Genomic DNA, 101,024 nt, shown 5'->3' on the forward strand with positions numbered 1-101,024 from the left:
TCGAATCTCTCCGGGCGCACCAATCTTGAAGAAAACGACCAGCTTGCTGGTCTTTTTTTTGCCCGTCGTTTCTGCCGAAGCAGACGATGGTGGGCAGTGCGTTGCAGTGTAGTGCGCCGTTCCGTCGGGCGATGCCGATCTTCCAGCAAAACGCGCGCCGCCGTCACCGCACGCACCGCATCCGGTGCGATCAGGCCGTGGCAGCAGCAGCGTTCGCGTCGGCAACCACCGTGACCGGCACCAGCGATGTCACCGGATGCCCGGCATCGCGCCATGCATCCAGACCACCCAGCAGCGGCCGCACATCGCGGTACCCGCGCTCGCGCATCCGCGCGGCCAGCCATGCGGCAGACACCTCGTCCGGACACGCACAGTAGATCACCACGCTGCGATCGCGCGGCACGCTGGCAAGGATCTGCGCCAGCTGACGCTCGTCGGCGAACACGGCACCAGGAATGGTGTATGGCTGCAACTGGCGATAGCCCGGGGCGCGGATATCCAGCACGGTCGGCCGCAGGCTTTCTTCGCCGGCCAGCAACGGCACCAACTCGTCTACCGCGATGCGCGCATGCTCCAGCGATCGCAACAGGCTCTGCCGCCGCCACCAGCGCCAACCGACATAGCCGGCCAGCAACGCGGCCAGGACCACGATCGCGCCTGCGCCGAGTTCGGACAGCAAAGCAAGCACATCCTGCACCTGAGGCGCGAACACAGCACCCACACTCAGTCCGGCCAATGCCCACAACGATGCACCGACGGCGTCGTATCGCAGGAACGCCGCAGGACGCACCCGCATCGCCCCGGCCATCGGCACCGAGACCATCGACAGGCCCGGCACGAACTTGGCGACCGCCAGCACGCGCACGCTCCAGCGCGAAAAAAAGCGCTCGGTCTGCTTCATGCAGCTGTCGCGCGACAACGACAGCCGACACAGCGACTGCAAGGTGCGGTTGCCGAAGCGGCGACCGGCCAGATACCAGACCAGGTCGCCCAGGAGGCTTGCCGCGACAGACACCGCCAATGCTGCAAGCCCGGCCAGCCAGGCATCGCTGCCACCTTGCAACGCATAGCTGGCGCCGACCAGCACCAGGGTCGGCAACGCCGGCACCGGCAGCCCGAGCGACAACGCCAGCACGTTGGCGAACACCAGCGCCAATCCGTACTGTTCGATCAAGCCTTGCATGCGACGACCCTGCGCGATGGCGGGCGACCATTATCCGTCTTCCCTCACAGCGGCGACTGCCCGGCAGCGACGGAACGATACGTTGCGGCCAAGGCGTCCAACCAGCGCTCGAACAGGCCCTCGCTGCGCAATGCGCGTCGCCACCAGCTCAACGCCTGTCCCTCTTCGCCCGGCCGCCAGGCCAGATAAAAGGTTTCGTCGGGCTTGTGGGTTTCCACCTGCACCTCGCGTAGCCGGCCCTCCTGCAGCGCCCCGCGCGCATACGGTTCGGGCAGAAAGCCGTAGCCGACGCCGGCCAATTGCAGCAGCAGCTTGGTGCGCATGTCGGGCACGGTGAGCACATCGCGTCCGGAGAGCAGCCCGACCGTGCGCGGCAGCAGGCGCCGCGCCGAGTCCGCCACTGCGATCGCACGGTGTTCGGCCAACTCGGCCGCGCCCAGCAGGCCGGCATTCGCCAGCGGAGAGGTGGATGCCACGGCAAACACGAACCGCAACGTGCCGATCGGCTCGGCTACATAGCCGCCACCGCTGGGCCCCTCGCCCGCCGCCACGATCAGGTCCACGCGCCTGTCCAGCAGCGCCTCCCAACTGCCCGACAACGACTCGCTCAGCACGCGCAGCCGCGTACTGTCGGCCACGGTGTAGAAGTCCAGGATCTGCGACTGCAGCAAGGCCGCAGGCAGCACCGCATCCAGTCCGATCGCAAACTCCGACTCCCAGCCGGAAGCCACGCGCCGCACCCGCACCTCCAGCTCTTGCGCGGCGCGCAGCAAGTGGCGCCCCTCGCGCAACAGCTCGCGGCCAGCCTGGGTAGGCGTGGCCTTCGGTCCCACCCGCTCGAAGAGCTGCACGCCCAGATCCTCTTCCAGTTTGGACACCGTATAGGAAATCGTCGAAGGCACCTTGAACAGCACCTTGGCCGCGGCGGCGAACGAGCCACGCCGGTCGATGGCATCCAGGATCTGCAACGCTTCCAGGCTGATCTTCATTGTTCGAATTTTTCGATGGTAGCGGCCAAATCTACTCGCTTTTTGTGGCGAAGATAGAGGCGGAGACTACGCATCAAGCCGCTGGACACCGATTCCTCCCAGCGCCAATTCCGAACCTTTCAAGGAGAAGCAGCATGTTGAATGTCCGCAAGAGCGAAACCCGTGGCCGCGCCGAACATGGCTGGCTGTCCTCACGCCACACCTTCTCCTTTGCCAGCTATCACGACCCGCGCCATATGGGCGTTGGCCCGCTGCGGGTGATCAACGAGGACAAGGTGCAGCCGGGCGAAGGCTTCGGCACCCACGCACACCGCGACATGGAGATCATTTCCTACGTCCTGGGCGGCGCGCTGGAGCACAAGGACAGCATGGGCACCGGCTCGGTCCTGCATTACGGCGACGTGCAGCGCATGAGCGCCGGCAGCGGCGTGACTCACAGCGAGTTCAATCACTCGGCCAGCGAGCCCGTGCACTTCCTGCAGATCTGGGTAATGCCCGAGCGTGCCGGCATCGAGCCGAGCTACGAAGAAAAGCACTTCGATGCCGACAGCAAGCGCAATCAACTGCGCCTGATCGCCTCGCCAGGCGGTGACAACGGCTCCCTGCGCCTGCACCAGGACGCACGCCTGTATGCCTCGATCCTGGATGGCCAGGCGCGTCTGCAGCAGCCGCTGGCCGAAGGCCGCATCGGCTACGTGCAGGTGGCGCGCGGCAGCCTGAGCGTCAATGGGCAGGCGCTGTCGGCTGGCGACGCGGTGCAGATCGTCGGCGAGCCGGAAATCGTACTGGCCGATGCACGCGATGCCGAAGTACTGGTATTCGACCTGCCCAAGTAAGCATCCAGGGCGGGCCGGATGGCGTACCTGCCAGGATTGGCATGCGATGTGCTGGTCAGTGCCGAAACAAACAAGGCCCGCGTACGCGGGCTTTGTCTTGTGCGCAGTCTCGTGGAGCGGCCAGCCGTGAGGTGGCAGCTCATGGCAGGAGACTTACATCCTGCTGCTTGGCAGCCAATAGCCGCCAGACGCAAAATGCGACTGGCGCTGCGGGTCGCGCGCTCTGCGATGTGTGAGTTGCCAATTGCAGCTCACCATCATTGCGACGGTCTGTATGTCATCGCAGCGGCGCTGATGGCAGCGAATGCCTCAGCACCGCAGGTTCGGCCACTTGCGCCCAGATCCACTACAAGGAAGTGCAAGATCTAAGGGAACATCACGACGTCGCGTGCGGGACGCAGTGAACCATCATCACGCCACCTTCGATGTCGCACGCCGCGCAGCCTGCGCATCGACCTGCACTGGCGCACGATCCGCCCCGCCATCCGCATCGCCATTGACCAAGGCGAACAGCGCATCCGCATCGTCTTCCAGCACGCGCGCCGAACGCGCCAAGTCGCCCACCATCTGCGCCTGGTCGCGCGCCTGCACGCCGATCGACTGCAACGCGGTATTGGCGCTGGAAATGTCCAGCGCCTGATCATGGCTGGCGGCGGCGATCTGCTCCACGGTCGCAGTGACGCGCAGGACCGAAGTCACCATGTCCTGCATCACCACACCGGCCTGCTCGGCCAGGCGCGAGCCATCGCCGACCTGATCGGTCGCGTGGTCGATCAAGGACCGGATCTCCCTGGCCGACACGCTGCAGCGCTGCGCAAGGCTACGCACTTCGGTCGCCACCACCGCAAAACCGCGTCCCTGCTCGCCCGCACGCGCCGCCTCGACCGCAGCGTTCAGGGCCAGGATGTTGGTCTGAAACGCGATGCCGTCGATCACCTCGATGATCTGACCGATGCGGTCGGTCGCCGAGCGAATGTCGGCGGTGGTCTTGACCACATCGGCAATGACGTCGGCACCGCGCCGCGCCACCGTGGCCGAGTCTTCGGCCATGCGCCGCGCCGAACCGGCATTCTCGGAATTGGCCCGCACCGTTGCGGCCAGCTGATCGATCGTGCTCGAGGTCTGCGCCACCGCGGCAGACTGCGTGGACACGCGACTGACCAATTCCTGGTTGCTTACAGAAATATGATGCGCCTCACGCTGCACGTTCTGCGCGATGCTCATCGTCTGTCGCATCAAATCGCGCATCCGCTCGGCCGAACGCACCTGCTCGGTGACATCGGTTGCGTACTTGACCACCTTGTAGGGCCGCCCGGAGACATCCAGGATCGGATTGTAGGAAGCCTGGATCCACACCGCACTGCCATCCTTGCGCAGTCGGCGATAACGTCCCGCGTCGAACTGGCCGCTCGCCAGCTTCGCCCAGAACTGCCGGTACTCCTCGGACGCGCGGTAGGCCGCATCTACGAACACGCTGTGGTGCTGGCCTATCGCCTCGGCAGCCGGATACCCCATGATGGTCAGGAAGTTCTCGTTGGCACCGAGCACGTTCCCTTTCAGGTCGAACTCGATCACCCCCATGACCTTGTCGATCGCCTGGATGCGCCCATCCGCATCGGCCGAATCGATCACCTGACGGGTCACGTCGGTGGCGTACTTGACCACCTTGTACGGGCGCCCGTGCTCGTCGAGCACCGGGTTGTAGGACGCCTGGATCCATACTTCCCTGCCGCCCTTGCCGATGCACCGATAGCGGCCTGCATCGAAGGCACCGCGCCCGAGCGAATCCCAGAACGCGCGATACGCAGCCGACTGGCGCGTGCTGGCATCGACGAACATGCCGTGGTGCTTGCCGACGATCTCCTCGAGCCGGTAGCCCATCACTTGCAGGAAATTCTGGTTGGCCGCGAGCACCGTGCCGTCCAGCGAGAACTCGATGACGGCCATCACCTTGTCGATGGCGTCGATGCGCCCCTCGAAATCGGCTGTCTGGCGTACCTGCGCAGTGATGTCGGTGGCGTACTTCACCACGCGATACGCCTTGCCGGATCGATCCAGCAACGGGTTGTAGGAGGCATTGATCCACACCTCGTGCCCGCGTTTATCCAGCCGGCAGAAGCGCCCGGCATTGAAATCGCCGCGCCGCAGCCCCTCCCAGAAGTGCCGATAGCCTTCGCTGTCGCGATCTGCGGCCGTCACGAACATGCGGTGGTGCTGGCCGACCACCTCGTCCAGTCGATACCCCATCAGGGCCAGGAAGTTCGGGTTCGCATCCAGAATGCGGCCGTCCAGGTCGAACTCGATAACCGCCATCACCCGGTCCACCGCTGCGACCTTGTGGCGCAGCCCGCGACCCCAGAAGGAGAACACGCGTCCAAGCAGGTTCGATAGGCGCATCACGTCGACATCCGAGATAGGGTTCACGTCCTTAGCGACCCATGCGCCGGTTACTTGACCCTCACCGCGTCCCGCATCCACAAGGCGGTTCAGATGTGTAAGGCAGCGACGACGTGCGCTGGCGCGAAGCGGTCATGGCACTCACCCCAAGTCCGCTTCATGGCATCCGGGCAGGCGACCGAATGGGGTGTAAGACCTCGATCGCTGCACTGCCATCCTCGACCGCGGAACATCGATAGGCCTTTCACGCTGGATCTTCGACCCTGGTTCTGGTTCTGGTTCTGGTTTTGCTCTTGATCCTTACTCCTTAGTGATCCACAGGAGTGGATTGGCAGCGGTCTAGTTGCAGCAGCGATAGATCCAAACGCTGCAATCTCGCGCGCAGACGCAGCGCCGCCGTATGCCATCCGCCTGCATGCGCAAGACGGCAAAACCCGGAGTGTTCAAGACGCCATCGATACGAGGCTTTATCGCTTACGTCGATGCGCCTCGCTCCATGCGTCATACGGCACGCTGGCGCACACCACAATGGAGTGCTGCCTCGCCCTGTGTCTCGCACAATCCCTGCAAGCGCATGCCCACAACCATGCAGATGGAATGACACGGTGCAGCGCTGCGCCGAAATCTGGCGGACTGGCAGCAAGCAAACAGGGCGCGACCTCTTTATAACGCGACAACGCAGCTCGCGATCGCGCTGCAGGCGCCTAACGCGTCGCTATCGACCATTGAGCGATGCGAGCAAGGCAAGGGCCTTCGCTAGCCAGCGCATCTGATGCTTGAGATGTGAGCTGATGAGAGACGCAAAGGTTAGTTGCAAGCCTCCGGCCAGCAGTCGAGCTCAGAGCCGACCTTCTTGAAGCACTGTGGTCACTGACGACGGGCGCACAGCGCGCCCCTTTCGCCGTACGCACTGCAGGCCTGAGTGTTGCTGGCCGAGTGCGCTCACGGACGCGTCTGCAGAATTGAACTAGCGTCAGCGAGCACCCACCGATCCCAGAATCCGACGACGCTAGCGTCGCAGCGCCCAGACGACGCTCTCAACCAACACGCCTTGTCGATGAACGCATCGCACAAATAAAAACGCCCGCAAATCAGTGATTTGCGGGCGTTTAGAACACTGGCGGAGCGAGAGGGATTCGAACCCTCGATAGAGCTTTTGACCCTATACTCCCTTAGCAGGGGAGCCCCTTCAGCCACTCGGGCATCGCTCCAGTTTTTGCTGCCTGCCGCGATGTCCGTGGCAGGCCGCGAAGAATACCGGGTAAGAGGGGCTAACGTAAACCCTTGACAATGATCAATTCGAAGAATCGTCGCCGTGATGTGCGCCAGAGGCGACCGGCTCATCCCCACGCTGGATGCGCTGATAGATTTCTTCGCGATGCACAGCCACATCCTTGGGTGCGGTGATACCGATGCGCACCTGATTGCCCTTGACGCCGAGAACGGTCACGGTGACCGAATCGCCGATCATCAAGGTTTCGCCTACCCGGCGAGTGAGGATCAACATTTTGCAAATCTCCTGGAACCGGTGGATTTCCCACCGGCATCGACGGCCTCCTGAGTGAGACGCGCCCTACGTAAAGGGAATAGACCGGAAATGGTAGCGGGACATCCTGCTAGCCAGCAAGGCATAGCAGGACAAGTGTTCAGCCCAAGTGTTGCTTGACCCAGAGGGGAACACCGTCGAGTGCGGTCGCAAGGGCGGGCCCGTCCTCGCCACCACCCTGGGCGAGATCCGGACGGCCACCGCCCTTGCCGCCGATCTGACTGGCGATGTGGCCGAGGAGTTCCCCTGCCTTCACCTTGCCAGTTGGGCTGCCGTTCACACCAGCGACAAGTGCCACCTTGCCGCCCGAAGCACCAGCCAGCACGATCACCGAATCGCCGAGCTGTTGCTTCAGGCGATCCATCGCATCGCGCAGCGCCTTGGCATCGAATCCCTCCAGACGCACCGCGACAACCTTGACTCCGGCAACATCAATTGCACGAGCGCCCAGATCGGCGGTCGCACCCGACGCCAGCTTGGCCTTGAGCGATTCCAGCTCGCGCTCCAGCCGCTTCTGACGCTCGGTCAGCGCGCGCACCTTATCCACCACTTCGGTGGTGTTGCCGCCGAGCAGATTGGCGGCTTCGAGCAAGCGACGTTCCTCGTCAGCCACGTAGTCCAGCGCGCCCTGCCCGGTCACTGCTTCGATACGGCGCACACCCGACGACACGCCACCTTCGGAGGTGATCTTGAACAAACCGATGTCGCCGGTGCGGGTGACATGCGTGCCACCACACAATTCGGTGGAATAGCCGCCCATCTTGAGCACGCGGACGTTTTCTCCGTACTTCTCGCCGAACAGGGCCATCGCGCCGAAATCCAGCGCCTCCTGCATGGCCATGTTGTGCACTTCCACGCCATGGTTGGTGCGGACTTCAGCGTTGACCTTGCGCTCGATCACAGCGAGCTCGTCAGCAGTGATCGGTTGGAAGTGCGAGAAGTCAAAGCGCAGCCGATCAGGCGCGACCAGCGAGCCCTTCTGCTGCACATGCGTTCCCAGTACTTCGCGCAGGGCTGCGTGCAGCAGGTGGGTGGCCGAGTGATTGAGGATGGTTTTGCCGCGACGTTGCGTATCGATCCCGCCGGCAAGCACATCACCAAGCGCAAGCGTGCCTTCGCTGATGCGACCCACGTGCCCATGGAACTGGCCGGCGAACTTCTGCGTATCGGCAACTTCGATCGAGACACCCGGGCCGCTCAGCTGGCCGCTGTCGCCGACCTGGCCACCCGACTCGGCGTAGAACGGCGTGCGATCGGTGAACACGATCACCTCATCACCCGCTTCCGCACGTTCGACCGGGCGGCCCTGCCTGAGAATGGCCACGACCTTGAGGGCGTCGGTATCGTACGCTTCGTAACCCAGAAACACGGTCGGCGACATGCTGGCGACCAGGTCCGCCGGCAGTGCGACGCCGCCGCCGAACTTGCCAGCCGCACGCGCGGTCTCGCGCTGACGCTCCATCGCGAACTCGAAGCCCTCCATGTCCACGCGCATGCCGCGCTCGCGCGCGATATCGGAAGTCAGGTCGACCGGAAAGCCGTAAGTGTCGTACAGCCGGAACGCGTCGGCGCCCGGGATGATGTCCTGCGAGCGCGATGCGACCTCATCGAAGATCTTCATGCCGGCGTCCAGCGTCTCGGCAAAGCGCTCTTCTTCGGCCAACAGCGCGCGCGCCACCGTGTCTTTCGCCACCACCAGCTCGGGATAGGCCTCGCCCATCAGCTCGACCAGCGTGGGCACCATCTTGCTGAAGAACGGCTGGCGCACGCCCAACATCCAGCCATGGCGCAGCGCACGCCGGATGATCCGGCGCAGCACATAGCCGCGCCCTTCATTGGAGGGCAGCACGCCATCGACGATGAGGAAGGAGCAGGCGCGGATGTGATCGGCGATCACTCGCAGCGACTTGTTCTCCAGATCGGTGATGCCGGTCAGCGCACTGGCCTTGCCGATCAACGCCTGGAACAGGTCGATTTCATAGTTGGTATGGACGTGCTGCAGGATCGCAGCCAGACGCTCCAGACCCATGCCCGTGTCCACGCACGGCGCCGGCAGCGGCACCAGAGTGCCGTCGGGCTGACGATCGAACTGCATGAAGACCAGGTTCCAGATCTCGATGAAGCGGTCGCCATCTTCATCCGGCGACCCCGGCGGGCCACCGGCGATGTGATCGCCGTGATCGAAGAAGATTTCGGTACACGGGCCGCAGGGGCCGGTATCGGCCATCTGCCAGAAATTGTCCGAGGCGTAAGGCGCACCCTTGTTGTCGCCGATGCGCACGATGCGGCTTTCCGGGATGCCGATCATGTCGCGCCACAACGCAAAGGCTTCTTCGTCGGTGTGGTAGACGGTGACCAGCAGGCGGTCGGCCGGCAGCTTCCAGACCTGGGTCAACAGTTCCCATGCCCAGGCAATGGCGTCCTTCTTGAAGTAGTCGCCAAACGACCAGTTGCCGAGCATTTCGAAGAAGGTATGGTGGCGCGCGGTGTAGCCCACCGAGTCCAGATCGTTGTGCTTGCCACCGGCACGCAGGCAGCGCTGCACGTCCGCGGCACGCACGTAGCAACGCTTCTCCGCGCCGAGAAAGACGTCCTTGAACTGGACCATGCCGGAATTGGTAAAGAGCAAGGTGGGGTCGTTGCCCGGCACCAGCGGCGCGGATGGCACGATGGTGTGGCCCTTCCCCTCGAAGAACGCGAGGAAGTCACTACGGATCTGGGAAGTGCTGAATTTGGCAGGTGCGTTCATGTGCTGGCATTGGGCGGGCGGCAGTCCCGGTCACCCAATGAAATGTGGGCGCAGATGAGCGGAACAACCTGAAACCACGAAGGGTAGCAGGCCTGACGCCCTCAGTCCTCAAGGTCGAAGCGCGTGGCGGCGCGAACGCTGTTGCCGTCGAAACCCCGCCGGGCCAGCAAATCGGCGGCCTTGCGCCGCTGCGGAAGGTCGGTTGGGCCTTGTTCGCCAAACCGACGGCGGATCAGGTCGCGCGCGTTTTCGGTCCAATCCCCTTCAAAGGTCGCCAAGGCGGCACTGATGGCCTCGCTATCCAGGCCATGGGTTCCGAGCTCGGCACGAATATGCAGCGGGCCATAACCCGAACCAGCGCGATTGCGCACGACTGCAGCAGCGAAGCGGGTGTCGTCCTGCCATCCCTCGTCCGTGAGCCGATCGACAGCCGCTTGCGCCTCATCTGGCTCGATCCCGCGGGCCAGCAGCTTGCGGTTCAATTCCTTGCGCGAATGTTCGCGCCGCACCAATAAGCCGAGTGCGCGCTGGACCGGCGTCTGTTCCTTGAACCGGCGCCCCCCCTTTGGTGCGGGCTCTTGCTCGTCCATCGTTGAGGTGTCCCGAATCGCCAAAATCAGTTACGACATCAATGCGCCGTCCATGGCGCCTGCCCTCCTGGCCTTCGATAGATCTACCGCGAGAAGCGACAGCACTGACTCCGCCGTCCTCGCGATAGAAAAACTTCAAACACGCTCGAACCTGTTGCCCCAGCGCCGGGCGGACGTGGGTGGCAATGGAGCGGCCACGTATCGTGCGAGGTTCCGCCCGCCGCTCACCGACAGCATCACTGTCACCAACTCACGGCAAACCAACTCCGGTGAGTGGTGATGTTGTGCAGCTGCAACTTATTCCCTGTCTTCGTCGTCGCCGGCCTCACGCGGTGCTTCGGCAGGTTGGAACTTCTCACGCAGCTCCGCTTCCAGCCGGGTCGCAACCTGCGGGTTGTCGCGCAGGTAGGTTCGCGCGTTGTCCTTGCCCTGCCCGATGCGCTCATCGCCGTAGCTGTACCAAGCGCCGGCCTTGTCGACCAGCTTGGCTTCCACGCCCATGTCGATCAATTCGCCCTCGCGACTGATGCCTTCGCCATACAGGATTTCGGTCACGACCTGCTTGAACGGAGGCGCCAGCTTGTTCTTGACCACTTTGATCTTGGTCTGGTTACCGATGATCTCGTCGCCCTTCTTGATCGCACCGATACGGCGGATATCCAGACGCACCGAGGCGTAGAACTTCAGCGCGTTGCCGCCGGTGGTCACTTCCGGGCTCTGGCCCGGCATCATGACGCCGATCTTCATGCGCAGCTGATTGATGAAGACCACTAGCGTGTTGGAGCGCTTGATATTGCCGGTGAGCTTGCGCAGCGCCTGGCTCATCAGGCGAGCCTGCAAACCTGGCAGCTGGTCGCCCATCTCGCCTTCGATTTCTGCCTTAGGCGTCAGTGCAGCGACCGAGTCGACCACCACGATATCAACCGAACCCGAACGCACCAGCATGTCGGCAATTTCCAGTGCCTGCTCACCGGTATCCGGCTGCGACAGCAGCAGGTCGTCGACATTGACGCCCAGCTTGGCCGCATAAATCGGGTCCAGTGCGTGCTCGGCATCGATGAAGGCAGCGGTGCCGCCGTTCTTCTGGCATTCGGCGATGGCTTGCAGGGTCAAGGTGGTCTTGCCGGAGGATTCCGGGCCGTAGATTTCGACCACGCGGCCCTTCGGCAGGCCGCCGATCCCCAGGGCGATATCCAGCATCAGCGAGCCGGTCGGGATGACTTCGACCGCCTCAATGACGCGGTCGCCCATGCGCATGACCGAGCCCTTGCCGAATTGCTTTTCGATCTGGCTCAGTGCGGCGGAAAGGGCGCGCTTCTTGTTCTCGTCCATCTGGGTGATCCTCGTCAGTGATTTCGGTATGGGGCTAATGTAGCGGCGGTGTATCGCACAGCCTGAGACTGCAGGCGACACACTCAGATTAAGAAGGCGGCAAGTCCCGTGGCAGCGGGAAATCCTGCAGTGCGGGCTCGGAAAAACGCCAGCACCGCCATCGGCACAGACCTCAGCGGTTAGGCCTCAACAGCCCGCAATACAGGCCTTCAATCGCGAAATCCTGATCCGGTAGCACCTCAATGGGCGCGTAGTCTGGATTGCGCGGCAACAGCCGGATGCGGTCCTTGCCGATCTTCAGCAGCTTTACCGTGATTTCCTCATCGATCCGCGCCACCACGATCTGCCCCGAGCGCGCGTCGCGGGTACGGTGCACGCCGATCAGATCGCCGTTGAAGATGCCTTCGTCGCGCATCGAATCGCCTTGCACCTTGAGCAGATAATCCGGCGACGGCGAGAAAAACACACGATCCAGTACGACAAAGTCGTCCGAGCCGATATCGGCGCCAATTGGCAGACCCGCGGCCACGCGGCCCAGCACCGGCAGACGCAGCACATCGTCGCGGGCCGCCTCGCTCACAGGAGCCGTGCGTGTCTGCGCCCCCTGCCCGGCCAGCCGTATCCCGCGCGCCTGGCCTGGGACGCGTCGGATCGCACCCGCATGCTCCAGCGCTTCCAGGTGATATTGCGCCGCGCGCACGCCCTTGAAGCCGAACGCGCGCGCGATTTCGGTCTGCGAAGGCGGAACACCATCGGCGTCGATGCGCTCGGTGATCAGGGCCAGGATTGCTTGCTGGGTATCGGTCAGGTCCATGGTTAGTAGTATTACTACTAACGAACGCCTGCGCAAGTATTTCGCCGCGTCTTGCCCGCACGCCATCACGACGACGCGCGTCGCGCGCTAGCGCCGGCTTCGCCAGATCGAAAACAAGATCCAGATGCCGCACAGCGCCGCGCCGAGGAAGCCGCCCACGCCTAGCGCGAGCAGCCAGCGGCTGGCGCTACCGCCGACGCTGTTCATGACGATCGAGGAGCCGATCACCAAGGCGGCTGTCACGATACCCATCGTGAGGCGATTGGCGGCGCGGTCGACCTGCTCGCCGAACTCGCGCAATGCGCGTGTTTCGATCTGCAGCTGCAGCTTGCCGCGGCGTGCGGCTTGCAACAGGCGCTTGAGGTCGCGCGGCAGATCGCCGATCAGGTCGATCGCGCCAGTCACGGTCCGCCGGCCACGCCGCACGATGGCGCGCGGCGCATAGCGCTGCAGCACCACGCGCTCCAGGTACGGACGCGCCTCGGTGGCCATGTCGAAATCCGGATCGAGCTGGCGCCCCATGCCTTCCAGGGTGAGAAAGGCCTTGATCATCAGTGCCAGGTCCGATGGCAGCGTCAGCCCGTGATCGCGCAGGATGGAGGTGACGTCGCCAAGCATTGCGCCAATACGCAATTCTTTCAGCGGCACGCCGCGATACTCGTCGACGAACGCGCCGATGTCTTGCTGCAAACGCGCCTCATCGATCTCCAGGCTGGTGCCCGCCCATTCCAGCAATACATCGATCACCGCTTCGGCGTCGTAGCTGACCATGCCGTGCAGCAGCTGTGCGACCTGAAACCGACGCTGCTCGGAGACGCGCCCGACCATGCCGAAATCGATGACCGCGATGCGCCCGTCGCGCAGGTAAAAAATGTTCCCCGGATGCGGGTCGGCGTGGAAGCAGCCGTCCTGCAGCACCATCTTGAGCACGATGCCGGCACCGGCACGTGCGAGCGCCCTGCGATCCAGGCCGGCCGCATCGACGGCGAGCAGATCGCGCCCCGGAATCCCATCGATGAATTCCTGCACGTTGAGCGACTCGCAGGTCCACTCCCAGTACACCGCCGGCACCACCACCTGCGCATCGTGCGCGAAGTTGGCGGCGATGCGTTCGGCGTTGCGCCCCTCGGCAGCGAAGTCCAGCTCGCGTCGCAGCGAGACGGTAAATTGCTGTACCACCTCGGAAGGACGGTAGCGCTTGAGATCCGGTGCGCGGGTTTCGACGATTTCAGCAAGCCGGGCGAGCAGGCGCAGATCCGCATCGATGGTGTCACCGATATCGGGACGACGGATCTTCAACACCACCGGGATGCCATCGACCAACCACGCGCGATGCGTCTGTGCCAGCGATGCGGCTGCCAGCGGTTGTTCGTCCAGGCGCGCGAAGACGCTTTCCGGCTCCATACCCAGCGCAGCGACCAGCTGCGGGCGGATCTGATCGAATGGCAGCGCCGGCACCGCGTTCTGCAGCTCGCTCAATTCTTCGATCCACTCCGGCGGCAGCAGATCCACGCGCGTGGCCAGCACCTGGCCCAGTTTGACGAAGGTTGGCCCGAGCTCTTCCAGTGCACGCCGCACGCGCATCGCTGCGGACATGCGCAACCGGCCCTCGGCATTCTGCCAATGCAACAGCCTGCCGGCGCGCTCAAGCACATCGGCCAGGCCGATACGACGCACCACATCGCCGAAGCCATAGCGGATCAGGACCGAGGCGATTTCCTGCAGACGCCCAAGATCACGTACCGTGCCTAGCGCTTCCCACATCAGCACACCGCCTGCGAGCGCGTTGTGCTCAGGCGCTGCGTGACACTGCAGTACATAGCAGCCTGCAACGCGGCGACCGATGGGACAGGAGCAAGAAACGAATGCATTGGCGCGCTGGGCGGTGAGGAGACCTCGTTTGTAGCCGATCTGCCCTCTGCTGTCGCGCCCTCGCCCCGCCCAAGCTCAGCGCAGGTTGCAAAGCATTGCGCAGCGCATGCACCCCGGTTGCGCCATTGCCACCTCGCAGCCTCGTTGCATGTGCCAAATAACGCGTCCGCTCAGCGCGCGGCGGCGTGTCGACAACCAGCCACCGCCAGTTCCTTGGCACGGTGCATAGCTACAGCGTTTGGGTTTCCATGCTGGGCGAGATTGCGCTGACAACAGGGCGCCGCGGATCTGCTACCGAACCCCATCCAGTGGACCCAACGAGCGCTAAAGCAGCGCGCTCAACCCGCGCAGTGCTGCAGCGACGGTCTGACGACGCACCGCATCGCGGTCGCCATTGAACTGGAACAGTTGCGCCGTGGCGTAACCACCGCGACGTTTCCAGCCGATCCAGACCGTGCCGACCGGCTTGTCCTCACTGCCTCCGCCGGGTCCGGCAATGCCGGTCACTGCCACCGCGATGCTTGCGCCGGAATTCACCAGGGCGCCAGAGACCATTTCGATCACCGTTTCGCGGCTGACCGCCCCATGCACTTCCAGGGTCTGTGGGCGGACGCCGAGCAGCGCCTGCTTGGCCTCATAGCTGTAGGCGGCCATCCCGCAATCGAACCAGTGCGAGGAGCCGGCGACATCGGTCACCGCCTTGGCAATCCAGCCACCGGTGCAACTCTCGGCAGTGACCAGGCGCTCGCGCGCGGCAAGCAATTGCTGCCCGAGAGCCTCGGCCAGCTGCTGCAGTTCGGAATCGGCGGAAAAAGACATGGGCACGGCAAGGAGGGGGCAGCGGACGTTTTAGCCCAATTCGTCGCGACTGTCTGCCACTGGCGCCGATTCCGGCTGGGCGCCAGGTGACCAAGGTTCAGTGGCGATGAGCGGCCGATATGCGGCACGGCGGGTCTGGCCGGGCTTGCATGTGCGCCGCGGCCGGCCGCATGCGGTCACCGTGCAGCGCGGCCTCCAAGGCGCCTAAGCACCGCAGCGAGGGCACTACATCACTGAGGACAGGTGTGATGCGCTGCATGCGTGCACGACTGCACTCTTCCGCAATATCCACCACTCATACGGGTTTTCTGTAAGTTCGGCTGGCCAGGACGCGGCCTGGGGACTGTCGCATAGCGATGCGGTACACCCTGCCCCATTCGCCTTGAAGCAACAGCACGGTCTCGTCATACCGACCGTGCTGCTTCCTTCACGCTTCCCAGTCTTCGCGACGATCCGGCAGCATTGCGCGCAGTGGCGCACCGTCCTGCCCGGCAGCCAACCGCTCGGCCTCGACCATCGGCAGATCGACCTCGAGCAACCAACCCTCTTCGTCGGATTGCTCATTGCGGACCACTTCCAGCTGATGCAGCCTGGAACGCAGGCGGCCGGCAGACGGTGGTAGCCGTAGCTGGCCGGTCAGGTGGCGCAGATCCAGCCGCTGGCCGAGCGCATGCTGCAACTCTTCCAGCCCGCGCCCGTCGCGCGCCGACACCCACACACGTTCGCGGCGGGCCGGGTCAGGAATGCCGTCCTGCGCGTCGTGGCGCACTTCGGCGCCTTCGATCTTGTCGATCTTGTTGAATACCAGCAACTGCGGCAGATCGCCGGCACCGACGGCCTGCAACACTTCGTCGACCTGCAGGATGCGTTCTTCGCGCAACGGGTCTGCCGCATCGACGACGTGCAGCAACAGATCGGCATCGCGCGCCTCCGACAGCGTCGAGCGGAACGCGGCGACCAGCTCGTGCGGAAGATCGCGCACGAAGCCGACCGTGTCGGCAAGAATCGCGCTGCCGCCCGGCAACGCAATGCGTCGCACGGTGGGATCGAGCGTGGCGAACAGTTGATCTGCTACGTAGGCCTCTGCACCGGTCAACACGTTGAACAGCGTCGACTTGCCGGCATTGGTGTAACCGACCAGTGCAATCCGTGGCAATTCGCTGCGCATCCGCGCACGACGCATCTGGGTGCGCTGCACCTCGACCTTTTCCAGCCGCTGCTGCAATTGTTCGACGCGCTTTTGCAGCAGGCGGCGGTCGGTTTCCAGCTGGGTTTCGCCAGGGCCGCGCAGGCCGATGGAGCCACCGCGCTGACGCTCCAAATGCGTCCAGCCACGTACCAGCCGAGTGGCCATGTGACGCAACTGCGCCAGTTCCACCTGCAACTTGCCTTCGTGGCTGCGCGCACGTTGCGCGAAGATGTCCAGGATCAACCCGGTGCGGTCGATCACGCGCCGCTCCAGATACCGCTCCAGGTTGCGCTCCTGGCCGGGCGACAGGGTGTGATTGACCAACACCAGATCCGCACCGGTCGCCTCGGCAGCGGCCTTGACCTCTTCCAGCTTGCCGCTACCGATCAAGGTCGACGGGCTGGGCTTATCGATGCGTGCGGTGAGTGTGGCGGCCACCGTGGCGCCCGCCGACTTTGCAAGGTCGGCGAACTCCTCCATCACATCGTCTTCGGCAGGCCCGCCGGAGTGGGTCTGTATCAACAACGCGTGTTCACCCTTGCGGGACCGATCAAACACGCACTGCTCCGTTACTGCTCGACGTCGTCATCTTCCGCCTGATTGCCTTCATTGGATTGCACATACCCACCACCAGGCCCCACGCGCACATTGCGCGCCGGCACCACCGTGGAAATGGCGTGCTTGTACACCATCTGACTCACGGTATTGCGCAGCAGGACCACGAATTGGTCGAACGACTCGATCGTGCCCTGCAGCTTGATGCCATTGACCAGATACACCGACACGGGCACCCGCTCGCGCCGCAGCGCATTGAGGAATGGGTCCTGTAAAGATTGCCCCTTAGCCATCGAAAAATCCTCTTCATTATTGTTCTTATTGTTCCGGTCGACACCTGCTATCCCCAGCCGGTCCCGGAAACGGGATGTTACACGCCTGAAGCCTGCCGTACAGCGGGACGATCAGCGAGGAAGCCGACAATTGCGTCCTCCAATTGATGGCGGTCACGCTCCGGGTCGAACCAGCGCGCGTCGAGCTCGCCGCGCAGCCAGGTGAGCTGGCGCTTGGCCAATTGCCGGGTCGCCTGGATCGCCTTGTCGCGGAACTCGGCCAGACTGCCAGCCCCGTCCAGATACTGCCAGGCCTGGCGGTAGCCGACCGCGCGCACGGCCGGCAGATCCAGCGGGGCTGCCACCGCCTGGATCTGCGGCAGCGCCCGCAGGCGCCGTACTTCCGCCAGAAAATCCTGCGCCAACATCGCATCCAGCCGGTGTGCGATACGTGCATGCAGCACCGCGCGCTCGCGTGGCGCCAAGACCACCTTCAACACGCGCACCGGCAGGCGCGGGCCTGGCGGTAGCGCCTGCCACGCGCTGATTGGCCGCCCGCTGATGCGGTAGACCTCCAGCGCCCGCTGGATCCGCTGCGGGTCGGTCGCATGGATGCGCGCTGCTGCCACCGGGTCCACACCTGCCAGTTGTGCGTGCAAGCCGGCCCAACCGATCTGCTGAGCTTCGGCGGCAATGGATGCACGCACGGACTGGTCGGCCTCGGGCAGGTGCGACAGACCATCCAGCAGCGCACGAAAGTACAGCCCCGTGCCGCCGGCCAGAATCGGCAACCTTCCGCGCGCCACGATCTGCGCGATCGCCTGGCGTGCATCGGCGGCGAACTCCGCTGCCGAATACACCTGCCAGGGATCGCGCAGGTCGAGCAGATGATGCGAAACCGCCGCGCGCATCGCCGCATCCGGCTTGGCTGCGCCGATTTCCAGGCAGCGGTACACCAGCGCCGAATCGACGCTGACGATTTCTCCATTCCAGCGCTCTGCAGCCTCCAGCGCCAGCGCAGTCTTGCCGCTGGCAGTGGGGCCCATCACGGCGATCGCCAGCGGGCGTTGGTCGACAGGCATCAGTCCTCGTCCGGCCAACGCATCGTGGGCGCGGCGGGCGCACTGACACGCGGGACGGGAATCGCCGCCATCGCCTTCCACACTTTCAACGCATCCACGGTCGCCGCCACATCGTGCACGCGCAGCAGCAGCGCACCATGTTGCGCGGCGATCAGATGCGCGGCCACCGAGCCGTGCACACGATCGGCGGCGATCTCGCGCCCGGTCAGCTCGCCGATGCTGCGCTTACGCGACAGCCCGGCCAGCATGGGCAAACCAAACTCCTGCAGTCGCTGCAGCTGCGCAAGCAGGGTGAGGTTATGCGTGGTGGTTTTGTCGAAGCCAAAGCCCGGGTCCAGGACCAGCCGACGCTTGTCGATGCCGGCCATCTCGGCGGCGAAGATGCGCTCGGCCAGGAACCGGTGCACCTCGCCAACGACATCGTCGTAGTGCGGCGCGTCCTGCATGGCATGCGGCGCGCTGCGCGCATGCATCAAGACCACCGGCACGCGCAGGTCCGACGCCGCTTCCAGCGCACCGGGCGAACGCAGGGCATAGACGTCGTTGATCATGCCGGCGCCGGCTGCGACCGCCGCGCGCATGACCTCCGGTTTGAACGTGTCCACGCTGATCGGCACGCTGGTACGTTGCGCCAGCGCTTCGATGACCGGGATGACCCGCTGCAATTCTTCTTCAACCGAGACCGCCGCAGCGCCCGGGCGGGTGGACTCACCACCGATATCCAGCACCGCAGCGCCCTGCTCCACCAGCGCCAACCCATGGGCGATCGCCGCTGCGCAGGTCGCGTGCTGGCCGCCGTCGGAGAACGAATCGGGCGTGACATTGACGATACCCATCACCTGCGGCGCATCCAGTCGCAGGCTGCGGCCGGCGCAATCCAGCGTAAGGGCGGTATCGAACATCGGCGGTGTCTCCTGGGATGATTATGGTCGCCCATACGTGGGCATTGATGCAGCCCGATAACGCATCAAGGCCGGGAATCGCTCCCCGGCCTTGATGGATGCCTCGCAGATCAGTGCATGGCCGGCTTAGAGTTGCTCGGCGGGTCCGGCGATGGGCGGCAATGGACGCGGGCTACCCTTGTCGTTGTTGTTGCCACCGTCCTTGTCGGACTTGCCCCAACCAGCCGGCGGCGGCGGCTCGCGGCCTTCCATGATGGCATCGATCTGCGGCACGTCGATGGTCTCGTACTGCAGCAACAACTGCGACATCGCGTGCAGCTTGTCCAGATTCTCGGTCAGGATGGTCTTGGTCTTGCTGTAGGCCTTGTCCAGGATCGAACGCACCACTTCGTCGATCTTGCGCGCGGTCTCGTCGGAAACGTTCTTGTGCTGGGTTACCGAACGGCCCAGGAACACCTCGTCCTCTTCCTCGCCATAGGCCACCGGGCCCAGCTCATCGGACAGGCCCCACTTGGTCACCATGTTGCGCGCCATCTTGGTGGCCCGCTCGATGTCGTTGGACGCACCGGTGGTGACCTTGTCACCGCCGAAGATCAACTCCTCGGCAACACGGCCACCGTACAGCGAGCACAGCTGCGACTCAATCGCGACACGGTTCATCGAATAGCGGTCGCCTTCGGGCAGATACATCGTCACGCCGAGGGCGCGGCCACGCGGAATGATGGTGACCTTGTAGACCGGGTCGTGCTCCGGCACCAGGCGGCCGACGATGGCGTGGCCCGCCTCGTGATACGCGGTGAGGGTCTTCTCGTCCTCGCTCATGGCCATCGAGCGGCGCTCGGCACCCATCAGAATCTTGTCGCGGGCACGGTCGAAGTGGTCCATGCGGACTTCCTTCTCGCTGCCACGCGCCGCGAACAACGCCGCTTCGTTGCACAGGTTAGCCAGGTCGGCGCCGGAGAAACCCGGGGTACCGCGTGCGATGACCATCGGCACGACATCGTCGGCCAGCGGCAGCTTGCGCATGTGCACGCGCAGGATCTGTTCGCGGCCCTTGACGTCCGGCAGGCCGACCACGACCTGGCGGTCGAAACGGCCCGGACGCAGCAGCGCCGGATCCAGCACGTCGGGGCGGTTGGTCGCCGCAATCACGATCACGCCTTCACCACCCTCGAAGCCGTCCATCTCGACCAGCAGCTGGTTCAAGGTCTGCTCGCGTTCGTCATGCCCGCCGCCGAGACCGGCGCCGCGATGACGGCCCACCGCATCGATTTCGTCGATGAAGATGATGCATGGCGCATGCTTCTTGGCCTGCTCGAACATGTCGCGCACGCGGCTGGCACCCACGCCGACGAACATTTCGACGAAGTCGGAACCGGAGATGCTGAAGAACGGCACCTTGGCCTCGCCGGCGATCGCCTTGGCGAGCAGGGTCTTACCGGTACCGGGCGGTCCGACCATCAACACGCCGCGCGGAATCTTGCCGCCCAGCTTGGTGAACTTGGTCGGGTCGCGCAGGAAGTCCACCAATTCGCCGACTTCCTCCTTGGCCTCGTCGCAACCGGCAACGTCGGCGAAGGTGATCTTGATCTGGTCTTCGCCCTGCAATTTTGCGCGCGACTTGCCGAAGCTCATCGCGCCCTTCGCGCCGCCGCCACCGCCCTGCATCTGGCGCATGATGAACAGCCAGAAGCCGATGATCAGGATGACGGGCAGGAAATTGAGCACCAGCGACCAGAAGCCAGGGCCGGTCGAGGGCTTCTGGCGGGTCATTTCGATGTTCTTGCTGTACAGCACGTCGACCAGCTTGTCGTCGCGCGGACCGTAGACGGTGGCTTCGCTGCCGTCGGTGCGCTTGAAGCGGATCGCGTTGACGGCCAGGTTGGTCTCATCGGTGTAATCCACCGATTTGACGCGCCCGGAGTCCACTTCCTTCAGGAACTGGGTGTAGGTGATCGAGTCGGCACCGACGCCGCCCGCCATGCGCGGCGAGAAGCTCTGGAAGACAACCATCAGCACAACTGCGACGACCACCCACAGCAGCAGATTCTTGGTCAAGTCGTTCATCCTCATTGGCTCCGGTGCCCTCTACTCTTCGATGCTTGAAATACGGTGGTCATTGGCAGCTTACTTGATCTGGACACGCTTGCCCTGACCGAGCGCATAAACTTCCGGGGAGCGCTTGCGCGAGGCCGCCGGCTTGCGAATCGTCACCTTTTCATAGCGGCGGCGAAGCTCGCGAATGTAGTCGTCGGACCCGACACCCTGGAACAGCTTGATCAGGAACGCCCCGCCCGGCTTGAGGTGGGTGTCGGCAAATTCCATGGCCAGTTCCGCCAGGTGCATCATCCGCGGTTGGTCGACCGCATCCATGCCACTCTTATTGGGGGCCATATCCGACAGCACAAGGTCCACCGGCACATCGCCCAGCATCGCTTCGAATTGGGATAGGACGGCCTGCTCCCTGAAGTCGCCGTGAAGGAACGCCACGCCTGCCAGGGCCGGCATGTCCAGGATATCCAGCGCCACCACCCGGCCGCTGTCGCCCATGGACTTGCGTACCTGTTGCGACCAACCACCCGGCGCCGCGCCCAGATCGACCACCACCATGCCCGGCTTGAGCAGGCGGTCGCGTTGCAGCAACTCTTCCAGCTTGTAGGCCGCGCGCGAGCGCATGCCCTCGGCCTGGGCCTTCTTCACGTAAGGGTCGGCAAAGTGTTCCTTGAGCCAGCGCTGGCTGCTTTTACTGCGGGAAGGCATTGGCAAAGGGGTCCGAACGGGTCGCCATGATACCCTGAACACCCTTTGCTTCCCTTCGATCCTGCATGTCCATTGTTCTCACCTCCGCCCAGAACCGTTTCCTGCGCGGCCAGGCCCACGACCTCAAAGCCTTGCTGCAGACCGGCGGCAAAGGGGTCACGCCGGCATTTCTGGCAGAACTCGAGGAAGTGCTCGAGCGCCACGAACTGGTCAAGGTGAAGGTGGCATCGGAGGATCGCGAGACCCGTGATGCGCTGATTGCCGAGCTGATCGAGCAAACGGGTAGTGCGCTGGTGCAGCGCATCGGCCACGTCGCCATTCTGTACCGCCCCAGCAAGGAAAAGCGCCAGATCGTGCTGCCGCGCGGCTGAGCCAACGAGTTCGTCATGCCTTTAAGTCAGGAACACCCCGATTACACCTATGCGCTGCGCGCGGCCGACGGCCGCCATGCCAAGGTGAACGACCAGATCCTGCAGCAGAGCTTTATCCTGATGCCGGATGAGCTGGTGGAACATTGGCCCGTCCAGGCGCTGGAGCAACTCCAGGCCAGTCACATGGAGGCAGTGCTGGCACTCAACCCAGCCGTCATCCTGCTCGGCACCGGCGAACGCCAGTCATTCCCCAGGACCGACGTGCTGGCGGCCTGCCTGACCCGCGGCATCGGCCTGGAAGCGATGACCAATGCCGCCGCCGCACGCACCTACAACGTACTGGCCAGCGAAGGCCGGCGGGTGGCGTTGGCGATGATTCTGAAAGTCCGGGATTAGGGAGTCGGGATTGGGGATTGGCAACTGCAGTCGGAGCAGATGTCGCTCTCATGCCAACAGCAGTAGCGACATTCCAAACAATTTCCCAGCTGCTGTCATCGTCTTGTAAGCAGCGCTGACAGCCCAGCGCCATTGCCGTTGCGAATCCCGAATCCCGATTCACTTCTTAGGCAGATACAGCAGCGGGTCCACCGGCTTGCCGTTGTAGCGGATCTCGAAATGCAACATGTCGCGGGCGGCGCCGCTGCGGCCCATTTCGGCAATTTGCTGCCCGGCCTTGACGCTCTGGCCTTCGTTGAGCAGGCGCTTGCGGTTGTGACCGTATGCCGATAGCCACTGGTCGTTGTGCTTGATGATGATTAGCTCGCCGTAGCCGACCAGGCCGGCGCCCGAATACACCACCACGCCATCGGCGGCAGCACGTACGGCCTGGCCGCTGGTGCCGGCGATGTCCACGCCCTGCTTGGTGGTTTCGCCGGTGACGAAGGTGCCCACCACGACGCCATCGGCCGGCCAACGCCAGGAGAATCCGCTACTGACCGGTGCGGCGATCGGCACGGCAGGGCGCGGCGGCGCCACAGTGCCGCCAGCCACCGGCGCGCTGCCACCCGGCTTGCTGGCACCGGGCGGATACAACTTGAGCGTCTGGCCGGGATAGATGGTATTCGGGGAAGACAGGCCATTCCAGGCGGCCAGATCCGCGGCGGTGATATTGGTACGACGCGAGATTGCATAGAGGGTATCGCCGCGCTGCACGGTGACGGTGGCACCTGGACGCGGCACCGAAGGGCGCGACGCGGCACTGGGACGCGACGACGACCCGCTCCCGCTCGCTCCGGGCGAACGCACCACGGTTGCGCTGCTACAGGCGGTCAGCCCGATGGCGACTGCGAGCATGACTGCTGTCTTGCGTGCCGAATTCATTTGCGTCTTGCTCATCCGTTCGTTGTCTTCCACACCAACCACCCTGCACCGACCGCCAGCACCGCCATTGCAACCCAGCCCAGTGGCTCGATCCAGCGATGCAGCGCCGCTTCGGCGCGCGCGCCGCCCAGGCGGATCGCGCCGGCCACCAGATACACGCGCTTGCCGCGCCCGACCAGCATGCTGGCGATGAACGGCAGGATCGGCACGCCGACCACGCCCGAGGCCCAGGTAAAGATCTTCAGCGGGATCGGGGTGAAACCGACCAGGACCAGCGCCCAGAACGCCTTCCACGGCGAATCGACCACCAGCGTGCGCAAGGTTTCGATCTGCTGCTGGATCTTTGCGCTCCAGCCCAGCCATTCGATCAACGGCTGCAGCGCGGCGAAGGCGAAATGGCCGAGTAGATAACCGACCAGGGCGCCGCAGATCGAGCCGGCCAGGCTCAACGTCGCAAACCACAGCGAGCGCTTGGGCTCTGCCAGCGACATCGGTGCCAACATCACTTCCGGCGGCACCGGAAAGATGAAGCCCTCAACGAAACTGAGACCGGTCAGCAGCGCGGGGGCGCGGCGATGGCGCGACCAACGGATGGCCACGTCGTACAACGGCCCAAAAATCTTCATCGAAGGACTCTCATGGATTCAATCCAGCATGCCCGACAACAGCGGGACGAACGTGACCGGCGCCAGAACCTGTTGTTCGATCGCGCCATCGGCCCCGCGGGTGAGTTGCACCAACGATTGCGAGGAAGCACCACCGACCGGCGCGACCAGGCGCCCGCCGACCGCCAACTGATCGATCAGTGCATCGACCAACGCCGGTGCCGCGGCGGTCACCACGATGGCGTCGTACGGACCATGCTCGGGCCAGCCGATGCGGCCGTCGTCGTGCTTGCTGCGCACATTCATGCCCAGGTGCCGGAAGCGCTTTCGCGCCTGCCGCAGCAGGTCGCCGATGCGCTCGACGGTGTAGACCTCCAACCCCAGCGCCGCCAGGATCGCGCCCTGGTAGCCGGAGCCGGTGCCCACTTCGAGCACCTTGGTCGGGGCAACCTGCAGTACCGCTTCGGTCATGCGCGCCACCACCCAGGGCTGGGAGATGGTCTGGCCATGGCCGATCGGCAGCGCGGTGTCTTCGTAGGCGCGCGAGGCCAGCGCTTCATCGATGAACAGATGCCGCGGAACGGTGCGCATTGCGTTGAGCGTGGCCTCGTCCTGGATGCCGGCCTCGCGCAAGCGCTCGACCAGGCGGTCGCGCACGCGCTGCGAGGTCATGCCGATCCCGACCGATTCCGGTTGCAGCCGTAGCCTCGGCGTCATGCCGGACCGTCCAGCGCTGCGGTCAGCCCACCCACCCAGCCGGCAACGGTGTCCAGTGCCTGGTAACGGGTGAGATCGACGTGGATCGGCGTGATCGAGATATGTCCGGTACGCACGGCGTGGAAATCGGTACCGGCGCCAGCGTCCTGCTCGGGACCGGCCGGGCCGATCCAGTACACGGTGTGGCCGCGCGGATCGCGCTGCGGCACACACGGCTCGGACCGGTGGCGGTTGCCGAGCCGGGTGACTTCGAAACCGAGCACATCCGACCATGCCAGATCCGGCACGTTGACGTTGAGGATGGTGTCGGCAGGCAAGGGGTCGGCCTTCAGCCGCGCCACGATTTCCACCGCAGCGCGCGCGGCGGTGTCGTAGTTGTGCGCCTGGTGGTTGTGCGTGACCAACGACACCGCCACCGCCGGCAAACCGAGGAAGCGACCTTCCATTGCGGCCGATACAGTGCCCGAATAGATCACGTCGTCGCCCAGATTGGCCGAGTTGTTGATGCCGGAGACCACGATGTCGGGGTCGTAATCGAGCATGCCGGTGAGCGCCAGATGCACGCAGTCGGTGGGCGTGCCGGCCACTGCGCAGGTCTGCGCGTCGATGCGGCGGGTGCGGATCGGCACATCCAGCGTCAGCGAATTGCTGGCGCCGGAGCGGTCGCGGTCGGGCGCGACCACCATCACTTCATGACCGGCATGGCGCAGCGCCTCGGCCAAAACCTGGATGCCGGGGGCGTCGACACCGTCGTCGTTGCTAACCAGTACGCGCATGGGACTCCTCGGAAAACCGGGCCATGATACCGGATGCGTCCCGCGCCTTCGCGCTTGATCTTCGCGTGCGTCTGCGCTTGGAGCGGGTACGCTGTGCAGATGTCGCATCCTGAAGACGAAGACGACGGCGCGTTGTTCCGCGCAGCGATCGGCGCGGTCAAGCCGATTCGTGAAGTCGCCCCACCGGCCAATGCCAAGCCGCGGCCCAAGCCCCGCGCGCGCATGGCCGAGCGCGATGACGCCGAAGCGCACACCGAATTTGCGCGACTGCTGCGCGACAGCGCGCCGCTGGAAGCGGGCGATACCGCCAGCTATCGGCGCGAAAACCTTCCCACCGGCGTGTTTCAACGGCTCAAGCGCGGGCAATTCTCGGTACAGGACGAACTGGACCTGCACGGCGCCACCGCAGCCCAGGCCGAATCGTTGCTGCGCCAGTTCCTGCTGGAAGCACATGCGCACGAACATGGCTGCGTACGCATCATCCACGGCAAGGGACTACAATCGGACAACGGCGCGCCTGTGCTGAAGAACCTCATGGACCGGCTGCTGCGTCAACGCAACGATGTGCTGGCGTTTCATTCGGCGCCGCCGACGCAGGGCGGTACCGGGGCGCTGCTCGTGTTGCTGGCACGGCGATAGGCCGATGGTGACGCGCGATTGATTCGGAACGGCAGCGATTGCGCGCGGTGACGTGTTGTCTGGAAGGCCTGTCGCGCATGGCTCGCCCAATGCGAGCCAAGCCTTGTTGCGCGCCTTAGGCAGCTGGCACTGCTTCGTCGCACCGCGATTGCTCCACTATCGCCTTAGCGACCGCCGAGGCCGCTCCTGCGCGCACAGCAAGATTGGGCCGCCATCCATGCTGCCCCGCGCAGATCGATCAGCATCCGCGCGCGATCATGCGTCGTCGCGTACGTCGACGTTGGCGCGACCGGCGTCGGCGACATCGCCCAATTCCCACAGCACTGCGGTGGCATAGCAGCCGGTTGGCAGTGCGAAGGCGAGCCGCAGGGTCTGCGGCTCCAGCCATTGGTACTCCAGACCGTGCGGACGCAAGCGCAGAACGCGGCGTTCCTGCTTCAATCCCGCAGCTTCCAGGCCTTGGCGCAATGCGATGGATGGCGGGTCGGACAATGCGCCCTGTTCCACCGCTGCCGCCTGATCGGTCGAGCGCAACTGGCCAGCGCCCCACAACGGGCCACTGGGATGGATATCGAAACGCGCCAGTCGCTCTGCCAGGGCCTGGCTCCACGGTTCCGGGCCGAAGACGCTGCGCGAGCCGTCCAGCATCCACGCCTCGCCCTCCAGTGCGCGATCCCAACTCCCCTGCGCCACGCGTGCGCCGAGCACGCGATTGAACAAGGCCGAGCGGGCTGCCGACAGCAACATCGAGCGCTGATCGTTGCGTAGCCGCCGCCTGGATGTGGGCGCCGGCAACAACGTTCCGTCGTCAGCTTGCACATGACCGAACATCGCCAACGCAGCCGCCACATTTCCGCCATCGCGACCGAAGCGTTGTTCGCCGAACCAATTGGGGATGCCACGCGCAGCAATCGCCTGCAGCCGTTGTTCGATCGCCTCGCGCTCGCCCTGCACCTGGCGCAGCGTCAGCACGAAGCGGTTCCCATGCAGCGCACCGCGTTGCAGCTTGCGGTTGTGCCAACTGCTCTCGACCACCTGCATCTGCGTATCATCCAGCGCGGCGATATCCGGCGCGATGCGCTTGGGCAGATGCACGCTGAAGCGCTGGGTGGTCACTGCATGGCGATCTTTCAGACCCGCATAGCTGACGCCCATCTCGGCGATGCCGGCCCAGTGCGCGAGCGTTTTGGCGATATAGGCCGTGTTCTGGCCACGCTTGCGCACGGTGAGCAGCAGATGCTCGCCTTCGCCGGAGGGCTCGAATGCCGGCAGCTCGTCGACCTGAAAATCGTCCGGGGTGCTGCGCATCGCCGCGCTGAGAACGGCGGCGCCGTGCGCACGCGGCAGCAAAGAGATCTCGCTCATGGTGTGGTTCGCCTTCGCGCCGGAGGTGGCGCGCTGTGCGCCGGGTGGTCCGGCGCGGTGATTGCGTCCGGCAGCATCGGCGCCGCTCCGGCGCCAAGCGCTGCATGTGTCGCTACTGATGAGGCGCAGCGATCCTGCCCAGCAACACCGCGGCCTGTGCAGCGATGCCTTCGCCGCGGCCGGTGAAGCCCAATTGTTCGCTGGTGGTGGCCTTGACGCTGACCGCATCGAGTTCAATCGCCAACAGGCCGGCGATGCGCTCGCACATGGCCACCGCATGCGGGCCGACCTTGGGGCGCTCGCAGATCACGGTGATGTCGGCATTGCCGACGCACCAGCCGCGCTCGCGCAGTAAGCCATCGCAATGCTGCAGAAACTGCGCGCTATCGGCATCTTTCCAGCGTGCATCGGAAGGCGGGAAATGCAGGCCGATATCGCCCAGCGCCAGCGCGCCCAGCATCGCATCGCACAGGGCGTGCAACACCACATCGCCATCGCTATGCGCGAGCACGCCATGGCTGTGCGCCACGCGCACGCCGCCAAGCATCACATGGTCGCCAGGGCCAAACGCATGCACGTCGTAGCCTTGGCCGATTCTGAAATTGAAGGACATAGATTAGATCTCTTCGGGACCGGAGAAAGCAGAGGCCGAAACGGGCCACTGGGGATATGCGCTTTCCGGGTACCGGGTCCCGGGTCCACAGTCCCGGCTGGCCAGTTCAAACGCGAAGCGCGCCAGATCCGCAGGGGTCGTCACCTTGAAGTTGTCTTCGGCGCCTTCCACCAGCAACGGGCGCAGCCCCATCCGCTCCATCGCCATCGCTTCATCGGTGACGTCCACACCGGCCGCCGAGGCCTCGGTGAGTCCACGGATCAGTTGATGGCGACGAAACAACTGCGGCGTGAGTGCGCGCCACAGGCGTTCGCGCGGTTCGGTGCCGTCGATACCGCCATCGTCGCCGGCACGCTTGAGCGTGTCGCGCACCGGTGCAGCCAGGATTGCACCGACCGGATCGCCGCGGCCGATTTCCAGCAGGCGATCCAGATCGGCCAGCGCCAGATTCGGCCGTGCGGCATCGTGCACCAGCACGAAATCGTCGGCACGCACGCTCTCGGGCAAGGCCAGCAAACCAGCCAGCACCGAGGCTGCGCGGGTCGCACCTCCAAGGCAGGTCAGCACGGGCTTGGACTGCACCGCGGTCCAGCCGGGCCAATCGGCATCGCCGGGGGCGATTGCCACCATGATGCCGGCCAGCGCCGGATGCGCCGCCAGCGCCGCCAGCGTGTACGCCATCAGTGGCTGACCGCCAGCCTGCAAATATTGTTTGGGAAGCGGCCCGCCAAAACGGGTGCCGCGCCCTGCGGCCGGCACGATTGCCCAGATGGACCCGGTCATGGGTGGTCCACCGGATCGACAGGCTCTGGCGCTTGCTGTGCGGGGGCCGGTGCCTCAGGCGATGCAGGTGCCGGCAGCGGCGCATCCTCGACCACGCGGTAGAACGTCTCGCCCGGTTTGATCATGCCCAGCTCGCTGCGCGCACGCTCCTCGATTGCCGCCTCGCCGTCCTTCAAATCCTTCACCTCTGCTGCCAACGCCTGGTTGCGTTGGCGCAGACCTTCGTTGTCCTGTGTCTGATGCGCGACCTGGGCTTCCAGCATCATGACTTCGCCGGAATTCCCAGGCCCGAACCAGAAGCGGTACTGCAGCCAAGCCAGCAGTACCGCCAGCACCAGCAGTAGCCAGCGCCAGTTGCGCACGGCTTATCGCTTGATCGAAACGAACGCGTCGCGGCCGGCGTAACGCGCGCCGGAGCCCAGCGCCTGCTCGATGCGCAGCAGCTGGTTGTACTTGGCGACGCGGTCGCTGCGGCACAGCGAGCCGGTCTTGATCTGCGTGGCGGCGGTGGCCACGGCGATGTCGGCGATGGTGGTGTCTTCGGTTTCGCCCGAACGGTGCGACACGATGGAAGCGTAGTTGGCCGCGTGCGCTATCGCGATGGCTTCCAGCGTTTCGGTCAGCGTGCCGATCTGGTTGACCTTGATCAGGATCGCGTTGGCGGTGCCCGAATCGATGCCCTGCTTGAAGATCTTCGGGTTGGTGACGAACAGGTCGTCGCCCACCAGCTGCACCTTCTTGCCGACGCGATCGGTCAGCAGCTTCCAGCCGGCCCAGTCGTCTTCGGCCAGGCCATCTTCGATGCTGATGATCGGGTACTGCGCGACCCAGTCGGCCAGGAAATCGACGAACTGCTCGCTGGTCAGGCGCTTGTTCTCGCCGACCAGGTTGTACTTGCCGTTGTCATAGAACTCCGAAGACGCCACGTCCAGGCCCAGCAAGATGTCTTCGCCGGCGGTGTAACCGGCCTTGCCGATCGCTTCGAGAATGGTGTCCAGCGCTTCGACGTTGCTGCGGAAGTCCGGCGCAAAGCCGCCTTCGTCGCCTACCGCCGTGCTCAGGCCGTGGCCCTTGAGCACCGACTTGAGCGAATGGAAGATTTCGGTACCGGCGCGCAGCGCTTCGGAGAACGAGCTGCAGCCGACCGGCAGCACCATGAACTCCTGGAAGTCGACGTTGTTGTCAGCATGCGCGCCGCCGTTGATGATGTTCATCATCGGCACCGGCAGCGCCACATCGGACTCGGTGATGGTGGACAGGTACTGCCACAACGGCTGCTTGCGCGAGGCTGCCACGGCATGCGCGGCAGCCAGCGAAACCCCCAGCAGCGCATTGGCGCCCAGGCGGCCCTTGTTCTCGGTGCCGTCCAGATCGATCAGGCGACGGTCCAGGCCCTGCTGGTCGGCCGCATCGAAATTCTTCAGCGTCTCGGCGATGGTGCCGTTGACGTTGTCCACCGCATGGCGCACGCCCTTGCCCAGGTAGCGGGTCTTGTCGCCATCGCGCAGTTCCACCGCCTCCTTGGTACCGGTCGAGGCACCCGACGGCACAGCCGCGCGGCCGAACGAACCGTCGTCCAGCGTGACTTCGGCCTCCAGCGTGGGATTGCCGCGGGAGTCGAGAATTTCGCGGGCGAGGATCTTGGCGATAGTGGTCATAGGTCGGTTCGGTTACCAGTAAGGGGGGAAGTACACCGGAAACAAGCTGCCGGATTATCGCTGCACACCGGTCCATTGCCAAATCGCATGCAGCCGCGACACGCAGCACGTCGCGGGCGGACCGCTACGCCATCAGGCCCAGCAGCGACACACCAGACAGCAACAGCACCACCAGCAAGATCAGCGCGGCGATCGCCGCACCAGGCTGGCGACCGAACCGCAACGCAGCCGAGCCGGTGGCCAGGCTCCCGACGGCGGCCAGCATGGCCATCACCAGCGTGATGCGCATCGGCAGCCGCGTGGCTTGCATGGCATGGTCGCCGTCGCCCGGCATGCCGATGCTGGCGGTAAACAGAACGGCCATCACCGCCATGCACGCCCACGCCGCGATCGATGTGGCCAGTGCCCACCGGCCCCACGCCCAGTGGCGCCACGGCCGATCCTGGCGGTGCGCCGCAGCGGCCGCGCGCTGATCAGAACTCACGCAAAGCGCGCAAACCCGTGCTTCTTGGTGACGGCGTCCAGCTCCATCAGGGTTTCGAGCAGTTCTTCCATGCGATCCAGCGGCCACGCGTTGGGACCATCGGACAGCGCTTTGGACGGATCCGGGTGGGTTTCAGCGAACAGGCCGGAAATGCCGACCGCCACCGCCGCGCGCGCCAGCACCGGCACGAACTCGCGCTGGCCACCGGAGCTGCTGCCCTGCCCGCCCGGCAACTGCACCGAATGGGTGGCGTCGAACACCACCGGGCAGCCGGTGTCGCGCATCACGCTCAGCGAACGCATGTCGCTGACCAGGTTGTTGTAGCCGAAGGACGCGCCACGCTCGCAGACCATGATCTGCTCGTTGCCGGTGGACTTGGCCTTGTCCACCACCGGCTTCATGTCCCACGGCGCCAGGAACTGGCCCTTCTTGATATTGACCGGCTTGCCGGCGGCGCAGACGTTCTTGATGAAGTCGGTCTGGCGCACCAGAAATGCCGGGGTCTGCAGGACGTCGACAACGGCGGCGACCTCGTTCATCGGGGTGTATTCGTGCACGTCGGTGAGCACCGGCACGCCGATCTGCTGCTTTACCGCATCCAGCACCTTCAAGCCTTCTTCCAGGCCCGGGCCACGGAAGCTGGTGCCGGAGGTGCGATTGGCCTTGTCGAAACTCGACTTGAAGATGAAGTTGACCCCGAGCTTGCCGGTGATCTCCTTGAGCTTGCCGGCCACGTCGAGCTGCAGCTGCATCGATTCGATCACGCAGGGGCCGGCAATCAGGAATAACGGCTGATCCAGCCCAACGTCGAAGTCACACAGTTTCATCAGGTCACCTAAGTAATTAAGCCCCTCTCCCAGCGGGAGAGGGGTTGGGGTGAGGGTACGGTTGCGGGGCGTTTGTGAAGCCCCATGGTTTGCCCTGGCTGGCGCGTGGCGACGCGTTCATCACAGCTGCCATCTCCCAGTGTGTTGCCGCGCCCCCCATCCACCCCTTCAGGGCGCCTTCTCCCCATGAAGCTGACCGAGGTCCCAAGGGGAGAAGGGACTGCTCACGCGCGCGCTTCCTTCAACAACTTCCCGCCGGCCTTCTTCTCGCGCGCCGCACGCACGAAGCCGATAAACAGCGGATGGCCGTCGCGCGGGGTAGACAGGAATTCCGGATGCGCCTGGCAGGCCAGGAACCACGGGTGCGTGTCGCGCGGCAGTTCCACCACTTCCACCAGGGTGTCATCCATCGACTTGCCGGAGATCACCAGCCCGGCGTCTTCCAGCTGGGTGCGATAGCGGTTGTTGAACTCGTAACGGTGACGATGCCGCTCGGCCACCACGTCCTTGCCGTATACCTCGCGCGCCAGCGTGCCGGGCTTCAGGCGCTGCTCCTGCAGGCCCAGGCGCATGGTGCCGCCCAGGTCGGATTTTTCGTCGCGCTTTTCGACTTCACCGGTGGCGGTGCGCCATTCAGTGATCAGGCCGATCACCGGGTGCGGCGACTGACGATCGTTCTCGGTGCTGTTGGCTGCATCCAGATCGGCGACGTGGCGGGCATAGTCCACCACGGCCGCCTGCATGCCGTAGCAGATACCGAAATACGGCACCTTGTGCTCGCGCGCGAACTTGGAGGTCTGCACCTTGCCTTCGAAACCGCGATCGCCGAAACCGCCCGGCACCAGGATGCCGTCGATGTCCTGCAACGCGGACATGTCGCTGCCCTCAAGATCCTGCGCTTCCAGCCACTTCAGGTTGACCTTGGTGCGCTGACGCAGGCCGCCGTGACGCAGCGCTTCGGCCACGGACTTGTAGGCATCCTGGTGATCGACGTACTTGCCGACCACGGCGATGTTGACCTCGTCCAGCGGATGCTTGACCGCGTCCACCACGGCCGCCCACTCCGACAGATCCGCTGCAGCCACCTTGTCGCGCAGCTTGAATTGGTCGATGACCAATTCGTCCAGTCCCTGCCGCAGCAACTCTAGCGGCATGCCGTACAGCACGTCGATATCCGGGCAACTGATCACCGCACGCTCGGAGACATTGGTGAACAGCGCAATCTTGCGGCGTTCCGAATCCGGCACCGCCTGCTCGGACCGGCACAGCAGCACGTCCGGTTGGATGCCGATCGAGCGCAGTTCCTTGACCGAATGCTGGGTCGGCTTGGTCTTCAACTCACCGGCCGCCGCGATGTACGGCACCAGCGTCAGATGCATGAACATGGCCTTTTCGGCGCCGCGCTCGGTGCGCACCTGGCGGATCGCCTCCAGGAACGGCAGCGATTCGATGTCGCCGACGGTGCCGCCGATTTCGATCAACGCGACATCGAACCCGGCCGTGGCCTCGTCGATGCAGCGACGGATTTCGTCGGTGATATGCGGAATCACCTGCACGGTGGCGCCCAGATAATCGCCACGACGCTCCTTGCGGATGACGTTCTCGTAGATGCGGCCGGTGGTCACCGAGTTCTTGCGCGACAGGCGCGTGCGCACGTAGCGCTCGTAGTGGCCCAGATCCAGGTCGGTTTCGGCACCGTCGTCGGTGACGTAGACCTCGCCATGCTGGAACGGGCTCATCGTGCCCGGGTCTACGTTGATGTACGGGTCCAGCTTCATCATCGTGACCTTCAGGCCACGCGCTTCAAGAATGGACGCAAGCGAAGCGGCGGCAATGCCCTTGCCTAGCGAGGACACTACGCCGCCGGTAACGAAAATCAGGGGGGTCATGGGGCTTGAAGCCTCCCGGAAAGCCATAGTTTAGCGGGTGACGGGCGAATGCCCAAGGGTTGCGTGACGACGAGGTCATCACACGTTGAAACAGTGCATGTCGCGCAGGCCCGAGCGGCTGCCAGACATGACGAGCAGTGGTCAGGCGATTGCGGGCTCTCTGCGGGGGCCGGAATGCATGCGCGTTACATGCCTGCCCCATGCACCGGCTACGCCAATGCTGCGTGGTCTTACACAGCTACCCCAAAAAGCGAACGCCCCGGCAATGCCGGGGCGTCGGTGGCACCTGACCGCTAGGCCGCGCGGTCAGCGTGCAGGCTTTTCTTCTTCCTCTTCCTCGCGCGGGGCGCTGTCGGCCTTGGGCTTCTGCGCGGCAGCGGCGGCGCGGCGTTCGGCCTTACGCTCGGCTTCGGTCTTGGCCTTCGCGTCGTCGGTCTTTTGAGCGGCGGCGCCCTGTCCGGCCTGCTGCGGAGCGGCCTGGGCCATGGCGGGAAGCGCTGCCACTGCGGCCGCACCGAGGGTGAGCATCAGAATGTGCTTGAACTTCATGGCGTCCTCTTTGGCTTCGGTGACATCCTCAGGTGGGGACGTTTGATTTCGAAACCAACGCCAGGGTAGCCAATGCTGCCCGGCCACCCACTGAACGCCGGTCGCGTGCAAAAAATCGGCTCAGCCCCCACACTTGCGCGTCGTTTCACGTGCCAACGAGATGCATGAACACCCGTTATAACGCCGCCGATATTGAAGTGCTGTCGGGCCTGGACCCGGTCAAACGCCGCCCCGGCATGTATACCGACACTGCGCGCCCGAACCATCTGGCGCAGGAAGTGATCGACAACTCGGTCGACGAGGCGCTGGCCGGCCACGCCAAGCAGGTCGACGTCACGCTGTACAAGGACGGTAGCTGCGAAGTGTCCGACGACGGCCGCGGCATGCCGGTGGACATCCATCCGGAAGAGAAGATTCCGGGCGTGGAACTGATCCTGACCCGGCTGCATGCCGGCGGCAAGTTCAGCAACCGCAACTACACCTTCTCCGGTGGCCTGCACGGCGTGGGCGTGAGCGTGGTCAATGCGCTGTCGACCAAGGTCGAGCTGTTCATCAAGCGCGAGGGCAGCGAGCACCGCATGGAGTTTCGCGATGGCAATGCCGCGTCCAAGCTGGAAGTGGTTGGCACCGTCGGCAAGAAAAATACCGGTACGCGGCTGCGTTTCTGGGCCGACCCCAAGTATTTCGATACGCCCAAATTCAATGTGCGTGCGTTGCGGCACCTGCTGCGCGCCAAGGCGGTGCTGTGCCCCGGCCTGACCGTCAAATTGCACGACGAGGCCACCGGCGAGCAGGACAGCTGGTATTTCGAAAACGGCCTGCGCGATTACCTGAAAGGTGAGATGGCCGAGCACGAACTGCTGCCGGCCGACCTGTTCGTCGGCAGCCTGAAAAAAGACACCGAAATCGTCGACTGGGCCGCGGCCTGGGTGCCGGAAGGCGAGCTGGTGCAGGAAAGCTACGTCAACCTGATCCCCACGGCGCAGCACGGCACCCACGTCAACGGCCTGCGTTCGGGCCTGACCGATGCGCTGCGCGAGTTCTGCGATTTCCGCAACCTGTTGCCGCGCGGCGTCAAGCTGGCGCCGGAAGACGTGTGGGACCGGGTGACCTTCGTGCTCAGCCTGAAGATGACCGATCCGCAGTTTTCCGGCCAGACCAAGGAACGCCTGTCCTCGCGCCAGGCCGCCGGTTTCATCGAAGGCGCCGCGCACGATGCCTTCAGCCTGTATCTCAACCAGAACGTGGAAATCGGCGAGAAGATCGCGCAGATCGCCATCGATCGCGCCAGCGCACGGTTGAAGACAGAGAAGCAGATCGTCCGCAAGAAGGTCACCCAGGGCCCTGCCCTGCCCGGCAAGCTGGCCGATTGCATCAGCCAGGATCTGTCGCGCACCGAACTGTTCCTGGTCGAAGGCGATTCGGCCGGCGGCTCGGCCAAGCAGGCGCGCGACAAGGACTTCCAGGCGATCCTGCCGCTGCGCGGCAAGATCCTCAATACCTGGGAAGTGGCTTCGGGCAGCGTGCTGGCCTCCGAAGAAGTGCATAACCTGGCGATCGCGATCGGCTGCGACCCGGGCAAGGACGACATCACCGGGCTGCGCTACGGCAAGGTGGTGATCCTGGCCGACGCCGACTCCGACGGCCTGCATATCGCCACGCTGCTGACGGCGCTGTTCCTGCAGCATTTCCCCGCATTGGTCGCTGCCGGCCACGTCTTCGTGGCGATGCCGCCCTTGTTCCGTGTCGATGTGGGCAAGCAGGTGTTCTACGCGCTGGACGAAGAAGAAAAGACCACGCTGCTGGACAAGATCGCGCGCGAGAAGATGAAGGGCCAGATCAGCGTCACCCGCTTCAAGGGCCTGGGCGAGATGAATCCGCAGCAGCTGCGCGAATCCACCATCCACCCGGACACGCGTCGGCTGGTGCAGCTGACCATCGACGACGGCGAGCAGACGCGTTCGTTGATGGACATGCTGTTGGCCAAAAAACGCGCAAGCGACCGCAAGCAGTGGCTGGAAACCAAGGGCGATCTGGCCTCGCTTGAAGTCTGAATGCTGAAACCGATAGCCCCTCTCCCGCCCAGGCGAGAAGGCACGGCCTGCGCGTGCTTGCGGCGCGCGCGACTTTGAGCGCCCGCGCCGCAAGCGCGGGCGGGGCGCAGAGCGGCGTTTGGGTACGGGCGTATGCACTTGCGAAGTGAGTAGCACGAGGCTTCGCCCGCACCCTCATTCCCCTTCGGAGCACCGTCCGCATCAGGCGGGACAATGTCTCGACGGGAGAAGGAAGCGCCTTGCATGGGCGCTCATTTCGGCGGACCGCACACATCTGCCTTTGCGTACCACCTCGGTCCGCGCGACATCCATGCCTTCCTGCACATCCACCGGGCTCTGCAGCAGCCTAGCATCGGCGCTTCCCTGCAATCACGTCGATGCCCATGCCCTTCTTTCTCCGTGCCGGCCTGCTGGCCTGCGTGCTGTTCAGCGGGACAGCGCTGGCCGAAGCGCCAGACAAAACCGATAAAAGCGATGCCAAACCCGATTCCGCTGCCGCCAAACAGGCGCCATTGCCGGCCGACGCCAGCGTGCGCCAGAGCACACGCGTGGCCGGCCGCAACCTGAGCTATACCGCCACGGTCGGCACGTTGCCGGTGCGCGATGCGCAGGGCAAGACCACGGGCGAAGTGGTATTCACCGCCTATACCGTCGATGGCAAGGACCGCCCGGTGACCTTCGCCTTGAACGGTGGGCCGGGCGCCGCATCGGTGTATCTCAACATGGGCGCAATCGGCCCGAAGATCGTGGGTTTCGGCGCCGAAGGCGACAGCGCGTCGGCACCGGCAACGCTGCGCGACAACCCGGGCACCTGGCTGGACTTCACCGACCTGGTCTTCATCGACCCGGTGGGCACCGGCTTCAGCCGCGCGCTGATCGGCGACGACGATGCCAAGAAGCAGTTCTACAACCCGCAGGCGGATGTGGAATATCTCTCGCGGGTGATCTACGACTGGCTGCTCAAGAACCGCCGCCTGCAGGCGCGCAAGTATCTGGTCGGCGAAAGCTATGGCGGCTTCCGCGGCCCGCGCATTACCCATTATCTGCAGACGCAGCTGGGCGTGGCGATGAACGGCGTGGTGCTGGTGTCGCCGTATCTCAACCCGACCCTGGACGACAACGGCGATGTGTCGCCCCTGGCATGGATGCTGACGCTTCCCTCGATCACTGCTGCGCACCTGGAGCGCCAGGGCCAGCTCAGCGACAGCGCGATGCGCCAGGTGATCGACTACACCCGCGGCGATTACGCGGTGGCGCTGATGAAAGGACGCACCGACCCGCAGGCCACCGAAGCGATGCTGCAGCAGGTCACCCGCATGACCGGGCTGGACCCGGCATATGTGCGGCGCTCCGGCGGACGCCTGGAAACCCAGGCCTATCTGCGCGAAGTGTTTCGTGACAAGGGCGAATTGGGCAGCCGTTACGATTCCAACGTGACCGCCTTCGACCCGTTTCCCAACGATGCCGAACAACGCGCCAACGACCCGCTGCTGGACAGCATCATTGCGCCCACCACCACCGCAATGGTGGACTTTGTCACCCGCGTGGTCGGCTGGAAGATCGATGCGCAATATCGCGCGCTCAACTACGACGTGAACAAGCTCTGGGACTGGAACGACGAGCTTCGCAAGGGCGCAGTGACCCAGCTGCGTCAGTCGGTGGCGATCGATCCGAAGCTGCGCGTGTTGATCGCGCACGGCTGGAACGACCTCTCCTGCCCGTTCATGGGTTAGGTCCTGACGGTGGACCAGATGCCGGCCATGGGCAGCGACAGCAAACGCGTGCAGGTACGCGAATATCCCGGCGGCCACATGTTCTACAACCGCGCCGACAGCCAGGCCGCGTTCCGTAGCGACGTCAAGGCGATGTACGAAACGCGCTGAGCGCAGCCAGCGCCGGCCGCACACGCGGCCGGCGACCAAGCCGTCGGGCAGCACCATCATTTCCGAGTGCCGCGCATCTGCGTTGCCATCGTCAATCTGGAACTGGCAAGCACCGTCGCAAGTACATCAGCCAAGCAGATCTAGCAGCGCACCAGCTGTTACGAATCCCCAATCCCAAATCCCGGCTCCCCAATCACAACGCACCAGGCTCGCTAGCCTTCACGTTCCACCCCAACCACTGGTAGACCTGATAGCGGGCAATGCCCAGGTATTCGTGCAGGGCCACATCGGCCAGGGTGAAGTTGTAGCTCTGCGGCAGGATCGACCACGTGGCAGTCAGCCAGTCGGCGCGCACCGGTGTGGCATCGATGCCGAAATGGCGGAAATACAATTCGGCGCGACGCAGATGCGTGGCCGAGGACACCAACGCAATGCGATCGGGCCGGTAGTCGCGCAGCAAGGGCTGGCTGAACTGCGCGTTCTGCCAGGTGTTCATGCTCGACGGCTCCATGATCAGATCTGCCCGCGGAATGCCCAGGCCGAGCAGGACACGCTGATAGACCACCGCTTCGGACAGGCCCAGGCCGCGTGCATCGCCGCCGCTGATCTCGATCTTGCAATCGCCACCGCTGTGCCGGCATTGCCAGTACAGCCGCGCCGATTCGACGATGCGGCCATAGGCGAACAGGTTGGCCTCGGCCACCGCGTCGCGGCCTTCCGGGCGCACGGTGCCGGCACCCAGCAGCACGATGACGTTGCGCGCGCCCCACGCGTTGAAATCGTTGACCCCGGTGCGTTGCAGGTGTTGCAGCATCCAGGAGGGCAGCGGACCGCACCCAACCGCGAACACCAGCAGCAAGCTGGCCAGGCCCAACACGCGGGAAAACCGCCGCAATCCGCGTCGGTCGATCAACCAGGCAAACCCGAACAACACGCACACCAGGGCAAGCATCATCGAGAAAGGGTCTCACTCATGGCATGCGGGCAGCCTGCCGGAAACAGGCCCATACGGCAAGGGCATCGCAGTGTGCCGACGGTGCGTGACCGCACCGCGGCATCGCTCAGGTCCAGCCCAACAGCTCGAACAGCGTCAGGATCAGGTACGCCACGCCGCCAGCAGCCGGGATGGTCAGAATCCAGGCCCAGACGATGCGCTCGATCACGCCCAGCCGCAGCGAACGCGGGTTCTTGGCGAACCCCACCCCCATGATGGCGGTGGAAATGCTGTGCGTGGTGGACACCGGCATGCCGAAATGCGCCGCCACGGTGAGCACCGTCGCCGAGCTGGTTTCTGCAGCGAAGCCGTGGATGGGATGCAGCTTGACCATCTTGTGGCCGAGCGTCTTGATGATCTTCCAGCCGCCCGACGCGGTACCTGCAGCCATCACCACCGCGCAGGTCAGCACGATCCACATCGGGATACCGGCGCCGGCGGCCAGGCCGGTGCCCGGATGCAGGAACGACAACCAGCCCGGGAGGTCGTCCAGCGCGCCGGCCGACTGCGCGCCGATCAGGGTCATGGCGATGATGCCCATGGTCTTCTGCGCGTCGTTGTGGCCGTGCGCGTAGCCCATGTACGCGGCCGAGGCGATCTGCGCCTTGCCGAAGAACGCATTGACCCAGCGCGGCCGCGCCAGCCGCCCGATCGGGCCGCCGAGCTTGGACATGCCGGCGATGATCGCCCACAGCAACACCATCACCACGATACCGAGCACGAAACCGGCGATCGGCGAGGTGATCATCGGCACGAACACCTTCCACAACAGGCCCTTGTTCTTGGCCCAGTTGCCGATGTTTTCCGACCAGATCAGCGCGTCCCAGTCGTTGTGCGCCGCGGCCAGGCCGGCGCCGCACAGCCCACCGATCAAGGCATGCGAGGACGAAGACGGCAGGCCCTTCCACCAGGTGATCAGGTTCCAGATGATGCCGCCCAGCAGCGCGCACAGGATCACCTGCGGGGTGACCTCGACCACGTTGGTATTGAGCAGGCCCGAGGCGATCGTCAGCGCCACGGCGGTGCCGGTCAGCGCGCCGATCAGGTTCATGCCGGCGGCCAGCATCACCGCCCAACCCGGCGAGAGCACCTTGGTGGCAACCACGGTGGCGATGGAGTTGGCGGTGTCGTGGAAGCCGTTGATGAACTCGAACACCAACGCGGCCAGGATCACCACCAGAACTAAGGTAAGCACGCGGCGACCTCAGCTGTTCTTCAGCACGATCTGGTAGACCACCACACCGGCCTCGCGGCAGCGGTCGATGGCCTTTTCCAGAATCTCGAAGAACTCCTTGAGCAGGAACATCTGCAACGTGTCCAGGCGGCCGGAATAGATGTCGCGATACAGCTCCAGCATCAGCCGGTCGGCTTCGTTTTCGAGCATGCGCAGCTTGTCGTTGAGCGCGGTCATGCGGTCGATGTTCATGTGCGGCAGGTCGGCCACCATCTCCACGACCACCGCGGCGGCCTGCTCCAGCATCGCCGCGCGCGGGGCGAAGTCGATGTGTTCCAGGTGCTTGGTCGCCAGCGAGTAGCGGTCGGCGAATTTCTCCACCTGCTTGGGAATCTTGTACAGCGCCGAGCCCAGTGCTTCGATGTCTTCGCGTTCGATCGGGGTCATGAAGCTGTCCACCAGCGCCTGGCCGATCTTGTCGGAGGCGGCGCGTTCGCGCAGGCGGGCCAGCTTGAAGGCGTCCAGCGCGGGCTGGCGGTCGGACTCGCGCATCATGGCGTGCAACGCCCTGGTGCTGTCGTAGGCGGCCTGCGCCGCTTCGTTGAGAAGCGCATAGAACTGCTTGCCGGAACCGAAGATGGTCTGCAACGAGAACATGGGTGGACAACTTCCTGCCGTCGAGGGAGAGACGGCGCCAGACGCGAATTATGACCGTTCCATGACCTCTCTGGGTATCTCGCGCCGGGAGCGGCCTTCACATCGACATTTCCCGGCTCGAACCACCCTGTGGTTTGCTACCATGCCACCGCGCCTTCGGGCGCACCCTATGGAAGACGACCCTATCCCCCCGTGTTGCCGCCCGGCCCGTGCGCCCGCCGGTAGCCCCAGCACTCCCCCGCCCTCCCCTTCACTGACCGGGGAAGACGCCCGTGGTTGAGTTTTTGATCGTCATCGCCCTGATCGTGCTGAACGGCTTCTTCGCCATGTCGGAGATGTCGTTGATGACCTCGCGCAAGAGCCGCCTGAAGCAGATGGCCGGTTCCAGCAAGCGCGCCGCACGGGCCCTGGCCTTGGCCGAAAGCCCGGAAAACTTCCTGTCCACGGTCCAGATCGGCATCACCCTGATCGGCATCCTGACCGGCGTGTTCGGCGGCGAGGCGATCGGCGAAGCCATTGCCAGCTGGCTGCAGGGCGTGTTCCCGGCCCTGGCGGGCACGTTCGAACTGGTCGGCAAGCCGCGCCCGTATTCGGTGGTCATCGGCAGCACCCTGGCGGTGGCGCTGATCACGTTCCTGACGCTGATCTTCGGCGAGCTGGTGCCCAAGCGGCTGGCGCTGCGCAATTCCGAAGACATCGCAGGCGTTGTCGCGGTGCCGATGGCCTGGCTGGCCAGGATCGCCGCGCCCGGGGTGTGGGTGCTGGCGCGTTCCACCCGCTTGGTCCTGCGCATGTTGGGCATGGGCAAGGACGAGTCGGCCTCGGTCACCGAAGAAGAGATCCGCATGCTGGTGGCCGAAAGCCACGAGGCCGGCGTGATCGACGCGCACGAGCGCGACATGATGAATCGGGTGATGCGGCTGGGCGATCGCACCGCCGACAGCCTGATGACCCCGCGCAACCGCATCGCCTGGCTGGACGCCAACACCGAGCCGGAACGCAATCTGCAGATCATGCGCGAGCACGAATTTTCGCGCTACCCGGTATACCGCGGCAGCGACCAGGACATTGCCGGTGTGCTGGAGGTCAAATCGCTGGTCACGCGCATGGACGACCACGGCGCGCACCTGTTCCAGGCGCTGCGCGACACCTTGTTCGTGTCCGAGTCCACGCACGCGATGAAGCTGCTGGAAATCTTTCGCGAAGAACAGCAGTCGATGGCGCTGGTGGTGGACGAATACGGCGAAATCCGTGGCTTGGTGACCATCAGCGACCTGATGGGCGCAGTGGTCGGCCGTCTGCAGGCGGTGGAAAATACCGACGAAGACGCACTGGTGGTCACGCGCGCAGACGGCTCGCTGTTGATCGACGGCTCGCTGCCGGTGGAAGAATTGCGCGAAGTGCTCGGTGCCGAACTGCCCGACGCCGACGAAGGCGATTACCACACGCTTGCGGGCCTGTGCATTTACTATTTCGGGCGCATTCCGCAGGCCGGCGAATTCTTCGATTGGGCCGGCTGGCGCATCGAGATCGTCGACCTGGACGGTGCGCGCGTGGACAAGTTGCTGCTGCGCCGGGTGGGCGACGAGGACAGCGATGACATCGTCGGGTGATGGCAGTGCGCCGCGCGATGATGCCAGCGAGCAGATGCGCTACCGCAACGAAGGCATCCGCAGCTTGCTGGCAGCCTTCAGCGAAGGTGATCCGGACCAGGTGTTGCGCGTTCGCGAAATCTTGGCCGACCTGCAGCAAAGCGCCTTCGGCGTGTTCCTGTTTCTTGCGATCCTGCCCTCGTTCATTCCGATTCCCGGCGTTGCCGGTGGCATCAGCGGACCGCTGACGATACTGATCGGGCTGCAGATGATGTGCTGCCTGCGCAAGCCGTGGGTACCGCGCTTTATCGGCGAACGTGGGCCGCGCCGACGGACCAGTCAGCGCTTCGTGGCCAAACTGGGACCGACGCTGCAACGCCTGGATCGTCTGCTCAAACCGCGGCTACATGGCATGCTGGACCGCATGCCGGCACAGTTACTCACTGGCGTGCTGTTGGTGTTGGTCGGCATCTTGCTGACGCTGCCGATCCCTTTCACCAACTATATTTTCGGCTTGATCCTGCTGCTGTTCGCGCTGGCCCTGCTCGAGCGCGACGGCGCGCTGATGCTGGCGGGCTGGGCAGCTGCGCTGATCTCGGTGGCCGCGTTCGGCGTCACCTCCGACCAGCTGGTGGATCTGATTCGCGATTGGTGGCCGGACGCCTGGCGCTGAGCGCAGCGCGTCCGGCACGTCGCCTGCGACGCAGTCACTTCAGATCGACCACGCGGTTGTCCGACAGGCTGCCGGTATCGTCGGTTACCGCCGTCATCACGAAATACAGCGCCTTGCCGAGCAACCCGCTGGGGCCGTCCCAGTACTCGGCCGATTCGGCACGCACGTGGATCAAACGCAGGTTCGGGTCGTCCTTGCCGCCCGGGAAAACACCTTCATGGCCGGCGACCAGAGTTCGTCGATCTTGGCGCGGTCGTGGATCACGCGTGCAGTGCCGGCCACCGAGACATAGGTGTTCTTCGACGCCGACGCATAGGCCACGTTGACACGCGGATCGGCGGCGATTTCGGCTACTTTCGGGCTGTCGGCGGCGGTAGCGAACCACAGGTCGCCATCGAACTCGACTTCCTGCGTGCCCAGCGGGCGGCTCACCAGCCTGCCGTCGGCCGAGACGGTGGTGAACATCGCGATGTCCACGCCGCGAATCAATTCGGCCAACTGCCTGATGCTCTCGCTGCGTTCTTGAAATTGCATGCTGGTTTTCCCGATGGATGTGCACGCATCACAGCCGATCGCTGCGCAAAGCGACGTGAATCACACCAAGGTCACGTCCAGCTCGCGGCACGCGGCAGCGGCGATTTCGAAGGAGCGCAGACGCGCGGCGTGGTCGTAGATGTTGGCGGTGAACAACAGCTCGTCGGGCGTGTGGCGCTCGATGAACTCGGCCACGCCGCGCGCAATCTGCTCGGCATCGCCAAGCACCGTGCAGGCCAGTGCACGCTCCACGCCGGCACGCTCATGCGGCTGCCAGAAGCTGCCGATATCGTCGATGGGCGGCGGTATCTTGCCCGGCTTGCCGCGCCGCAGATTGACGAAGCTTTGCTGCTGGGTGGTGAACAGACGCTGCGCCTGCGCATGCGTCTCGGCCGCCACCACATTCAGGGCCAGCATCACGTGCGGCTTGGCGAGCTGTGCGGACGGGCGGAATTCGCGTCGATAGATCGCCACCGCTTCGTCCATCGCGTCGGGCGCGAAATGCGAGGCGAACGCGAACGACAAGCCCATCGCGGCGGCCAGGCGTGCGCTGAACAGGCTCGATCCCAATAGCCACACCGGCACCTCCAGCCCGGCGCCGGGCACGGCCTGTACCAGCTGCCCCGGCACCGCCGGCGCGAAATAGCGCATCAATTCGGCCACGTCCTGCGGAAAGTGATCGGCGCTGTCAAAATAGCAACGCAATGCGCGGGCGGTGGGCTGATCGGTGCCCGGCGCGCGGCCCAGGCCCAGGTCGATACGCTGCGGATAGAGCGATGCCAGCGTGCCGAATTGTTCGGCCACCTGCAGCGGCGCGTGGTTGGGCAACATGATGCCGCCGGCACCCACGCGAATGGTCTTGGTGCCGCCGGCGACGTGACCGATCAGCACTGCGGTGGCGGCGCTGGCGATGCCCGGCATGTTGTGGTGTTCGGCCAGCCAGTAGCGCTGATAGCCCCAACGCTCGGCGTGCTTAGCCAGATCGAGCATGTTGGCGAAGGCGTGGGTGGTGTCGCTGCCTTCGCAGACCGGCGCCAGGTCGAGCACGGAAATGGGGGTCATCGAATGACTCCGGGAAGAGTGATGTGCCAGAGATGGGGCTGGCCCGGCGGCATTGCCAGCGGCGTGTTGGGTGCGGTGAGGGATTACAGCATTCCAGCAGTCGGACAACGCATTGGGCGTACGGGCCCAGTCTGACTCGCAATATCCGTGTTGTTGCGCTTGCTGTTGGCGAAGGAGGTGCGGTTGCGGCTGCGGTGAAGAGCGCTGGTCCTTGCTCAGTTGGGCGCACCTTGAATGCCCAGTGTCCGCTGACCACAGACGAACGCATCGACCGCGCGACGAAGCGTGCCCGCTATGGCATCTGGACGCTGGCTATGATGACGCGGTCCCGTCTGCCCCTGTCTATCCATGTCTCCGAGTGCTTCAGCGCGCCCCGAACAGCCCTCGTCTTCTGCGCAGATCGCCGCCCGGATCGATCGGTTGCCGGCCAGCGCCACACTGTGGCGGTTGGTGGGGTTGCTGGCGCTGGGCGGGTTCTTCGAGTTGTACGACCTGTTCCAGACCGCGTACATCAGCCCCGGGCTGATTGGCGACGGCATTTTTGCCAGCGGCGCCGACGGCGCGTTCGGCATGTCCGATCAAGCCGCATTTGCGGCGGCCACCTTCCTTGGGTTGTTTGTTGGCGCCGCGCTATTGAGCCCGTTTGCCGACCGGTTCGGGCGGCGCCCGGTGTTTACCTTCGCCTTGATCTGGTACACCGCTGCGACCGTGGCGATGGGCCTGCAGAGCACTGCCAGCGGCGTGATCGTGCTGCGCTTTGTGGTCGGCATCGGGCTGGGAATCGAACTGGTCACCATCGATACATATCTGTCCGAACTGGTGCCGCGGCACATGCGCAGTGCGGCGTTTGCATTTGCATTTTTCGTGCAATTTCTGGCGGTACCGACGGTCGCGCTGACCGCATGGATGTTGGTGCCGTCTGCGCCGCTGGGGGTGAGCGGCTGGCGCTGGGTGGTGTTGCTCAGCGGCGCGTTTGCGCTGGCGATCTGGTGGCTGCGCAGCCGCTTGCCGGAATCGGCGCGCTGGCTGGCCGCGCACGGCCGGCACGCAGAAGCCGATGCCGTGCTGACCGAACTGGAGGCGCGCTGCACGCGCGATGTGGGTGCGCCATTGCCTGCGCCGCAGGCGGCTACAGCCACGCAGGCCAGCGTGATGCAGAGCGCGCCGCTATGGCGTGCGCCGTATCGCGGGCGCATCGGCATGTTGGTGGTCTTCCATGTGTTTCAGGCGATCGGCTTCTTCGGCTTCGGTAACTGGTTGCCTGCGCTGATCTCGGCGCAGGGCACCGGAGCCGGGGTGACCAAGAGCCTGGCGTATTCGTTTGCGATCTCGTTGGCCTACCCGCTGGCGCCATTGCTGTTGCTGCGTTCTGCGCAGCGCTGGGAAAACAAATGGCAGATCACCGCATCGGCGCTGGGCGCTGTTCTGTTCGGTGGGTTGTTCGCGTTGCAGCATCACGCCGTCGGCATGGTGCTGTGCGGGGCGATGGTCGCGTTCTGCAACGCGTGGATGAGCTTCGCCTATCACGGCTATCAGGCGGAGCTGTTCCCGACCGGCTTGCGTGCACGTGCAGTGGGCTTGTGCTATTCCTTCAGTCGCCTCTCCACGGCAGTGAGCAGCGTGCTGATCGGCTGGTTGCTGACGCAGGTTGGCAGCCATGGCGTGCTGGCCTTCATCGCGCTCAGCATGTCGATCGTGGCGAGCGTGATTGCGGTGTTCGGCCCACGCACGCGCAATCGTGCACTGGAAGACATTGCAGGTGAGTACGGATGAGGAAACGCCTGCGGAACGCCAGGCGTGTAAGCCATCCCGCTGCGTGGGGTTTAGCGCACGTCGGTGCGTGCATGACAACGGTCTCGATTCTGTCAGCAATAGCGGATCAGTGAGCAGCCGGCGGATCTGATCCGCCACCTCTCTGTCCCCACAGGCCGGTGCACCGCCCCCGCCCCCTGGTCGAACCCCCGACCGGTTGCCAGCCGATGATGCGTCATCGCGCGCCGAGCATCGCCGCCAGTTCCGCTGTGCCGGCATGCCCCCGTTCAAGAGGTGCGCTGCCCAGTGTTACCGTGCGGTCTGCCACCGCGGCCAGGCTAGTGCGATGCGACACCACCACCAGCACGCTCTGCGGTAGGCGTGCGCGCAGGGTGCTCAGCACCCGATGTTCGGCATCGGCATCCAGGGCGCTGGTCGCTTCATCCAGGACGGCCAGCGTCGGCCGACGCAGCAATACCTGCGCCAGCAGCAAACGTTGCAACTCGCCGCCGGACAGGCGCCCGCCCTGCGCATGAATCGGCGTGTCCAGACCTCGCGCATCGCGCTGCAGCCGTGCACACATGCCGACATCTGCAAGCACCTCCCACATGCGTGCGTCAGAGGCACCGGGCAACGCCCACTGCAGGCATTCGCGCACTGTGTGCTGCCACGGGCGCACGCCCTGGCCGATGTAGGCGCTGTGTCGCACCAGATGTCGATATGCGGAGAATGTCAGCCAACGTCCGCCCATGTGCGCCCCGAACTGCGCCGGCGGCGTCTGGCCGGAGAGCACATCCATCAGACTGCTCTTGCCCACGCCGGAGGCACCGACCACCAGGGTCATCTGACCTGGCACCAGCAATATCGATTCGATCGCGAGTTGGGGCAGCGGCAGCGCCAGCCCGATGTGTTCGATATGCAGCGCGGCCGGCAATGGTTCGGCCATTTCTTCCGGAACGTGCACGCGCGCAGCGCCCAGGTCGACATAGCGGCGCCACAGCTGCAGCGCCGGCCACGCCGAACGCAATTGCTGAACGCTCTGCCGCGTGGTGACCAGGTACGGCAACAGACGGCCGAGCAACAGACTGACGGCGATCAGCGCAGCACGATCGCCGCCCTGCCATCGATTGGCCAGCACCAGGATGCCGGCGATGGCGACCACCGCGGTGATTTCCAGCAGCAGGCGGCTGCCGGCAACCAATGCTTGCTGCTGCGCATACCCGTGCCCCAGTCGCGCCGAAATGCACTCGTAATGGCGGGTTTCGAGATCTTCGCGCTGAAACGAGCGTACGTGGCGCAAACGACGCGGGAAATCTTCGCTCAGCCAGAACAGCTGCGTCATGTCCGCCACATACGCGCGGCTGATGCGTGCCTGTGCGTGACTGCTGGAGAAGCGCAGACCCCACCATGCCAGCACCGCCAGCAATGGGGTGGTGATCAACAGCCCAGGTGCGATCAGCACCGCGATGCACACGCTCACCAGCGCAGTGATGGCCGCCACCAGCAGCTGCAGAACGGCGCTGAAGCCTTGCGTGGCGATCTCGATGTTGTACGTGAGCACGTTGGCGATTTCTGCCGAGCTGGCCCCGGACAAGGCCGGCAATGGCGCATCGATCAACGCCGCATGCACGCGTCCGCGCAGACCGATGGCATAGCGGCTGGTCAGCTGCGCGGCCAGCCGTGCGCTCTGCCAGCGCAGCGCGGCAAACAACAGGCTCACTGCAATGAACACGCCCGCCTGCATCGCCAGCCCGCCCGGCAAGGCCAGGCGATAGCCTGCCAGCTGCACGCTGTGGCCTGGTTGCACCAGCGGCAGCAGGCACACCGCCACCACGCTGCCGGCCAACGCGGCAGCCAGCGATAACGCGACGTAAAGTGCAATCGTCGGCATGTCTGTCGGCACCAGAGTGCTCGCGAACCGGAGCAATGCAGCGCGCATGCGCTGGCCGGCTGTCATCGCCGGCCGCTCATCCGTGCGCAACATGCAGGCGCCAGTGCGCAAGGAGGGTCTGCGGGCCGGTGGCGTTCCAGGACGCTTGCATGCAGCCACTCATTGCAACAGCTGCAGCAGCGCCTCCACCGAGGCCTGCGGATGCGTGCCACGGTGCAAGGTGAACATGCCGATGCGCTGCACCTGTTCGACAAAGCGCTGCCAGCCGGGCTGACCGGCGGCGTACGGTTGATCGTGGGCCAGGCAGGCGGCGATTTGCTCGCCAGGCACCGCGACCAGGCGCGGTGCAGATGCGATGGCAGGCGACCTGGACACCATCACGACCGCACGCAACTGCATGGGCTTGGACGCGAGATGCGCGTGGCGATGGCGGAGATCGACCTCGAATTTTTCGACGCCGCTGCGGCGCCGGATCACCGGCGATGCGCTGATCCACGCGCGCGTGGGCGGGTCGACCAGTCCCAGCGCTTCGGCACGCAGGTGCAGGAAATTGGCCACGCCGGTGGTGAGCAGGCTATCGGGCGCCACAAAGACACCGTCTTCGGCGACAAAGTCCAGGCCATGCAACAGGCTGTGCAAGGCCAAGGTCGATTTGCCCGCACCGCTAGCGCCAAGCAGCAACACGCTGCGTCCGCATCGACCCACGCACGCGCCATGCAACGGCACCAGCCCAAGGCCACGCGCAGCCAGCAGGAATACTGCGAATTCGATCAGTTCATACCGCACGTGATACGCGTGGGTAAGCATGTCCTCGGACACCACCACCATCGCGCGGCGCTGCGGCACCGACGCCATCAGGTAATTGCAGGCATCCATGACGCCGCACAGCAGGCCGCCGCTGGCGTGCGTGCGCACAGGTGGCGGCTCGGCATCGGTGCGGCCCGGCGCACGCGGCAGCAGGTCCAGCGTGACATGAAATTCCGCAGCGCCCGGCAATCGATGCGCGGGCAACCCCGCGTAGGCGGCATCGACAAGCGCCAGCAGTGCCTCGCTATCGCTCTGGAAATGGAACAGCGCGCCGAGAATCTGCCGGCGCACGCCCAGGCGCCGCGGGCGGTGCTCGCCGAACGGATCTGCCGCCACTGCGGTCTCTGCTGCGATGGCGGCGAAGCCATCGCTCAGCGGCGTGTGTTTTGCCCATGCAGCCGACTGCGGCATGCCTTCATCCGATGCGCCGAATCCGCCGATGTGTGCTGCTTTTCTGCAGAAAGGTTGCATCGCCCAAGCCGTGCCCGCACGCAACGCGGCGCAACCAAAGCCGCCTGCATGCGCACCTACTGCCGAGCCGAACGCCGGCGTCTGCGCACGCCGTTGCTGCGCCCACCTGGCGAGAGAACGAGAGCCTTGTGCAGATGGTAAAGATCCAGGTCAGTCATGCGTATTTCCTGCGTTACGACCCCAAGCAATGGGAGCGCGGCAAGCCCTATCCACCGTTGGCGACGCTGCAGGTCGCAGCGCTGCTGCGCGAGCGTGGGCATGCAGTAAGCCTGTTCGATGCGATGCTGGCCAACGATGTGGAGGACTACACCGCTGCACTGTGCGCGGCGCAGCCGGATCTGGTGGTGTTCTACGAAGACAACTTCAACTTCCTCACCAAGATGTGCCTGAGCCGGATGCGCGAGGCCGCCTGCCGCATGATCGGGCAGGCCCGCGCCGCCGGCTGCCGCGTGATGGTGGCCGGCTCGGATGCGTCCGACAATCCGGATGCGTTCCTGGCCGCAGGCGCGCATGCGGTGTTGATCGGCGAAGGCATCGCCCCGTTGATCTCTTTGCTCGAGCGCATCGAAGCGAAGCCGGATGTCACCACCGAACACTGGCTGTCGGGGGTTGCGCAAATCGCCACCAGCCAGCCTGCGGCAATGCGCATACATCCCGGCGCGCAACCACCGGACGCACGCCTGAGCGGCCTGCCGGCATGGGACCTGGTCGACATGCCGCGCTACCGGCGCTTCTGGCAACAACGGCATGGCCATTTCAGCTTGAACATGGCCGCCTCGCGCGGTTGCCCGTTCCGTTGCAACTGGTGCGCCAAGCCGATCTGGGGCAATCACTACAAGCGCCGTGGCGCCGAAGAGGTGGCCGCAGAAATGATTCACCTCAAACGCAGTTATCGGCCCGACCATATCTGGATGGCCGACGACATCTTCGGCTTCCATATCGATTGGGTGGAGACCTTTGCGCAGCAACTGAGCGATGCCGATGGCGCGATTCCATTCACCATCCAGACCCGCGCCGACCTTGCCAGCGAACGCATGGCCGCAGCGCTGGCGCGCGCCGGTTGCGTGGAGGCCTGGATCGGTGCGGAAAGCGGCAGCCAGCGCATTCTGGACAAGATGACCAAGGGCACCCGGGTCGGCGAGGTCATCGCCGCGCGTGAGCGCCTGGGGACGCAGGGCATCCGCGTGGGCTTCTTCATCCAGCTGGGCTATCTGGGCGAGGAACTCGAGGACATCCTGGCCACGCGCGCACTGGTGACGCAGGCCAATCCGGACATCGTCGGCGTCAGTGTGTCGTATCCCCTGCCCGGCACCAAGTTCTACGAAGAAGTGAAGAATCAGCTGGGCAGCAAGACGCATTGGCAGGATAGCGACGACCTGGCGATGATGTTCCGTGGCGCGTACGACTCCGAGTTCTATCGCGCCGTCCGCGATCTGCTGCACACGCAGGTCGATCTGCAACAGGCGCGTGCTGCGATGACGGCCGATGCGTTCGCGCAGGCATCGGACCAACTGGAAGCACGCTGGTCTGCCTTGATCGCCAGTGAAACCCGGCACCGCAGCGAGCCGATGCCCCCCAGTGCTGCACGTCAGCCACGGCAACTGAGCACCGTCCTGGTGGGCTAGTGCTCGATCGTTCCCACACCGTCCCTTCGACACCTTGCCTGACCGGACCCACGCGCATGCAGCCTTCCCTTCGCACCATCAAGCACCGCCTGCAGACGGCGACCGAACGGCTGGCTCTGGAACTGGCCCAGCCGGGCGATGCATTGCCGCAGTGGGACCGGCTGCAGTGGCAGCTGGCGGCCGCGGCGGCGGCCGCGCACGGCGTTTCGCCATTGTTGCAGCGCCGCTCGTTGTGGAAGAACGCCGAATGGAATGCCTTCCTGGGCGAACAGCGCAACCATGTCGAAGACCGCCATCGGCGTATCGCGCTGCTGCTGACACATATCGATGCCGCTGCGCGCAGTGCCGGCGTCGCGCTGGTGGGATTGAAAGGGACCGCATTGCATCGGCTGGGTGTGTATCTGCCTGGCGATCGGCCAATGGCCGATATCGATCTGCTGGTGGAACCCGACGACGCGCCTGCAGCGGCGGCGCTGTTGTGCGCACTGGGCTATGTCGCCTCCTTCGAGCAGTGGAAGCACCAGGTATTCAAGCCGCAGCAGGGCAAGGCGGTGGCCGGGCTGGGCGAACACCGCGATGCGCCGATCAATATCGAGCTGCACACGCGCATCCAGGAACGTCTGCCGGTGAGCAGCGTGGAGATCACTGCACGCATCCGGCCGGAGCGCCCACAACCGGGCTTGAACCCTTACCCATCGATCGGCGCGTTGATGTGTCATTTGCTGCTGCATGCGGCCGGCGGCATCTGCCACCGCACCATTCGCCTGATGCATCTGCATGATCTTGCCTTGCTGGCAACGCGCATGGGCCCGCGCGATTGGGAGCAATTGTGGGAAGACAGCGCCATGCCGCCATGGTGGGCGTTGCCGCCACTGCTGTTGCTGCAGCGCTATTACCGCGCCGTGGTGCCGGCCGCCGTGATGGCGCGCCTGCAGGCTGATTGTCCTGCGCTGCTGCGCATGCGTGCAGCCAGGCAAACGCTCACCGCCGCATCGTGCTCGAACCTGTGGTTATCGGCGCTGCCTGGCATCGAATGGTCGCGCTCGTTAAACGAAGCGCGACAGTATCTGCACAGCCGTGTGGTGCCTTCGGCAGAAAGCCGCAAGGAGCGCGCGGACATGCTGCAGACCCAGTTATGGCTGCAGGATCAGCCGTGGGTGCGCCACACCCAGGCGCGCCGCCTGGTGACGCGCCTGACCAGGCCGGTGCCGCGCACGGACATGTTGTACGTGGTGCGTGCGGCACTGGATGGCTATCTGCAGCCGGCGTGAGCCAGCACGTGAGGGTTCCGCAGGCGCCATCCGCAGCCTTCAAACGGTGAGTGCAAGGGCGCTGCGAACAACTCGCTGCGTTGCCACGCGCGTCAGCGCACTCGGCGCATTGGTCGCTGATCGCACAACTGGCGATACGACTGCTCGAACAGGCGCGTGGTCAGTGCAGCATCTTCGCGGACGGCGCGGCACTGCGCCGCCCAGGCAAGACGCAAGCGCAGTTCGTCGTCGCCGAGGACCTGGCGGATGGCCTCTGCCATTCCGGCCCAGTCGCCCGGCGGCACCGCCAATGCGCAGACAGGGGCCCACTCGACCAGATGCCCGACCGCAGTTCCCACCGTAGGAACCCCTGCAACGGCAGCTTCCAGCAGCACGAGCGGCCCGGCTTCGTGCAGCGAGGACAGCACCAGCAGATCGGCCGACAGCATGATCGGACGCAATTCGCGCTGGGTCTTGAAACCGAGAAAACGCACCTGCTGCTGCAAGCCGAGCTGCTGCACCAGGCGCTGCATGGCACCGCCCAGCGTGTCGACGCCCACCATGTCCAGGGTGAAGGCAACGCCGGCGCGCTTGAGTGCGGCCATTGCCTGCAACAAGGTGGTCTGATCCTTGACCGGATTGAGGCTTGCCACATGCAGCAGGCGCGCGGTCGGCCCGGTGCGGGCGCGCGGCGCTGCAGGCGGCCAGGCGCGCAGATCCACGCCTAGCGGCACGCGTTGCGCAGCGATGCCCAGCGCCTGCAGCGAATCGATAATGGGCGCGCTGGCAGCCGTTACCTGATCGGCAAGCCGCAGGATCACCGCCTCGCGCAGACGCCCGCGCCATTTGCGGCGGCCGCCATAATCGATGCGATGCAAGGCGACCAGCTCGCCGCCGGCGATATGCACCATGCTGGGACGGCGCAACAGCGTGGCGGCGATCACCGCGATCAAACTGCAATAGCCGGAAAAAATCGCCTGAATCACAGCGAACGGTGCGCGCCTGTGCTCATCGCAGATGGCGGCGATGGCGCGCAGCCGCGTGCGACGCGCGCCGATGTTATGCACCGTGGCACCGCGCAGGCGCCAGATGCCTGGTTGCGGCTCTTGATGCAGCACGAACACGTGCACCTCATGGTTGCGTGCCAGCCACTCGATCAAGGTCAGGAATACCGGAATCACCCGGACTTCCCCGCTACGATCCACACCACCTGGCACCACCAATGCCAGCTTCATGCGGTGCGCTCCGGCGGGGTCGTGCGAAGTTGCGTATAAGCCTGCGCCCAGCGCCGGCCCACTGCGGCAAACGACAGGCGCGCCTCGAAATGGGCACGCACCTGTGCCCGCGAGGGACGTTGCCGGCTGACGCGCAACAACAGTTCCGACAATGCCGATGCATCGCCGACCGGCCACAACTGGCCCACTGCGCCGTCATCGCTGAGCGCACGAAACGACGGAATGGCCGTCAGCAGCGGCAGGCAGCCGCAGGCATAGGCTTCCAGTGCGGCATAACCGCAACTTTCTGCATGGCTGGCAGAAACGAAGACGTCCGCCGCACGCAGCAGCTCCTGCACGCGTGCGTGCCCGACCTTGCCGAGCAAGTGCACGCATCTGGCCAGCTGCGGGTCGGCGCGCAAGCGCTGCTGCACCTGCGCCATCAGTGGCGCCTGATCGAACACGCACCATAACCGCAGACCGGGCAACAGACGCGCAGCGGTGGCCACCGCATCGAGCACACAGAGCGGGTCCTTGGCTGGACTGAAATGGCCGATCCATACCACGCAGGGGTCGCCGTGCACGCGGGTCTGCTCGCGTGCCTGCAATCGGTCGCCAGGGGTGAAGCGGCTGCTGGATTCGGGGATGGCAAACAGCTGCGTGCTGCGGCCAAACAGGCGCGCGCGCACGAACGGCTGCGCCAGTTCCAACGAGGTGAAGGCGATGCCGGCTGCGGCGGCGTAGCGTGCGCGCCACAGGCTTCTGGCCCACCAGCGTGGCGGCCGGTTGGCATGATCCTGCAGCAGGATCGGCAGCTGCGGCAACAGGCGCGCCAGACGCCGCGCGTCGCCGGCGAATTCCAGACCATGCACATGCAGCACATCGACATCGATCTCGTGCAGCAATGCGGCAAGCGCACGGGCACGGACTGCGCTGCCACGCTGGTGCAGATCGGCGAAGCGATAGTCCACGCACTGGCGGCGTAGCCGGGTATTCAAGGCGGAGGCCTGGATCACCGACACCTGCACGCCAGCACTGGCGACAGCTTCGGCGATGTCTGCCAACGTTGGCCAATGCGCGAACACCTGCTCCACGCTCAGGCCATCGGGCGTGGGAACCAGATTCAGGTGTGCGACGTGCAGGCTCATAGGGCCGGCAGCGCGTGGATGGCGATCGACGCAACGTCGCTGCCGTGTGCCGCTGCGACCGCAGCGTGCCACTGACCGGCAGCGCCCAACGCACAGACAGCCGCTGCGGTGTGCAGGATCTTGCTCACGCGATCCGTCGCAGCCGTAGCACCAGCGCAACCGGCACCTGCAACGCCATCTGGTCGAAACGCGCGCCGGCCGGGATATCCGCAGGGTCCAGCATCGGCTCGGACACGGCTTGGATCGCGAACCCGAGTGCGGTGCATGCCGAATGCCAGTGGCTATAGAGATGCTGGGTGTGGCGGACCGCGTAGTGCTGCCCATCGGCCTTGAAGTCGCGCCGCCAGCCCAATGCGTGGCCGATCGGGTGGACGTCGCTGCACAGCACGATGCCGCCCACGCGGGTGACGCGATGCAGTTCTTCCAGCGCCGGCCACAGCTGTTGCAGGTGCCCCAGCACCAGACCGCACACGCTCAGGTCGGTCACCGTATCGGCCAACGGCAAATGATCCAGGCTGCCTTGTTGCAAAACGATGCGTGCGGCCGGCCAGTCCCGTGCGAGCTCGGCACCGGCACGGTGCAGCATCTGCGGCGACAGGTCGACACCGGTCACTTGCCGGGCGCCACGGCGCAGTGCGTGCAGCATGTAGCGGCCGCTGCCGCAGCCGGCGTCCAGCACGTGCTGGCCCTGCAGGCTGGACGGCATCAATGCGAGCATGGCGCGCTCTTCGGCCAGCATCACCGGGTTGTGCGCGTGCGGTGGATACGCCTGCGCCCACAGTGCGTACGCAGCAGCGGGCTCGAGCACCGGCACTGCGCTCATGAAAGCGCTCCGTTGGCAGCGAGCGCGTGGGTAACCTGCGCGGTGTCCTGCGCCGGCCGCTCCTGCGTTAAAAGCTCAAGACCGGGTTCGAGCGCCAGCACCGCCGGGTCGGCCAGCGTGGCATCGAGCAATTTGGGGCGTCCGTCCAGCAACACCGGCACGGTCCGGATGCCGGCCGCGTCGAACCACGGCGCAAAATCCGGATCGGCAACGCGCGGCTTGCCATCGCGAATCACCGCACGCAAGTCGCTGCGCGTGCAACCGATGATGCTGCTGGCAGGCTCGCCGCCGCGGTCGCGCACGATCAACACATCTGCATTGGCTCCAGGCGCGATACGCCCACGCGTTGCCATGCGCAGGATACGCGCGCAGTCACTGGTGACCATGCCAAGCAGTTGGTCCGGTGCCAGTCCGCTCTGGCTGGCGATCTGCAGTTCTTCCAACAGGTCGCGCGCGCCGCTGATGCGCGAATCGTTGCCCAGCGCCAGCCGGCCGGCCATGCACAAACGCCACGGATCGAGCGTGCGCCCGAGCAGCGCCTGATTGCTGGACGGACACCACACCACGGCTGCGCCACGCGCGATCACCCGCTCGACATCCTGCTCACCCATGCCTACGCCGTGGATCAACACCGTGTTGGCGGCCAGGCAGCCGAGCCGGTCGAGTTCATCGAGCTCGGCACGCGCCACCGCATCGGTGCCTTCGGCCAGATGGATCATCCAGGGATGCGCTGCCGGGGTTGCGGCAAAGCTGCCTTGTACGGGCGGGCCGTAGCCCGCCCACCCCAACGCGTAGCTCCAGCCGAAGTCGCGCAGCAGGCTCACCGGGAAATTCGCTTCGTCCAGCGCGGCGTGCCACGGGTCGTGCTGGGCCACGCAGGTGACGCCGGCCAACAGGTTCTTCAAACCGCCATGGCGCAGCCGTACCGCCTTGGGCACGCGTAGTGCGGCGGCGACGTCCGGGTGATGAAAATGCGCCTGAAATGCCTCGATCCATGCGTAGCTATTGCGAAACGGTGCGGCCTGCGGCAGCGGCGGCACGCAGTTGACCTGCAGGTGCTCGTGCGCATTGATCAGGCCCGGCGCCAGCACATGCCCTTGCAGATCCAGGCGCACGGTGCCGGTGCCGAGCGTGCCGCCGAAGCGCCCCGCGCGGATCGCTACCGCGGCACGCGACGGACCGGCCTGGGTGATCGCACGTGCGCCTTGCAGGCAGACATCGGCCATGGCCATCGACCGCTCCACTCAGCGCTTGCGCATTACGATCAGAAAGTGATCGCCCATGTCGCGCAGCAGCGGCAACCCGCCCCAGCGGTCGTCACAGCGGCCCAGGCGCTCGGACAGGCGTGGATTGCGTTCGCAAAACTCCACCAGATACGGCGGCGGCAGGAACAGGCTCAGGGCGCGGTAGCTGTCCAGCACGAAATGCGTCTGGAATGCGCGGTAGAACTCGCGCGGCAGGTGGTACCAGGTCCAGATGGTGTGGCCGTTCATGCCCACCGCGATCGCCCCTTTGGCGGCACGCACCGCCGCGCGTCTGAAGCGCCCGCGCAAGGCGTAATGACCGATTTCCCACGGACAGATCCGCCCGATTACCGAAAACACCAGGCAGCCGTCCGGGCGCAGCAGGCGCGCGCATTGCGCGGCGACGGCCGGCAGATCCGGCGCGCAATTGAGCGGGCCGAAGTTGGAGTACATGCCATCGAAGCTGCCTTCCAGCCGATCGAGTTGCTGGATGCCGACATGCGCGGTAGCGAGGCGTTCTTGCAGACCGTGCGTGGCAGCACGCTGGCGGGTGCGCTCGACCATTGCCGGCGACCAGTCGGTCGCCAGCACGGAATATCCGCGGCGCGCGAATTCGCCAGCATCCAGGCCGGTACCGCAGCCCAGATCGACCAGCCGCGACCCTACCGGCAACTCGCTCGCCACCGTGTCCCACAGCGTGGTGCGCATGCGCTGGATCAGCGCGTTGTTGCCGCGGGGACCATCGTAGTCGGGAGCAACGCTGTCGAACGCACGTTGCGTTTCCAGTAGCTGCTCCGGCGCGACCGTGCCGCCCCGGGCCGCATGCTCACTGATTGACGACATGCGCAGCCTCCCGGACCCGTCCTGTTGTTTTCACCACGCTCTCCGGTCGCAACGCCACCAGTGCGGCATCGCTTGATAGACCCGTGAGTGCGCGGTGTTGCCAGTTTGGTTGCAGCGTGGCGACCGCCGGTCGCGCTGGCTCAGGCGATCACACCCAACAGGCAGGCATTGGCTCAACGCGCCGCATGCGATGTGCGCCCCGACGTTCGCTCTCGTATCGCCTGGGGCCTGCTGCTTGCGCAAACTCAATCCCCCCTGCATGCGCCGCTACCCACTGCAGCCCTCATGCGCCAGCGTGTGCAGGAGCCCGCGCACGACGACGTATCGCATTGCGTAGCACCGCGACCAGCACGCCCAGTCCCGCCCCGGCCAGCAGGCCCCCCGCCCAGGCGGTGACCGCATTTGGAAAGGCCTGGCGGTCGGGCACATACAGCGGCCACGCCAGCGAGGTCTGGTAGGTGTAGCGCCTGGTGAGGCGGGCAACAAGATCGTCGCGCTCGCTCTTCAAGGCGCGAATCGTGGTGTTGCTGTCGGTGAGCAACACGCCCGCCAGTACCTGCGTTGGCGTGGCCGAAGACGCCCCCTGCCCGGCCTGCCACTGCCGCTGTAACTGCTCGCGGTTGGTGGTGGCCGCGCGCAGATCCTCGCTCAAGCCTTGCAGGCGGGCGCGCGCAAGATCGAGCGCAGCTGCGTGGGTGTCGCCGTGCAGCATCTGCAGTTGGCTCACGGTGGCCATGGCCAGCGTGCGCGCCTGCTGCGCCGATTCCGCGCGGATCGTCACACCGATCAGATTGGCGTACGGGTCGGGATCCGGCTTCAGGCTGCCGCGATACAGCTGCGCGGCGCGGCTATCGAGCGGCACCTGCGCCCGACGCAACACCGCATCCTGAAACAGCCGCGTTTTCATGCGATCGATCACCCGCTGGAACGGTTCGACCTTGGGGTCGCGGCCAGCAGGGGTCGGGCCGATTTCGCCAACCTGGATCCACGCGGTGGCCTCCCATTGCGGTCTGGCCAGGCGTGTAAAAGCGAAGGTCAGGCCCAGCACCACCACCAGCGCTGCCACTGCCCAGCGCCGTTCCCGGCGCAGGATACGCCACAGGTCGATCAGATAGATTTCGTCGTGTTGATGCATGGGCGCGGCTCTGCAACGGGGGCGATAAGGGGCGTGCTGCACGCTCACGCGGCAGACGGATGTGGGGACAGCCGGTTGGGCAACAGCACCGTGCAGGCATGCAGCACCAGGCACAGCGCGATGAAGCCGAAGTTGGTCCAGGTGAACGCCTGTGGCGCGAACGGCGACATCAGGCAGGCATAGGCGATGCGCAGGAAGATCAGCACATGAAAGATCGACAGCGAGCCATTGAGCCGCCGTACGCTCCACACCAACCCGGCATACAAGGCCAACATCGCAAGCAGGGCACCGGCAGCGCCCCACGCCATCAAGAACGGAAAGAACTCGGTGCCCACATTGATGTTGGGCGCATCCAGCGGAATGCTGGTGCCGGCGGTGGCAATCGAACCAGTGAACGGCACCAGTTGATTGACCAGGAAGCTGGCGTTGACGTAGCCCTTGGCCAGCATCGCCCCGAAGTTATACGGCCCGGCGCTGATGTAGAGCAGCAACCATTGCACGCCCTGCGGCATGGCACGGTAGAACGCGCTGAACGGCAACGCCACGGTGGCCAGGGAACCGGAGCGCAACGCGCCAAGGATCGAAAACACGCCACCGCCGGCCATCACGAGCAGGCCAATGGTCTTCCACGGCAGCCGACGCGCCGGGTCGCGCCGCAACAGCATGACCAGCACGAACGAGAACAAGCCGGCGAAGATGCGGTTGCGATCGATCACCACGATCGGGAACACCAATCCCAACGTCAGCATCGCCGCACGCAACCCACGATGGCGCACGCACAGCAGGGCGATCGGCGGCAGGATCCAGCACATATTGGAGATGTGCCGCACATGCGCACGCAGCGGGCTCAAGGTAGCGTACGAGGTGGGATCGCTGAACAACGGAATCGGAAACAGCACCACATCGGCGATGCAGAACATCGTCACCGTCGCGGCCAGTCCCATCGCCAGAAAGGCATCGCGGGTACCGGGGTAACGGTAGTGGCGAAAGCGCTCGACCGACGGCACCTGTGTGCGTAGCAGCGCGTCGAGCGCGAAGGTGGCCGCTGCCGCAAGCGCCAGCAGCACGATGCCTTTCAGGTAGGCGTGGGGTAGCGCATAGGTCAGCCACGTCAACGCGCAGCTAAGCAACATGGGCAATGCCAGATAGGTCGCCGGACGGCGCAACAGCATGCTCATGCAGGCTCGGCCCCGCGCGCGACGCGTTTTGGACGCCATCTGGCAGGCAGCGACAAGCATGCGTAGACCACGAGATGCACGGCCACCCGGTGCGGCCGGCGCCGCAGAAATTCCACCTTGGCAGCGATGTAATGCGCCTGCGCATGCAGCAGCGTGCGATCGGGCTCATCGAACAACGGTGCGCAGCGCAATGCCACGTGCCGCGACTCGCGCAGGTTGGCGATGCGCGCCGGCACATTCGCGGTCTTGCTGAGGTTGTTGCCATGCAAGCGATAGGCGCATACCGGCAAATCGATGAAACCCAGCGCATTTCCCGCAACCAGGCGCAGGAAGAAATCCCAGTCTTCGATTCGTAGCGACTCGTCCCACCCCCTGCACGCGCGCAAAGCGCTGCGCCGTAGCAGTGCCACGGCGCCACTGACTGCCCACTGCCGTATCACTGCACGCCGGATGCCGGATTCGGAGCGATACAGATCCTTGTCAACCCGGTGCAGATCGCGCATGGCGCTGCCATGCAGCAACTGGCCATGCGCATCGACCACGCAGGCATCGCCGATCACCGCAAGTTTTTGCGGATGTCCGCGCAGATAGCGCACCTGCGCATCCAGCCCGCCGGGCAACAAATAGTCGTCGCTTGCGCCAAGCCGTAGATATTCTCCCCGCGCACGCAATGCCAGCTCGTTGAGCGTGGCGGCCAGTCCCCGATTCTCGCGTTGCACGAAGTGCACCGGTAGCCGATGCCCATGATCGCTGATCCACTGGCTGATCCTTTCGCCGGTGGCATCGCTGGAGCCATCGTCGATGATCACGATCTCCTTGCATGGATACGGGTCTTCCAGGACGCTATCCAGGCAACGCTGCACGAAGCGCGCATGGTTGAACGCCGGAATCAGCACCGACACCAGCGGCCAGCGTGCATGTGCCTGATCGTTCATGCCGCCCGTTCCAGATAGCGCCGCACCACCACGATGTTGAACAACAGATACAGCACGTAGTTGGCGGCAAAGGCATGCATCGCGCCGATCAGCCCGAACCGCGCGGTGAACACGTACACCAGCGCCAGATAGCTCGCTGCGAACACGCATTCGGAGATCACGAACAGCCGTGTCATCGCCTTGGCGAGCATCACGTATGACAGGATGAACGCCGCGATCTTGATCACGTCTCCCAGCAGCTGTAGGCCGTACAAGGGCGCCGCAGCGGAAAATTGGGGATCGAACAGGAGCCAGGTCACCCAATCGCGGCATACATAGACGCCCAGCGCCGCCACGATCACCGCCGGCATGACGTGGCGATACGCGCTGCGCAGCTCGCTGCCCAGCCCCGAAGCGCCTTGCAGCGACGCAAGCTTGGGCAGGTAGTACACGTTGATGGCGGTGGTGAAGAACAGCAGATAGGCATCGGAGACCCGGCTTACCGCCTGCCAGTAGCCCACTTGCTCCCAGCCGAACCGCAGCGCCAGATGATTGCGCACCACGATGGTCACCAGCTGCGGCATCAGTGTCGAGGTGAGCGTCATCAGCGAAAATGCCGCCAGCCGACGGGTCATCTGCGCGTCAAAGCGCATCCGCCACATTGCGGGCTGAAAATAGGGGCTACGCCGCAGCGCCGGGACCGCCGCCAGCAGCCACAGGACCTGCCCCAGGACCAGCGCCAGCAGCGCCCCATGTAATTGCGCCCGGCTGGAGAGCCACGCCACCAAGGCAACGCTCAGCACGGCGCCTGTCACGTGCACGAAGGCGAGCCGTCGCACATCCATGAAGCCGTTGATCAGCGCCAGTATGTAATTGAGCAGTGCGATTCCCAGCTGCGCGATCGCCAGCACGCAGATCAGCGGGCGATAGCTCGCATCGCCCAACAGGCGCTCGGCAATCGCTCCACTGAACACCATCGCCAGCAGCGCGATCACGCAGGCCGCGCAGAATGCGTACCACAGCGCCGCACTCAGCAGGCGCGCCAATGCGGGGGCGTCGTTGCGGTACTGCGCCACATACCTGACGATGCCGGCACTGATGCCGCCACCGGCCAATACCGCCAGCACCGACATCAGGTTGAGGAACTGGCCAAGCCGCCCCACGCCCTGCGGCCCGGCATAGACGGCGACCAGCTTGACCACCACCAATGCCGCCAGCAGTTTGGCCAGCGTCGCAACGCCGGTGTAGGCGCTGCTGCGCACGAGATTCATGTGTTGCTGCCGAACGATTGACAGGACGCGATCACATGCGCAACTGCTGCATCGTCCAGCGCCGGCCCCATCGGCAGGCTCAGTACTTCCCGATGCAGCTGTTCGCTCAGCGGCAGGCAGGCCTCGCCCAAAGTGGCGTATGCCGGCTGCCGGTGCGGCGGCACCGGGTAATGAATCTGCGTGTGGATGCCCTGCCGCAACAGATGTGCCTGCAGGGCATCGCGCTGCAGGCTGCGTACCACGAACAGATGCCAGACGTGCTGTTGCTCGGCCACCGGCGCGGGCAGCACGATCAGCGGGTTGCAGATACCGTGCAGATACCGCCGTGCCACTGCACGCCGCAACGCGATCTCGTCCTCCAGATAGCCCAGCTTGACGCGCAGGAACGCAGCCTGCATTTCATCCAGACGCGAGTTCCCCCCCTGGCAGAGATGGTGATACTTCACTTCCGAGCCGTAGTTACGCAGCGCGCGAATGCGCTCGGCCAGACATGCATCCGACGTCGTGACTGCGCCGCCATCGCCCAATGCACCCAGGTTCTTGGTCGGGAAGAAACTAAAGGCCGCCGCATCGCCGAAGGCACCGGCGCGCTGCCCCTGTGCGCTTGCCCCATGCGCTTGCGCGGCATCCTCGATCAGCAGCAGGCCGTAGCGATGGGCCAGGGTCTGCAGGGCCTGCATCTGGGCCAATTGCCCATACAGGTGCACTGCCATGATGGCGCGTGTGCGTGGCCCGATCGCCTTTTCCACCCTTGACGGGTCAATGTTGAAAGTGACCGGGTCCGGCTCGACCGGCACCAGCACCAGATGGTTCTGGCTGATCGCCAGAAACGTCGCGATGAAGGTGTTGGCCGGCACGATGATTTCGTCGCCTTCGCGCAACACCCCCAGCTCACGGTAGCCGCGCAGGATCAACCCCAGCGCATCCAGCCCATTGCCCACGCCGACCGCATGCGTGGTGCCGCAATAACTGGCGAACTCTTCTTCGAAGGCGGCCAGCTCTTGACCGAGCACATACCAGCCGGCATCGATCACACGTGCCGCTGCGGTTTTTAGCTCATCCGCATAGCGCGCATTGACTGCACGCAAATCCAGGAAAGGTACATCCATTACATCAACCATCGATAAACATCCTGTACCACGGCGCGCGCGCCGAAGCGTTCCTTTTGTTCCACCAGGCCTTCGTTGAGTACCTGCCCGCCCTGTTCGGTGGAGATGCCGAAGCTGAAATACTCGCGCTGCGCATAGACATCGGTGATGAGCTCGGCCAGCAGCAGGCTCAACGCATCCAACTGGCGGCCCTGCTCGGAGACCGCCAGGTATTGGGTATGCACACAGCGGCCAAAGTCGAAGACCAACGCGGCGGCGACCAATTGCCCGTCAGCGCGCGCTTCATGCAACACGATCTGCTGCGCAAACCGGCGTTGCAGCAGTGCAAGCTCATCCAGCCGATGCGTCGGTGCCACGCCATGCCGCTGCAGGACCTGGGTCAGCAGCGCATGAAATCCATCGAGCTGGGTCCCGCGCCGGATCTGTACCCCGGCCTTGCGCGCCTTGGCAATGGAACGCCGCCGCTCGGCGCTGAATGCAGGCCGCTCGCGTAGCGCAATCACCGACGACAAATCGCGCCGGCAGAGCTGCGCGCCAAGCCGATGCAGTGCGTACAGCTCTTCTTCGGCCGGGTACGCATGAAAGATATGCGGCACCGGCTTGTAGATGATCTCGCGCACGCCAAGCGCGCGGTAGTGCGCGGCAATCTGCTCGAACACCTGCAAGGCGGCGCCGGCACGCAGCGCCATCGACGACAGCAGCCCGGCATAGGTGAGCCCGGCGTGGCTGCTGACGCAGCTGCCCTGCACATTCGCCGGGAGCACCGCCACGACCGCGTCCTCACGTTGGACCACCAAGGACGCATCCACAAAGCGCTCGGCGTGATAGTCCATATAGTCACGCCGATGCAGCAGATTGCCATTGCGCGACGCCACCACCAGGGCATCCCACGCAGGCGCATCGGCCGGCACGTAGGACCTAACCGAAAACATGACAGCCCTGTAACGCAACCGGCAACGCCGCCTCTGCCAGACCGAAGCCCGCCTGCCCCATCGCGTTGCCGTTGTAGAACATCAACACACGCTCGCCGTGCTGGATCAAGGCGGGGTAGCACAGCGTTTGCGCATCCCAGCCGTCATCGGATAACGCAAGCCCCAACTGACGGTCGTCGCGTTCCCAGTGCACCCCATCGCCACTGAAGGCGATGCCGGGAAAGTAGCCGCCCTGGAGGTCGCCACGGGTGAAATACATCAGATAGCGCTCGCCGAACCGGTACACGCGCGGACGCCCGATGCGGTATTCGTCGCCGTGTGGACGCAGGCACACAGCATCGTCGGTAGGAATGCAACGCAGGTCGTCGGTCTGGGCGTAGCGGATGTGGTAACGCGGATACGGCTGGCCGCCAATCGTTTCCCAATCATCGCCCACCGCGTACCAGAGCCTCCAGCGGCCCTGTTCGTAGCGTGCCGAATGCACCGCGGCAATCGTGCTGCGCCCCGGTGCGCGATCCAGCAGCGGCGTTTCCTGCCGACGCTGGAAGCGCTCGCCACCATCGTGGGAGACCGCCAGGCCGGTGAAGGCGAGGAACTTGGCCTTGGCCACACGCTGGAAGCCGACATAGAACAGGTACAGCCCATCCGGCCCGGCCACCACATCGCCCAGGATCATGCCGTTGTCGTCGAAACAACCGTCACGGCCAATGTCGAGCACCGGATGCTTGCTGACGCCGACGATCTGCGTTGGCGCATCGGCGCGCACATCCACGTATCCGATCCGGCTCACGCCCTGCGCATCGCGAAAGCCGGCGTACACCCGCAGCACCTGAGCAGACAGGCGATGCGGTGTTGGCGTCAGCGCGGCATGGTTCATCCAGCCGCCCACCCCGTGGCGCGCGACGTCGAACACCAGTCCGCGTTTGTTCCAGGCAAGCACCGCTCAGAGCTCCACATCGAAGCTGGATCTGCCCGCCACCGGGCGCGCCGGCGAGCCCACGTACACACGCCCGGCTTCGGTATGTCGCGTCACCAGCGCGCCGGCGCCGATGATGTTGTCTGCGGCGATGCGCATCTTGTCGCTGAGCGTGGCGTTGACGCCGATAAAGCTGCCCTGCCCGATCTGGCAATAGCCGGAAATCACCGCATGCGAGGCGATGAACACATGATCCTGCACCACCGTGCGGTGGCCGATATGGTTACCGCTCCACAACACGCAGTTGTCGCCGATGCGGGTGAATGGCTGCACGACGTTGCCCTCGAAGATGAAGCAGTTGGCGCCGATCTGCGCGTTATGCCAGACGAAGGCGCGTGAGCTCACATACGTCGCGCAGCGATAGCCGCGCCGCACCAGATCCTGGAAAAAGCGCGTGCGCAGGCGATTGAGTTGCGTTGCAGGAATCGCCACGAACACCGCGTAGTCTTGCGGCGGATAGCATTGCTCGAGTTCTTCGTAGGCCACCACCGGCAACCCGGCCACTGTGGGCTGCAGCAGAAAAGCGCGCTCTACACTGAAGGCCGCCACCGTGTAGTGGCTGTCGTGCTGGAAGTACTCGCAGGCGATCTGCGCGAACTCGCCCGCGCCGACAATCACCAGTTGCCTCGGTGCGCTCATGCTTCCAGCCTGCGCGCTTGCAGCGCAGTGCCATTGCGCACTTCGCTCACGAACTGGTCGTAGTCCAGGATGTAATCGCCAGGGTCGTAAAGCTGGTCGGCCAGCACCATCAGCACGCAGTCGGCACTGAAGCGGTACAGGTCGCGCCACACCATGCGGCCGAGCAGCAGGCCTTGCGATGGGTCGTCCAGCACGACTTCGCTGGGGCCATTGCCGTTGCCTTCGTCGAGCAGAATCGTCACCGAGCCATGCAAGGCCACTGCAAATTGATTGAGCTGGCGGTGCGCGTGCTGGCCACGATGCACGTCGTGGCGCGTGCCGAACAGGTAATACACACGGCGGATCTCGAACGGAACATTGCGCTGCTGCTCCAATGAAATGAGCAGGCCGCGATCGTCACCGTGGGTATGCAACTGGATGCGTTCGATAGCCATGATCGGAAAGGCGTAACCGCCGACTGCACGTAGTGCGACATGCCTGAGTGCGCCGGGTTGCGCGAAAGGTTGCGCGCGCTCGCGGCTCTGCGAAGCGCCGTGCGCGCAAGCGCAACCGATCGTGTCGCAGCGCTTCGATATGCAGCACGTGCGAACCAGGTGCCGCAACGACGCAACCTTTTTCCGACATCGCCGCACCCATCGGTGCACGTTCACCTGGCCGCCGTTGGGCCTGCGTGGGGAGCCAGGCCTGGCCGCGCGGCGCGCAGCCGGAACCAACGACCACCACCGGAAGACAGATCAGATGCGCTCCTCCCCCCCGGCGCCCGCCAGCGCTCCCGTCAACGGCACAGACGCGGTGCCCCCGGCAGAACGGGCGCCCGCAGCCGCGCACGTGCCGCCCTTGCCCAAGGCGATGCGCGTGCTGCACTGGCTTACCGTGCTGTGCCTGACCATGGCCGCCACGCTGATCCTGCTGCGCGCCGAACTGGATGGCCGCGCACTGCGTCAGTGGCTGCTGGAAGGCCACCGCCACTTTGGCTTGCTGGTGCTGGCGCTGTTTGCGTTACGCATCGGGTTGCGCCTGCGGTTGCGCAGATTGCCGCCCGGCCCGCCCGCATCGCTGCCGATGCGCCTGGCCGCTGGCGCCACGCATGTGGCGATGTACGGCCTGATGCTCGCGCTGCCATTGCTGGGCTGGTCGCTGAGCAGCGCCTACGGCAAGCAGGTGTATTTCTTCGGCATCCCCTTGCCCGCGCTGGTCGCACCGGACGGCGACCTCGGCGACACCCTCGGCACCTGGCACTTGAATGCGGCCTGGGCGCTGCTGGCGCTGGTGCTACTGCATCTCGGCGCCGCGCTCTGGCATCACCTGGTGTTGCGTGACGGTCTGCTGCGTCGCGTCTTACCGGGCAAGCAGGCGTGAACCGCCATTTCCAGCCACCTGTGATCCGTTTCTTCCCCCATTCCCGCACCACTGCATCCCGCACCGTCGAACAAGGACTTTCCATGCCCGCTTTCCAGCCCGCCCCGCGTTGCACCGCTACGCGTACTGCCTGCCTGACGTCCTTGTTGTGCGTGTCCGGCCCCTTGTTGCTACTGGCCAGCACGCAGGCGCAGGCGATTCCCTCGTTCGCGCGCCAGACCGGCTCGTCCTGCGCCGATTGCCATGTCGGTTCCTATGGCCCCTCGCTCACGCCCTACGGCATGCGCTTCAAGCTCGGCGGTTTTACCGATACCGATGGCGAGGGCACCAAGATCCCGGTCTCCGGCCAGCTCACCTGGTCGCGCAACAACCCCAGCCGCGGCGACAGCACCTCACGTCTGCGCGAAGCCGATCTGTATCTGGGCGGCCGCCTCAACGACAATATTGGCGGCTATTCGAAGATCCGCTCCAACAACAGCGGCAATGCGACCTTCGATACGCGCCTGGACGATGTCGATCTGCGCTTTGTCGGCAAGCCGTTCCAGATGGCGGGCAAGGACACCATGATCGGTGTCAGCGTCAACAACAACCCGGGCATTTCCGACCCGGTGCACGTGCTGCCGAACGCCTCCACGCTCACCCCTGCCTCCAATGGCGGCGCCTCCACCATGCTCAGCTCCTCGGCGCTGTCCAACCGCGTCATCGGCGCCAGCGTCTACGGCCTGTACGACCGCAATTGGTACGGCGAAGTGGGTAGCTACAGCGCGCTGTCGCCGTCTGCGCAGGACCGCCTCGGCTGGCCGGTCAACGGCGACCCGGGCAAGCTCGGCGACACCGGCTATGCGCGTCTTGCCTACATGAAGGACATGAAGCGCCAGTTCTTCTCGGTGGGCCTGACCGCGCTCACGACGCGCCGCCAGCCGCTGCGCACCGGGCCCAGCGACGACCTCACCGATTTCGGCTACGACCTGACCTACCAATTCCTCGGCACCCGCGAGCACGTGCTGTCGCTGGCCTACGTCAACATCTACGAGCGTCGCAAATACGGCAGCCCGCTGATGTCGACCGACCCGACCATGCCGGCGCTGGACCGGGGCAGCGTGCGCGATCAGACCCTCAGCATGAACTACGCCTTCAGGCAGACCTACGGCGTGCTGGCCGCGCACATGATCAACAGCGGCTCGTTCGATGCGGCGCGCTATTCGCCAGTGGGTATCCCGGACACCACCAGCAATTTGATCCTGCTGTACTGGACCCCGTTCGGCAAGGACGGCACCTATACCTCGATGGCCAATCTGCGCGTGTCCGCCGGCTGGTTCCGTTTCGACAAGTTCAACGGCAGTACCTCCAACGTCTTCCGCGGCCCGCCGATCACCAATCCGCGCGATCTCGACAGCTTCACCCTGTCGGTCAACCTGGCCTTCTGATCCCTCCCGCACCTGTACGGATCCACATGAACTCACCACGCAAACTCTCCGTGTTGTGCGCCCCGTTGGCCGGGCTGATGCTGGCAGGCGCACTGCCCGTGCCCTCGGCCTACGCTGCCGACGGCGCCAACGTCTTCCTCACCGAATGCGGTGAATGCCACAGCGTCAAGCCGGGCAAGAACAAGAAGGGCCCGTCGCTGTTCGGCGTGGCAGGACGCCCTGCCGGTACGGTCGCCGACTTCGGCGGTTATTCCGACGCGCTCAAGAACAGCAAATGGACCTGGACCCCGGCCCAGCTCAAGACCTATCTGTCGCAATCCTCGTCCAAGGCGCTGCCGGGCACCAAGATGAAGTACGACGGCCTGGACGACCCCAAGGAGCTTGACGCACTGATCGCCTACCTCAACACCTTGAAATAGGCGCGGGCTACGCGGCATGGCGCGTCGTCGCCCGAGGGGGCGGACGGATGGCGCGCCAATCGCACCGCGCGTGTGCCCGCGGTCCCGGCCGTCTGTCCTGCGGGCACCACCTGCATCGCGTGCTCCGCCGGTGGCGTGGCTGCATCGGTTACCAACGCGCCCAGCCGTGGCACCCTACCGGTGGCGGCCGCCGCACAGCCAGGTATTGCAGGCGGCCGCCACCGGCCGACCAGGATGGATTCGCGTTGCCCGACGCGGTGCCTTCGCGTATCCGGACGCAATCGCCGCCGCTGCGGTGGTCTCGTCCGCCGACCTGGGGCACCATCGCGTCCCTGTTTGACACACCGCCCCACGCCATTGCCCACCGTTCCAGCTTCCAAGCCGCTCCCCTCCCGACCGCGACGGCACTGCGCCCGCGCGGGCTTCTGCGTGGGCGCACTGTCGGACAGTGCCGCACGCCGCCAGCTTTGCGAAGCACGACCGGCCGTGTCCGCCCAGCAACCATGCCAACCGCGGGTGCGTCGCCAACCACACCGGCACCGCACGCTGCTGCAGGGGCTGCTGCTCACGCTGGCAGCCGGCGCCTGCGGCAGCGCCTTGGCCAAGGACTTCGGCGGCGCCGTGGCGCTGACCTCCAGCCTGATCGACCGCGGCATCTCGATCGCGCCCAACAAGGTCACCGTGCAGGCCGCCGGTTACTGGCTGCCCGCTCCCGGCTGGTCGGTTTCCACCTCGGTGGCGCTGCAGTCCCCCGCCTGGAGCGATCCGGTCGCGGTCACCGCACAGCTCGGGCGCGCCTGGATGCTGGACGACCGCTGGCAGATGCAGGCCAGCCTGCTCTACTACGGCTACCCGACCGACCGCGCCACGCGCACCTTCGACCGCCAGGAAGCCAGCCTGGCCTGGTCCTACCGCGACCTGCTGACGTTTTCGCTGTCCACCTTCAATTTCCCGCGGGCCGACCGGTCGCCGTGGAACGTGGCGTTCGACATCACCGCCAACGTCCCGCTGCGCCACGATGTCAGCCTGTCGCTCGGTGCCGGCTCGTCGCGCTTTCCGGCCATGGCCTACGGTGCAGCGCGCTCCGGCCGCTATCAGTACGGCCAGGTGGGCCTGAAGTGGAACCGCGCCGGATGGACACTGAAAGCCGAGCGCATCCTCACCAGCGGCAACACCCCGCGCATGCAGGGCGGCCCCGGCGACATGCCGTGGCTGGGCACGGTCGCCAGAACCTTCTGATCCATACGCAACCTTTTGCCTGCCTGCGCGCACTGACGTGCGTTACCTGCCATGCCTGCACCGATGAATGACACCGACACCCTGGGCGATGCCACCGACCGCATGCTGTTGCGCCGCATGGCCGGGGGCGATCGCGACGCGCTGGCCAGCATGTACCACAGCTATCACGGCCGGCTGTGCCGCTTCCTGTCGCGGCTGACCCGCCGCCCGGACATCATCGAAGAGGCCATCAACGATTGCTTCTGGATCGCCTGGCAAAAGGCCGGCGACTTCCGCGGCGACTCGCAGGTGTCCACCTGGATCATGGGCATCGCCTACCGCTGCGGACTCAAATGCCTGCGCCAGCATGACGGCGAAGCCATCGACGACACCGCCCTGGTGGAAGACCACGCCCCCAGCGCCGACGACAACGACGACCGCGAACTGCGCGACTGGCTGGACAAGGGCATGGAACGGCTTTCGCCGGACCAGCGCCTGGTGGTCGAACTGGTCTACGGCGTCGGCCACAAGCTCGAAGAAGTGGCCGACATCATGCAGTGCCCGGTTGGCACCATCAAAGCCCGGCTGTTCCATGCCCGGGTCAAATTACGCAATGTGCTGCCCGGCCTGGCCGGCGGCGCCCCTTACACGGAGACCATGCAATGAAGACGTTTTTCATCGCGCCTGGCAAGGAATGCTCGCACGCCTGGGAATTGATGCCGGCGGTGCTGCTGGACAGTGCCACCGAAGAAGAAAACACCTGGCTGATCGCGCACGTGGCCAAGTGCGCCTCGTGTAGCGCCGAATTTGCCCAACAGAACCGCCTGCGCCAGGCCCTGGCGCTGCCATCGACAGTGAAGCTGGACCCGAACGCCGGTCTGCAACGCCTGCTCGGCCGCCTGGATGCACCGGAGCAGCACAGCGCACCTGCGCGCGCGCCCGCAGCACGCCGCTCCGGCAGTTGGACGGTCCGCGCCCTGGCCGCCGCCGCGCTGGTCCAGGCCATCGGGCTGGGCGTGATGGGTGTCAAGCTGGCCTCGCCCGCGCCATCGCCATCGCACGACTACCGCACGCTCAGCAGCGTCGCGGCCTTGCCGGTGCCGCAGGGCGCCATCCGCGTGGTGCCGGACGCAAGGATGACCGTGGCCGACTGGGACCGGCTGCTGCATGCGCAGCAGTTGCAGGTGGTCGGCGGCCCCAACGACATGGGCGCCTACACCGTGGTGCCGGCCGCACCGCGGCCCCCGGCGCCACCGCAGCAGACCGTGCAGCAACTACGCGCCACCCCGGGCATCCGGCTGGCGGAGATCGTCTCGGCCCCATGAATCGCCTGTTCGCCATTGGCCTGATCGCCGCGTTCGCCGGCCTGGGCGCGCCCTCCAACGCGCACGCTGCCGCAGCCCTCCAGGCGCCGGTGACGGACGTTGCCGGCACACCCACGCCGCTGGCCGATGCGCAAACGCCCGACAGCAGCCGCGACATCCTGCTGGCGGTGGCCAACCCGCTCGCCGCACCGCCGGCCCGCGCCGGCTCCAGCCTGATCGGCTACGCATCCAGCTATTACGGCGCCGGCCAGAAGGCTGCCGCGCGCATGGACAGCATCAAGCAGCGCTACAAACTGCGCGAAGTCTCGGCCTGGCCAATCATCTCGCTGGGCCTGTATTGCGCCGTGCTGCAACCGCCGCCGGGCGTGTCGCGCGATGAACTGGTCAGTGCACTGGCCGACGACGAAGGCGTGGAGCTGGTGCAGCCAGTGCAGGATTTTTCGGTGTTCTCCGCCGATGCGTCGGAAAAGACGACCTCGCTGTCCAGCTACAACGACCCGTACGTGGACATGCAGCGCGGCTTCATCGACACCGATGCCGCCAGCGCGCAGACCGTGACCGAGGGCCGCGGCGTGGTGATCGCGGTCGTCGATACCGGCGTGGACACCGACCACCCCGATCTGAAGGCGCGCATCCGCGACGTGCACGATCTGGTCGACGACAAACCGGTGAAGACCAGCACCGATTCGCACGGTACCGAAGTGGCCGGCATCATTGCCGCCGGCAGCAACAATCACCAGGGCATCGTCGGCATGGCACCCAAGGCCATGCTGAGTATCTACAAGGCGTGCTGGTACGCGCCCACGGTCGGCGCCACCGCACGCTGCAATACCTTCACCCTGGCCAAGGCGCTGGCGGCGATCGACAACAGCTCCGCGCGCGTGATCAACCTGAGCCTGGGCGGCCCCGCCGATCCACTGCTCAGCAAGATGCTGCAGCAGCTGGTGCAACAGGGCCGCATCGTGGTGGCGGCAATGCCACCGAACGGGCGTCTGGATGGCTTTCCCAATGACGTACCCGGCGTGCTGGTCGTGCGCAGCAGCAGCGCGACACCGGCCATGCCCGGCGTGCTCAGCGCGCCGGGCAAGGACATCCTGACCACGCAACCGAACGGACGCTACGACTTCACCTCCGGCTCGTCGATGGCCACCGCACATGTCAGCGGCATGGCCGCGCTGCTGTTGTCGCTGCAACCATCGATGGATGCCAAGGCGTTGCGCGAACTCATGCAGCGCACCAGCAAGGTCTCCGACGGGCAGTTGCAGGTCAACGCCGGCGCCGCAGTGCAGGCGCTGGCATCTCACGCCAAACACTCCAACTGACGGCACCGGCATGGCCAAGTGGATTCCCTTGTGGCTGCATCGACTCAGCTCGCCGCCGACCTTCTATCGTGTCGCCGGCAGCGTGCGCCCGTGGGCGCTGGGGCTGGCCGCGCTGCTCGGCGCGGTCGCAGCCTACGGCGGCCTGGTACTGGCACCGCCGGATTACCAGCAGCACGATGCCTACCGCATCATCTTCATCCACGTGCCCAGTGCCTGGATGAGTCTTTTCATCTACGCGGCAATGGGCGTCTCGGCGTTCATTGCGCTGGTGTGGCGAATCAAGCTGGCCGAGGTGGTCGCCATGGCCTCGGCGCCGATCGGCGCAGCCTTCACCTTCATCACCCTGTGCACCGGGGCACTCTGGGGCAAGCCGATGTGGGGCACCTGGTGGACCTGGGATGCGCGGCTCACCTCCGAGTTGCTGCTGCTGTTTCTGTACCTGGGCGTGCTGGGCCTGTACCACGCCGTGGAAGACCGCCGCCAGGCGATGCGCGCCGCCGGCTTGCTCGCACTGGTGGGCCTGGTGAATCTGCCCATCGTGCATTACTCGGTGGTGTGGTGGAACACGCTGCACCAGGGGTCCACCGTGCGCCTGCTCGGCCCCTCCAAGATGAGCGCAGACATGCTGTGGCCGCTGCTGACCATGATGCTGACCACCAAGTGCTATTACGTTGCGAGCCTGTTCGGCCGCGTGCGAGTGGAATTGCTGGCACTGGAAAGCGGAAAGGACTGGGTCCGCCGCATCGTGTTGACGGAGCGCACCGCATGAGCACCTTTCTGGCGATGGGCGGCTACAGCCAGTACGTGTGGACCGCCTACGCATTGTTCGTGCTGGTACTGCTGGCCGATCTTGCAGCGCCCTGGCTGCGCCGCCGCCGGCTGCCGCGCGAACTGCGCGGCCAGTTGCAGCGGCAGGCACCGCGGCGTGTACGCGATCAACCGGCACCGGCACTGGAGCGCGACGCGCCATGAACGCCACGCGCAAGCGACGTCTGTGGCTGGTGATCGGCGTACTGGCCGCCGCCGCGCTGTCCGTCACGCTCATCGTGTTCGCTTTGCAGCGGAACATGAGCTACCTGTTCACCCCAAGCCAGGTCCGTGCGGGGGAAGCCGCCGGTTACCAGCAATTCCGGCTCGGTGGCATGGTCAAGGCCGGCTCGATCCAGCGTGCCGGCGATTCGCTGAAAGTCAGCTTCACCGTCATCGATAAAAACGCGGCGACCCAGGTGGAATACACCGGCATTCTTCCGGACCTGTTTCGCGACAACCAGTCGGTCATCGCCAACGGGCGCATGCAGGGCGGGCGCTTTGTCGCCAACGAAGTGCTGGCCAAGCACGACGAGACCTACATGCCGAAAGAGCTGAAGGATGCGATGGCGCAGGGCCACCTTGGCAAGCCGATTTCCGCCACCGTCGCACCGCTGACCGCACCGCGTTGATGCGCTTGCGGTCATTGCCACGCACGTCGATGACTTCCTCTTTCCATTTCACCTTGCGATCCGCCCATGACGCCTGAACTCGGCCAGATCGCACTGATCCTGGCACTGCTGTTATCGCTCGCCCAGGGCGTATTGCCCCTGATCGGTGCGTGGCGCGGCAACACCGCGTTGATGGGTATCGCGCGGCCTGCGGCAGTGGGCCAGGCGGTGTTCGTGTGGATGGCGTTCGGCCTGCTCGCCTGGTCGTTGTTGTCGCTGGATTTTTCGGTGGGCTACGTCGCTGCCAACGCCAACATCGCCCTGCCCTGGTACTACCGCGTTGCGGCGGTGTGGGGCGCCCACGAAGGCTCGCTGTTGTTGTGGATCGCCATCCTGTCCACTTGGACGGTGCTGCTGGCCGCCTTCAGCCGGCACCTGCCGCAGCACTTCGCCGCCCGCGTGCTGGCGGTCCTGGGGTTGATCTCGCTGGGCTTTCTGGCCTTCATCCTGCTGACCTCCAATCCGTTCGGGCGGCTCTCGCCGATTCCGCTGGATGGCAACGAACTCAATCCGGTGTTGCAGGACCCGGGCATGACCTTCCACCCGCCAGTGCTGTACACCGGCTATGTCGGGTTTTCGGTGGCATTCGCATTCGCAGTGGCGGCATTGCTCGGCGGCGAACTGGAACAGGCCTGGGTGCGCTGGGCGCGGCCGTGGACCAATGTGGCCTGGGCCTGCCTGACCGCCGGCATCGTCGCCGGCAGCTGGTGGGCCTATGCGGAACTGGGCTGGGGCGGCTGGTGGTTCTGGGACCCGGTGGAAAACGCCAGTTTCATGCCATGGCTGGTCGGCACCGCATTGATCCACTCCCAGGCGGTCACCGAAAAACGCGGCAGCCTGCGTGCATGGACCATCCTGCTGTCGATCCTGGCGTTTTCGCTGTCGTTGCTGGGCACCTTCCTGGTGCGCTCGGGCGTGCTGACCTCGGTGCATGCGTTTGCGGCCGATCCGCGCCGCGGCCTGCACATCCTCGTTTTTCTGGTTGCCGTCGTCGGCGGCTCGTTGCTGTTGTATGCACTGCGCGCGCCCAAGATCGCCAGCGGCAAACCGTTCGCCGCTGCCTCGCGCGAAACCGGCATTCTCGTCGGCAACCTGCTGCTCACCGTGGCCGCGGCCATGGTCTTGCTGGGTACCTTGTTCCCGCTGATCGCCGACGCGTTTGCGCTGGGCAAGGTGTCGGTGGGGCCGCCCTATTTCGGCCTGCTGTTTCCGCTGCTGATGCTGCCGGTGGTGCTGTTGCTGCCGTTCGGCCCGTACCTGCGCTGGGGCAAGGCCGAAGCCGCACCGTTGAAAGCACTTGGCACGCGCGCCGGCATCGCCGCAATTGCGTGTGCCCTGGTCGGCAGTGTGTTTGCCGATGGCCAGGCCAAGGCGATCGCCGGCATGGGCGTGGCCGCATGGGTGGCTGCGGGCACTGCGCTGTACATGGTCAAACGCTGGCGCGACATGCCGCGCGGGCGGCGCTTTCCGGCGGAAATGGCCGGCATGCTGATCGCACATGCGGGCGTGGCGGTGTTCGTTGCCGGCGTGCTGGTCTCCGAAAGCCTGTCGGTGGAACGCGATGTGCGGCTGTCGCCCGGCGAGTCGGCGCAGATCGCCGGCTACAGCTTCCGTTTCGATGGGGTGCAGTTGGTGGATGGGCCAAACTGGAAAGCCGAACAAGGCAGCGTGCAGGTCAGCCGCAGCGGCCAGCTCGTCGCGCAACTGCATCCGCAAAAACGCCTGTACAGCAGCGAGCGGATCCAGACCGAATCGGCGATCGATCCCGGCATCGCCCGCGACCTGTATGTGGCCCTGGGCGAGCCACTGGACGATGAGCACATCGAAGACGACTGGACGCTGCGGCTGTATTACAAACCCTTCATTCGCTGGATCTGGGCCGGCGGCCTGCTGATGATGCTCGGCGGTTTTGTCAGCGCCTGCGCACGCCGCTTTCGTGCGCCGGTGACTGCACACACCGCGGCCGCCTCTTCGGCGCAACCAGCGCTCGTCATCGCACAGGAATCGCACCCGTGAATCGTCTGCTGCCCTTGCTGGGCTTTGTGTTGCTGGCGGCGCTGTTCGGCGTCGGCATCCTGCGGACCATGCAGCACAATCCGCGCGAGGTGCCATCGCCATTGCTCGGCAAACCGGCACCGGCGTTTTCGTTGCCGCGGCTGGATCTGCCCGCGCAACGCGTCAGCCGTGAGCAGTTGCTGGGCAAACCCTACGTGCTGAATGTATTCGGCAGCTGGTGCGCCGAATGCGTGCACGAACATCCGGTGTTGATGGCCCAGGCCAGCCGGCTTGGCGTGCCGCTGATCGGCTACAACTACAAGGACGTGCCCGCCGATGCCACCGCCTGGCTCGCGCGCCTTGGCAACCCGTATGCAGTGGTGATCGCCGATGAAGCCGGCCAGACCGCCATCGACTTTGGCGTCTACGGTGCACCGGAAACGTTCCTGATCGATGCCCAAGGCATGATCCGCTACAAGCACATCGGCGTGCTGACCCCGGATGCCATCGACGACGAGTTGCTGCCGGCCATCGCCGCGCTGCGCAAGGGCACACCGTGATGGCCTCGGCGCTTCAAACACGCGTGTTGCATTGGCGCTGGCATTGGCGCGCGCACGGCCGCCGTGTGCGTTTGTTGCTGGTGTTGTTGCTTGGCATGCTGCTGGCGCCCTCGCTGGCGGCGCAGGCCGTGGACCCGCTGCCGTTCAAGAACCGCAGCGAAGAAGCACGCTTCCAGCGCTTGACCGCGCAACTGCGCTGCCTGGTCTGCCAGAACGAAAACCTGGCCGATTCCAACGCCAGCCTGGCGCGCGATCTGCGGCATCAGGTGTTCGCGCAACTGCAGGCCGGCAAGAGTGATGCGCAGATCAAGCAGTACATGGTCGATCGCTATTCGGATTTCGTGTTGTACGACCCACCGGTCAAACGCGGCACCTGGCTGCTGTGGTTCGGGCCGGCGCTGATGTTGGCTGCAGGTGCCGGCGTGGTCGTCCACACCATGCGTCACCGTGCGCGTGCCGGGACGCCGGTGGCGCCGCAAGGGGAGGAAGAATGGTGATGGCGGGTTTTTATATCGCAAGTGCCGTGCTGGTGGCGCTGGCCTTGCTGCTGTTGCTGGCACCACTGCTGCGCCGCCCCACCGGCAGCGGTGATGCACGCTACCGCTGGGCAATTCTGCTAGGACTGGGCGTGCCGCTGGCCACGGCGGGCTTGTATCGGCTGGTGGGCGCGCCGGAGGCGATCGTGACGCAGGTGTATGCAGCGCAGCCAGCCCACATCGTCCCACTGCCACCGTCTGCGGCTGCGGGGCAGGCGCAATCGGCAAGCAACACTGCCGATGCGCAGGCGCAGGCGCTGGATCGCTTCATGCAGCAAGCCAAGACATTCGAGCAGAACGACCGACCCGCCGAAGCGCGCGAGGCGTATGCACAAGCGCTCAAGATCGCTCCCGATATCAGCGCCGCCATTGTGGGCTGGGTGGCGGCGGACATGGCCACGCGCGACGATTTCGCCATCGACGCCGCATCGCGCACACGCTTGCAGCAGGTGATCGCACGCGAGCCGGACAACCAGCGTGGGCTCTGGTTGCTGGGCATCAGCGATTTTCAACAGCAGGACTTCGCCGCAGCCACTGCGCACTGGCGGCATCTGCACGGTTTGCTGGAAACCGGATCGCCCATGCAGAAGGCGGTGGCAGACAAGATCGCGGTGGCCGAATCGATGGCCAGCGCGCGGCAGTCCGCGCGTGGCACGCGCTGAGCAACGCCCCCTGCGTGCTGCGGTCTGATTGCGATGGCCGCAACGCAGTGCAATTGCACAGCGCGTGCAGCATGCCAAGCAGCCGGGTCACGCGATAGACGCGGCACCTGGCGCAAACACTCCGCCTCAGCGCATCGCACAATCAAGCGCGACGCATCGTGCCGTGCAGTGGCGGCAAATCGCCGTCATCGCATTGCAGTCTCTCGCGCAACCTTGCCAGCTGGAGTGCAGCCACCGAAAGACCGCGCAATCGCGAGACAAACAGCGCGTGACCCGAGAGCGAAAGCGACCACTCGTACACGTCGCTCCCATGCAGCATCCACGTTCAACTGGTTTGCCACATCGCGCCAGCCGTGCTCAGACCGAAGGCCCCAGCACATCGTGCAGCTTTCCGCTGAACTCGCCCAGCGTGAATGGCTTGGCGATCATGCTCATGCCTTCGCCGAGAAATTCGCCACGGTCGCGCGCCGTTTCCGCGTAGCCGGTCATGAAGATCACCGGCAGATCGCGCCGCGACTGCCGCGCGATCTCGGCCAATTGGCGTCCGTTGAGTCCCGGCAGGCCGACGTCGGTGACCAACAGGTCGATCCGGCGTGGCGAGGCAAGAATCGGCAGCGCCGCGTCCGCGTCCGCCACCACGTCGGCCTGGTAACCCAGCTCACTGAGCAGCTCGGTGACCAGCAGCCGCACCTGCTCGTCGTCTTCCACCACCAGCACCTGCTGGCCCTGCCCTGCCAGCACCGCATCGCTCTGCGTCTGCGGCACTGCGGTTTGCGCCGCAACCCCGGCGGGCAGATACAGGCTGACCGTGGTGCCCGTGCCCGGCTGCGACTCCACCCACACCTGGCCGTTGGACTGCTGCATGAAGCCGTAGATCATCGACATGCCCAGGCCGGTGCCCTGGCCGATCGGCTTGGTGGTGTAGAACGGCTCGAACACGCGTTCAAGCACGTCGGCGGGCATGCCGGTCCCGGTGTCTGCGACCGACACCACCACGTAACTCCCCGGCGCTAACGCGATGCCACGGCCGAGTTCCAGCGGCTGATCTTCCACCTGCAGCTGCCGCGTTGCGATACGCAGCTGCCCACCGTCGGGCATGGCATCGCGCGCGTTGATGGCCAGATTGATCAGGGCGCTTTCCAGCTGATTTTCGTCAACGTATGTCTGCGGCAGTTCCGCACACAGATCGATTTCCAGACGCACCGATTCGCCCAGCGTGCGCGCCAGCAACTCCTGCAACGACGCCACCAGATCGTTCAACTGCAGATCCCGCGCCTGTAGCGACTGACGCCGCGAGAATGCCAGCACGCGCTGGGTGAGCGCAGCTGCGCGCAGTGCCGAGGCGGAGGCCACATCCAGAAAGCGACCCAACCCTTCGGTGCGCCCCTGGTCGATGCGCAGCCGCGCCAGATCCAGCGCAGACAAGATGCCGGTGAGCATGTTGTTGAAATCGTGTGCAATGCCCCCGGTAAGCTGGCCTACCGCTTCCATCTTCTGCGCCTGGCGCAATGCCGCTTCGCTGGATTCGCGCGCCAGCATCTGCTGTTGCAACTCGGCGGTCCGTTCGGCCACCTTCATTTCCAGCAGGTTGGCCTGTTGCTGGATCGATTCCAGCGCCAGCGCACGCGTGGTCACATCGGTGGCGAACACATGGAACCCATCCACCTTGCCGTCTGCGTCCAGGCGCGGCATGTAGCGAATTTCCGCATCGCGGCGCCGGCCATCGGCATGCGGCCAGCTGGTTTCGATGGTCAACGTCTGCCCGGCCAACGCGGCCTCGATCCAGGCGCGGCGCTCTTCGACCACCGCAGGCCCCACCACATCCGCCAGCGGCCGCCCGATCACGTTGGCAGGCGGCACACCAATCCAGTCTTCGTAAGAACGATTGGCAAAGCGGTACACCAGGTTCTTGTCGATGAAAGCGATCAGCACCGGCAGCGCATCGGTCACCCGGCGCAGTTCGGCCTCGCTCTGCGCCAGCGCGGCGCGGCTTTCGGCCAACTGCGCCAGCTGGTCGCGGATGACGAACTGCTTCTGCCGTGCGCGCAAGGCGGTGGAGATGGCGCTCAGCAACGAGGCCGAGCTCAGCGGCCGCTCCAACTCGATGACGTTGGTCATCTCCGCTGGCAGGCGCACCTGCCGGCGGTTGTGCGCACCACGCGGCGTGCGCAACAACACGAACGGAATGTCCGACCAGGCCTGCTGGCCTTGCAGGATGTGCGACAGCGCATGCAGGTCGCCACGGATCGCTTCTTCGGTCAGCACCACCACGCCGGAGCCATCGTGCAGGTCGCCTGCCAGCGCGTCCAGCGTGGTATAGACCCGGCGCGCTAGCCCCCGTTCGCCAACGATGCCGGCAATGCTCTGCGCATCGCGGCCGAATGGCGCGATGATATGAACGATGGAGCCGTCCGCGTCACAGATAGTCAAGGGGACGATCCAGCAACGGGCCGTCGTCTCCGACAAACTGCGGCGTACCGGTCAGCACGCCGTAGAACTTCTCCAGCGGCTCGCTCAGCTGCAGACCGCTGCTGCCGATGCGCAGCTCGCGAATCGCATCTTCGTGTGCGCCGCTGCGATTCTTGAGCACCGACAACGCCTTGCGAATGCGTCCTTTCGCCTCGAAAAAGCGCAGCAGGATGACGGTGTCGGCCATGTAGGAGACATTGAGGGTGCTACTGGTCGCCATGCTGCCGACCAGCCCCTGCTGCGGGTTGATCAGGAACGTGGTCACCCCGCTCTGGTTGAGATACGACAACAGCTCGTGCATCTGCAACATCAGCTGCTTTTCCTGCGGCATCGACGCCAGATACCCGTTGAGACTGTCGATCACCAGAATGCGGCACGCGCGCTGCTCCACGCTGCCGCGCACCGTCCAGGCAAATTCGCCCGGCGTGACTTCGGCCGGATCCATCTGGTGCAACTCCAGCAGACCTGCATCCATATATTTGCGCAGATCCATGCCCAGGCCCTCGGCGCGCTTCAACAAGGTGCCGGTGCGCTCGTCGAACTCCAGCACGCAGCAATGCTCGCCGCGCTCGCACGCGGCAACCACGAACTGCAGAGCCAGGTTGGTCTTGCCCGAGCCGGCTGGCCCGGTCACCAGCGTGCTGGTGCCGCGCAACGGGCCGCCATGCAGCAATGCATCGATGCGCTCCACTCCGCTGCCTACCGGCTCGCCGACAAATGGCACGTGGTGGTCGGAGGCGATCAAACGTGGATAGACACGCAGGCCGCCGGTGACGATGGCCAGATCGTGATAGCCAGCGATGAAATCCACACCACGCAATTTCTGCACCTGCAACCGGCGCCGCGCCGCGCCGAACTCCAGCGTCATGCGCTCCAGCGAAATCACCCCGTGGCACAGGCTGTGCAAATGCGCATCCCGCTCGCCATGCTCGCCATGCTCGCCGGTGAGATCGTCCACCAGAAACACCGTGATGTTGCGCGGCGCGAAATATTGCTTGAGCGCCAGCACCTGGCGCCGATAGCGCAGCGAATCCTGCGCCAGCAGGCGCAACTCGGACAACGAATCGAACACCACCCGCGTCGGCTTCACCCGGTCCACTTCGGCCTGGATGAGCTTGATGGTGCCATCCAGCTCCATCTCCCACGGATGCAGGATGGATTGCTGCCGCCCTTCGCCGAGGAAGGCCTCTGCAGAGGCGAGCTCAAAAATATGCAGGGACTCCAACGACCAATGGTGCGAGGCAGCGACTTCACTGAGCTCTTCGATGGTTTCCGACAAGGTCACATACAGGCAGCTCTCGCCCTTGGCCGCACCATCCAGCAGGAACTGCAGTGCAAGCGTCGTTTTGCCGGCACCCGGCTGGCCCTCAAGCAGGTACAAGCGGTTGGCGGGCAGCCCGCCACGCAAGATGGTGTCGAGCCCGGTGCTGCCAGTGGTGATGCGGTTTGCGATCATCGGCGTCACGTTCTTCATAGAGCTGAATTTAACACGCGCGCGTTATTCGCCGGTGGGCGCGACTGAACTGATCAGCTTGCTTTGCTTGACGTGATTCACGGCATCGCTGCTGCAGGTATCGCAAATCACTGGAATTGCGGTGTTTTTCGATCACCTGCCGGCGTGGCGCATGACATTGGCAGCAGCGGTGAACGCATCGTCGTGCAACATCCCACGCCACCGTCACGCAGGCGCGCCTAACGTGCATCTCGAAGCATCGCAGCATTGCGATCGCTCGAGGACCGCAGTGGCTCACGCATTACCCAACGCACGCATCCTGTTGGTCGAAGACGACGACGCAATCCGCGAAATGGCTGCAGACATTCTTGGCGACGAGGGCTACCACGTGGTGGCGTCTGCCGACGCCGAACACGCGCTGACGCAGCTCACCAGGGCATGTCCATTCGATCTGCTGCTATCGGACATCTGCCTGCCTGGCATGAACGGGCGCGACCTTGCCGATCAAGCGCGCATGCTCTACCCCGCGCTGCCCATCGTCTTCATGACCGGCTACGCGGGCGAAATCGCCAAACGTGCCGACTTTCTGGATACCGGCATGCGCCTTTTGACCAAGCCATTTTCCTTGCGCGAACTGCTGGGCACCGTACAGACCGCGCTCTAAGCAGACGCAACCACGTCTGCACCCCGCATCTGTCCAGCGGCTTGCACGGCACATGCATGTCTCAAGCGATGAATGTCGGTGCAGCCAGCCACTCGCACCCGCAACGCTTAGTGGGCGCGACGCTCCAGCAACTGCGCCACCCGCCGCTCCAGCTCGATGGCCTGGAATGGCTTGGTCAACACCTCCATGCCATCGTCGAGCTGCCCCGCGCCCACCGCGGCGCTGGCCGCATAGCCGGTGACGAACAGCACCGGCAATGCAGGACGCGATTGCCGCCCGGCATCGGCAACCTGACGCCCATTGAGGCCGCCGGTCAGGCCGACGTCGGTCACCAGCACATCGATGTGCTCTTGCGAGCGCAAGCGCTCCACCGCCGCACTGCCCTCGGCAGTTTCGATCACGCGGTAGCCTGCTTCGGTGAGTACTTCTGAGATCAAGACGCGAATCGCGGTTTCGTCCTCCACCAACAACACGGTGCGACTGTGCGCAGCGTTGCGCTGCAGCGGCGCATCGGCAGGTGCCACCTCGTCTTGCGCCAGCACGCCGGTGAAACGCGGTAGGTACAAGGCCATGGTGGTGCCTACGCCCACTTCCGAATCGATGCGCACATGCCCGCCGGATTGACGGGTGAACCCATAGATCATCGACAGGCCCAACCCGGTGCCCTGGCCGATGGGCTTGGTGGTGAAAAACGGTTCGAACACCCTGGCCATGACCTCGGCCGTCATGCCGGTCCCGGTGTCCTGCACGCTCAGGCACACGTAATCGCCAGGCGGCAGCTCCAGCTGCTGCGCGGCAGCGGCATCCAGCGCGCGGTTGTGCAGACTGATGGTGAGCTGCCCACCATCGGGCATGGCGTCGCGCGCGTTGATACACAGATTGAGCAGCGCATTTTCCAGCTGCGGCGCGTCCACCAGCACCTGCCATGCTTGGTCCGCCGGACGCAGCTGCAGCGCGATCGACGGCCCCAGCGTGCGCGCAATGATGTCGTGCATGCCACGCACCAGCGCTTCCACATCCAGCGCGGTGGGCGCCAACGTCTGCCGGCGCGAAAACGCCAGCAGCCGCTGGGTCAGTGCGGTGGCTCGCGCCGCGCTGGACTGTGCCATCTCCACATAGCGCTCCAGCCGGTCGTATTTGCCCTGTTCGATGCGCGTCTGCAGCAGTTCCAGGCCGACACTGATGGCGGTGAGCAGATTGTTGAAGTCGTGCGCCAGCCCGCCGGTCAGCTGCCCCACCGCCTCCATCTTCTGGCTTTGACGCAGCTTCTCTTCGGCAAGCAACAACGCCGCGCTGCGTTCGCGCACGCGCTCTTCCAGCGTCTCGGTGAGTTGACGCAGCTGCTCTTCGGCCACGCGTTTGTCGGTGATGTCGGCAGAGGTGCCGAACCATTCGGCGATCTGCTCGCGCTCATCGAGCAACGGAATCGCGCGCATCAAGGTCCAACCCACATGCCCATCTGCACCGAGCACCCGGTATTCCACATCCACACCAGACTTGGTGGCAGTCGCCTGCGCAAGCGCTTGCGCCAACCGCGCACGGTCGTCCGGGTGCACCATCGCCTGCCAGTCGGGCGTGGCCGACACCGCATCGCTCAGCGCACCATCGCCCACCAGTTGGCGCAATTGGCGCCAGCAGACACTTGCGGAAAAAATCGATTGCGACGACGCGCGCACCAGTGCGTCCAGGCGCCGCTCGCTCTTTTGCAGGGCCTCGCTGGCCAGCCGCTCGGCGGTGCGGTCGCGCAGCACCTTGACGAACCCGATCGCCTCGCCGGTCTCTTCGCGCAACACCATCAGCGAGCCATTGGCCCAGAACCGCTCCCCGGATTTGCGCACGTGCCAGCGCTCGTCCATGCCGCTGCCGCTTTCCAGCGCGGCAGCGGCCTCGATCAGCATCTGCCGCTGCTCGACGTCTTCCGGAGTAAAGGTGCGCTGCAGCGTTTGCCCGAGCATCTCGGCCTCGCTCCAGCCCAGAATGCGCCGGGCACCTTCGTTCCACGACGTCACCCGCCCGTGCATATCGGTGGCGATGATGGCGTAGTCCATCACGCTGTCCAGGATCTGCCGGTTGCGCACTTCGGCCTCGCGCACCGCGCGTTCCAGGCTGATGCGGTCGGTGATGTCCAGACCCTGCACGAAGATGCCGGAGATGGTGCCATCGGCGCCTGCGATCGGCTGATAGACCAGATCCAGCAAGCGTCGCTCGGCGGGACCACCCGGTACCGCTTGCACGATGTACGGCAGCGCATTGGCCGAAAACGCGCGCCCGGACTGGTACACCTCGTCCAGGCGACGCACATGCCCCTGCTCCACCGCATCCGGCAGCGCCTCGGCCAACGGCCGCCCGATCACGTCGCGGTGGCCGATCAGACGCGAATAACACGGGTTGGCGAACTCCACCCGATGCTGCGGCCCGCTCAGGAACGCCATGAACATCGGCGCCTGCTCGAACAGGCGGATCAGGCGCTCGTGTTCGTCGGCCAGCCGCGCCTGCGCCAGCTTGCGCGCGGTGACTTCGTTGGTGACACAGAACGCGCCGCCCACCCGGCCATCGTCCAGGTAGATCGGCGAGAACGAGAACGTCCACCAGGTCTGCTCCGGCACGCCGTAACGGTTCATGCCGATGGGCACTTCCTCAAAGCGCGACGCCTGCCCAACGAATGCCGCCTCGATCGGCTCGCGCACCGCCTCCCAGGCATCGGCCCACAGCACGCGCAGCGGCGCGCCCAGCGCCTGCGCCTGGCGCGGCCCCAGGATCGGCGTGTAGGCGTCGTTGTAGAAAAAGGTCAGCGCATCGCCCCACACCACATACATGCTTTCGGGCGACCCCAGCATCAGATCGACCGCGTTGCGCAACGGCGATGGCCACTGTGCGGTAGGTCCCAGCGGGCTCGCCGCCCAGTCGTGGTTGCGCACCGCCTGCGCCATGACGCTGTTGCCGTGCGGAAATCCCGCGTTCATAGATGGCGCACCCGCAGTGCATCCACACGTAGGTCGCCGCTCCAGCACGCGCCGCGCACGACTGAGGCGTCGCCTGCCGTGAGCTTATCCATCACCCATCCGTACATCATGTCCAACCGTTGAGAAGACCAGGTCGCCGCAGGCGCATGACTCGTCGGCAAGACCAAGCGGCGCGCGGTCGCCCATCATCTGGCCTATGGCAGGTGGCGTCCAGCCACACCCGTCCGAGGCGACTGAACCAGGCAGCTTCCACACCTGCGTTTGCGGCTGCACGCCACGGCCGGTACGGCCATTGGCCTGCGCGCATGGAGCCGTGCCGTCTTCGGCAGCACAGCAGCGCGATATCGCCTTGACAGCCAAGCCGCCAGGCTTGCGCGCGTTGCCACGCGGGGCTGACCGCCATGCCGCACTGCAGGAGACGTAACATTGCCCGATGGCCCCCAGAGCAACGCACGGTCGTCCAAATGCTTGATCAGAATGAACTCATCCATCCGCAGGCTGCGGTCGCGCCAGGCTACCTGGCCAACCATGCGGCGCGGGTCTTCAACCGTCTGGTCGACGCCCGACTGCGGCCGCATGGCGTGTCGCTGGCGCTGATCGGCCCGATCATGCTGCTGTCCTGGAAAGGCCCGATGCTGCAACGCGACCTGGTCATCGCCTCGGCCGTGAAGCAGCCGGCCATGGTGGCGCTGCTGGACAAGCTGGAGGGACTGAAGCTCATCAAGCGCACCCCGACCCCGCAGGATCGCCGCGCCGCGCTGGTGGCGCTCACCGCCCGCGGGCGCAAGATTGCCGAACTCGGTGGCCAAGCACTGCTGGGTATGAACGCAGTGGCGCTGGAAGGCTTTTCCACCGACGAGGTGCAGCAGACCGTCGCGTTGATGCACCGGCTGATCGCGAACATGGAGCGTCACGGGCAAGACGTGTAATATCACGCCTGATATTTCCTGCCCAGGGTGACTGCAATGCCGCGTCGCATCCTCATCACCGGCGCCAGCATCGCCGGCAACACTGCCGCCTGGACACTCGCCCATCGCGGCTTCGATGTCACCGTGGCGGAGCGCGCCACCCGGTTTCGCGATGGCGGCCAGAACATCGATGTACGTGGTGTCGGCCGTGAGGTGCTGCAACGCATGGGCCTGGAGCGGGCCGCGCTGGCCCAGGGAACCGGCGAAGAAGGCACCGCCTGGATCGACGCGCACGGCCAGGCCGTCGCCACCTTCAAGACCGAAGACGTCAGTGGCGATGGCCCTACCGCCGAACTGGAGCTCTTGCGCGGCGATCTGGCCCGCCTGCTCTACGATGCCGCGCGCAGCCATGTGACATATCGCTTCGGCGACCGCATCGCCAGCATCGAAGACGCTGCCGGCAGCGATGCCGCAACCGTCACCTTCGAAAGCGGATGCAGCGAACGCTTCGACGCAGTGATCGTCGCCGAAGGCGTGGGCTCTTCGACGCGCGAACAGGTCTTCCCCGGGGAAAACGATCCGCGCTGGATGGATCTGACCATCGCCTATTTCACCATCCCGCGCAGCGCCGACGACGACCGGCTGTGGCGCTGGTACCACACCACCGGCGGGCGCAGCATCTCGTTGCGACCCGACCGGCACGGCACCACGCGCGCCATGCTCTCGCTGCAGAAACCGCCCGAGGGCGAACAGGACTGGAGCGTCGACGCCCAGAAGGCCTACCTGCACGAGCGCTTTGCCGACGCCGGGTGGCAGGCGGCGCGCGTGCTCGCTGGCATGCACGGCACCGACGATTTCTACTTCGATGCCCTACGCCAGGTGCGCATGCAGCGCTGGCACAGCGGCCGCACCGTGCTCACCGGCGATGCGGCCTGGTGCGCGACGCCACTGGCCGGGATCGGCGCCACCCTGGCAGTGACCGGCGCGTATGTGCTGGCCAACGAAATCGCCCAGGCCGACACACTGGACGCGGCCTTCGCGGCCTACGCCACCGCCATGCGCCCGATGGTCGAGCAGGCCCAGGGCGTGCCGAAGATCGGCCCACGCCTGATGAACCCGCATAGCCGGCTCGGCATCCATCTGCTGCATGGCGCGCTCAAACTCGCCAGCCAGCCAAGCGTGCAGAACCTCGCTGCAAAGTGGATGACGCCAGCGATCAAGGCGCCGGATCTCTCGCGTTATCCCTAAAAGCGCCGTTGACAGGCGCCGGTGCGCCGCGCGCGGCAGCGCCGCCCCCGCGAGCGAGGAGATCGCTCGGCACCCAGTGGACAGCCCCACCAGCACCTGAACCGGCCGACGCTACGGCTTCAGTTCCAACGCTAGAGGTCGCTAATGAATACGTCGAGACACCACTGGAGCGGCGGCCGTTGCGCTGGCTCCTGCGGTGTCGCGTGCGCATTCGTCTCCCTGCAGTTGCCGGGACTCCCCCGCTCTTCCGCCAGTCGGAACACCGATCGAACCCCTATGCATTTCTTCCCGCATCTGCGCATTGGACAGCGCCTGGCCCTGGGCTTTCTCGCGATCATCGTCTTGATGGTGATCCTGACCGTGGTCGGCATCCAACGCGTTCGCAGCATCGACCAGCAGCTCACTGCCATCAATGAAGTCAACAGCGTCAAGCAGCGCTACGCGATCAACTTCCGCGGCAGTGTCCACGACCGCGCCATCGCTTTGCGCGATGTCGTGCTCATGGACGACCCTGCGAACCGCCACGCCGCCGAGCAATCGATCGACAAGCTCGCTGCCGATTACGCACGCTCTGCGCAACCGCTCGACGACATGATCGCCAGCTCGACCGATGCGAAAGAGAAAGACATTCTCCGGCAGATCAAGGCCATCGAGCAGCGCACCCTGCCGCTGATCGCGCAAGTGCGCGCGTTCCGCGATGCGGCCGACAAGGCGCAGGCACAACAGCACCTGCTGCAGCAAGCGCGACCGGCCTTCATTGCCTGGCTGGCCAGCATCAACGCCTTCATCGATCTGCAGGAAGCCAAGAACCGCCAAGCCGCCAGGCAGGCCGTTGCCACCGCGCGCGGCTTTGCGATGCTGATGGTGATGTCCACCGTGGTCGCCCTTCTGCTGGGCGCTGCCATCGCGTTTTTGCTCACACGCAGTGTGGTGCTGCCGCTACGCCAGTCGCTGCGCCTGGCCCAGCGCATCAACGACGGCGACCTGCGCAGCCAGGACGCAGCGACCGGCAACGACGAATCCGGGCAACTGCTGCGCGCCATGCAGCAGATGCAGCGGCGCCTGCAGGAAGTGATCTCCGCGCAACGCAGCATGGCTGCGCGCCACGATGCCGGCGAAATCAGCTACCGCACCGACGCACGGCGTTTCCCCGGCGAATATGGCGACATGGTGCAAGACACCAATGCACTGGTGCACGCCCACGTGCAGACCCAGTTGCGCATGACCGAAGTCATGGGCAGCTACGCGGTTGGCGATCTCACCCAGGACATCGAGCAGTATCCCGGCGAAAAATCGGCCATCACCGCCACCATGCAGCAGGTCAAGCGCAACCTGCAGGCCATTAACGCGCAGATCCAGGAACTGACCCAGGCCGCCTGCGAAGGCGACTTCGCGCTACGCGGCAAGCCAGAAAGATTCGAGCACGACTTTCGCCTGATGGTGGAAAACCTCAACACCATGATGGCCACCTCCGATACCAACCTGGCCAGCTTCTCCGCGCTGCTGCGCGCGATCGCCGATGGCGACCTGACCGTGCGCATGTCCGGCAATTTCCACGGCGTGTTCGCCTCCATGCGAGACGACGCCAACAGCACCGTGCACCGCCTCACCGACATCGTCACCCGCATCCAGACAACATCCAACAGCATCGGCTTCGCCGCAGAAGATATCGCCAGCGGCAATCAGGAGCTGGCGCAGCGCAGCGAACAACAAGCCGCCAGCCTCGAAGAAACCGCCGCCTCGATGGAAGAGCTGACCTCCACCGTCAAGCAGAATGCAGAGCACGCCGCCCGCGCCAACCGGCTCGCACGCGGCGCCGCCGCGATCGCCACGGAAGGCCGCGACGTGGTCGGCCAGGTCATCGAACAGATGTCCGGCATCGAAGCCGCTTCCAGGCGCATCGCCGACATCATTTCGGTCATCGACGGCATCGCCTTCCAGACCAATATCCTGGCCCTCAACGCCGCGGTGGAGGCCGCACGCGCCGGCGAACAAGGCCGCGGCTTCGCCGTCGTCGCATCGGAAGTGCGAACGCTCTCGCACCGCTCCTCGGATGCAGCAAAAGAAATCAAACGGCTCATCGACGACTCCGTACAACGCGTCGCCGACGGCTCCACACTCGTGCACAAGGCAGGCACCACCATGGGCGAAGTCGTCACCAGCGTCCAGCACGTCACCGACATCATGGCCCACATCTCCGCGGCCTCGCAGGAACAAGCCGGCGGTATCGAACAGGTCAATCACACCATCGCGCAGATGGACGAGAGCACCCAACACAACGTGCGCCTGGTCGAAGCCGCCAGCACCGCCGCGCACGCGTTGGAACAGCATTCCACGCAACTCACCCGCGCAGTGGAAGTCTTCAAGGTCCATGCAACGGTGCTGTGAGCCCGCGCGATAGCGTTCGACGCACAAGCAACGGTCGCGGCGATCGTCTGGGCGTGGAGTTACCGCAGGCGCCTATTCGGCGGAAAACAGACCAACCTGCCGCGGCGGATAGATCAGATCGCGCCCAACCGGGCGCGCATCGGCATTCAACTGATGCGGCTGCACCGCGGTCTCGCCAAGAATGTGCAGCACCTGCCACCGGCGGTGCAGCAACAGATCGGCAATCAAGCGGCGATGGCACTGCCACCAGAGCGCTTCGGCGCACATCAGGGCCGTACGCCGCTCCCGTGCCATGGCCGTCGCCTGCTCCAGCCCGGCGCCGAAGTCGGTGCTGGTCATATGGTCGGCATAGCCCTGAAACGCCGCGTTGCGCCACGCGCCATTAGGCGACCCGGGCTGCGCCTTGCGACGTCCACCCAGCGCGGGCAGCCACAGATAGCGCACCGACGCCGCGTCCAATGCCTGCGCCATCGTGTCGCCGGCAAACCAAGGGTAGCGGCGCGAGCCCGGAAAGCGCCGCACATCCACCAATGCCTCAATCCGATGCGCGCCCAACCGCGCAACGAACGCTTCCCAGGTCCTGGTGGAATGACCGATCGTCCAGAGCATCCCGGCCGCATCGCCAGCGGCCTGCAGCGCAGGTGCGTCGGTGTTGATCAAGGGAGAGGTGTCATGCATCGCAGCAATAGCTAAGCGGAGTGGCAATACAGCACTATCACTGCCGGCGCCCACAGCAAGTGATGGACAGGGGCTTATGCCCACACGCGGATCTGGCTCATCTGCGTTTTAAGCGCGTGCAGTTCCCGTAGCAGGGTGAGCGCTGCTCGCTGCAGATCGTCCTGAAAGCGATAGCAGCGATGCAGGTGTCGGCAGCGCGACAACCTACACTGCACGGTCGAGCGCGCCGCTGAGTGATCCGTGCGCTGACACATTGATCGTCAGGACGACCGTCGCACCGAGTGTGGGACAGCGGATGGGACGAGCGGCGTGCGTGGCGGAACGTCACGGCGCCTCAGCGATTTCAACGACGTATGGCGGAGAGAGTGGGATTCGAAGTAACGCGCCCTAACCCACTGATCTGCAAGCAAAACAAAAACCGGATTGTGTCCTAGTGTGTGTCTGGCAAGTTTAGGGTTGCTGACGAGTAGCGGCAAGAGTGAAGACCTCAGCCGCAGATCAGGGCAACACCAAAAGATCTCCCTTTGGCGCTAATCGCCCCGCCCCCACCAAGGCCTCACAGCGATCAAGAATGACCCGGCGAAGTTGTGGGCTCGTGCTCTTGTAGCCGAGCTGCCGAGAGACCATCGTCACCAACTCCTCAGCCTTCGCGCCCAGATTGTCCTGCACGACCTTGATCAGAGCCGAATCGATTTCGGAGGGAGGCAAGAATTCTGGGCGGCGCAATGTCAGGGACTCGACTATCGAGCGGTCCCGCACGCGGACCTGTTTCCCTGGAATGGCCAAGAAGTCCTTGTCGACGATCTGCACACCACCCATCGACACTACCGACCCAATCGCATCCTCAACAGCTTGCTGGATGCGCGAACCTGCGCGCTGCAAGCCCCAAAGCGTCCGGGCGCGCGTCACGATCTCGCTGCGATGAATGGGGCTTTCTATTTCAACGATCTGCCGCACGATGGTTGCGAGTTGCCCTGTTGGCACCAGATGCAATTCGAACTGATTGCTTGGCACAGCAAAGGTCGCCTCGATGTAAGGCTCAGTGTCCGGAGGACTTTGAGCTTCAATGAGCCCCATCTCGGTCACTTCACCGCGATCGACGGTTAGGATCTCAACCGGCACCGCACGGTGCGAAGGCTTGGGACTGGGCTCTAAGGTGCCTGACTCTGACTTCGCGCGTTCAATAGCGGCAACAAGCTTTTCAAGCTCCGCCTCGGGCCTATGGAACCAGTCTGAACTCCAAATGCGGTAAACCTGCCAGCCTTTGTCACGCAACACGCTCTCACGCAATCGATCGCGATCACGGGCACTTTTTGCTTCTCGATACGACTGCCCGTCGCACTCAATCCCTAAGATGTAGCGCCCAGGTTTGTCCGGATTGGCAATCGCGATATCGACGAAGAAGCCTGCCAAGCCTACGTCCGTGTGAAGGTCGTAGCCCCGCGCGCGAAGCGCTTGGGCAACCTCTTGCTCAAACACGCTTTGCTTGGAGTCGCGCTCCTCCTTGTTGAGCGTCAGACGACCGGTCCTGGCGTAGTTCAAGAAAAGCTTCAAAGCGAAAGTGCCCTTGCCCTTAGCCCGATCGGTATCAATGTCCTCATCGGTGATCGAGGTGAATATTTCGCAGCGCGACTTGGCCCGGCTGATCAGCACATTCAAGCGACGCTCGCCCCCTTCACTGCTCACGGGACCAAAATTCATCGTCATGTGGCGCTGCGCATCGCGCCCGTAGCCGACCGAGATGAAGATGACATCGCGCTCGTCGCCCTGGATGTTTTCTAGGCTTTTGACAAAGAACGGCTCAGCCGGGTGATCTGCAAAGAACCCTTCTGTCTCAGGGTGCTGGCGTCGCAGCAGCTCCAACTCATCGAGAATGGCGCGGCGCTGCGCTGTCGAGAATGTCGCTACACCCAGCGTGAGCTGAGGCGTGTGCTGTGCATGCGCCAGCACCGCGAGTGCTACGGCCTTGGCTTCTTTTGGATTGGTGCGCGTGTTGCCCCGGTCGTAGATGGCTTCTGGTAGATGATGCAGTCGCAAGCCCACGCCTGCTTCGCTCGTGTAGGGACTTGGAACGATGAAGAGCTTGCCTTCGTAAAACTGCTGATTGGAAACAGCGATCAACGACTGATGGCGGCTCCGGTAGTGCCAACGCAGCATGCGCTCAGGCAAGCCTCGCGCACGGCAAAGGCCCAAGATGCTTTCCACATCCGACGCCTGCGCCCCGCCCTCATCGTCTTCCCGATCCCCCCCGTCGCCAAGCGCTTTGGAGAAGAAGCGCGTGGGCGGAAGTTGCCGCTCATCACCCACGATCACCAACTGCTTTGCGCGCGCAATCGCACCGAGCGCGTCGATCGGCTGCACTTGGCTCGCCTCGTCAATGACCAGCATGTCAAAGTCCAGCGCGCCTGCCGGCAAGAACTGCGCCACCGACAACGGGCTCATCATGAAGACGGGTTTGAGCGCCTGGATCGCGGGGGCACACCGTTGCATCAGTTGCCGGATCGGCAGATGCCCCTTCTTCCTCGCCATCTCGCCAATCAAGACAGCGGTCGGGCCGGTTGCTCCACCTTGGCGCGGGATCTTGCTGTGGTGCGCCTTGACGACTTCGTAGCGCGCGAGCTGCATGCGCTCTTGATCGAGGCTTGCAAAGCTTGCCACCACCTGCGATTGACGCTGCCCGTCAAAGCTTGCCAGCGCTCGATCGCGCTGCACCAGTGCTTGAAGCACCGCTTCGTAGTAAGACAGCTCAAACACGCCCAGAGCGTCAGCAACGGCCAAGTCCCCCTTGGCAAGCGCATCGACCACCGCGCCAAGGCCTTTGCGCTTGGCCTCATTGGCAATGGCCAGATACGCCACCCAAGTCCGAAGCCCTTCCGGGTCGGCTTGCCAGCTCGCCAGCTGTGATTTGAGCGTTGCCAAGGATGTTTGGCTTGGGTCACGCGTGATCTCAGCATTGCCTTCAAGCTGCAAGCCAACCAGAAGATCCATCACTTCGCCTGCCAAGGTGCCAGCAGCTGACGACGCTCGTTCGGCTTGGTCCAGCAGCTGTTGGGGCTCACTGATGCGTGCGGCCAAGGGCCGAAGCTCGGGATTTTGCTCAATCCAAGACACGATCGGATAAAGCTCGCCTGCCTTACTGTCGAGCGCTAGCCAAAACGGGCCAAACGCAGATGCCCCATCATTGGTCACTGCCTCAAACGCAGCATTGGCCGCTTGTGCCTGTTGGATCTCACCTATCGCCGCGAGCGCCTGCTCAACGGTCAGGTCCTCTGCCCCGAGCAAGAAGGCAGCCTGCTCAGATGCGGCCAGCCAAAGCGCCGATTTATCCATGAGATCAGAAAGCGCAACACGCTTTAAGACGGTCTCCTCGCCCCAAGGATTACGCTCAGCTGCAAGTAATGCTTCGTGCACGGGCGAAAGATTGCGACCGAGTTCTTCCAGAACTGGCTTCACGCGCTTGGCAATTTCGGTTGCCAGCACCCGATCACCGATGTCAGCTAAGCGCTCACGCACTCCACTCCCTAAGGGACGGAGCGTGCGCATCCAAGCCACAACGCCTCTGAGGAACGAAGGGTTTGAGCGCTCGCGTTGCCAGTTCGAGCCAAACGCCTCTTGGCCTTGGGGGTCGTGCTCGGCGATTTTGCGCTGCGCCGCCTTGGCATCGAGCAGCACATCCAAAGACCCAAGCATGTCCAAAGCTGGAAGCTTGGGGTTAGAAAGCAGTGTGCGGATTGTCTGATTGGCGCGACGCCAATCTCCACTTAGGAAGCGAAACAGGCTCGTGCCGCGCATGGCCAACTGACCGCGCGCCGCTTCAAGTTCCGCAGGGTCTTTGTTCCAGGCGCTGTCCCGGAAGACCGTTGAGAGGCTTGCTTTGGCCTGCTGGACGCTTTCAACGGCCACGACGATCTCTTCGACCGCATCTACCCCCCGGTCCCAAATGTGAGCCACCAGCGCATCGCGATCGAGTTCCGGAATGCTCGTGGCCCGCTCAGCGATCGCAACGAGGCGGAGGGCGAGATCCAGCGTCAGCGGTGACTTCTCAGCCAGAAGCTGCGTCAAGCGAGTGAGATCTGGCAGAAGCCGAACCAGTGCGCTGTGTGCCCCACCGAGCGTTGCAAGCTCTTTCCCCAAGACGAAGCTGCTTGGCAATGCGCCCAAGGTGGCCTTGGTAGCGTCCCAGTCCTGCACCAACGCGTCCGCTTTGATCTTCGCTTCGACCGCCGCCCTGGCCTTCTGAGCGCTTTCCAGCACATCGATGACAGTCGACGCACGACCAGGCTCATCCCAGACCTCGCTTTGGAGCGCGTTGGAGCCAAGCTTTGGCGCTTCTAGGAGCGCCTTCACGCGCTGAACCGCAAGGCCCGCATCATCAAAGAGCGCCGGAGGAGCAAGGTCCAGTGTGTGGTGGAGCGAAGTGCTTGACGCTTCCCAGTCACCCAACCGCTGGGACAATCCTGAGACCAAAATGAGCAACCGGTCGCGCTCACTCGGTAAGAGACCGTCGTTCTGAACGCCGCTCCAAGCGTGCTCATCTGGAACGCCGATCTCTTCAACTCGCTCGATCAGTTCGCGCAGGAGCGATTCCCGCTCCTCCTTTTGATGGGACGCCCAGGAGGTCGGCGCTTCGAGAGGCAGGCTTTGGGTCGTGTAGCCCAAGCGACGCAGGCGCACCATGTGTCCGAAGACTTGGTAAGGCGTCAGTCCAGACGGCTGGTGAACTTCGTGGAGCCGCGCCACATGGGCGTTGAGCGTGTCACGTCGTTCGGTGAGCTGCTCGATGATGGGCGCAGAGCTGCTTCGCTTCGGCTCGCCTAGGTTCAGCGTCTGGCGAAGTTCTTCCAGTAGTGAGCGCTTGTTGGCCTTGTTGCTATGGAGTTCCAGACACGCCACCCCCACACCGACATGATCCAAACGGCGTTTGACCACTTCGAGCGCGGCCATCTTCTCCGCCACGAACAGCACGCGCTTACCCTCAGCCACAGCGCCTGAGATGATGTTCGCGATGGTTTGAGACTTGCCCGTTCCAGGGGGCCCTTGCACCAGGATGTTGTTGCCTTGGAGCACATCGTGCACCACCAAGGCTTGCGACGAATCGCAGTCCACCACATGGCGCATCTTCTCAGGCGGGATGATGCGGTCCAGATTGCTCGCCTCATCGGTAAGACTTGCTCCGGGAAAGCCATCCTGAACGACGCCCCGAAGCGTCGGGATGGCCTCCATCCCGCCCAGCGCCTCCCAACCCTGGGGGTCTAAGTCCCGATACATCATGAACTTGGCGAACGAGAACAGCCCCAGGATGGCGTCATCGCGAAGCACACCCCAGGTGTCTTTGCCTTCCAGCATCACTTCAACCGACGCCAAGTAAGCATCAATATCGAGCGTTTCGAACTCTTCGATGTTGGGCAAGCGCAGCCCAAACTCGCGCTGCAAGAACAACTGCAACGACAAGTTGGCTTGGATATCGTCGCCGGTCCATTTGAGGTGGAACTTCTCGCCCGCTGTGCTTCGCTCCAATTGAACGGGGATGAGCACCAACGGCGCGAAGCGGTCCGTTTGCGGGGTGGAAGTAGCGCGCCAGCGCAGGTAGCCAACTGCTAGGTAAAGGACATTAACGCCTTGCTCTTCTTGGAGCGTGCGCGCATCGGTGTAAAGATCCAGCAAGCGCTTTTGCAAGCCCGTTGGGGTCAAACGCGTGGTTAGCTGCGCGTCCCAGTGCGCCTTAACACGCCCATTCTCGTCCAGTTCGAAATCGGGCTGTGCGATCAGCTCAAGGTCTTTCGGAGCCTCGTCCAGCAGAACCGCTTCATCGTCGTCATCAAGCTCAGGAAGCGCCCCGCCTTGCTTCGGGTCTTCTTTTCCCGCTACAAAGGTGAAGCGTTTTCCGTCAATGACCAAGATCTGATACATCGCCTTGGCCAGCTCATGGACAACCTCAATGGTCTTCGCGCGCCCCCCTCTGGGCGTATGAAGGAGTCGGTTGCGCGTGGACAGATCCAAAAGCTCCAAGCGGGCCTTTTCGATCTTGTCCTTAAGACCACCTGCCCCCCGGAGCGAAGAAGACTCTTCACCTGCCTGTGCCAACGCCGTCTGATCCATTGACTTTCCCCTGTTACGGGGCTCGGACGGGCGTCGAACGCCCCCTTCGCTGCCCCAAAGCGTCTGCCTATAATGCTCCCAAAGTGACGGGTGTTCCAGCGGATTAGGGGGTGATCTGTGGGCGAGTTGCGAAGCAGTGAGATTCACTGGGTGGTCCATCAATACATCGGTGTGGAGGGGGGCTACTTGGGCGATTTCTCCTACCGCACGCACCGAGAATTCTATTCGGCCTTCTGCGACCTGGACTTAGATCTTGATGCCTTCGACGGCAACACCACGCGCGAGCGATTTGTGGCCATCCTGAGTGGTGTGGAAGGACACCGACAAGCGGCCATTCTTCGAGGCATCGCCAAGAAGTATCCGCAAGGTGGGGAACACTTCCGGACGTCCCAGGCCTATAAAAAGCTTTTGGAGCTGGCCAGGAGATGCGCCGATGGGCTTTCAGTGCAAGCGAGCAGCCCAGCCATCACGAGCGATATCTTGAAGCGCGCCTTGGCTGACGCCAATACGCTGATCCGAAGCGCGGGCCCTACCCATGCGGTTGATCGCATTCACACGGCGCTTCACGCTTACCTCAAAGCGGTGTGTCACGCCCAAGGGATCGAAGCACCAACAAACGCCACGATCACCAACCTATTCACGATTCTCAGAAAAGAGCACCAAAGCCTGCGAAACTTGGGCAGCCAATCGGACACGATGAACAATGTTCTGAGGTCGCTGAGCAATGTCATTGACTGCCTCAATCCGGCTCGCAACCACGGCAGCTTGGCTCATGCCAATGAGAGCTTGCTGGACAAAGATGAAGCCATGCTCGCGATCAACGCCGCCAGGACCGTGTTTCAGTATCTAGACAGCAAGTTTTCCTGACGATTGATGAGCTATCTGGCTTCGCTGCACGCAGTCTACGCAAGGCGTGTGCCGCCTCGGTAAGCTAGCATCACTAAGAGGATTGACCGCAAGGAACGCCTTCGCATGCCCCCGTCGTTGTCCCCCTCCTTGAAAGTCTTACCGTCCCAATGCAAAGCCTGGCTCGACCGGGCCAAAAGCGCGGGCGACATCGATCGCTACACCCAGGCCGTCGAGGAGCATCTCAAAGCCACCGGACCGTTGAGCCCCAAGGTCGGCACTCAGCTGGGGCGGATCAGCCACTTTTGGAGTGTGGCTGCGTGTGATGCCTACTTCCGCGAAGACTTAGCAGAGCTTGCCCGGTTCTTCTGCTGGACGATCGAGAGTCGCGCCCTGCTTCTGCGCTGGGACGCGGTGCACAGCCAGATGCATCCCGAACTAGGGAATTGGCCGCAGGAGTATTCGGATAGCCTGCGAGCAGCTGGGCCCTCCGTCTTGTCCGACTGGGTGACGGGCAAGGTCTGCACACAGCGCTTCTTGGAAATGGCCGAAAAGGACGAGCAACTCAATACGCTCCCGCAGTCCCGGCGTATTGCCCACAACACGCACGATGTGTTCCTGATCGGACTGCTGTCGGAAGGCTATGGTCTTGCCACCCACTTCGAGTCTCGCAAACCACTGACTGCGCCCTACCAGGCAGTCCTAGACACCTGGAAGAGCCAAGATCAAGATGCGTTTGCAAACGCCACAGGCGAGGCTGCTGACTTTCATCTGAGCCGAAGCAAAGCGAGCACAGGCTCAAAGACCTACGAGTTTGATCGCGACTTCGATCGCGTCTTCCCGATCGAGCTACTTGCTGTGCTGGCCTTTCGTCGGCGTGATGGTCTGCCTGAGTTCCCAAGCGGCCATGCCTTGATAGATGGGCCGTGGTCGCTGATCAGGGATCTTGCCTGCCCACCGCCATCCCCACTCCTCGCTGCCGTTCTGGCGCGCGTTGAAGAGGATTACCCGCTTTTCCGTTAGCTCATGTCGAAAGGATTCACGCATGAACGCACCCAATCGTCCCAAAGACTCCGCTGATCTTGCCGCCCTTGCCATGGCAACCGACGCCAATGGCCAAGTTGATCTGACCGCGCTCGAAGCACACCGCCTGATCCTGAACAACCAGACCATCCAGGGTCTTGATGCGCAAGGCTTGGTCAACTCGATCACGCGCTCCCCTGCCTATGCCGATCCAAAGGGTCGCGAGGAAGTCGGGACGCTCATTGACGCAATTTCCAAGCGCTTGCCGCCAGCGGACGCAATGCGCTTTGATAAGGCGCTTGATGCAGCCAATGTCAACGAGTCGTGGGCTGAGCGGAACTTCGAGCGCTATGTCCAGGAGCCGGTAGTTGCGGGCTGGGAGAGTGCCAAAGCGCGAGGGAGCGCGGCGCTCAACTGGACCGATGCTCAAATCAGCGACAACTTGGCGCAATCACGACGCTGGGCGCAGGAGGTCCGCGACAACCCCCAGAACAGCTATCTCGAACGCGCCGCTGGCGCGATCTCATCCGATCTGGCCGGGTGCGGCCAGGACAGCTATGGGGCGATGAAAGGTGCGACCAGTCATGGCCTCTCAATGTTGGGTGACACGGTCGATCTGGCCAAGTTCGCCTATGAGTTCAGAACCGACGAGAACTTTCGCAACCTGGTCATGGGTTCGGCATCGGTCTATGCCAACCAAGCCATCGATGATCCGGGCAAAGTGCCGCGCGACATCAAGAATGCCGCCGTTAGCGCCTGGAACGAGTGGGAAAAAGGCTTTGAGCAGGCCACGCGCGAAGGCAAGGAGCAGGAATACCTAGGCCAAGCCAAAGGTGCGGCGGCGATCGAAATTATCGCCACATTCGTGCCGGTGTCCAAGCTCACCAAGCTTGGCAAAGTGGCCAAAGTTGCCGATGGGGTCGAGGATCTTGCCGCAGATGCGGGACGAGTTGCAGGCCGAGCCGAACGCCATGTTGCAGGCGAGCTTGGCGAAGAACTGCTGGAACTCGCGCACGATGCCCGGCAGCTTCAAAGCAAGGGCGGGCTCGAAGCCAAGGGCGCTGACCTCATGTTTCATGGCTTGGCAGGCGTCAAACGCAGCCAAGGCGAACTCGGGGAACTGGTGGACGGGCTTCGCAAGTCGGGGCACCTGGATGGATTGCTTGACAGCGCCGCTCTGACACCCAAGGAACTTGGTTACTTGGCGCGGCAAGATATCAGCATGTTCAATGGCTCGGTGTCGTTTGAGCAAGCGATCACCAAGTCGGTGGGTGGACGAGAACTCTCGGCATTGACCCGAGCAGAGACCGGCGACATTGGTGAAGCAATCGTCTCGCATCGACTGGCTGAGCAAGGCTATCGCGACCTGGTCCCGATCCAGAACAATTCTGGCCACGGCAACGACCTGGCCGGCTTCAATCCTGAAAGCGGACGCTGGGAAGTCATTGAAGTCAAAGCGTCTGTCATCGGCGCTGCCAAGGATCAAGTGGGTGATCCTCAACGCCTGATCACCGCGCGGCTTGAAAGAGCCATCGAAGGTCGGGGCCACTGGGATGCGAAGAACGTGTGGGAGGGTAATCCCCCCACTTTTAGCGGTCGCCAGAAGTGGAGCTAAGCGGCCATCGCCAACTTCATGGCAGGCGTGATGCCGCCGAG

Annotated in this window: 85 protein-coding genes, 1 tRNA gene and 2 pseudogenes; 32 read left to right on the forward strand and 56 right to left on the reverse strand. The window is 64.6% G+C overall.

The window, feature by feature from the left end; all coding sequences use genetic code 11:
• Positions 1-190: 190 nt before the first annotated feature.
• Together J7360_RS09420 and J7360_RS09425 are read right to left on the reverse strand one after the other, a co-directional pair.
• Entirely contained in the window at positions 191-1,183 is a 993-nt protein-coding gene (locus tag J7360_RS09420; RefSeq protein WP_057659778.1) for a DedA family protein/thiosulfate sulfurtransferase GlpE, read from the reverse strand.
• A 44-nt stretch (positions 1,184-1,227) separates the two neighbouring features.
• On the reverse strand, positions 1,228-2,172 hold the full coding sequence (locus J7360_RS09425) for a LysR substrate-binding domain-containing protein (protein WP_007966756.1): 945 nt from the start codon (positions 2,170-2,172) through the stop codon (positions 1,228-1,230).
• A gap of 134 nt (positions 2,173-2,306) precedes the next feature.
• Here J7360_RS09425 and J7360_RS09430 point away from each other — a divergent pair, with 134 nt between their 5' ends.
• On the forward strand, positions 2,307-3,008 hold the full coding sequence (locus tag J7360_RS09430; RefSeq protein WP_007966758.1) for a pirin family protein: 702 nt from the start codon (positions 2,307-2,309) through the stop codon (positions 3,006-3,008).
• Positions 3,009-3,419: 411 nt separating this feature from the next.
• On the opposite strand, the gene J7360_RS09435 is transcribed toward J7360_RS09430, so the two are convergent.
• The 15 genes from J7360_RS09435 to rlmE form a co-directional block, all read right to left on the reverse strand.
• Positions 3,420-5,378: a PAS domain-containing methyl-accepting chemotaxis protein gene (locus J7360_RS09435; RefSeq protein WP_057659816.1), complete on the reverse strand. Its 1,959-nt coding sequence runs from the start codon at positions 5,376-5,378 to the stop codon at positions 3,420-3,422.
• A 1,145-nt stretch (positions 5,379-6,523) separates the two neighbouring features.
• Positions 6,524-6,616 (reverse strand) — tRNA-Ser (locus J7360_RS09440).
• Positions 6,617-6,699: 83 nt separating this feature from the next.
• On the reverse strand, positions 6,700-6,912 hold the full coding sequence (gene csrA / locus J7360_RS09445) for a carbon storage regulator CsrA (RefSeq protein WP_003481884.1): 213 nt from the start codon (positions 6,910-6,912) through the stop codon (positions 6,700-6,702).
• A 139-nt stretch (positions 6,913-7,051) separates the two neighbouring features.
• Entirely contained in the window at positions 7,052-9,700 is a 2,649-nt protein-coding gene (gene alaS / locus J7360_RS09450) for an alanine--tRNA ligase (RefSeq protein WP_057659775.1), read from the reverse strand.
• A gap of 101 nt (positions 9,701-9,801) precedes the next feature.
• Positions 9,802-10,290 (reverse strand): recombination regulator RecX, encoded by a 489-nt coding sequence (recX, locus tag J7360_RS09455; protein ID WP_057659773.1) that lies wholly within the window; start codon positions 10,288-10,290, stop codon positions 9,802-9,804.
• A gap of 297 nt (positions 10,291-10,587) precedes the next feature.
• Entirely contained in the window at positions 10,588-11,622 is a 1,035-nt protein-coding gene (gene recA, locus J7360_RS09460; RefSeq protein ID WP_209033738.1) for a recombinase RecA, read from the reverse strand.
• Positions 11,623-11,794: 172 nt separating this feature from the next.
• Positions 11,795-12,436, reverse strand: coding sequence for a transcriptional repressor LexA (lexA, locus tag J7360_RS09465; protein WP_007966767.1), 642 nt, complete (start codon positions 12,434-12,436; stop codon positions 11,795-11,797).
• A gap of 87 nt (positions 12,437-12,523) precedes the next feature.
• The gene (gene ubiB, locus J7360_RS09470; protein ID WP_057659771.1) at positions 12,524-14,200 is read right to left on the reverse strand and encodes a 2-polyprenylphenol 6-hydroxylase; all 1,677 of its coding nucleotides are present in this window, start codon (positions 14,198-14,200) and stop codon (positions 12,524-12,526) included.
• 432 nt (positions 14,201-14,632) lie between these two features.
• A complete protein-coding gene (locus tag J7360_RS09475; protein WP_003481865.1) occupies positions 14,633-15,127 on the reverse strand; it encodes a CinA family protein in 495 nt (164 codons plus the stop codon).
• A 427-nt stretch (positions 15,128-15,554) separates the two neighbouring features.
• On the reverse strand, positions 15,555-16,874 hold the full coding sequence (gene hflX / locus J7360_RS09480) for a ribosome rescue GTPase HflX (RefSeq protein ID WP_007972061.1): 1,320 nt from the start codon (positions 16,872-16,874) through the stop codon (positions 15,555-15,557).
• An 11-nt stretch (positions 16,875-16,885) separates the two neighbouring features.
• Positions 16,886-17,164, reverse strand: a complete 279-nt coding sequence (gene hfq, locus J7360_RS09485) for an RNA chaperone Hfq (RefSeq protein WP_005915027.1) — start codon at positions 17,162-17,164, stop codon at positions 16,886-16,888.
• A 77-nt stretch (positions 17,165-17,241) separates the two neighbouring features.
• Positions 17,242-18,225, reverse strand: a complete 984-nt coding sequence (miaA, locus tag J7360_RS09490) for a tRNA (adenosine(37)-N6)-dimethylallyltransferase MiaA (protein WP_057659769.1) — start codon at positions 18,223-18,225, stop codon at positions 17,242-17,244.
• Positions 18,225-19,127 (reverse strand): dihydropteroate synthase, encoded by a 903-nt coding sequence (gene folP / locus J7360_RS09495; RefSeq protein ID WP_057659766.1) that lies wholly within the window; start codon positions 19,125-19,127, stop codon positions 18,225-18,227. Before folP ends, miaA begins: the two co-directional genes overlap by 1 nt.
• Before the next feature lie 126 nt (positions 19,128-19,253).
• A complete protein-coding gene (ftsH, locus tag J7360_RS09500) occupies positions 19,254-21,194 on the reverse strand; it encodes an ATP-dependent zinc metalloprotease FtsH (RefSeq protein WP_003481854.1) in 1,941 nt (646 codons plus the stop codon).
• Positions 21,195-21,254: 60 nt separating this feature from the next.
• The gene (gene rlmE / locus J7360_RS09505) at positions 21,255-21,887 is read right to left on the reverse strand and encodes a 23S rRNA (uridine(2552)-2'-O)-methyltransferase RlmE (RefSeq protein ID WP_209033740.1); all 633 of its coding nucleotides are present in this window, start codon (positions 21,885-21,887) and stop codon (positions 21,255-21,257) included.
• 65 nt (positions 21,888-21,952) lie between these two features.
• Here rlmE and yhbY point away from each other — a divergent pair, with 65 nt between their 5' ends.
• Both yhbY and J7360_RS09515 read left to right on the forward strand, forming a co-directional pair.
• Positions 21,953-22,258: a ribosome assembly RNA-binding protein YhbY gene (gene yhbY / locus J7360_RS09510; RefSeq protein ID WP_005915020.1), complete on the forward strand. Its 306-nt coding sequence runs from the start codon at positions 21,953-21,955 to the stop codon at positions 22,256-22,258.
• Positions 22,259-22,273: 15 nt separating this feature from the next.
• The gene (locus J7360_RS09515; RefSeq protein ID WP_007966775.1) at positions 22,274-22,654 is read left to right on the forward strand and encodes an Mth938-like domain-containing protein; all 381 of its coding nucleotides are present in this window, start codon (positions 22,274-22,276) and stop codon (positions 22,652-22,654) included.
• 159 nt (positions 22,655-22,813) lie between these two features.
• Here J7360_RS09515 and J7360_RS09520 read toward each other — a convergent pair whose 3' ends face one another.
• From J7360_RS09520 to surE, 4 genes are read right to left on the reverse strand one after another with little or no spacing between them, the layout of a single operon-like run.
• Positions 22,814-23,593 (reverse strand): peptidoglycan DD-metalloendopeptidase family protein, encoded by a 780-nt coding sequence (locus tag J7360_RS09520; protein WP_057659764.1) that lies wholly within the window; start codon positions 23,591-23,593, stop codon positions 22,814-22,816.
• Positions 23,590-24,204: a YqaA family protein gene (locus J7360_RS09525; protein ID WP_057659762.1), complete on the reverse strand. Its 615-nt coding sequence runs from the start codon at positions 24,202-24,204 to the stop codon at positions 23,590-23,592. The genes J7360_RS09520 and J7360_RS09525 overlap by 4 nt, the downstream gene beginning before the upstream one ends.
• Positions 24,205-24,222: 18 nt before the next feature.
• Positions 24,223-24,900 carry a protein-L-isoaspartate(D-aspartate) O-methyltransferase gene (locus J7360_RS09530; RefSeq protein ID WP_057659759.1) on the reverse strand — a complete coding sequence of 226 codons (678 nt, stop codon included), beginning with the start codon at positions 24,898-24,900 and terminating at the stop codon, positions 24,223-24,225.
• Positions 24,897-25,676 carry a 5'/3'-nucleotidase SurE gene (gene surE / locus J7360_RS09535; protein ID WP_005915011.1) on the reverse strand — a complete coding sequence of 260 codons (780 nt, stop codon included), beginning with the start codon at positions 25,674-25,676 and terminating at the stop codon, positions 24,897-24,899. The genes J7360_RS09530 and surE overlap by 4 nt, the downstream gene beginning before the upstream one ends.
• A 99-nt stretch (positions 25,677-25,775) precedes the next feature.
• On the opposite strand from surE, the gene J7360_RS09540 reads away from it, so the two are divergent.
• Positions 25,776-26,315: a Smr/MutS family protein gene (locus tag J7360_RS09540; protein WP_007972070.1), complete on the forward strand. Its 540-nt coding sequence runs from the start codon at positions 25,776-25,778 to the stop codon at positions 26,313-26,315.
• Positions 26,316-26,570: 255 nt separating this feature from the next.
• Here the strand turns inward: J7360_RS09540 and truD are convergent, their stop codons facing one another.
• The 9 genes from truD to J7360_RS09585 form a co-directional block, all read right to left on the reverse strand.
• A complete protein-coding gene (gene truD / locus J7360_RS09545; protein ID WP_209033742.1) occupies positions 26,571-27,680 on the reverse strand; it encodes a tRNA pseudouridine(13) synthase TruD in 1,110 nt (369 codons plus the stop codon).
• 112 nt (positions 27,681-27,792) lie between these two features.
• Positions 27,793-28,293 carry a 2-C-methyl-D-erythritol 2,4-cyclodiphosphate synthase gene (gene ispF, locus J7360_RS09550; protein ID WP_057659755.1) on the reverse strand — a complete coding sequence of 167 codons (501 nt, stop codon included), beginning with the start codon at positions 28,291-28,293 and terminating at the stop codon, positions 27,793-27,795.
• A gap of 3 nt (positions 28,294-28,296) precedes the next feature.
• Complete coding sequence (ispD, locus tag J7360_RS09555) at positions 28,297-29,076, reverse strand: 2-C-methyl-D-erythritol 4-phosphate cytidylyltransferase (protein WP_057659753.1); 780 nt, start codon at positions 29,074-29,076, stop codon at positions 28,297-28,299.
• Positions 29,073-29,438, reverse strand: coding sequence for a cell division protein FtsB (gene ftsB, locus J7360_RS09560; RefSeq protein ID WP_007966790.1), 366 nt, complete (start codon positions 29,436-29,438; stop codon positions 29,073-29,075). Before ftsB ends, ispD begins: the two co-directional genes overlap by 4 nt.
• A 3-nt stretch (positions 29,439-29,441) precedes the next feature.
• Complete coding sequence (gene eno / locus J7360_RS09565; RefSeq protein WP_057659751.1) at positions 29,442-30,734, reverse strand: phosphopyruvate hydratase; 1,293 nt, start codon at positions 30,732-30,734, stop codon at positions 29,442-29,444.
• 124 nt (positions 30,735-30,858) lie between these two features.
• Positions 30,859-31,098, reverse strand: coding sequence for a hypothetical protein (locus J7360_RS09570; protein WP_057659814.1), 240 nt, complete (start codon positions 31,096-31,098; stop codon positions 30,859-30,861).
• A 116-nt stretch (positions 31,099-31,214) separates the two neighbouring features.
• Positions 31,215-32,045 (reverse strand): 3-deoxy-8-phosphooctulonate synthase, encoded by an 831-nt coding sequence (gene kdsA / locus J7360_RS09575; protein WP_007966794.1) that lies wholly within the window; start codon positions 32,043-32,045, stop codon positions 31,215-31,217.
• A gap of 224 nt (positions 32,046-32,269) precedes the next feature.
• Positions 32,270-33,934, reverse strand: a complete 1,665-nt coding sequence (locus J7360_RS09580) for a CTP synthase (protein ID WP_007966795.1) — start codon at positions 33,932-33,934, stop codon at positions 32,270-32,272.
• Between the two features lie 306 nt (positions 33,935-34,240).
• Positions 34,241-34,483, reverse strand: coding sequence for a hypothetical protein (locus J7360_RS09585; protein WP_005914995.1), 243 nt, complete (start codon positions 34,481-34,483; stop codon positions 34,241-34,243).
• 164 nt (positions 34,484-34,647) lie between these two features.
• Between J7360_RS09585 and parE the strand changes: the two genes are divergently transcribed.
• Both parE and J7360_RS09595 read left to right on the forward strand, forming a co-directional pair.
• Positions 34,648-36,537 carry a DNA topoisomerase IV subunit B gene (parE, locus tag J7360_RS09590; protein WP_022559547.1) on the forward strand — a complete coding sequence of 630 codons (1,890 nt, stop codon included), beginning with the start codon at positions 34,648-34,650 and terminating at the stop codon, positions 36,535-36,537.
• Between the two features lie 383 nt (positions 36,538-36,920).
• A pseudogene (locus tag J7360_RS09595) lies at positions 36,921-38,420 on the forward strand (S10 family peptidase).
• Between the two features lie 193 nt (positions 38,421-38,613).
• Here the strand turns inward: J7360_RS09595 and J7360_RS09600 are convergent.
• The 3 genes from J7360_RS09600 to J7360_RS09610 all read right to left on the reverse strand — a co-directional run bounded on the left by J7360_RS09600 (position 38,614) and on the right by J7360_RS09610 (position 41,245).
• The gene (locus J7360_RS09600; RefSeq protein ID WP_042675941.1) at positions 38,614-39,375 is read right to left on the reverse strand and encodes a YdcF family protein; all 762 of its coding nucleotides are present in this window, start codon (positions 39,373-39,375) and stop codon (positions 38,614-38,616) included.
• 106 nt (positions 39,376-39,481) lie between these two features.
• On the reverse strand, positions 39,482-40,609 hold the full coding sequence (locus tag J7360_RS09605) for an inorganic phosphate transporter (protein ID WP_209033744.1): 1,128 nt from the start codon (positions 40,607-40,609) through the stop codon (positions 39,482-39,484).
• Positions 40,610-40,618: 9 nt separating this feature from the next.
• Positions 40,619-41,245 carry a DUF47 family protein gene (locus J7360_RS09610; protein ID WP_008571222.1) on the reverse strand — a complete coding sequence of 209 codons (627 nt, stop codon included), beginning with the start codon at positions 41,243-41,245 and terminating at the stop codon, positions 40,619-40,621.
• Positions 41,246-41,517: 272 nt separating this feature from the next.
• Between J7360_RS09610 and J7360_RS09615 the strand changes: the two genes are divergently transcribed.
• Both J7360_RS09615 and J7360_RS09620 read left to right on the forward strand, forming a co-directional pair.
• The gene (locus J7360_RS09615; RefSeq protein ID WP_057659746.1) at positions 41,518-42,858 is read left to right on the forward strand and encodes a hemolysin family protein; all 1,341 of its coding nucleotides are present in this window, start codon (positions 41,518-41,520) and stop codon (positions 42,856-42,858) included.
• The gene (locus tag J7360_RS09620; RefSeq protein ID WP_057659742.1) at positions 42,842-43,510 is read left to right on the forward strand and encodes an exopolysaccharide biosynthesis protein; all 669 of its coding nucleotides are present in this window, start codon (positions 42,842-42,844) and stop codon (positions 43,508-43,510) included. The genes J7360_RS09615 and J7360_RS09620 overlap by 17 nt, the downstream gene beginning before the upstream one ends.
• 34 nt (positions 43,511-43,544) lie before the next feature.
• Here J7360_RS09620 and J7360_RS09625 read toward each other — a convergent pair.
• Together J7360_RS09625 and J7360_RS09630 are read right to left on the reverse strand one after the other, a co-directional pair.
• A pseudogene (locus tag J7360_RS09625) lies at positions 43,545-44,044 on the reverse strand (pyridoxamine 5'-phosphate oxidase family protein).
• A gap of 60 nt (positions 44,045-44,104) precedes the next feature.
• Entirely contained in the window at positions 44,105-45,106 is a 1,002-nt protein-coding gene (locus J7360_RS09630) for an LLM class flavin-dependent oxidoreductase (RefSeq protein WP_209033746.1), read from the reverse strand.
• 348 nt (positions 45,107-45,454) lie between these two features.
• On the opposite strand from J7360_RS09630, the gene J7360_RS09635 reads away from it, so the two are divergent.
• Entirely contained in the window at positions 45,455-46,879 is a 1,425-nt protein-coding gene (locus J7360_RS09635) for an MFS transporter (protein ID WP_057659739.1), read from the forward strand.
• Between the two features lie 214 nt (positions 46,880-47,093).
• Here J7360_RS09635 and J7360_RS09640 read toward each other — a convergent pair whose 3' ends face one another.
• On the reverse strand, positions 47,094-48,815 hold the full coding sequence (locus J7360_RS09640) for an ABC transporter ATP-binding protein (protein WP_057659736.1): 1,722 nt from the start codon (positions 48,813-48,815) through the stop codon (positions 47,094-47,096).
• Between the two features lie 93 nt (positions 48,816-48,908).
• On the reverse strand, positions 48,909-49,967 hold the full coding sequence (locus tag J7360_RS09645) for a hypothetical protein (protein ID WP_057659734.1): 1,059 nt from the start codon (positions 49,965-49,967) through the stop codon (positions 48,909-48,911).
• A 194-nt stretch (positions 49,968-50,161) separates the two neighbouring features.
• Between J7360_RS09645 and J7360_RS09650 the strand changes: the two genes are divergently transcribed.
• Together J7360_RS09650 and J7360_RS09655 are read left to right on the forward strand one after the other, a co-directional pair.
• The gene (locus J7360_RS09650) at positions 50,162-51,652 is read left to right on the forward strand and encodes a radical SAM protein (RefSeq protein ID WP_081027528.1); all 1,491 of its coding nucleotides are present in this window, start codon (positions 50,162-50,164) and stop codon (positions 51,650-51,652) included.
• A 56-nt stretch (positions 51,653-51,708) separates the two neighbouring features.
• On the forward strand, positions 51,709-52,923 hold the full coding sequence (locus tag J7360_RS09655) for a nucleotidyltransferase family protein (RefSeq protein WP_057659732.1): 1,215 nt from the start codon (positions 51,709-51,711) through the stop codon (positions 52,921-52,923).
• A gap of 92 nt (positions 52,924-53,015) precedes the next feature.
• Here J7360_RS09655 and J7360_RS09660 read toward each other — a convergent pair whose 3' ends face one another.
• The 14 genes from J7360_RS09660 to J7360_RS09725 all read right to left on the reverse strand — a co-directional run bounded on the left by J7360_RS09660 (position 53,016) and on the right by J7360_RS09725 (position 66,762).
• Positions 53,016-54,137 carry a glycosyltransferase family 4 protein gene (locus J7360_RS09660; RefSeq protein WP_007966823.1) on the reverse strand — a complete coding sequence of 374 codons (1,122 nt, stop codon included), beginning with the start codon at positions 54,135-54,137 and terminating at the stop codon, positions 53,016-53,018.
• A complete protein-coding gene (locus J7360_RS09665) occupies positions 54,134-55,264 on the reverse strand; it encodes a glycosyltransferase family 4 protein (RefSeq protein WP_057659731.1) in 1,131 nt (376 codons plus the stop codon). Before J7360_RS09665 ends, J7360_RS09660 begins: the two co-directional genes overlap by 4 nt.
• 124 nt (positions 55,265-55,388) lie before the next feature.
• Positions 55,389-56,087 (reverse strand): class I SAM-dependent methyltransferase, encoded by a 699-nt coding sequence (locus J7360_RS09670; protein WP_007966825.1) that lies wholly within the window; start codon positions 56,085-56,087, stop codon positions 55,389-55,391.
• A complete protein-coding gene (locus tag J7360_RS09675) occupies positions 56,084-57,319 on the reverse strand; it encodes an amidohydrolase family protein (RefSeq protein ID WP_057659730.1) in 1,236 nt (411 codons plus the stop codon). The genes J7360_RS09670 and J7360_RS09675 overlap by 4 nt, the downstream gene beginning before the upstream one ends.
• 12 nt (positions 57,320-57,331) lie before the next feature.
• Complete coding sequence (locus J7360_RS09680; RefSeq protein WP_022559558.1) at positions 57,332-58,174, reverse strand: class I SAM-dependent methyltransferase; 843 nt, start codon at positions 58,172-58,174, stop codon at positions 57,332-57,334.
• 283 nt (positions 58,175-58,457) lie between these two features.
• Entirely contained in the window at positions 58,458-59,309 is an 852-nt protein-coding gene (locus J7360_RS09685; RefSeq protein ID WP_209033748.1) for a Wzz/FepE/Etk N-terminal domain-containing protein, read from the reverse strand.
• A gap of 44 nt (positions 59,310-59,353) precedes the next feature.
• Positions 59,354-60,487, reverse strand: coding sequence for a hypothetical protein (locus J7360_RS09690; RefSeq protein WP_139792710.1), 1,134 nt, complete (start codon positions 60,485-60,487; stop codon positions 59,354-59,356).
• Positions 60,484-61,422 carry a glycosyltransferase gene (locus tag J7360_RS09695; RefSeq protein WP_057659722.1) on the reverse strand — a complete coding sequence of 313 codons (939 nt, stop codon included), beginning with the start codon at positions 61,420-61,422 and terminating at the stop codon, positions 60,484-60,486. The genes J7360_RS09690 and J7360_RS09695 overlap by 4 nt, the downstream gene beginning before the upstream one ends.
• A complete protein-coding gene (locus tag J7360_RS09700) occupies positions 61,419-62,672 on the reverse strand; it encodes an O-antigen translocase (protein WP_209033750.1) in 1,254 nt (417 codons plus the stop codon). Before J7360_RS09700 ends, J7360_RS09695 begins: the two co-directional genes overlap by 4 nt.
• The gene (locus J7360_RS09705) at positions 62,669-63,793 is read right to left on the reverse strand and encodes a DegT/DnrJ/EryC1/StrS family aminotransferase (protein ID WP_081027526.1); all 1,125 of its coding nucleotides are present in this window, start codon (positions 63,791-63,793) and stop codon (positions 62,669-62,671) included. The genes J7360_RS09700 and J7360_RS09705 overlap by 4 nt, the downstream gene beginning before the upstream one ends.
• Positions 63,781-64,692, reverse strand: coding sequence for a GNAT family N-acetyltransferase (locus J7360_RS09710; protein WP_081027533.1), 912 nt, complete (start codon positions 64,690-64,692; stop codon positions 63,781-63,783). Before J7360_RS09710 ends, J7360_RS09705 begins: the two co-directional genes overlap by 13 nt.
• A 7-nt stretch (positions 64,693-64,699) precedes the next feature.
• On the reverse strand, positions 64,700-65,653 hold the full coding sequence (locus tag J7360_RS09715; protein ID WP_022559565.1) for a hypothetical protein: 954 nt from the start codon (positions 65,651-65,653) through the stop codon (positions 64,700-64,702).
• Between the two features lie 3 nt (positions 65,654-65,656).
• On the reverse strand, positions 65,657-66,328 hold the full coding sequence (locus J7360_RS09720) for an acetyltransferase (RefSeq protein WP_057659714.1): 672 nt from the start codon (positions 66,326-66,328) through the stop codon (positions 65,657-65,659).
• Positions 66,325-66,762 carry an FdtA/QdtA family cupin domain-containing protein gene (locus J7360_RS09725; RefSeq protein WP_007972313.1) on the reverse strand — a complete coding sequence of 146 codons (438 nt, stop codon included), beginning with the start codon at positions 66,760-66,762 and terminating at the stop codon, positions 66,325-66,327. Before J7360_RS09725 ends, J7360_RS09720 begins: the two co-directional genes overlap by 4 nt.
• A 415-nt stretch (positions 66,763-67,177) precedes the next feature.
• Between J7360_RS09725 and J7360_RS09730 the strand changes: the two genes are divergently transcribed.
• The 14 genes from J7360_RS09730 (at position 67,178) to J7360_RS09795 (ending at position 78,629) form a co-directional block, all read left to right on the forward strand.
• Entirely contained in the window at positions 67,178-67,687 is a 510-nt protein-coding gene (locus J7360_RS09730) for a cytochrome b/b6 domain-containing protein (protein WP_007966841.1), read from the forward strand.
• Between the two features lie 83 nt (positions 67,688-67,770).
• Entirely contained in the window at positions 67,771-69,114 is a 1,344-nt protein-coding gene (locus tag J7360_RS09735) for a hypothetical protein (protein WP_057659712.1), read from the forward strand.
• Between the two features lie 26 nt (positions 69,115-69,140).
• A complete protein-coding gene (locus J7360_RS09740) occupies positions 69,141-69,533 on the forward strand; it encodes a c-type cytochrome (protein ID WP_003481759.1) in 393 nt (130 codons plus the stop codon).
• A gap of 429 nt (positions 69,534-69,962) precedes the next feature.
• Positions 69,963-70,772, forward strand: coding sequence for a hypothetical protein (locus J7360_RS09745; RefSeq protein ID WP_022559568.1), 810 nt, complete (start codon positions 69,963-69,965; stop codon positions 70,770-70,772).
• A gap of 51 nt (positions 70,773-70,823) precedes the next feature.
• Positions 70,824-71,417, forward strand: coding sequence for a sigma-70 family RNA polymerase sigma factor (locus J7360_RS09750; RefSeq protein ID WP_007964109.1), 594 nt, complete (start codon positions 70,824-70,826; stop codon positions 71,415-71,417).
• Positions 71,414-72,076: a zf-HC2 domain-containing protein gene (locus tag J7360_RS09755; protein WP_057659711.1), complete on the forward strand. Its 663-nt coding sequence runs from the start codon at positions 71,414-71,416 to the stop codon at positions 72,074-72,076. The genes J7360_RS09750 and J7360_RS09755 overlap by 4 nt, the downstream gene beginning before the upstream one ends.
• Positions 72,073-73,398, forward strand: coding sequence for a S8 family serine peptidase (locus J7360_RS09760; RefSeq protein ID WP_057659709.1), 1,326 nt, complete (start codon positions 72,073-72,075; stop codon positions 73,396-73,398). Before J7360_RS09755 ends, J7360_RS09760 begins: the two co-directional genes overlap by 4 nt.
• A 10-nt stretch (positions 73,399-73,408) precedes the next feature.
• A complete protein-coding gene (locus J7360_RS09765) occupies positions 73,409-74,167 on the forward strand; it encodes a heme ABC transporter permease (RefSeq protein ID WP_057659707.1) in 759 nt (252 codons plus the stop codon).
• The gene (ccmD, locus tag J7360_RS09770; protein WP_057659704.1) at positions 74,164-74,370 is read left to right on the forward strand and encodes a heme exporter protein CcmD; all 207 of its coding nucleotides are present in this window, start codon (positions 74,164-74,166) and stop codon (positions 74,368-74,370) included. The genes J7360_RS09765 and ccmD overlap by 4 nt, the downstream gene beginning before the upstream one ends.
• The gene (ccmE, locus tag J7360_RS09775) at positions 74,367-74,837 is read left to right on the forward strand and encodes a cytochrome c maturation protein CcmE (protein ID WP_007970694.1); all 471 of its coding nucleotides are present in this window, start codon (positions 74,367-74,369) and stop codon (positions 74,835-74,837) included. Before ccmD ends, ccmE begins: the two co-directional genes overlap by 4 nt.
• Positions 74,838-74,903: 66 nt before the next feature.
• Entirely contained in the window at positions 74,904-76,892 is a 1,989-nt protein-coding gene (locus J7360_RS09780) for a heme lyase CcmF/NrfE family subunit (RefSeq protein ID WP_209033752.1), read from the forward strand.
• Positions 76,889-77,431 carry a DsbE family thiol:disulfide interchange protein gene (locus tag J7360_RS09785; protein WP_017155056.1) on the forward strand — a complete coding sequence of 181 codons (543 nt, stop codon included), beginning with the start codon at positions 76,889-76,891 and terminating at the stop codon, positions 77,429-77,431. Before J7360_RS09780 ends, J7360_RS09785 begins: the two co-directional genes overlap by 4 nt.
• Positions 77,431-77,928 (forward strand): cytochrome c-type biogenesis protein, encoded by a 498-nt coding sequence (locus J7360_RS09790; protein ID WP_017159160.1) that lies wholly within the window; start codon positions 77,431-77,433, stop codon positions 77,926-77,928. Before J7360_RS09785 ends, J7360_RS09790 begins: the two co-directional genes overlap by 1 nt.
• Positions 77,922-78,629 (forward strand): C-type cytochrome biogenesis protein, encoded by a 708-nt coding sequence (locus J7360_RS09795; RefSeq protein WP_209033753.1) that lies wholly within the window; start codon positions 77,922-77,924, stop codon positions 78,627-78,629. Before J7360_RS09790 ends, J7360_RS09795 begins: the two co-directional genes overlap by 7 nt.
• 357 nt (positions 78,630-78,986) lie before the next feature.
• On the opposite strand, the gene J7360_RS09800 is transcribed toward J7360_RS09795, so the two are convergent.
• Positions 78,987-81,059 carry a PAS domain-containing protein gene (locus J7360_RS09800; RefSeq protein WP_057659695.1) on the reverse strand — a complete coding sequence of 691 codons (2,073 nt, stop codon included), beginning with the start codon at positions 81,057-81,059 and terminating at the stop codon, positions 78,987-78,989.
• Positions 81,046-82,572, reverse strand: coding sequence for an ATPase domain-containing protein (locus J7360_RS09805; RefSeq protein WP_209033755.1), 1,527 nt, complete (start codon positions 82,570-82,572; stop codon positions 81,046-81,048). Before J7360_RS09805 ends, J7360_RS09800 begins: the two co-directional genes overlap by 14 nt.
• A 298-nt stretch (positions 82,573-82,870) precedes the next feature.
• Here J7360_RS09805 and J7360_RS09810 point away from each other — a divergent pair, with 298 nt between their 5' ends.
• A complete protein-coding gene (locus J7360_RS09810; protein WP_033481396.1) occupies positions 82,871-83,215 on the forward strand; it encodes a response regulator in 345 nt (114 codons plus the stop codon).
• A gap of 107 nt (positions 83,216-83,322) precedes the next feature.
• On the opposite strand, the gene J7360_RS09815 is transcribed toward J7360_RS09810, so the two are convergent.
• Positions 83,323-86,178, reverse strand: coding sequence for a PAS domain-containing protein (locus tag J7360_RS09815; protein WP_057659694.1), 2,856 nt, complete (start codon positions 86,176-86,178; stop codon positions 83,323-83,325).
• A 464-nt stretch (positions 86,179-86,642) separates the two neighbouring features.
• Here J7360_RS09815 and J7360_RS09820 point away from each other — a divergent pair, with 464 nt between their 5' ends.
• The 3 genes from J7360_RS09820 to J7360_RS09830 all read left to right on the forward strand — a co-directional run bounded on the left by J7360_RS09820 (position 86,643) and on the right by J7360_RS09830 (position 90,722).
• The gene (locus J7360_RS09820) at positions 86,643-87,107 is read left to right on the forward strand and encodes a MarR family transcriptional regulator (RefSeq protein WP_007964087.1); all 465 of its coding nucleotides are present in this window, start codon (positions 86,643-86,645) and stop codon (positions 87,105-87,107) included.
• A gap of 36 nt (positions 87,108-87,143) precedes the next feature.
• A complete protein-coding gene (locus tag J7360_RS09825) occupies positions 87,144-88,334 on the forward strand; it encodes an FAD-dependent monooxygenase (protein ID WP_057659688.1) in 1,191 nt (396 codons plus the stop codon).
• Positions 88,335-88,610: 276 nt separating this feature from the next.
• Complete coding sequence (locus tag J7360_RS09830; RefSeq protein WP_209033757.1) at positions 88,611-90,722, forward strand: methyl-accepting chemotaxis protein; 2,112 nt, start codon at positions 88,611-88,613, stop codon at positions 90,720-90,722.
• A 72-nt stretch (positions 90,723-90,794) separates the two neighbouring features.
• Here the strand turns inward: J7360_RS09830 and J7360_RS09835 are convergent, their stop codons facing one another.
• Both J7360_RS09835 and J7360_RS09840 read right to left on the reverse strand, forming a co-directional pair.
• The gene (locus J7360_RS09835; RefSeq protein WP_057659684.1) at positions 90,795-91,400 is read right to left on the reverse strand and encodes a DUF488 domain-containing protein; all 606 of its coding nucleotides are present in this window, start codon (positions 91,398-91,400) and stop codon (positions 90,795-90,797) included.
• A gap of 498 nt (positions 91,401-91,898) precedes the next feature.
• Positions 91,899-97,499 carry a DUF3320 domain-containing protein gene (locus J7360_RS09840; RefSeq protein ID WP_209033760.1) on the reverse strand — a complete coding sequence of 1,867 codons (5,601 nt, stop codon included), beginning with the start codon at positions 97,497-97,499 and terminating at the stop codon, positions 91,899-91,901.
• A gap of 117 nt (positions 97,500-97,616) precedes the next feature.
• On the opposite strand from J7360_RS09840, the gene J7360_RS09845 reads away from it, so the two are divergent.
• The 3 genes from J7360_RS09845 to J7360_RS09855 all read left to right on the forward strand — a co-directional run bounded on the left by J7360_RS09845 (position 97,617) and on the right by J7360_RS09855 (position 100,983).
• Positions 97,617-98,366, forward strand: a complete 750-nt coding sequence (locus J7360_RS09845) for an abortive infection family protein (RefSeq protein WP_209033762.1) — start codon at positions 97,617-97,619, stop codon at positions 98,364-98,366.
• A 105-nt stretch (positions 98,367-98,471) separates the two neighbouring features.
• Positions 98,472-99,368 carry a hypothetical protein gene (locus J7360_RS09850; protein WP_057664201.1) on the forward strand — a complete coding sequence of 299 codons (897 nt, stop codon included), beginning with the start codon at positions 98,472-98,474 and terminating at the stop codon, positions 99,366-99,368.
• 22 nt (positions 99,369-99,390) lie between these two features.
• Complete coding sequence (locus tag J7360_RS09855; protein ID WP_244667788.1) at positions 99,391-100,983, forward strand: hypothetical protein; 1,593 nt, start codon at positions 99,391-99,393, stop codon at positions 100,981-100,983.
• Positions 100,984-101,024 lie beyond the last annotated feature (41 nt).

Origin of the sequence: Xanthomonas sp. D-99 (assembly GCF_017746145.1) — a bacterium.
Taxonomy (GTDB): Bacteria; Pseudomonadota; Gammaproteobacteria; order Xanthomonadales; family Xanthomonadaceae; genus Xanthomonas; species Xanthomonas cissicola.

Excerpts from the sequence above, each read along its gene's own strand:
- J7360_RS09420 (WP_057659778.1), bottom strand. The coding sequence starts at position 1,183 with ATGCAAGGCTTGATCGAACAGTACGGATTGGCGCTGGTGTTCGCCAAC.
- J7360_RS09425 (WP_007966756.1), bottom strand. The coding sequence starts at position 2,172 with ATGAAGATCAGCCTGGAAGCGTTGCAGATCCTGGATGCCATCGACCGG.
- J7360_RS09430 (WP_007966758.1), top strand. The coding sequence starts at position 2,307 with ATGTTGAATGTCCGCAAGAGCGAAACCCGTGGCCGCGCCGAACATGGC.
- csrA (WP_003481884.1), bottom strand. The coding sequence starts at position 6,912 with ATGTTGATCCTCACTCGCCGGGTAGGCGAAACCTTGATGATCGGCGAT.
- alaS (WP_057659775.1), bottom strand. The coding sequence starts at position 9,700 with ATGAACGCACCTGCCAAATTCAGCACTTCCCAGATCCGTAGTGACTTC.
- recX (WP_057659773.1), bottom strand. The coding sequence starts at position 10,290 with ATGGACGAGCAAGAGCCCGCACCAAAGGGGGGGCGCCGGTTCAAGGAA.
- recA (WP_209033738.1), bottom strand. The coding sequence starts at position 11,622 with ATGGACGAGAACAAGAAGCGCGCCCTTTCCGCCGCACTGAGCCAGATC.
- lexA (WP_007966767.1), bottom strand. The coding sequence starts at position 12,436 with ATGGACCTGACCGATACCCAGCAAGCAATCCTGGCCCTGATCACCGAG.
- ubiB (WP_057659771.1), bottom strand. The coding sequence starts at position 14,200 with ATGTGGGAAGCGCTAGGCACGGTACGTGATCTTGGGCGTCTGCAGGAA.
- J7360_RS09475 (WP_003481865.1), bottom strand. The coding sequence starts at position 15,127 with ATGTCTTTTTCCGCCGATTCCGAACTGCAGCAGCTGGCCGAGGCTCTC.
- hfq (WP_005915027.1), bottom strand. The coding sequence starts at position 17,164 with ATGGCTAAGGGGCAATCTTTACAGGACCCATTCCTCAATGCGCTGCGG.
- miaA (WP_057659769.1), bottom strand. The coding sequence starts at position 18,225 with ATGCCTGTCGACCAACGCCCGCTGGCGATCGCCGTGATGGGCCCCACT.
- folP (WP_057659766.1), bottom strand. The coding sequence starts at position 19,127 with ATGTTCGATACCGCCCTTACGCTGGATTGCGCCGGCCGCAGCCTGCGA.
- ftsH (WP_003481854.1), bottom strand. The coding sequence starts at position 21,194 with ATGAACGACTTGACCAAGAATCTGCTGCTGTGGGTGGTCGTCGCAGTT.
- rlmE (WP_209033740.1), bottom strand. The coding sequence starts at position 21,887 with ATGCCTTCCCGCAGTAAAAGCAGCCAGCGCTGGCTCAAGGAACACTTT.
- yhbY (WP_005915020.1), top strand. The coding sequence starts at position 21,953 with ATGTCCATTGTTCTCACCTCCGCCCAGAACCGTTTCCTGCGCGGCCAG.
- J7360_RS09515 (WP_007966775.1), top strand. The coding sequence starts at position 22,274 with ATGCCTTTAAGTCAGGAACACCCCGATTACACCTATGCGCTGCGCGCG.
- J7360_RS09520 (WP_057659764.1), bottom strand. The coding sequence starts at position 23,593 with ATGAGCAAGACGCAAATGAATTCGGCACGCAAGACAGCAGTCATGCTC.
- J7360_RS09525 (WP_057659762.1), bottom strand. The coding sequence starts at position 24,204 with ATGAAGATTTTTGGGCCGTTGTACGACGTGGCCATCCGTTGGTCGCGC.
- J7360_RS09530 (WP_057659759.1), bottom strand. The coding sequence starts at position 24,900 with ATGACGCCGAGGCTACGGCTGCAACCGGAATCGGTCGGGATCGGCATG.
- surE (WP_005915011.1), bottom strand. The coding sequence starts at position 25,676 with ATGCGCGTACTGGTTAGCAACGACGACGGTGTCGACGCCCCCGGCATC.
- J7360_RS09540 (WP_007972070.1), top strand. The coding sequence starts at position 25,776 with ATGTCGCATCCTGAAGACGAAGACGACGGCGCGTTGTTCCGCGCAGCG.
- truD (WP_209033742.1), bottom strand. The coding sequence starts at position 27,680 with ATGAGCGAGATCTCTTTGCTGCCGCGTGCGCACGGCGCCGCCGTTCTC.
- ispF (WP_057659755.1), bottom strand. The coding sequence starts at position 28,293 with ATGTCCTTCAATTTCAGAATCGGCCAAGGCTACGACGTGCATGCGTTT.
- ispD (WP_057659753.1), bottom strand. The coding sequence starts at position 29,076 with ATGACCGGGTCCATCTGGGCAATCGTGCCGGCCGCAGGGCGCGGCACC.
- eno (WP_057659751.1), bottom strand. The coding sequence starts at position 30,734 with ATGACCACTATCGCCAAGATCCTCGCCCGCGAAATTCTCGACTCCCGC.
- J7360_RS09570 (WP_057659814.1), bottom strand. The coding sequence starts at position 31,098 with ATGGCCGTTCTGTTTACCGCCAGCATCGGCATGCCGGGCGACGGCGAC.
- kdsA (WP_007966794.1), bottom strand. The coding sequence starts at position 32,045 with ATGAAACTGTGTGACTTCGACGTTGGGCTGGATCAGCCGTTATTCCTG.
- J7360_RS09580 (WP_007966795.1), bottom strand. The coding sequence starts at position 33,934 with ATGACCCCCCTGATTTTCGTTACCGGCGGCGTAGTGTCCTCGCTAGGC.
- J7360_RS09585 (WP_005914995.1), bottom strand. The coding sequence starts at position 34,483 with ATGAAGTTCAAGCACATTCTGATGCTCACCCTCGGTGCGGCCGCAGTG.
- parE (WP_022559547.1), top strand. The coding sequence starts at position 34,648 with ATGAACACCCGTTATAACGCCGCCGATATTGAAGTGCTGTCGGGCCTG.
- J7360_RS09600 (WP_042675941.1), bottom strand. The coding sequence starts at position 39,375 with ATGATGCTTGCCCTGGTGTGCGTGTTGTTCGGGTTTGCCTGGTTGATC.
- J7360_RS09610 (WP_008571222.1), bottom strand. The coding sequence starts at position 41,245 with ATGTTCTCGTTGCAGACCATCTTCGGTTCCGGCAAGCAGTTCTATGCG.
- J7360_RS09620 (WP_057659742.1), top strand. The coding sequence starts at position 42,842 with ATGACATCGTCGGGTGATGGCAGTGCGCCGCGCGATGATGCCAGCGAG.
- J7360_RS09630 (WP_209033746.1), bottom strand. The coding sequence starts at position 45,106 with ATGACCCCCATTTCCGTGCTCGACCTGGCGCCGGTCTGCGAAGGCAGC.
- J7360_RS09635 (WP_057659739.1), top strand. The coding sequence starts at position 45,455 with ATGTCTCCGAGTGCTTCAGCGCGCCCCGAACAGCCCTCGTCTTCTGCG.
- J7360_RS09640 (WP_057659736.1), bottom strand. The coding sequence starts at position 48,815 with ATGACAGCCGGCCAGCGCATGCGCGCTGCATTGCTCCGGTTCGCGAGC.
- J7360_RS09645 (WP_057659734.1), bottom strand. The coding sequence starts at position 49,967 with ATGCCGCAGTCGGCTGCATGGGCAAAACACACGCCGCTGAGCGATGGC.
- J7360_RS09650 (WP_081027528.1), top strand. The coding sequence starts at position 50,162 with ATGGTAAAGATCCAGGTCAGTCATGCGTATTTCCTGCGTTACGACCCC.
- J7360_RS09655 (WP_057659732.1), top strand. The coding sequence starts at position 51,709 with ATGCAGCCTTCCCTTCGCACCATCAAGCACCGCCTGCAGACGGCGACC.
- J7360_RS09660 (WP_007966823.1), bottom strand. The coding sequence starts at position 54,137 with ATGAAGCTGGCATTGGTGGTGCCAGGTGGTGTGGATCGTAGCGGGGAA.
- J7360_RS09665 (WP_057659731.1), bottom strand. The coding sequence starts at position 55,264 with ATGAGCCTGCACGTCGCACACCTGAATCTGGTTCCCACGCCCGATGGC.
- J7360_RS09670 (WP_007966825.1), bottom strand. The coding sequence starts at position 56,087 with ATGAGCGCAGTGCCGGTGCTCGAGCCCGCTGCTGCGTACGCACTGTGG.
- J7360_RS09675 (WP_057659730.1), bottom strand. The coding sequence starts at position 57,319 with ATGGCCATGGCCGATGTCTGCCTGCAAGGCGCACGTGCGATCACCCAG.
- J7360_RS09680 (WP_022559558.1), bottom strand. The coding sequence starts at position 58,174 with ATGTCGTCAATCAGTGAGCATGCGGCCCGGGGCGGCACGGTCGCGCCG.
- J7360_RS09685 (WP_209033748.1), bottom strand. The coding sequence starts at position 59,309 with ATGCATCAACACGACGAAATCTATCTGATCGACCTGTGGCGTATCCTG.
- J7360_RS09690 (WP_139792710.1), bottom strand. The coding sequence starts at position 60,487 with ATGAGCATGCTGTTGCGCCGTCCGGCGACCTATCTGGCATTGCCCATG.
- J7360_RS09695 (WP_057659722.1), bottom strand. The coding sequence starts at position 61,422 with ATGAACGATCAGGCACATGCACGCTGGCCGCTGGTGTCGGTGCTGATT.
- J7360_RS09700 (WP_209033750.1), bottom strand. The coding sequence starts at position 62,672 with ATGAATCTCGTGCGCAGCAGCGCCTACACCGGCGTTGCGACGCTGGCC.
- J7360_RS09705 (WP_081027526.1), bottom strand. The coding sequence starts at position 63,793 with ATGGTTGATGTAATGGATGTACCTTTCCTGGATTTGCGTGCAGTCAAT.
- J7360_RS09720 (WP_057659714.1), bottom strand. The coding sequence starts at position 66,328 with ATGAGCGCACCGAGGCAACTGGTGATTGTCGGCGCGGGCGAGTTCGCG.
- J7360_RS09725 (WP_007972313.1), bottom strand. The coding sequence starts at position 66,762 with ATGGCTATCGAACGCATCCAGTTGCATACCCACGGTGACGATCGCGGC.
- J7360_RS09730 (WP_007966841.1), top strand. The coding sequence starts at position 67,178 with ATGCGCGTGCTGCACTGGCTTACCGTGCTGTGCCTGACCATGGCCGCC.
- J7360_RS09735 (WP_057659712.1), top strand. The coding sequence starts at position 67,771 with ATGCCCGCTTTCCAGCCCGCCCCGCGTTGCACCGCTACGCGTACTGCC.
- J7360_RS09740 (WP_003481759.1), top strand. The coding sequence starts at position 69,141 with ATGAACTCACCACGCAAACTCTCCGTGTTGTGCGCCCCGTTGGCCGGG.
- J7360_RS09750 (WP_007964109.1), top strand. The coding sequence starts at position 70,824 with ATGCCTGCACCGATGAATGACACCGACACCCTGGGCGATGCCACCGAC.
- J7360_RS09755 (WP_057659711.1), top strand. The coding sequence starts at position 71,414 with ATGAAGACGTTTTTCATCGCGCCTGGCAAGGAATGCTCGCACGCCTGG.
- J7360_RS09760 (WP_057659709.1), top strand. The coding sequence starts at position 72,073 with ATGAATCGCCTGTTCGCCATTGGCCTGATCGCCGCGTTCGCCGGCCTG.
- J7360_RS09765 (WP_057659707.1), top strand. The coding sequence starts at position 73,409 with ATGGCCAAGTGGATTCCCTTGTGGCTGCATCGACTCAGCTCGCCGCCG.
- ccmD (WP_057659704.1), top strand. The coding sequence starts at position 74,164 with ATGAGCACCTTTCTGGCGATGGGCGGCTACAGCCAGTACGTGTGGACC.
- ccmE (WP_007970694.1), top strand. The coding sequence starts at position 74,367 with ATGAACGCCACGCGCAAGCGACGTCTGTGGCTGGTGATCGGCGTACTG.
- J7360_RS09780 (WP_209033752.1), top strand. The coding sequence starts at position 74,904 with ATGACGCCTGAACTCGGCCAGATCGCACTGATCCTGGCACTGCTGTTA.
- J7360_RS09790 (WP_017159160.1), top strand. The coding sequence starts at position 77,431 with ATGGCCTCGGCGCTTCAAACACGCGTGTTGCATTGGCGCTGGCATTGG.
- J7360_RS09795 (WP_209033753.1), top strand. The coding sequence starts at position 77,922 with ATGGTGATGGCGGGTTTTTATATCGCAAGTGCCGTGCTGGTGGCGCTG.
- J7360_RS09805 (WP_209033755.1), bottom strand. The coding sequence starts at position 82,572 with ATGAAGAACGTGACGCCGATGATCGCAAACCGCATCACCACTGGCAGC.
- J7360_RS09815 (WP_057659694.1), bottom strand. The coding sequence starts at position 86,178 with ATGAACGCGGGATTTCCGCACGGCAACAGCGTCATGGCGCAGGCGGTG.
- J7360_RS09820 (WP_007964087.1), top strand. The coding sequence starts at position 86,643 with ATGCTTGATCAGAATGAACTCATCCATCCGCAGGCTGCGGTCGCGCCA.
- J7360_RS09825 (WP_057659688.1), top strand. The coding sequence starts at position 87,144 with ATGCCGCGTCGCATCCTCATCACCGGCGCCAGCATCGCCGGCAACACT.
- J7360_RS09830 (WP_209033757.1), top strand. The coding sequence starts at position 88,611 with ATGCATTTCTTCCCGCATCTGCGCATTGGACAGCGCCTGGCCCTGGGC.
- J7360_RS09835 (WP_057659684.1), bottom strand. The coding sequence starts at position 91,400 with ATGCATGACACCTCTCCCTTGATCAACACCGACGCACCTGCGCTGCAG.
- J7360_RS09840 (WP_209033760.1), bottom strand. The coding sequence starts at position 97,499 with ATGGATCAGACGGCGTTGGCACAGGCAGGTGAAGAGTCTTCTTCGCTC.
- J7360_RS09850 (WP_057664201.1), top strand. The coding sequence starts at position 98,472 with ATGCCCCCGTCGTTGTCCCCCTCCTTGAAAGTCTTACCGTCCCAATGC.
- J7360_RS09855 (WP_244667788.1), top strand. The coding sequence starts at position 99,391 with ATGAACGCACCCAATCGTCCCAAAGACTCCGCTGATCTTGCCGCCCTT.